Origin of the sequence: Xanthomonas sp. NCPPB 2922, assembly GCF_041520885.1 — a bacterium.
Taxonomy (GTDB): Bacteria; Pseudomonadota; Gammaproteobacteria; order Xanthomonadales; family Xanthomonadaceae; genus Xanthomonas; species Xanthomonas campestris.
On record NZ_JBGOFY010000011.1, the window covers coordinates 57,672 to 159,409 of the forward strand.

The 101,738-nt window shown below is 65.2% G+C and carries 81 protein-coding genes, 2 other RNA genes and 1 riboswitch (1 of these 84 only partly in view); of the genes, 46 read left to right on the top strand and 37 right to left on the bottom strand.

All coding sequences use genetic code 11. The annotated features are described in order from the left end of the window. From flgJ to ACD584_RS13435, 10 genes are all read right to left on the bottom strand, one after another. Positions 1-940 carry the 5' portion of a flagellar assembly peptidoglycan hydrolase FlgJ gene (gene flgJ, locus ACD584_RS13390; protein WP_076036911.1) on the bottom strand. It extends 242 nt beyond the left edge of the window, so 940 of the gene's 1,182 nt are visible here — the first part of the coding sequence; it begins with the start codon at positions 938-940; the stop codon falls past the left edge of the window. Between the two features lies 1 nt (position 941). Further along, positions 942-2,060 carry a flagellar basal body P-ring protein FlgI gene (locus tag ACD584_RS13395; RefSeq protein WP_050912238.1) on the bottom strand — a complete coding sequence of 373 codons (1,119 nt, stop codon included), beginning with the start codon at positions 2,058-2,060 and terminating at the stop codon, positions 942-944. 10 nt (positions 2,061-2,070) lie between these two features. After that, on the bottom strand, positions 2,071-2,763 hold the full coding sequence (gene flgH / locus ACD584_RS13400) for a flagellar basal body L-ring protein FlgH (RefSeq protein ID WP_011037111.1): 693 nt from the start codon (positions 2,761-2,763) through the stop codon (positions 2,071-2,073). A 38-nt stretch (positions 2,764-2,801) separates the two neighbouring features. Further along, complete coding sequence (flgG, locus tag ACD584_RS13405; protein ID WP_005994332.1) at positions 2,802-3,587, bottom strand: flagellar basal-body rod protein FlgG; 786 nt, start codon at positions 3,585-3,587, stop codon at positions 2,802-2,804. 736 nt (positions 3,588-4,323) lie between these two features. Continuing rightward, complete coding sequence (gene flgF, locus ACD584_RS13410) at positions 4,324-5,079, bottom strand: flagellar basal-body rod protein FlgF (RefSeq protein ID WP_050911507.1); 756 nt, start codon at positions 5,077-5,079, stop codon at positions 4,324-4,326. Between the two features lie 129 nt (positions 5,080-5,208). Continuing rightward, positions 5,209-6,432 carry a flagellar hook protein FlgE gene (gene flgE, locus ACD584_RS13415; protein WP_014507705.1) on the bottom strand — a complete coding sequence of 408 codons (1,224 nt, stop codon included), beginning with the start codon at positions 6,430-6,432 and terminating at the stop codon, positions 5,209-5,211. Positions 6,433-6,463: 31 nt separating this feature from the next. Beyond that, entirely contained in the window at positions 6,464-7,129 is a 666-nt protein-coding gene (locus ACD584_RS13420) for a flagellar hook capping FlgD N-terminal domain-containing protein (protein ID WP_011037114.1), read from the bottom strand. Positions 7,130-7,152: 23 nt separating this feature from the next. Continuing rightward, complete coding sequence (gene flgC / locus ACD584_RS13425) at positions 7,153-7,560, bottom strand: flagellar basal body rod protein FlgC (protein WP_002813454.1); 408 nt, start codon at positions 7,558-7,560, stop codon at positions 7,153-7,155. Between the two features lie 3 nt (positions 7,561-7,563). Next, the gene (gene flgB, locus ACD584_RS13430) at positions 7,564-7,965 is read right to left on the bottom strand and encodes a flagellar basal body rod protein FlgB (RefSeq protein ID WP_011037116.1); all 402 of its coding nucleotides are present in this window, start codon (positions 7,963-7,965) and stop codon (positions 7,564-7,566) included. Between the two features lie 464 nt (positions 7,966-8,429). Beyond that, positions 8,430-9,374: a chemotaxis protein gene (locus ACD584_RS13435; protein ID WP_011037117.1), complete on the bottom strand. Its 945-nt coding sequence runs from the start codon at positions 9,372-9,374 to the stop codon at positions 8,430-8,432. Between the two features lie 242 nt (positions 9,375-9,616). Between ACD584_RS13435 and flgA the strand changes: the two genes are divergently transcribed. The 4 genes from flgA to ACD584_RS13455 all read left to right on the top strand — a co-directional run bounded on the left by flgA (position 9,617) and on the right by ACD584_RS13455 (position 12,290). Next, positions 9,617-10,261, top strand: coding sequence for a flagellar basal body P-ring formation chaperone FlgA (gene flgA, locus ACD584_RS13440; RefSeq protein ID WP_076036912.1), 645 nt, complete (start codon positions 9,617-9,619; stop codon positions 10,259-10,261). A 66-nt stretch (positions 10,262-10,327) separates the two neighbouring features. Further along, a complete protein-coding gene (gene flgM, locus ACD584_RS13445; RefSeq protein WP_011037119.1) occupies positions 10,328-10,639 on the top strand; it encodes a flagellar biosynthesis anti-sigma factor FlgM in 312 nt (103 codons plus the stop codon). A 14-nt stretch (positions 10,640-10,653) separates the two neighbouring features. Continuing rightward, a complete protein-coding gene (locus ACD584_RS13450; protein WP_011037120.1) occupies positions 10,654-10,986 on the top strand; it encodes a hypothetical protein in 333 nt (110 codons plus the stop codon). A gap of 77 nt (positions 10,987-11,063) precedes the next feature. After that, positions 11,064-12,290: an ATP-binding protein gene (locus ACD584_RS13455; RefSeq protein ID WP_011037121.1), complete on the top strand. Its 1,227-nt coding sequence runs from the start codon at positions 11,064-11,066 to the stop codon at positions 12,288-12,290. Positions 12,291-12,433: 143 nt separating this feature from the next. Here ACD584_RS13455 and ACD584_RS13460 read toward each other — a convergent pair whose 3' ends face one another. Then, complete coding sequence (locus ACD584_RS13460; protein ID WP_011037122.1) at positions 12,434-14,155, bottom strand: EAL domain-containing protein; 1,722 nt, start codon at positions 14,153-14,155, stop codon at positions 12,434-12,436. 3 nt (positions 14,156-14,158) lie between these two features. Continuing rightward, positions 14,159-16,252 carry a PAS domain-containing sensor histidine kinase gene (locus ACD584_RS13465; protein WP_076036913.1) on the bottom strand — a complete coding sequence of 698 codons (2,094 nt, stop codon included), beginning with the start codon at positions 16,250-16,252 and terminating at the stop codon, positions 14,159-14,161. Positions 16,253-16,409: 157 nt separating this feature from the next. Here ACD584_RS13465 and ACD584_RS13470 point away from each other — a divergent pair, with 157 nt between their 5' ends. Beyond that, a complete protein-coding gene (locus tag ACD584_RS13470; RefSeq protein WP_016945287.1) occupies positions 16,410-19,196 on the top strand; it encodes an EAL domain-containing protein in 2,787 nt (928 codons plus the stop codon). A 505-nt stretch (positions 19,197-19,701) separates the two neighbouring features. After that, a non-coding RNA gene (locus ACD584_RS13475) (sX9 sRNA) lies at positions 19,702-19,776 on the top strand. A 557-nt stretch (positions 19,777-20,333) separates the two neighbouring features. On the opposite strand, the gene ACD584_RS13480 is transcribed toward ACD584_RS13475, so the two are convergent. The 5 genes from ACD584_RS13480 to ACD584_RS13500 form a co-directional block, all read right to left on the bottom strand. Beyond that, complete coding sequence (locus ACD584_RS13480; protein ID WP_042599048.1) at positions 20,334-20,624, bottom strand: hypothetical protein; 291 nt, start codon at positions 20,622-20,624, stop codon at positions 20,334-20,336. A gap of 88 nt (positions 20,625-20,712) precedes the next feature. After that, on the bottom strand, positions 20,713-21,903 hold the full coding sequence (locus ACD584_RS13485; RefSeq protein WP_011037126.1) for a methyl-accepting chemotaxis protein: 1,191 nt from the start codon (positions 21,901-21,903) through the stop codon (positions 20,713-20,715). Between the two features lie 150 nt (positions 21,904-22,053). Continuing rightward, positions 22,054-22,668 carry a high frequency lysogenization protein HflD gene (gene hflD / locus ACD584_RS13490; protein ID WP_076036915.1) on the bottom strand — a complete coding sequence of 205 codons (615 nt, stop codon included), beginning with the start codon at positions 22,666-22,668 and terminating at the stop codon, positions 22,054-22,056. Next, complete coding sequence (gene mnmA, locus ACD584_RS13495; protein ID WP_011037128.1) at positions 22,668-23,804, bottom strand: tRNA 2-thiouridine(34) synthase MnmA; 1,137 nt, start codon at positions 23,802-23,804, stop codon at positions 22,668-22,670. The genes hflD and mnmA overlap by 1 nt, the downstream gene beginning before the upstream one ends. Beyond that, a complete protein-coding gene (locus ACD584_RS13500) occupies positions 23,801-24,259 on the bottom strand; it encodes an NUDIX hydrolase (RefSeq protein WP_076036916.1) in 459 nt (152 codons plus the stop codon). The genes mnmA and ACD584_RS13500 overlap by 4 nt, the downstream gene beginning before the upstream one ends. 292 nt (positions 24,260-24,551) lie before the next feature. On the opposite strand from ACD584_RS13500, the gene clpS reads away from it, so the two are divergent. Both clpS and clpA read left to right on the top strand, forming a co-directional pair. Further along, positions 24,552-24,869, top strand: a complete 318-nt coding sequence (clpS, locus tag ACD584_RS13505; protein ID WP_076036917.1) for an ATP-dependent Clp protease adapter ClpS — start codon at positions 24,552-24,554, stop codon at positions 24,867-24,869. 143 nt (positions 24,870-25,012) lie between these two features. Next, positions 25,013-27,295 (top strand): ATP-dependent Clp protease ATP-binding subunit ClpA, encoded by a 2,283-nt coding sequence (gene clpA / locus ACD584_RS13510; protein ID WP_012438364.1) that lies wholly within the window; start codon positions 25,013-25,015, stop codon positions 27,293-27,295. Positions 27,296-27,696: 401 nt separating this feature from the next. Here clpA and infA read toward each other — a convergent pair whose 3' ends face one another. The 4 genes from infA to trxB form a co-directional block, all read right to left on the bottom strand. Beyond that, complete coding sequence (gene infA, locus ACD584_RS13515) at positions 27,697-27,915, bottom strand: translation initiation factor IF-1 (RefSeq protein ID WP_002813418.1); 219 nt, start codon at positions 27,913-27,915, stop codon at positions 27,697-27,699. An 80-nt stretch (positions 27,916-27,995) separates the two neighbouring features. Continuing rightward, positions 27,996-28,745 (bottom strand): leucyl/phenylalanyl-tRNA--protein transferase, encoded by a 750-nt coding sequence (aat, locus tag ACD584_RS13520; RefSeq protein WP_076036918.1) that lies wholly within the window; start codon positions 28,743-28,745, stop codon positions 27,996-27,998. A gap of 41 nt (positions 28,746-28,786) precedes the next feature. Beyond that, entirely contained in the window at positions 28,787-29,905 is a 1,119-nt protein-coding gene (locus ACD584_RS13525) for a GNAT family N-acetyltransferase (RefSeq protein WP_076036919.1), read from the bottom strand. A 57-nt stretch (positions 29,906-29,962) separates the two neighbouring features. Beyond that, entirely contained in the window at positions 29,963-30,931 is a 969-nt protein-coding gene (gene trxB, locus ACD584_RS13530) for a thioredoxin-disulfide reductase (protein ID WP_011037135.1), read from the bottom strand. A gap of 286 nt (positions 30,932-31,217) precedes the next feature. Between trxB and ACD584_RS13535 the strand changes: the two genes are divergently transcribed. The 3 genes from ACD584_RS13535 (at position 31,218) to lolA (ending at position 36,374) form a co-directional block, all read left to right on the top strand. Continuing rightward, complete coding sequence (locus ACD584_RS13535) at positions 31,218-33,578, top strand: DNA translocase FtsK (protein ID WP_070693071.1); 2,361 nt, start codon at positions 31,218-31,220, stop codon at positions 33,576-33,578. Positions 33,579-33,712: 134 nt separating this feature from the next. Continuing rightward, positions 33,713-35,638 (top strand): DUF3857 and transglutaminase domain-containing protein, encoded by a 1,926-nt coding sequence (locus tag ACD584_RS13540; protein ID WP_076036920.1) that lies wholly within the window; start codon positions 33,713-33,715, stop codon positions 35,636-35,638. Positions 35,639-35,702: 64 nt separating this feature from the next. Beyond that, positions 35,703-36,374 carry an outer membrane lipoprotein chaperone LolA gene (gene lolA, locus ACD584_RS13545; protein WP_070693067.1) on the top strand — a complete coding sequence of 224 codons (672 nt, stop codon included), beginning with the start codon at positions 35,703-35,705 and terminating at the stop codon, positions 36,372-36,374. A 115-nt stretch (positions 36,375-36,489) separates the two neighbouring features. Here lolA and xopZ read toward each other — a convergent pair whose 3' ends face one another. After that, a complete protein-coding gene (xopZ, locus tag ACD584_RS13550; protein ID WP_175611647.1) occupies positions 36,490-40,725 on the bottom strand; it encodes a XopZ family type III secretion system effector in 4,236 nt (1,411 codons plus the stop codon). A 161-nt stretch (positions 40,726-40,886) separates the two neighbouring features. Here xopZ and ACD584_RS13555 point away from each other — a divergent pair, with 161 nt between their 5' ends. Next, on the top strand, positions 40,887-42,260 hold the full coding sequence (locus tag ACD584_RS13555; protein WP_070693062.1) for a replication-associated recombination protein A: 1,374 nt from the start codon (positions 40,887-40,889) through the stop codon (positions 42,258-42,260). A 2-nt stretch (positions 42,261-42,262) separates the two neighbouring features. Beyond that, a riboswitch (Fluoride riboswitch) is annotated at positions 42,263-42,333 on the top strand. Between the two features lie 112 nt (positions 42,334-42,445). Then, complete coding sequence (crcB, locus tag ACD584_RS13560) at positions 42,446-42,847, top strand: fluoride efflux transporter CrcB (RefSeq protein WP_070693060.1); 402 nt, start codon at positions 42,446-42,448, stop codon at positions 42,845-42,847. A 90-nt stretch (positions 42,848-42,937) separates the two neighbouring features. Here the strand turns inward: crcB and ACD584_RS13565 are convergent, their stop codons facing one another. The 3 genes from ACD584_RS13565 to ACD584_RS13575 all read right to left on the bottom strand — a co-directional run bounded on the left by ACD584_RS13565 (position 42,938) and on the right by ACD584_RS13575 (position 47,329). Then, positions 42,938-44,143: an acetyl-CoA C-acyltransferase gene (locus ACD584_RS13565; RefSeq protein WP_005991024.1), complete on the bottom strand. Its 1,206-nt coding sequence runs from the start codon at positions 44,141-44,143 to the stop codon at positions 42,938-42,940. A 155-nt stretch (positions 44,144-44,298) separates the two neighbouring features. After that, complete coding sequence (locus ACD584_RS13570; RefSeq protein WP_076036921.1) at positions 44,299-46,671, bottom strand: 3-hydroxyacyl-CoA dehydrogenase/enoyl-CoA hydratase family protein; 2,373 nt, start codon at positions 46,669-46,671, stop codon at positions 44,299-44,301. Between the two features lie 25 nt (positions 46,672-46,696). Beyond that, positions 46,697-47,329, bottom strand: coding sequence for a TetR/AcrR family transcriptional regulator (locus tag ACD584_RS13575; RefSeq protein WP_011037144.1), 633 nt, complete (start codon positions 47,327-47,329; stop codon positions 46,697-46,699). Between the two features lie 218 nt (positions 47,330-47,547). Here ACD584_RS13575 and ndk point away from each other — a divergent pair, with 218 nt between their 5' ends. The 8 genes from ndk (at position 47,548) to glp (ending at position 55,433) form a co-directional block, all read left to right on the top strand. Beyond that, positions 47,548-47,973 (top strand): nucleoside-diphosphate kinase, encoded by a 426-nt coding sequence (gene ndk, locus ACD584_RS13580; RefSeq protein ID WP_002812972.1) that lies wholly within the window; start codon positions 47,548-47,550, stop codon positions 47,971-47,973. Between the two features lie 18 nt (positions 47,974-47,991). After that, a complete protein-coding gene (gene rlmN / locus ACD584_RS13585) occupies positions 47,992-49,197 on the top strand; it encodes a 23S rRNA (adenine(2503)-C(2))-methyltransferase RlmN (protein WP_050911495.1) in 1,206 nt (401 codons plus the stop codon). 10 nt (positions 49,198-49,207) lie between these two features. Further along, positions 49,208-49,996 carry a type IV pilus biogenesis/stability protein PilW gene (pilW, locus tag ACD584_RS13590; RefSeq protein ID WP_050911886.1) on the top strand — a complete coding sequence of 263 codons (789 nt, stop codon included), beginning with the start codon at positions 49,208-49,210 and terminating at the stop codon, positions 49,994-49,996. Continuing rightward, positions 49,993-50,847: a helix-turn-helix domain-containing protein gene (locus tag ACD584_RS13595; protein ID WP_070693053.1), complete on the top strand. Its 855-nt coding sequence runs from the start codon at positions 49,993-49,995 to the stop codon at positions 50,845-50,847. Before pilW ends, ACD584_RS13595 begins: the two co-directional genes overlap by 4 nt. A 70-nt stretch (positions 50,848-50,917) precedes the next feature. Beyond that, positions 50,918-51,556: a tetratricopeptide repeat protein gene (locus ACD584_RS13600; RefSeq protein ID WP_076036922.1), complete on the top strand. Its 639-nt coding sequence runs from the start codon at positions 50,918-50,920 to the stop codon at positions 51,554-51,556. Then, positions 51,556-52,773 carry an outer membrane protein assembly factor BamB gene (gene bamB, locus ACD584_RS13605; protein ID WP_175611648.1) on the top strand — a complete coding sequence of 406 codons (1,218 nt, stop codon included), beginning with the start codon at positions 51,556-51,558 and terminating at the stop codon, positions 52,771-52,773. Before ACD584_RS13600 ends, bamB begins: the two co-directional genes overlap by 1 nt. A gap of 10 nt (positions 52,774-52,783) precedes the next feature. Continuing rightward, on the top strand, positions 52,784-54,181 hold the full coding sequence (gene der, locus ACD584_RS13610) for a ribosome biogenesis GTPase Der (RefSeq protein ID WP_011037150.1): 1,398 nt from the start codon (positions 52,784-52,786) through the stop codon (positions 54,179-54,181). 31 nt (positions 54,182-54,212) lie between these two features. Further along, positions 54,213-55,433, top strand: coding sequence for a gephyrin-like molybdotransferase Glp (glp, locus tag ACD584_RS13615; RefSeq protein ID WP_070693048.1), 1,221 nt, complete (start codon positions 54,213-54,215; stop codon positions 55,431-55,433). A 10-nt stretch (positions 55,434-55,443) separates the two neighbouring features. On the opposite strand, the gene moeB is transcribed toward glp, so the two are convergent. Further along, a complete protein-coding gene (gene moeB / locus ACD584_RS13620; RefSeq protein ID WP_076037860.1) occupies positions 55,444-56,580 on the bottom strand; it encodes a molybdopterin-synthase adenylyltransferase MoeB in 1,137 nt (378 codons plus the stop codon). A 256-nt stretch (positions 56,581-56,836) separates the two neighbouring features. On the opposite strand from moeB, the gene ACD584_RS13625 reads away from it, so the two are divergent. Together ACD584_RS13625 and ACD584_RS13630 are read left to right on the top strand one after the other, a co-directional pair. Next, positions 56,837-59,512 carry a TonB-dependent receptor gene (locus tag ACD584_RS13625; RefSeq protein WP_175611650.1) on the top strand — a complete coding sequence of 892 codons (2,676 nt, stop codon included), beginning with the start codon at positions 56,837-56,839 and terminating at the stop codon, positions 59,510-59,512. A gap of 81 nt (positions 59,513-59,593) precedes the next feature. Beyond that, positions 59,594-59,809, top strand: a complete 216-nt coding sequence (locus ACD584_RS13630; protein ID WP_076036925.1) for a hypothetical protein — start codon at positions 59,594-59,596, stop codon at positions 59,807-59,809. A gap of 138 nt (positions 59,810-59,947) precedes the next feature. Here ACD584_RS13630 and ACD584_RS13635 read toward each other — a convergent pair whose 3' ends face one another. Continuing rightward, positions 59,948-60,826: an SDR family oxidoreductase gene (locus ACD584_RS13635; RefSeq protein WP_076036926.1), complete on the bottom strand. Its 879-nt coding sequence runs from the start codon at positions 60,824-60,826 to the stop codon at positions 59,948-59,950. Between the two features lie 210 nt (positions 60,827-61,036). On the opposite strand from ACD584_RS13635, the gene ACD584_RS13640 reads away from it, so the two are divergent. From ACD584_RS13640 to ACD584_RS13655, 4 genes are all read left to right on the top strand, one after another. Then, positions 61,037-62,395, top strand: coding sequence for a cytochrome P450 (locus tag ACD584_RS13640; protein ID WP_175611651.1), 1,359 nt, complete (start codon positions 61,037-61,039; stop codon positions 62,393-62,395). Between the two features lie 113 nt (positions 62,396-62,508). Then, the gene (locus tag ACD584_RS13645) at positions 62,509-63,087 is read left to right on the top strand and encodes a DUF4142 domain-containing protein (RefSeq protein ID WP_175611652.1); all 579 of its coding nucleotides are present in this window, start codon (positions 62,509-62,511) and stop codon (positions 63,085-63,087) included. A gap of 3 nt (positions 63,088-63,090) precedes the next feature. Continuing rightward, positions 63,091-63,636, top strand: coding sequence for a hypothetical protein (locus tag ACD584_RS13650; RefSeq protein WP_076036928.1), 546 nt, complete (start codon positions 63,091-63,093; stop codon positions 63,634-63,636). Beyond that, complete coding sequence (locus ACD584_RS13655) at positions 63,633-64,802, top strand: zinc-dependent alcohol dehydrogenase (RefSeq protein WP_076036929.1); 1,170 nt, start codon at positions 63,633-63,635, stop codon at positions 64,800-64,802. Before ACD584_RS13650 ends, ACD584_RS13655 begins: the two co-directional genes overlap by 4 nt. A gap of 61 nt (positions 64,803-64,863) precedes the next feature. Here the strand turns inward: ACD584_RS13655 and ACD584_RS13660 are convergent, their stop codons facing one another. Further along, positions 64,864-65,634: an OBAP family protein gene (locus tag ACD584_RS13660; RefSeq protein ID WP_175611849.1), complete on the bottom strand. Its 771-nt coding sequence runs from the start codon at positions 65,632-65,634 to the stop codon at positions 64,864-64,866. Between the two features lie 143 nt (positions 65,635-65,777). Between ACD584_RS13660 and xth the strand changes: the two genes are divergently transcribed. Further along, positions 65,778-66,848 (top strand): exodeoxyribonuclease III, encoded by a 1,071-nt coding sequence (gene xth, locus ACD584_RS13665; RefSeq protein ID WP_076037862.1) that lies wholly within the window; start codon positions 65,778-65,780, stop codon positions 66,846-66,848. Here the strand turns inward: xth and ACD584_RS13670 are convergent. Then, positions 66,845-67,120 (bottom strand): hypothetical protein, encoded by a 276-nt coding sequence (locus ACD584_RS13670; RefSeq protein ID WP_042599066.1) that lies wholly within the window; start codon positions 67,118-67,120, stop codon positions 66,845-66,847. The two genes, xth and ACD584_RS13670, sit on opposite strands and share 4 nt — an antisense overlap. 171 nt (positions 67,121-67,291) lie before the next feature. Between ACD584_RS13670 and ACD584_RS13675 the strand changes: the two genes are divergently transcribed. From ACD584_RS13675 to ACD584_RS13685, 3 genes are read left to right on the top strand one after another with little or no spacing between them, the layout of a single operon-like run. After that, positions 67,292-68,542, top strand: a complete 1,251-nt coding sequence (locus ACD584_RS13675) for a molybdopterin molybdotransferase MoeA (RefSeq protein WP_076036931.1) — start codon at positions 67,292-67,294, stop codon at positions 68,540-68,542. 46 nt (positions 68,543-68,588) lie between these two features. Next, a complete protein-coding gene (locus ACD584_RS13680) occupies positions 68,589-69,167 on the top strand; it encodes a molybdenum cofactor guanylyltransferase (protein WP_076036932.1) in 579 nt (192 codons plus the stop codon). After that, a complete protein-coding gene (locus ACD584_RS13685) occupies positions 69,151-69,513 on the top strand; it encodes a hypothetical protein (RefSeq protein ID WP_076036933.1) in 363 nt (120 codons plus the stop codon). The genes ACD584_RS13680 and ACD584_RS13685 overlap by 17 nt, the downstream gene beginning before the upstream one ends. Before the next feature lie 24 nt (positions 69,514-69,537). Here the strand turns inward: ACD584_RS13685 and ACD584_RS13690 are convergent, their stop codons facing one another. Continuing rightward, entirely contained in the window at positions 69,538-70,536 is a 999-nt protein-coding gene (locus ACD584_RS13690) for an NAD(P)-dependent oxidoreductase (RefSeq protein WP_076036934.1), read from the bottom strand. Between the two features lie 84 nt (positions 70,537-70,620). On the opposite strand from ACD584_RS13690, the gene ACD584_RS13695 reads away from it, so the two are divergent. The 7 genes from ACD584_RS13695 (at position 70,621) to cobA (ending at position 80,257) form a co-directional block, all read left to right on the top strand. Beyond that, the gene (locus ACD584_RS13695; protein ID WP_076036935.1) at positions 70,621-71,193 is read left to right on the top strand and encodes an ANTAR domain-containing response regulator; all 573 of its coding nucleotides are present in this window, start codon (positions 70,621-70,623) and stop codon (positions 71,191-71,193) included. 4 nt (positions 71,194-71,197) lie between these two features. After that, complete coding sequence (locus tag ACD584_RS13700) at positions 71,198-72,268, top strand: CmpA/NrtA family ABC transporter substrate-binding protein (protein ID WP_070693015.1); 1,071 nt, start codon at positions 71,198-71,200, stop codon at positions 72,266-72,268. 373 nt (positions 72,269-72,641) lie between these two features. Next, positions 72,642-73,811 (top strand): NarK/NasA family nitrate transporter, encoded by a 1,170-nt coding sequence (locus ACD584_RS13705; RefSeq protein ID WP_175611850.1) that lies wholly within the window; start codon positions 72,642-72,644, stop codon positions 73,809-73,811. Positions 73,812-73,869: 58 nt separating this feature from the next. Continuing rightward, positions 73,870-76,287, top strand: a complete 2,418-nt coding sequence (nirB, locus tag ACD584_RS13710; protein ID WP_254843740.1) for a nitrite reductase large subunit NirB — start codon at positions 73,870-73,872, stop codon at positions 76,285-76,287. Beyond that, positions 76,284-76,649 (top strand): nitrite reductase small subunit NirD, encoded by a 366-nt coding sequence (gene nirD, locus ACD584_RS13715; RefSeq protein ID WP_175611653.1) that lies wholly within the window; start codon positions 76,284-76,286, stop codon positions 76,647-76,649. Before nirB ends, nirD begins: the two co-directional genes overlap by 4 nt. Continuing rightward, positions 76,646-79,444 (top strand): nitrate reductase, encoded by a 2,799-nt coding sequence (locus ACD584_RS13720; RefSeq protein ID WP_175611654.1) that lies wholly within the window; start codon positions 76,646-76,648, stop codon positions 79,442-79,444. Before nirD ends, ACD584_RS13720 begins: the two co-directional genes overlap by 4 nt. Positions 79,445-79,510: 66 nt before the next feature. After that, positions 79,511-80,257, top strand: coding sequence for a uroporphyrinogen-III C-methyltransferase (gene cobA / locus ACD584_RS13725; protein ID WP_175611851.1), 747 nt, complete (start codon positions 79,511-79,513; stop codon positions 80,255-80,257). A 33-nt stretch (positions 80,258-80,290) separates the two neighbouring features. Here cobA and ACD584_RS13730 read toward each other — a convergent pair whose 3' ends face one another. From ACD584_RS13730 to ACD584_RS13755, 6 genes are read right to left on the bottom strand one after another with little or no spacing between them, the layout of a single operon-like run. Further along, positions 80,291-81,376: an acyltransferase gene (locus ACD584_RS13730; RefSeq protein ID WP_076036939.1), complete on the bottom strand. Its 1,086-nt coding sequence runs from the start codon at positions 81,374-81,376 to the stop codon at positions 80,291-80,293. A gap of 56 nt (positions 81,377-81,432) precedes the next feature. Next, the gene (locus ACD584_RS13735; RefSeq protein ID WP_076036940.1) at positions 81,433-82,731 is read right to left on the bottom strand and encodes an NAD(P)H-dependent oxidoreductase; all 1,299 of its coding nucleotides are present in this window, start codon (positions 82,729-82,731) and stop codon (positions 81,433-81,435) included. Continuing rightward, complete coding sequence (gene rfbC / locus ACD584_RS13740; RefSeq protein ID WP_076036941.1) at positions 82,728-83,309, bottom strand: dTDP-4-dehydrorhamnose 3,5-epimerase; 582 nt, start codon at positions 83,307-83,309, stop codon at positions 82,728-82,730. The genes ACD584_RS13735 and rfbC overlap by 4 nt, the downstream gene beginning before the upstream one ends. After that, the gene (locus tag ACD584_RS13745; RefSeq protein WP_076036942.1) at positions 83,306-84,355 is read right to left on the bottom strand and encodes an NAD(P)-dependent oxidoreductase; all 1,050 of its coding nucleotides are present in this window, start codon (positions 84,353-84,355) and stop codon (positions 83,306-83,308) included. Before ACD584_RS13745 ends, rfbC begins: the two co-directional genes overlap by 4 nt. Positions 84,356-84,359: 4 nt before the next feature. Then, complete coding sequence (gene rfbF / locus ACD584_RS13750) at positions 84,360-85,133, bottom strand: glucose-1-phosphate cytidylyltransferase (protein ID WP_014507759.1); 774 nt, start codon at positions 85,131-85,133, stop codon at positions 84,360-84,362. Positions 85,134-85,187: 54 nt separating this feature from the next. Then, on the bottom strand, positions 85,188-86,372 hold the full coding sequence (locus ACD584_RS13755) for a glycosyltransferase (protein ID WP_076036943.1): 1,185 nt from the start codon (positions 86,370-86,372) through the stop codon (positions 85,188-85,190). Positions 86,373-86,617: 245 nt separating this feature from the next. Between ACD584_RS13755 and ACD584_RS13760 the strand changes: the two genes are divergently transcribed. The 7 genes from ACD584_RS13760 to ACD584_RS13790 all read left to right on the top strand — a co-directional run bounded on the left by ACD584_RS13760 (position 86,618) and on the right by ACD584_RS13790 (position 92,460). Beyond that, the gene (locus tag ACD584_RS13760; protein WP_076037864.1) at positions 86,618-87,793 is read left to right on the top strand and encodes an NAD(P)/FAD-dependent oxidoreductase; all 1,176 of its coding nucleotides are present in this window, start codon (positions 86,618-86,620) and stop codon (positions 87,791-87,793) included. Beyond that, the gene (locus tag ACD584_RS13765; RefSeq protein WP_076036944.1) at positions 87,784-88,092 is read left to right on the top strand and encodes a hypothetical protein; all 309 of its coding nucleotides are present in this window, start codon (positions 87,784-87,786) and stop codon (positions 88,090-88,092) included. The genes ACD584_RS13760 and ACD584_RS13765 overlap by 10 nt, the downstream gene beginning before the upstream one ends. Positions 88,093-88,303: 211 nt before the next feature. After that, positions 88,304-88,561, top strand: a complete 258-nt coding sequence (locus ACD584_RS13770; protein ID WP_012438401.1) for a KGG domain-containing protein — start codon at positions 88,304-88,306, stop codon at positions 88,559-88,561. 758 nt (positions 88,562-89,319) lie between these two features. Beyond that, the gene (locus ACD584_RS13775) at positions 89,320-89,829 is read left to right on the top strand and encodes a ferritin-like domain-containing protein (protein ID WP_076036945.1); all 510 of its coding nucleotides are present in this window, start codon (positions 89,320-89,322) and stop codon (positions 89,827-89,829) included. 381 nt (positions 89,830-90,210) lie between these two features. Then, positions 90,211-91,263, top strand: a complete 1,053-nt coding sequence (locus tag ACD584_RS13780; protein WP_076036946.1) for a chemotaxis protein CheB — start codon at positions 90,211-90,213, stop codon at positions 91,261-91,263. Between the two features lie 61 nt (positions 91,264-91,324). After that, a non-coding RNA gene (locus ACD584_RS13785) (sX9 sRNA) lies at positions 91,325-91,399 on the top strand. 140 nt (positions 91,400-91,539) lie between these two features. Further along, positions 91,540-92,460, top strand: a complete 921-nt coding sequence (locus tag ACD584_RS13790) for a M14 family metallocarboxypeptidase (protein ID WP_076036947.1) — start codon at positions 91,540-91,542, stop codon at positions 92,458-92,460. Positions 92,461-92,529: 69 nt separating this feature from the next. On the opposite strand, the gene ACD584_RS13795 is transcribed toward ACD584_RS13790, so the two are convergent. Next, positions 92,530-94,335 (bottom strand): EAL domain-containing protein, encoded by a 1,806-nt coding sequence (locus ACD584_RS13795; protein WP_076036948.1) that lies wholly within the window; start codon positions 94,333-94,335, stop codon positions 92,530-92,532. Between the two features lie 692 nt (positions 94,336-95,027). On the opposite strand from ACD584_RS13795, the gene ACD584_RS13800 reads away from it, so the two are divergent. Further along, positions 95,028-101,738 (top strand): autotransporter-associated beta strand repeat-containing protein (locus tag ACD584_RS13800; protein ID WP_372357294.1); only part of this gene is annotated, 6,711 nt, incomplete at its 3' end.

The window sequence follows — 101,738 nt, forward strand, 5'->3', positions numbered from 1 at the left end:
GCAGGCGCACGTAGTCGGCAAAGCTCTCTTCGGCCGAGCCGTAGGCGCGGAAATCCGCGGTTTCGGTGGTTTTGACGCCGTTGACGTATTCGTGGGTACCGGTGGTGACCTTGGCGCCGCTCCAGCCGGTGGCCTTGATGCCAAACAGGTTGTTGGAATCGCCGCCATTGCCGATGCCGCGACGGCCCCAGCCGGTTTCCAGCGCGGCCTGCGCCACCAGCGCGCGCGGATCCACGCCGAGTTCGCGGGCGGCCTTTTGCGCATGCGTCCAGATCTTGGCGACAAAGCCTTCCGGTGTGCGCTCGCCCAGGCTGGCGGCGGCGCTGGAGGCAGCGGTGGCATTCACTGCGGCGTTGGCGTCGGCCGCATCGGTGGCGGTGACATCGCTCCAGCGGTCGTTGGCCGAGGGCCAGCTCAGCGCGGCCGCGTCATCGCCGCCTGCTTCGCCACCGGTACGCCCGGCAATCAGATCCAGCACCTGGCTCATGCCGATGAGGCCGCCTGCGCCGATACCTGCAGCGGTGCCGACCGCTGCGCCGAGGCTCGCACCGACGCTGGTTGCCGCGCCGTCACGGGCAGGCAGCGGCAACGAGGCGTCGCGCTTGCCAGCGACCAGGGCGTAGGCCTTGGCGGCATCGGCGGTGCTCAGCGAAGTGTTCAAGGCCGGGCCGCCGGTGTCGCCGCTCAGCTGCTTGGAGATCATTGCCGACAGACCAAGCCCCTTGCCGTCGGTCAACGCCTTGGCCATCTGCTGGTCGTACATCTCACGGAACATCTGGTTTTCACCGGGAAACATCGGGTCGCCGGAGCTCGCATCGCGCATGCTCTTGACCAGCATCTGCGCGAACTGGCCTTCGAGCTGACGTGAGACCTTGTCGATCTTTGCAGGATCGGCCTTGGTGCTCGGGTTGAGATCAATGGGCGATGCAGAGATACGCATGTCAGATCACCTCTAGCTCCGCCGTCAGCGCGCCAGCCTGCTTCAGAGCTTCGAGAATGGCGACCAGGTCGCCGGGAGCCGCACCCACTTCGTTGACCGCGCGAACGATCTGATCGAGCGTGGTGCCGCCTTCGAACTTGAACATGCGGCTGCCTTCGGAGGTGGCCGTGATGGTGGACTGCGGAGTGACCGCGGTGCGGCCGCCGCTGAAGGCGCCCGGCTGGCTGACATTGGTGTTTTCACTGATGGTCACGGTGAGCGAGCCATGCGCGATCGCCGCCGGCATCACCCGCACCAGCTGGCCGATCACCACCGTGCCGGTGCGTGCATTGACCACCACCTTGGCCGGCGCATCGCCGGGCGAGAGTTCGACGTTTTCCAGGCGCGCCAGCAAGCCGATGCGGGCGCTGGGGTCGGTCGGTGAGCGCACCGAGACGGTGACGCCATCCACCGCACGCGCGGTACCGGCGCCGAAGCTGTTGTCGATCGCCGCCACCATGCGCGAAACGGTGGTGAAGTCGTTCTGGTGCAGGTTCAAGGTGATCTCGCCGCTGCCGGCGAACACGTCCGGCAGCGCGCGTTCCACCGTGGCGCCGTTCGGAATCCGGCCGACGCTGGGAATATTGACCGACACCCGCGAGCCGTCCTTGCCCTGGGCGCCGAAGCCGCCCACCACCAGGTTGCCCTGGGCCATGGCATAGACCTGGCCGTCGGCGCCCTTCAGTGGTGCCATCAGCAGCGAGCCGCCACGCAGCGACACCGCATTGGCGATCGAGGAGACGGTGATGTCGATCGGCTGGCCGGGCTTGGCGAACGGCGGCAGCTCGGCGTGGATGGCCACGGCCGCGACGTTTTTCAGCTGCGGGTTGACGTTCGCCGGAACATTGACGCCCAGCTCGCCGAGCAGGTTTTTCAGGCTCTGCACGGTGAAAGGCGCCTGGCTGGTGCGGTCGCCGCTGCCATCCAGGCCAACCACCAGGCCGTAACCGACCAGCGCGTTGCCGCGCACGCCGCCGACCTGGGCGAGATCCTTGATGCGTTCGGCCGATGCCGGTGCGGCGATCGCGCACAGCGCGACAGCGGCAGCGAGCAGACGGAAGGGCAGGGAAGACAGATTCATGGTCGCAGGCTCAGTAGGGCGACAGACGGGAATTGAAGAAGCGGCTCAGCCAGCCCATCGCGTTGGACTGCGCGATCGCGCCGCGGCCGCCGTAGGCGATGCGGGCATCGGCCACTTTGCTCGACGGCACGCTGTTGTCCGGTGCGATGTCGGCGGCGCGCACGATGCCTTGCACCTGCACAAGCTCATCGCCCTGGGTCAGGCGCAGATTCTTCTGGCCCTGGATCACCAGATTGCCGTTGGGCAGGCGCTGCATCACGGTGACGGTCACGCTGCCCTGCATGCGGTTGCTCTGCGCGGTATTGCCCTTGCCATCGAAGCTGCGGTCGCCGCTGGTGGAGTTACGCAGCACGTCGATGCCGTTGACGGTGAGCGGCACACCCAGCAGGGTCGGCGTGCTCATGTCCACGGTGTCGGCCTTGCTGATGCTGGTGTTGGCGGTGGACGAGGCGGTGGTGTTTTCCACCAGGTTCACCGTCAGCAGGTCGCCGACATCGCGTGCGCGGCGGTCGCCGTAGAGATTCAGGCTCGGGCCGGCGGCATAGATGGCACCGGCGGTGGGCTGCGCGACCGGCGCAACCACCGGCACGATCGGCGCCAGTTCGGCAAACGGCCGCACGTCGCCGGCTGCCACGCAGCCACCCAGCAGCGCGCTGCAGGCGATGGCGAGGCACAGGGAGGAAAGAGAGGGCAGGCGGGACATGGCGTGAGTTCCTGAGAGGGCGACGAGCGGCGAGCCGATCAGACGTTGTTGTTCAAGTAACCGAGCATCGAGTCGGTGGTGGAGATGGCCTTGGCATTCATTTCGTAGGCGCGCTGCGTCTCGATCATGCTCACCAGCTCTTCCACCGTATTGACGTTGCTGCCTTCCAGCGCGCCCTGCACGGTGGTGCCCAGGCCATTGAGGCCGGGGGTGCCGTTCTGCGCGGGGCCGGAGGCGGTGGTTTCGACGAACAGGTTCTCGCCCTTGGCCTGCAGGCCCGAGGGGTTGATGAAGTCGGTCAGCGTCAACGCGCCGATTTCCTGCGCGGCGGCCTGGCCGGCCAGGGTCACGCTGATGGTGCCGTCGTTGCCGATGGTCAGCGACTGCGCGCCTTCCGGCACCTGGATGCCCGGCTGCAGCGGGTAGCCACTGTTGGTGACCACTTCGCCCTGCGCATTGATCTGGAACGTGCCGTCGCGGGTGTACGCGGACGTACCGTCGGGCATCTGCACTTCGAAGAAGCCGCGGCCGTTGACCATCACGTCGAGCGCGCGGCCGGTCTGCTGTTGGCTACCCTGGTCGAAGCCCTTGAAGGTGGAGACCACGCGCACACCGGTGCCCAGTTGCAGGCCGGTGGGCAGCTGCGTCTGCGCGGAGGTGGAACCACCCGGCGCACGCACCTGTTGATACAGCAGGTCTTCAAACGCGGCACGGTCGCGCTTGAAGCCGGTGGTATTGGTATTGGCCAGGTTGTTGGAAATGACCGACATGCGCGTCTGCTGCGCATCCAGTCCGGTTTTGGCGACCCACAAAGCCTGATTCATGACCCGATTCCTCGTTAGACCCGGGGATGTGTTCCGGGCACGGCTGGGTATATGCACGTGCCGTGCCAAACCCGCGCCGGATTTTTGCCGGCTGTGCGCTGGATCACGCGGAGGGGGCGCGGCGGCCTTCGCGAGGCAGGGCTGGCGGCGGGTAGGTCGCGGCTAGGCGGAAGTGGTGGAAATCTGCGCGGCAGATCAGGCGCGGTAGATCGGTTGCCGGTCAGATCAGAGCGGCTAACAGAACGTAGCGGGGCTCGCTGACGAGGAGCGCAGTGGTTTCGTTGGCTGCATCTTGTTGGATGCAGTCAGAAGCCAGGTCAAACGCTGGGTCGGTCGAGGGCGCGGCGCCCTCACCGCTCGCGGGACACGCCGTAAATCCATCCGTGGAGGCTCGGTGGCGGCATCCATGCCGCCACACGGTCCCGCAATCGGCGAGGGCACCGCACCAGAAAGATTGCTGGTCGCTTTGTTGAAAGCAATGCACACCGACCATCTCCACTGGTCCTTGCCCGCCCACCGTCGCGGGACCTTACGCGGCATGGATGCCGCGTAAGAGCCTACAGGGACGTACTTGCGGCGTGTCCCGCGATGGTGGGCGGGCAAGGACCCCCGCAGCCAAGGCACAGATTGAGCCACTTTTAGCCGTTCAAAAAAGAGTGCAGGGACGTACTTGCGACGTGTCCCGCGACGGTGGGCGGGCAAGCGCTCTGCAGCAAAGCCACAGAGTGAGCCAAGTTTAGCCGTTCAGACGCATCATCGAATTGGCCGATTGTGCGTTGTCGTCGCCGTTCTTGATGATCTTGACTTGCATTTCGAACTGACGCTGCAGCTGGATCATCTCCACCAGCGCGCCGGCGGCATCCACATTGCTGCCTTCCAGCATGCCGCTGTTGACGGTCTTGCCGGTGGCCACCGCAAATGCCTGCGCCGGGTCGGTGCTGGTATTGCGCATCAACCCGTCCGGGCGTCGCATCAAACGGTCGGCGGGCGCATCGACCACCTTCATCTTGCCGACGATGGCCATGGTCTGCGGGCCTTCGCCCTGCGGAATGATCGAGATGCTGCCGTCGCTGCCGATTTCCATCGCCTGGTGCGGCGGGATGGTCATCGGGTTGCCGCCTTCATCCAGCACCGCGTGCCCGTTGGCAGTGACCAACTGGCCATTGGCGGTGAGCGCCAATTCGCCATTGCGGGTGTAGGCCTCGCTGCCGTCCGGCGACTGCACCGCCAGCCAGCGGTCCTGCTGCAACGACACATCCAGCGGGTTGCCGGTGACCTTCTGATGGCCCTGGCTGCGATCGAAGCCCTGGTCCACATGCAGCGCATCGATCCGCGACGGATACCCCTTGCCCCGGATCTGGAATGCCTCGGTGTTGGCCAACGCGGCCTTGAAACCCACCGTATCGACGTTGGCGAGATTGTGCGACACGGTGCTCTGCGCCTGCAGCGAAGCGCGGGCACCGGTCATTGCAACGTAGAGGGCTTTGTCCATTTGGCACCGGGAATCGGGAATTGCAAAAGCGGGATTGCTGGAGACTGGGAGAAGGGGGTAAGGCCGGCATCCGATGCACGAGATGCTTGCTCTTACGATTCCCTACTCCCGATTCCCCATTCCCAGCTCTTAACGAATATTGATGATCGTCTGGGTGACCTGATCCTGGGTCGAGATCATCTGCGAGTTGGCCTGGAAGTTGCGCTGGGCCACGATCATGTTCACCAGCTGCTCGGTGAGGTCCACCGTGGAGGCTTCCAGCGAGCCGGATTCGATCTGGCCCAGGTCCGAGGTGTCCGGTGCGCCGGTGCGGGCGGCGCCGGAGGTGTAGCTTTCGGCCCACATGTTGTTGCCCTGCGACTGCAGGCCTTGCGGGTTGACGAAGCTGCTCAGTGCGACCTGGCCCAACGCCTTGTCGGCGCCGTTGGAGTACCGCGCAAACACTACGCCGCTAGTGTCGATGCTGATCTCGTTGAGCTTGCCGCTGGCGTAGCCATCCTGGCGCGTATCGCGCAGCGCGAAGGCTTCGCCGTACTGGGTGGAACCGCTGACATTGAGTTGCATGCTCAGCACGCCGGCGCCGGTGCTCGGGGTGAACGGGTCCATCGCCACGATGCCGTTGGCCGGCGTGGTCAGCGAGCCGGTGTCGGAGAACTGCAGCGTGGTCGGCGCGCCAACAGCCGAGCCATCCACGTAGTTGTGCACCTGCCACTCGTTCGGGTTGGCGGTCTTGACGAAGTAGGAAGTCTGCACGTGGCTGACGCCCAGCGAGTCATAGACATTGATGCCGCCGGTGGAGTGGCTGTAGGTCTTGTCGTCGGCCGGGTTGAACGGGGTCACCGTCGGTGCGGTGGCGTTGCCGGGCAGGGTGAAGGCCAGGTTGACCGTGGAGGTCGACTTGGGCGGGCTGTCGGTGGTCAGCAGCTGCAGGTCCGACAGGCGACCGACGTCGAAGCCGTTACCGCTGGGATTGGGCGCGAATACCTGCAGGCGTGCGCCCTGCGGGTTGATCACATACCCGTTGGCATCGGTCTGGAAGTTGCCGGCGCGGGTGTACATCTTGGCGCCGTTGGAGGACACAGCGAAGAAGCCTTCGCCGGAGATCGCCAGATCCAGGCTGCGCCCGGTCGGGTCGATATTGCCCTGCGAGAACTGCTGCGCCACATTGCTGACGCGCACGCCCGAACCCACTGCATTGCGCGACAGGCCGTAGCTGGTGCTCTGGAACATGTCGGCAAACTCGGCGCGCGACTCCTTGAAACCAGTCGTGTTGACGTTGGCGATGTTGTTGGAGGTGACGTTCAGATCGGCATTGGCTGCGTTGATGCCGGACAACGAGGTATTGAAAGCCATGGATGAGTTCCTTTAAGTGGCGGTTGCCGGCTCAGCTGACGCGGAGCACGTTGGCGAGCGGGGAGGTGCCGAGCCCCGTCAGGTTGAGATACAGCCCGTCCGAGCCGATCGTGACGCTGTCCACCGGTGCGTCCACGTAGGTGGCCAGTTTGCTTTTGGCACCGGCGGTGTCGGTTTGGGTGGCGGTAATGCCGTATTTGCCGGCGGCCATGCGGTTGCCGTTGGCGTCGGTGCCATCCCAGGCAAACGACACCTCACCGGCGGCGCTGGCCGGCACGCTGAGCTGTTTGACGAAGGTGCCGTTGGCATCGGTGATTTCGAAATTGACGAAGCCGGCCGAGGTCGCGGCGACCACGCCCTTGGCCGAGCCGGTCGCATCGATCGCCACCTGCGCCGAGGGCACCAACACGTTGTGGCCCACCAGCGCGGCACCCTTGAGTACCTGATCGCTGTTCATCGAATCGGAGAAATTGCCGACCTTGGTATTGAGGTCGCCAATGCCCTGCACGGTGGAGAACTGCGCCAGCTGGCCCAGAAACGCGCTGTTTTCCATTGGCTTGAGCGGGTCCTGGTGCTGGAGCTGCTCGGTCATCAATTTGAGGAAGTCGGCCTGGCCGAGCGCGTCCTCTTTCTTGGCGACCTTGCTGCTGGTCGTCAGCCCAAGGCTGTTGTAAAGGTCACTGCCGATCGTGCTCATCTGGAATGGTCCGTAAGGAAGGGTCAGCGACCCATGGTCAAGGTGGCGAGCGCCAGTTCCTTGGCGGTGTTGAGCATTTCCACGCCAGCCTGGTAGTTACGCGAGGCGGAAATCATGTTGACCATCTGCGAGACCGGGTCCACGTCGGGCGAGAACACGTAACCGTCGGCGTCGGCCAGCGGGTGCCCGGGCTCATAGCGGCGGATCGGTGGCGCGTTGGTGGTGGTGATCTCTTTGACGTTCACCGAGGTCAGGCTGGGGTCCTGGCGGTTTTGCTGCGCCTGGAAGATCGGCTCGATCGGCTTGTAGGTCGCTTCCGCCGAGCCCGCGACCGAGTCGGCATTGGCCAGGTTGGAGGCGATGGTGCTCAGGCGCACCGACTGCGCGTGCAGCGCAGAACCGGCGACATCGAAAATCGGGAGATTGCTCATGACTTATTGGCCCGTGATCGCGGTGAGCATCGAGCGCACCTTGGATTCGAGGAAGCTCAGCGACGCGCGGTATTCCAGCGCGGCGCGGCCGTAGGCGGCGCGTTCTGCATCGGGATCGACGGTGTTGCCGTCCAGGCTGGGCTGGTCGGCTTCGCGGGTGATCTGAAACGGGTTGAGGCCGGCGGTGCTGCCGATCTCGTAGTGCTTGGCATCGGTGGCCTGCATCAGGCCGCCGTCGCGGACGCCTTCTGCCGCCTTCAATGCCGCTTCGAAGTTCAGATCCTTGGCCTTGTAGCCAGGGGTGTCCACATTGCTCAGATTGCTCGCAATGAGCTTCATCCGCTGCTCGCGCAAGGTGAGCGCGTCGCCGTGGATGCCTAGGAAGGAGGTGAAGGGACTGGACACGGTGTTCTCCCGTGGAAGGTTGCCAGGGAAGAAGCAATGTTTGTGCCAGATCCTGGGCGCCGTGCTGGTGGGGCCGGGCAGGGGGGCCTGGGCGTCGCCGCTGGGGTCGCTTGGCATTGCAAGCGGTGGGCCGCGGGGCATGGGCCGTGTCGTCGTCGGCAGGGCCAGGCGCGGAGACGGGGCAGCGGGCTTTGCCGCGTTCTTGTTTAAGGCTGGCCAGAGCGCAACGCGGCTAATCTGCCGAGCCCATTGCCCGCAAGCAGGCGAAGCCATCCAGGGAAGTGGCTGATCGCTAATAGAAGAAGGTGCGTGTGCGAGGGCCAGCCGCAGCCAAACCCTTGCGGCGCTTGCGCAGGCGTATGGCCGCCCGTTTGGGCAGCAGCATATTCGGAGGGAATCTCAGACGGGGGAAATCCCGTCAGGCCTGCACGCTTAGGCGGGCAGGGCTGCCGGATCGAGCAGGATCAGGCGGCTTCGGCCACCACGCGCAGGCGGGCCAGCACGTAATCGGCCAGCTCGTGGGCGCTGTACTTGGCCACGAAGGCGTTGGCGCCCACCTGCTCGACCATGGCGTTGTTGAACACGCCCGACAACGAGGTGTGCAGCAGCACGTACAGGCCCTGCAGGCCCGGCGTGCGCCGGATTTCCGTCGTCAGCGTGTAGCCGTCCATTGCCGGCATCTCGATATCGGAGATCACCATGGCGTAGCGCTCGGCCGGGTTTTCGCCCGATGCGGCCACCTGCAGCAGGTGATCCAGCGCCTGGCGGCCGTCGGAGAGCAGCGTTGCCGCCACGCCCAACTGGTCGAGCACGCTGCGGATCTGCTGGCGTGCCACGCGTGAGTCGTCCACCACCAGCACCTGGAACTGCCGGTCGGAGGTGACCAGCTGCAGCCCGGGATCCAGCTGCACGTCCTTGCTGACCTTGGCGATGTCGGCCAGCACGCTTTCCACATCGATGACCTGGATCAGCTCACCCTGGAATCGCGTCACCGCCGTCAAATAAGTGGCTTCAGCGCCCAGTTCCGGCGGCGGGTGAATATCTTCCACCGCGATATTGACGATGCGTTCCACCCCGCTGACCAGAAAGCCCTGCACCGAGCGGTTGAACTCGGCCACCACCAGGTAGCCGGGCCCGTTGTCGCCATGCGGGTCGCGCTCCGGGTGGCCAATGGCCAGGCCTAAGTCCAGCACCGGCACCGAGCGCCCACGCACGTCGGCAACGCCGGCGAACTCGGTCGGCAGGCCAGGCACCTGGAACAGTTCCGGCCGGCGCAGCACCTCCTGCACCTTGAAGACGTTCACGCCAAAAAGCTGTCGGCCGCCCAGCCGAAACAGCAGCAGGGCCAGTCGATTGTGGCCAGCCAGACGCGTGCGCTGGTCGATGCGGTTGAGCAGATCGTGGGTCATGGGGCAGATATCGACAGGGGTGCGCAATAACTTGAGCAGGAATGGAGAATCGGGAATCGGGAATCGGGAATCGTCTGACAGGCCATCGGTCCGTCCCCATTACCAATCGACGGGCGGTCCACATACTTGAGGTATCCGATGCGCCGCCCGGCTTTTGCGATTCCCGATTCCCCACTCCCGATTCCCCAGAAAACGGCACACAGCTTGCAAGGTCTTCCGCGTCTTCTTCCGGATCTGGTCCCATGCGCCTGCTCCTGCTTGTCATCCTGTTGGTGTCTTCCCCGGCCTGGGCCGATGGCTACCAGTCCGTCGATTCGATCCGTGCCGCCGCGCTCGCCACCGTGGGCCCGGATGCCGAAGCCGAGGCTACGCTCGATCCCGGCCTGCGCATGCCGGCGTGCCCGATCGCGCTGCAGGCCCAGCCCACCGGTACCAATACGGTGGAAGTGGCGTGCCCGCAGCCGGCCGGCTGGCGCCTGTTCGTGCCGCTCAAGGTGCGGCGCAACCAGGATGTGCTGGTCCTGCGTCGCGGCATCACCTCTGGAGAAACCATCTCGTTGGCCGATATCAGCATCGAGAAGCGCGATGCCGCGCGGATCGTCGGTGCGGTCCTGGCCGACCCGGCTACGGCGGTGGGCAAGACCGCCCGCCGCATCCTGCCGGCTGGCACGCTGTTGTCGGCCAATGACCTGGTCACCCCGCGGCTGGTACGGCGTGGCGACACGGTGCCACTGGTGTCGCGCAATGGTGGGCTGGAGGTGCGCATGAGCGGTCGCGCGCTGTCCGACGCTGGTGAGAACGAGCGTGTCTCGGTGGAGAATTCATCCTCACGCCGGGTCGTTCAGGGCATTGTTGAAGCGAGCGGTACCGTGGTGGTGTCCAGATAGAAATTTTCTATAAAGTTTTTTTTCTGGCTGCCGTTATCCCCTACGACCTGTAGAGGAGTTCCTGACATGAGCCAGAAAATCGAAGGCAATCTACCGACCGCAGCGACTCTTCGTACCGCCACCGTGGGCAGCAAGATTGCCTCCGCTGGAGAAGACCGCGCGTCACCCGTTGCCGCAACACCGCCCACCGACAGCGTCAAGCTGACCGGCGAGGCGACCAACCTGCAAGCGCTGCAGCGCGAGCTTTCGCAGTCCTCGGCGATCGACACCGGTCGCGTCCAGGCGGTGAAGGAAGCGTTGCAGAACGGCAGCTATTCCATCAACCCGGATGCCATCGCCAGCCGCATGATGGATCTGAACCAGCAACTGGCGGGCTAATTGCCGGCCAAAGGATGAACGTGAACGATTCCCTGCAACGTCTCAGCGATGCGCTGGCCGGCGAACGGCAGGCATTGATCGAGCACGACATCGAAAGCCTGATGCGGCACACCCAGGACAAGCTGGCGGCACTGCGCGCGCTCGAAGTGCAGATGCCCGAAGGCCAGGAAGAGCGTCTGCGCGAACTGGCCGAAGCCAACCGCGCCAATGGCGCGCTGCTGGCACGCCGGCGCCGTGAGGTGAACTGGGCACTGCGGCATCTGGGGCGGACCGAAAGCGCACCGTCCTACGACGCCAATGGCCAATCGAGCGTGTTGCGCGCCGGCCGCTCGCTCGCGGTGGCCTGAGCGCCACGCCGCATTCGGCAACACGGCCGGTCACGGGTTCGGCGTATATTGAGGCGTCCTCTACGCTGCCTCGTCCCGTGACTGCCAAGTTCTTTCTCAATCAGACGTTGTTGCCTTCCTCGGCCATGCTGCGCGCCTTCGGCGATCAGATGCTCGAGGGTGTGTTGCTGTTCCGCGCCGACGGCCAATTGATCATGGCCAACGCAATCGCGCGACAGAGCCTGTGCAAGGAAGATCCCACCGACGACCGCAATCTCGGTGAGCGGATCTCGCAGGTATTGCCGGCCGATGCGCTCAACCAGGCGCGTAGCAAGGGCACCTGGACGGGTAGCCTGCCGGTGAGCGACCGGGTGGTGATTGCGCATCTGTATTACAACGAGGAGCAGGGCGTCGGGCATTTTCTGGCGCTGTTCCACAATATCGAAGGCCAGCAGGACTACGAGCGCGAGCTGCAACAGCGGCATGCCGAGTTGCGCCAGGCCTATCTGCGCTTGAACGGCGCCCAGGACAAACTGCTGCAGTCCGAAAAAATGGCCTCCATCGGCCAGCTCGCGGCCGGCGTTGCGCATGAGATCAATAACCCGATCGGCTATGTGCACTCGAACCTGGGCAGCCTGCAGGAATATCTGCGCAGCCTGTTCACCCTGATCGAAGCCTACGAACGCGCCTTGCAGGCGCCGGATCCGAAAGCGCTGATCCCCGAAATCGACGAGATCCGCAACCGCGCCGACATCGACTTCATCAGCCGCGATCTGCCGCAGCTGATGGCCGAATCACGCGAGGGTATCGAGCGCGTGACCCGCATCGTGCGCGACCTCAAGGACTTCTCGTACTCGGACCGTTCCGAGTCCTGGAAGATGGTGGACCTGCATGCCGGTCTCGAATCCACGATCAACATCATCTGGAACGAGCTCAAGTACAAGGTCACCCTGGAGCGCAATTACGCCGAGCTGCCGTTGGTGGAATGCCTGCCATCCGAGCTCAACCAGGTCTACATGAACCTGCTGCTCAATGCCGGGCAGGCCATTGTCGAGCGCGGCACGATCACCGTGACCACCGGCCGCGACGAGGCGGAAAACGTCTGGATCCAATTCCAGGACAGCGGCGCCGGCATTGCCCCGGACCTGCTGCAGCGCATCTTCGACCCGTTCTTCACCACCAAACCGGTCGGCAGCGGCACCGGCCTGGGCCTATCGATTTCCTACGGCATCATCAACAAGCACCACGGCCGCATCGACGTCGAAAGCGTCCCGGGGCAGGGCGCAAGCTTCCGGATCGTGTTGCCGGTGCGGCAGCCGCGGTAGCGCTTCGCGCTGGGAATGGGGAATCGGGAATGGGGAATCGATAGAGCGGCGTCGCTGATGCTTCGTTGCCCGGAGGTGCTCATTCCACACGGAAACAAACGGAGCACGCGCACCGCTTGTACCGATTCCCCACTCCCGATTCCCTATTCCCGGCCGTTCCGCAACTCGTCATGCGTGCGGAATGCCTGGCGAATGTGCTCGCGTAACTCGTCGTCGTTCCAGGGCTTGGTGAGGAAGCGGTAGATCGCGCCGCGGTTGATCGCTTCGGTGACCGTGGCCAGGTCGGTGTAGCCGGAGAGCACCAGGCGCACGGTGTCGGGGTAGAGCATCTTGACCCGGCCCAGGAACTCGGTGCCGCTCATGTCGCTCATGCGCTGATCGGAGAGGATCACCTGCACATCGTTGGTGGCCAGCAGGTCGAAGGCGTCGCGCACGTTGCCAGCCGCCAGAATCCGGTAGCCGTCGCGGCGGAATAGCCGCACCAGCGAGCGCAGCACGTTCTCTTCGTCGTCCAGCAACAGCAAGGTACGGTCGGGGCGGCTTTCGGCGAACGATTCCGGGCGCAGATAGCGGCGGCGGAGCGCCATGCCGGCGGACTCGGCCGACATCGGCTCACCGAACAGATAGCCCTGGAAGATGTCGCAGTCATTGCGCCGCAAAAACCCCAGTTGCGCCTGCGATTCCACGCCGTTGGCGATCACCGTCATGCCCAGCTGATGGCCCATCGCAATGATGGCGCGCGCGATCGCGGCCTCACGGCTGCCGGCCGGTGCGCTCTTGATGAAGCTGCGGTCGATCTTCAGCCGGTCTACCGGGTAGCGCACCAACGCGCTGAGGCTGGAGTCGCCGGTGCCGAAGTTGTCCAGGCTGAGACTGATGCCTTCGTTGCGCAGGTTGGCCATCGTCTCGTGGACGAAGTTGACGTTGTTGGTCAACGCGCTTTCGTTGATCTCCAGCGTCACGAACTGCGCCGGCACGCCGGCGGTCTGCAGCATGGCCATGACTTCGTTGAAGAAGCCCGGGCGCAGCAGCTGCAACGTGGAGACGTTCACCGCAATGCTGAAATCGTCAAAGCCCTGGTCGCGCCACAGCCGTGCCTGGCGTACCGCGTTCTGCAGCACCCATTCGCCGATCTGCACGATCACGCCCAGCCGCTCGGCGGTGCGCATGAAGCGCTCCGGCACCAGCATGCCCAGCGTGGGCGATTGCCAGCGCAGCAACGCCTCCATGCCGACGATGCGGCCATCGCGCGCGCTCACCAGTGGCTGGTAACGCAGCCGCAGTTCGCCATGCGGGATGGCATCGACGATCTGCCGCGCAATGATGCTTTCGCTATGCGCATTGGTGGCCGAATTGCGGGTGTACAGGCGCACCGTATTGCCGCCTTCGCGCGCGGCCTGGTAGCTGGCTTCTTCGGCGTAGTCGAGCAGGGTGGAGAGCGAGGTGGAATGTTCCGGACACAGGCTGATGCCGACCTTGCCGGTCATGAATAACGTGTACGGCAACACCGACAGCGGCAATTCCAGCTGCTGGCGGATCTCTTCGGCAAAGTCTTCCGGCAGTGGCGTGTCTTCGCGCCGCACCGCCACAACGATCATTTCATCGCTACCGTGTCGCCACAATTTGCCGCGCGTGCCCAGGAATTCCTGCAGCCGGCGTGCGGTGAGGGTCAACGCCTGGTCGCCGACCTCGCCACTCATGTTCTCGTTGATCGAGGCGAAGTGGTCGATGTCGATGTGGAAGATCATCAGCGGCGGGCCACCGGAGGCGGCGGCATCCACCAGATGCAGTAATTCAGGGTTTCCCGCGCCCAGACGGGTCGGCTTGACGATTTCCAGTCCGGGCGGGATCACAGGGCTCCACATGAATCAGCGTCCACCATCTTCAGGGACGGACTCGCCGACCGGGTGATAGGGCAGGCGCAACGTCACGCGCGTGCCTGCTCCGGGAGCCGATTCTATCGCGAGCGCACCGCCGACGGTTTGCGCACGCTCACGCATCACGATCAGCCCCAGACCACGCGGACCTTCCGGTTCGAACCCGTCGCCATCGTCGCTGACTTCCAGGCGAAAGCCGTTGCCGTCGATCGACTGCAGGCTCATCCGCACTTCGCCCGCGCAGGCGTGCCGCAGCGCATTGGTCAGGCTTTCCTGCGCAATACGGAAGCAGGCCTGTTCGATCTCGTTGCCCGGCCGCTCGTCCAGGGCCTGGATATCCAGCTCCAGCCGCACCTGCGAGGCGCGGAACAGCATTGATGCCTGCCAACGCAATGCCGCTTCCAGCCCCAATGCATCGAGCTGCGGCGGCCGCAGCAGCATCGAGAGATTGCGTAGCTTGGTCACGGTGCTGTCTGCCAGCGAGACGATCTCCTGCAGGTCCTCGCGGCGCGCCACCGGGTCGGCTTCATCGAGTGCGGCGTGCGCGGATAACTTCATCGCGGTGATCGCCTGGCCGATGTCGTCGTGCAGGTCGCGCGAGATGGCGCGGCGTTCGTCTTCCTGCAACGAGAACAGCCGCTTGGCCATTGCTTGCAGTTCGGCATTGCTTTCGGCCAATGCATCGCGCATGCGCTCGGGCTCGCTCAGGTCGCGCACCACCAGTAACTTGCAGTCACGCCCGCCATAACGGATGTCACCGGCCGACAGCCCCGCGTAAAAGGTACTGCCGTCGCGCCGGCGCATCGCCCGGGCGCTGGACACCGGCTCATTGCGATCGCTGCCGGCACGCAGGTACTCGCGAACCACCGGCAGATCGGCATCGCCAACCAGGGTCTGCAGCGGTTCGCCCAGGATGGTTTCGCCCTGGAAGCCGAACTGCGCCGAACCGGCGGCGTTGGCGTACATCACGTGTTCGTCGGCCAGGATCAGCACGCCATCCGGCAACACCCGCACCAGCTCGCGGAACTGCTCCTCGCGCTCGCGCAGCAGGCGGCGTGACTGCTCACGTTCGGTCACGTCCTGCAGCGTGCCGTGGATGTGCCGCGCGCCGGTCGGGGTGGTCACGCTCTCCGCACGCAGGTGCACGGTGCGCGGCTGCGAGTCGCCGCCGACCAGCGGCAGCAGGACGTCGATCTGCACCTCACCGCCGGTACACATGTCTTCGATCATGCGCACGATGCGCGCCTGGGTCGCGGTGTCGGAGGCGGTGAGCAGCTCTTCGAGCCGATGGTCGCGCCGATGCATCGGCACACTGCGCCCCAGCAGGCGGTACACCGCAGGCGAATAACGGCCCACGCTGGTGGCGCGGTCCAGTTCCCACGAGCCCACCCGGGCGATGGCCTGGGCTTCTTCCAGACGGTTGAGCGCCTCGTCGCGCAGCTGTTGCGCCTGGCGCTCCTCGCTGCGGTCCACGGTCACCACCAGCCGCGCCGGGCCGCTGGCCAGGTGCAGCTGGTTGCTGCGGATCTCCACATGGCGCAGGCCGCTGCGGGTCAGCAGGTCTTCGGTGAGCGCACAGGTGTCATCGCCCTTGGTGCGGATCTGCGCAACGATCTCTTCCAGCCGGCCGGCATCGGCATCCGGCCAGATCGCGTGGATGGTCTGCTCCAGCAGGGCGTCGCGCTCCCAGCCGAAGAATTCCAGCGCGGCCGGATTGGCATCGAGAATGCGCAAGGTGGCCAGGTCATAGATCCAGGCCGGGCTGGGCAGGGCGTGGAACTTGGCCTGCAACAGGGCCTCGGATTGCGCCAGCTCGCCGTGTTCTTCCACGATCTGCTGGGCAAAGCGGCGCAGCACCAGATGAATCACCACGCTTGAGATCAGCAGGAAGCCGGCATCGGACCAGCGCTCGGGCTGGGGCGCGCCGGCCAGGTCGAGCATGCGGTTGCCCAGCAGCAGCCAGACCACGCCCGCCAGCAGATACAGGCCGGTGAGCGTCCACAGGCCGCGCTGCAGGCGCTCGGCGAGGCGAAGTCGGGACACGGGAGCAGAAGAAAACACCGGCGCGGCAACGTGTTGGTGCATGGTCCGCGGACGACCTCATGGAGCGGGCAATGCGGCCATCTTAGCCGTAACTCGGCCTGGCACGGCCGGCCAGCGAAAGGCTGCCTCAACTAATCCGCCAGACGGCCGCTATCCATTGCGACTCCGAGGCAGGGGTCGACCTTCGGAGTGCTCCAGAGTGGACTCAGGCGTCATCGCAAGCATGCTTCAGCACCCGCTGACCTCAGCGGTGGTGTTGTTGGATGCGCATGGCCAGCCCCTGGCGGCCAACCGCGTCGCGCAATCCCTCGGATTGCCGGCAACCCTTGGCGCATACGCCGAAGTGCTGGAAAGCAGCCGTGCCCAGATCGCCGAAAGCGGCGGCATGGCGGCGTGCGTGCTGCCGGGCAGTGGTGGTGGGCGCCTGGAAGGGTGGCTGCGCGCGGTCTGCGACGAGCAGGGCCAGGTCATGGCCTTCACCCTGAGCATTCCCGAGCCACTGGGCGCCGACGGCACCAGCCGCTGGGAAATCGGCCTGGACAGCGCCGACCACGGGCTCTGGGACTGGGACATCGCCGCCGACGTGGTGTACCGCTCCGAACGCTGGACCCGCATGCTGGGTTACTCCGAACAGCCGCTGCCGAACAATCTCACCGCCCTGTCCGGGCTGATCCATCCTGACGACCATGCGCAAGTCAGCGCGGCCGTGCAGGCGCATCTGGACGGGCGCACCGATACCTATGTCGCCGAGTTCCGGCTGCGTCAGCACGATGGCCAGTGGCGCTGGATCCTGGACCGCGGCCGCGTGGTATCGCGCACCTCCGACGGTCGCCCGTTGCGCATGGTCGGCACGCATACCGACGTGCATCACCATAAATTGCTCGAGCAGCAGCTGCGCGAGCAGCAGGCCCAGCTCGAAGAAGCCCAGCGTATTGCCAGCATGGGCAGCTGGGGCTGGGACACCTTGAAGGACCAGCTGTGGGTGTCGCAGGACTTCCTGCAGCAGCTTGGCCTGGCGGACCTGCGGCTGCACAGCGTGCGCGACATCCTGCGCCTGCTGGCCGGCCCGTCCGTGGCACACCTGCGCAGCGCCTGGCGCAAGATCAAGCACGAAGGGATGCCGGTGCATTTCGAGCTGGAGATCAACGGCCGGCTCGGGGTCAATCCACATCATCTACGCGTCTGGGCACAGCCGGTGTTCGACGGCGACGGCGCACTGGTGCGCGTGCTCGGCCAGCTGCAAAACGTAACCGAGCAACGGCAGACCGACGCCCTGATCCGCTGGCGTACCGAGTTGCTCAACCGCGTGTCTGCGCTGGGCAAGATCGGTGGCTGCGAGATCGAGGTGGATACCCGGCGCATGCAGTGGACCGAGGAGTGCTATCGCATCCATGGCTTGCGCAAGGAAAACATCACCCTGGAGCAGGCGCTGTCGCTGTACACCCAGGATTCGCGCGACGCCTTCGAAGCGGCTTTGCTGCGCATCGTCGATGGTGGGCTGCCGGAACAGCTGGAGCTGTGCTTCTACCGCAACTCCGGGCAACGGGTGTGGGTGCAGGTGCTGATCGAGCTGGACCGTCGCGAAGGCTTGCCGCCGCGGTATGTGGCGCTGTTCCGCGATGTCAGTCGCGAACGCGAAGCCAATGAGCGCATCGAACTGCTTGCGCATTACGACCGCCTGACTGGTCTACCAAACCGCTTCCTGCTGCGCGAACAGGCCGAGAACGCCATCCGCGAAGCACATGAGCGTGGCCAGGTGATGGCCATGCTGCTGATCGACCTGGATGGCTTCAAGAGCATCAACGATTCGTTCGGCCATGCCACCGGCGACAACCTGCTCAAGCTCGCGTCCTCGCGCCTGCACCAGCATTTGCGCAACAGCGATCTGTTTGGCCGCTTCAGCGACGACGAGTTCATCGTGCTGCTGCGCGATCTTTCCGAGCCAGAAGACGCTGGCCATGTGGCACGTAAGCTGATCAGCGCGCTGGGCGAGCCGCTGCGCAAGGACCACGTCACCCTCAAGCTCGGTGCCAGCATCGGTATTGCGTTGCAGGGTGAAGGCCTGTCGGATTTCGACAGCCTGCTGCGCGCCGCCGATGCGGCGATGTATGCGGCCAAGGATTCCGGGCGCAACACCTTCCATTACTACAGCCAGGATGTGCTGCTGCGCGCGCAGCGCCGCCTGGAGCTCGAGCACGCGCTGCATGGCGCGTTGGAGCGCGAAGAATTCACTCTGGTCTACCAGCCGCTGGTCAACACGGTGGGCGATACCTCGCCGGCGATCGAAGCGCTGATGCGCTGGAATCGCCCCGGCCATGGTCCCTGCAGCCCGGCCGAATTCATCCCGATTGCGGAAGAATGCGGCGAGATCGTGCGCCTGGGCGAGTGGGTGATTGGCGAAGCCTGCCGCCAGGCCGTGGTGTGGGACCGCGCCGGCCTCCATTTCAGCCGCATCGCGGTGAATGTGTCTGCTGTGCAGCTGCGCGAGCGCGGCTTTGCCGAGCGCGTGCTGGAAATCTGCCGCGACAACGGCTGGTCGCCGGCACGGCTGGAGCTGGAATTGACCGAATCAGCCTTGATCCGCGATTCGGACTCACTGCGCCGTTGCTTCGAATTGTTCGAACAGAACGGCGTGTTGCTCGCGGTTGACGACTTCGGTACCGGCTTCTCCAACCTGCATTACCTCAACCGCTTCCCCGTGCAGCGGCTGAAGATCGACCGCAGCTTCGTGCAGGGCATGCTCGACGATGCCAACACGGCCGAAGTCACGCAGGCGATCGTGCATCTGGGCCATGCGCTCGGCATGCAGGTGGTCGCCGAGGGCGTGGAAACCGTGCAGGAAGATGCCTTGCTGCGTCAGCAGGGGTGCGACGAAATCCAGGGTTACTTCTATTCGCGCCCGCTCTCGCCGCGCGACATGGCGCAATGGCTGCGCGAAGCCGAAGCCGGCATGCGCCTGGGCGCACGCCTGGTCATCGCCAGCTGACGCACTCTGCGGCATGGCCTGGTCTAGGCGTCGTGTGTAATCCAATGCCCAGGTCAAAAGCCCAGTGCGTTGAATGCACGAGCCTTTACGACTTCCGGCGTTTCCCGCGGCACGCGGTCGCTTGCCCTGCAGCCAGGCTGCGGATCAGGCGCTGTAACTGAGCTATCTGCTCGCCGCACTCACCAAATGCACACGCCGCCAGTCGAGCAGTAGCGCTCTTTAGGTGCAGTGGCGCCCACGTCAAAAGCTCAGTGAGTGGAGTGCGCGGCGCCCTCACCGCTCGCGGGACACGCCGTGAATCCGTCCGTGGAGGCTCAGTGGCGGCATCCATGCCGCCACATGGTCCCGCAAGCGGCGAGGACACCGCACCAGAAAGTTGGTTGGTGGCCCATGAAAAAGCTGTTTCTTCTTCGAGATGACGTCGGACCTTGAGCTAGCGCCTAAGAGCAGCTATCAAAACTGCTGCGCTGCCGCAAGGCGGGCGCGGCCGGTGCTCGGAATCGGCATGTACCCACGTACACTCCGGTTCCTCCGCGCCGTCCGCACCCACCTGACGGCTGCTCGCTACGTTTTGTTAGCCGCTCTAAGTACCGAAATAGCGCGTCACGCATGCTTTTGACTTGCAAACCGACAAACTTGAATGGTCCTTGCCGGCCCACCGTTGCGGGACCTTATGCGGCATGGATGCCGCATAAGAGCCTCCATGGACGGATTCACGGCGTGTCCCGCAATGGTGGGCCGGCAAGGGCCCCGCAGCAAACTCGATCGTTCCCTGCTCGCTATCAGTCGCGCGATCTGAAGGCGCGCGGTCGCTGCAGAGCAACCCAGCAGCATGAAGAACAATGCCCCATTGATCCTCTATCGGAGGATTCATGGCGTACCTAACGATGCTGGGCGAGCAACCATCTAGCAGCCAAGCCGCAGATCAGCTGATCGGTGCATTAGTCGAAGCCGTAGACGTCATAGAAGACATCGCGCAGACGGGCAGGGGAGAACTCACCCTGGTGCTGCATCAAATGGTGCTGTGTGCTCAGACCCAAGCCTGGTGGCACGGTCTGATGCAGAAGCACTCAATGTCGGGCATTGAAAACAACCGGCGGGGCGCCTGCCGAGGAACGCCCCGCCGTCGTGCAACCGTCAGCGTGCAGACACGCCGACAGCGGCGCCATCCAGGCCCATATCCCAAGCCACGGTCGCGAACAGCAGTTCTTCTTCGCTGCAGCTGCGGCGTGGGTGCTGCATTGCCCGTACTTCCGCACGGGCAGCACGCTCCAACTGTTCCAGCGCGGCCGGCAGGCGCACGCTACGCAGCGCGGGGCGGGCAGCCTCGCTGTGGGCGATGCGCTCGGCCTGCGCCGCTGCGGTGGCAGCGGCCGCCGCAAGAGCGACATCGGTGCGCGGTTCTGGGAGCGAGACGGAAAGGGTCATGGTCGTGGCGTATCGAAGGGTCGTGCGGAACGACAAATCCCCGGGAAGACCGGGGAATGTCGGGATCAGGCGGTGCGTGGCATCGGTCTCAGAACAACTCGACCGTGCCAGCGCCCATGCCCTGCTGTGCGACCGGCTTGTGCGGCGGGCGTTCCCACTCCACACGCATGTCGCGCAGACGGCTGGACACCTTGGCCAGCGACGCAACCAGGTCGCTGTCGTACACGCCGCCATTGCGATGCAGCAGTTCCTGCAGCGCCGTGGCTTCGCGGTTGATCGCGGTGAGGCGATCCAGGTGGGTGTGGATACCGCTCAGCGTCTGCGTGGCGATGTCCTCGAACTGCAGGGCACGCACCGCTTCGGCCACGCTGCCATCGATGGAGCGTGCGCACTCGGAGATCTCGCGCATGCCATCGCCCAACGAGGCGTTGATCTGCGCAACGTTCTCCAGCATCGCGGCTGATTCATGGCGCGCCTCGCGGGAGCGGTCCATGTGACGCGAGGCCAGCTGCGAGACCGTTTCACGTACCTTGGCGATCGATTCCTTGGAGCTGTGTGCCAGCTTGCGGATCTGTTCGTTGAAGGTAGTGGAGCGTTCGGACAGGTTGCGCACCTCGTCGGCGACCACCGCGAAGCCACGACCGGCTTCACCGGCACGCGCTGCTTCGATGGCGGCGTTCAAGGCCAGCAGGTTGGTCTGGTCAGCGATCGACTTGACGTCTTCCAGCAGCGCAAAGATGCCGTCCAGGTGCTGGGCCATCTCGTCGATGTGGTGCACCGTGTTGGTGCTCTGGCCGCTGACCTGTTCCAGCGCTTCCACCAACTGCTCCATGCGGGAGCTGGCGTGCTGGGCGAAGCGGGCCACGTCGACGCCGGCACTGCCGTCGTCACCGGCACGGTCGACGATGCGGGCCAATGCCTGGCTCTGCTGGCGCGACTTGCGGTTCATCGACTCGAAGCTGCCACCAAGACCGGACACGGCCTGGCGGATCAGTTCACGGGCGCGTTCCACTTCGGAGCGCGAACCGTCGACTTCATTGCTGACGAACGTACGCAGTTCGTTGAGCAGCTGGTCCTGCTCGCGCAGGATGCGGATCTGGTCCGGATTACGCCGGAACTGGGAATATGTCACCCAGGCAGCGAAACCCAACCAACTGAGGGTCATGGTCACCAGGATCGCCCAGCGCACCGAAGCGGGCCAGTCGAATCCAACGGCGAAGGGAAACAGCAAGGTCAGGGCCAAAGGGGCGGCCAGACGGATAAGTGGACGTGAATACATGGGCGTTCTCGGCAGAGTCACGGTTGCTGTATCGGCCGTACCCCCTTTGTCTTTAGCGACGATCACCACGTCGCTGCACGCCATTCAACCGCATCACACCTGTGTGCCCACTGCCTGCGCGTGTCTCACGCCATCAGGCGGCCTGCGCCATCAACGCAGCGCGCGTGCCACCGCATCGATCATGGCACGCTTGGCGAACAGGAAATCCCACAGGCTGCCGCCCATCTGCCGCCACAGCACTGCCGAGCGCACCGCGGCCAGCAGCAGCGCACGGATCTCGGCGACCACGCCGGCCTGGCCCAGGTAGTGCGGGTTGCCCTGCACCATGACCTTGGGGCGCAAGTGGCTGATGGTCTGCGCATACAGGGCGCCAAGCGCGCTCAGCACATCCGGGTGCGCGCTGTCGCCCAAGTTCTGGGCCTGGCGGGCGGCCGCCTCGATGCCCTTGGAGACGGTCTCGACCGTGGAATGGTCGCGCACGAAGCGCCGCTCCAGTTGCAGCACCGCCAGGGCCAGCCGCGGCAGCATGTCGTCCTTGCCCTGGTTGGTGAAATAGTTGTGCAGCAGGCGCAGGCCTGGCGCCACATCGGCCGAGGAGCCATACACGCCCTCGGGCGTTGCGGCGTCCACCCGGAATACGCTGTCCACGGCAGTGCGAACCGTTGCCGCTTCCGAATGCCCGGTCTCGGCGATCCGCCGCACCTGCTGCAAGGCCTGAGCGACGCCGGCCAGCGCCAGCACACGGTGATCCATGGAAGAACTCATCAAGCCACTACCTCGGAAGAAAAAGAAGATCCCGCCAGCTGGCGTTCCAGCGGCGCATCGGTGGCGGCAATGACCGCACCGCCCAGGCATTCCTCGCCGTCGTACAACACCAGCGACTGCCCCGGCGTCACTGCGCGTTGCGGCCGCTCAAAGTTCACCTGCAGCGTGCCGTCGTCCTGGACGGTGACGGTGCAGGGCTCATCCGGCTGCCGGTAGCGGGTTTGCGCGGTACAGCTGAAACTGCGCGCCGGCGGTGCGCCGGTGACCCAGTGCGCCTGCTCGGACTGCAGCCAACGCGACTGCAGTAGCGGGCTGTCACGGTCCTGGTCCACATACAGCACGTTGCTGCCCACATCCTTGCCCACCACGTACCAGGGCGCTGCGGCTCGCCCACGCACGCCGCCGATATTCAGGCCTTCGCGCTGGCCCAGGGTGAAATAGAACACCCCCGGATGCTCGGCAATCCGCTGCCCCTGCGGGTCACGGATCTCGCCGGTGCGGGCGGGGAGATAACGGCCCAGGAACTCGCGGAAGTCGCGTTCGCCAATGAAACAGATGCCGGTCGAATCCTTTTTGGCATGCGTCGGCAGGCCGGCGTCCTGGGCGATGCGGCGCAGCGCGCTCTTTTCCAGCTCGCCGATCGGGAACAGCGTGGCTGCCAGCTGGCTCTGGCCCAACTGGTGCAGAAAGTAGCTCTGATCCTTGTTGCGGTCGGCGCCGCGCAGCAGCCGCCAGCGCCCGCCAAGATGCGCCACGCGCGCGTAGTGGCCGGTGGCGATCCGCTCGGCGCCCAGCGCCTGGGCAGCCTCCAGGAAGTGCTTGAACTTGACCTCGCGGTTGCACAGCACGTCCGGGTTCGGCGTGCGTCCGGCCGCGTATTCGGCGAGAAAATGCTCGAACACGCCGCTCCAGTACTCGCCGGAGAAATCCCGGAAATGAAAGGGAATACCCAGCACGCCACAGACAGCCACCGCATCGCGCCGGTCGTCCTCGGCACGGCAGTCGCCGCTGCCATCGTCGGCCCAGTTCTGCATGAACAGGCCGGCGATCGGCTCGCCGTCCTGGGCCAGCTTCCACGCCGCCACCGACGAATCCACGCCGCCCGACACCCCTACGATGGTCCGCGGTGTGCTCATGCGACGTGCCGTACCAGCGCCAGCGGATGGCGTTGCCCGGCTAGATAGTCGGCCACCACCTCCCACACCAGCGGGCTGCGCAGCCGATCGCTGGCAGCGCGCAGTTCCTCGGGCGTCATCCACAGCGCGCGCACCACACCCGTGTCCAGGCTGCGTTCGGGATGATGGGCGAGGGCATCGGCGACGAAGGCAAAGCGCAGGAAGCACTGCCCGGTGGGCGCTACCCATTGGTAGGTCCCGATGAACTGCGTCAGGCGCACGTCCCAGCCGGTTTCCTCCAGGGTCTCGCGCACGGCCGCCTGCAGCAGGCTTTCGTCCGGCTCCAGATGCCCGGCGGGCTGGTTCAACAGCAGGCGCCCCCCGATGGATTCTTCCACCTGCAAGAAGCGGCCGTCACTGACCACCACGGTGGCCACGGTGACATCGGGATGCCAGCGGGTTTCTTGAAGCGTCATCAGTCACCGGGTCCAGGAAGTGGCAGGCTGGAGATTGATCCGCGCCGCACAGGAAACAAGCGCCGTCCACCGATCGCAGCGGGCGCTAGGTGCGGCATCCGCAGTGCGGCGCAGTGCAATACTGCATGCCGCCAATGCGGACGCCGGCAGCAGCGCAGTGCGCCGCGGAGCGTGCCATTGCAACGCAGTGTGGGAAGACGTCATCAGTGGCCGGCCGGAGAACAGGCGCAAATTGTGCGGGCGCGGGGCCAAATCGTCCAATGCGGAGGGCGCAGGACCGTATAATGGCCGGATGCCTCGTAAGACCTCCGAACACGACCACGGCCTAGTGGTTGAAACCAGCAAGCCCGAAGTGGCGCCACCGCCGCGCTACCAGGTGCTCCTGCTGAATGATGACTACACCCCGATGGACTTCGTGGTGACCGTGCTGCAGCAGTTCTTCAACCTGGATCTGGAGCGCGCCACCCAGGTGATGCTGCATGTCCATACGCGCGGGCGCGGCGTCTGCGGCGTCTACAGCCGCGAGGTTGCCGAGTCTAAAGTGGCCCAGGTCAACGAATTCTCGCGCATGAACCAGCACCCGCTGCTGTGCACGATGGAGCAGGCCTGAGCGGTCTGGCTGGATCATTCCAGCAGTGCAACGGTGTCGCTGCAATGGCGTGCTAACGCCATCTGAACATGCCTATCCGATAGGGTTGTGGAAAATCCCAACAAAAGCCGCATATTGTTGGCAACAGCCGTTCGGAGTTACCAATGTTCAGCAAAGACCTAGAGCAAACCATCGGCCAGTGCTACAAGCGAGCCCGTGAGGCGCGGCATGAATTCATGACCGTCGAACACCTGCTGCTCTCGCTGCTGGACAACCCCTCCGCGCAAGCCGTCTTGAAGGCCTGCGGTGCGGACCAGGTGCGTCTGCACACTGACCTGGAACAGGCGATCGAGGCCTCGGTCTCGCGCCTGGCCGAGGACGATGGCCGCGACACGCAGCCCACCCTGGGCTTCCAGCGCGTGCTGCAACGCGCCGTCTACCACGTGCAGTCCTCCGGCAAGAAGGAGGTCACCGGCGCCAATGTGCTGGTGGCGATCTTCGGCGAAAAAGACTCACATGCGGTGTACTTCCTGAATCAGCAGGACATCACCCGCCTGGATATCGTCAATTACCTCTCCCACGGCATCGCCAAGCTGGGTGAAGACGGCGAGCAGCCGTCCGCCTCCGATGGTGAACCCAAGAGCGATGCGGGCGAGGGCGAAGGCAAGGGCGATGCCCTGGCCGAGTACGCCACCAACCTGAACGATCATGCCCGCAACGGCAAGATTGACCCGCTGGTCGGACGTGCGGACGAGATCGAACGCACCATCCAGGTCCTGTGCCGCCGCCGCAAGAACAACCCGCTGTACGTGGGCGAGGCCGGCGTGGGCAAGACCGCGATCGCCGAAGGCCTGGCCAAGCGCATCGTCGATGCCGACGTGCCGGAAGTGCTGGCTGACGCGGTGATCTTCTCGCTCGACCTCGGCGCACTGGTCGCTGGCACCAAGTACCGCGGCGACTTCGAAAAGCGCCTCAAGGGCGTGCTGACGGCGCTGAAGAAGGTGCCGAACGCGGTGCTGTTCATCGATGAGATCCACACCATCATCGGTGCGGGCTCGGCGTCGGGCGGCACCATGGACGCCTCCAACCTGATCAAGCCGGCACTGGCGTCGGGCGAGCTGCGCTGCATCGGCTCGACCACGTTCCAGGAATACCGCGGCATCTTCGAGAAGGACCGTGCCCTGGCACGCCGCTTCCAAAAGATCGACATCGTCGAGCCGACCGTCGGTGAAACCTTCGAAATCCTGCAGGGCCTCAAGCCCAAGTACGAAGCGCACCACGGCGTGACCTATGCCGACGACGCGTTGCAGGCGGCGGTGGATCTGTCGGTCAAGCACATCGGCGACCGTCTGCTGCCGGACAAGGCGATCGACGTGATCGACGAAGCCGGTGCGCGCCAGCGTCTGTTGCCCGAAGGGCAGCGCAAGGAGCTCATCGACATCGAAGAGATCGAGACCATCGTGGCCAAGATGGCGCGTATTCCGGCCAAGCAGGTCAGCGCGACCGACAAGGACGTGCTGCAGCATCTGGAGCGCAACCTCAAGATGGTGATCTTCGGGCAGAACCCGGCGATCGAAACGCTGGCTGGCTCGATCAAGCTGGCGCGCTCGGGCCTGGCCAATCCGGAGAAGCCGATCGGCAACTTCCTGTTCGCCGGCCCGACCGGTGTGGGCAAGACCGAGGTCACCAAGCAGCTCGCGCTGCAATTGGGCATCGAGCTGGTGCGGTTCGACATGTCCGAGTACATGGAAGCGCATTCGATCAGTCGTCTGATCGGTGCGCCTCCGGGCTATGTCGGTTTCGATCAGGGCGGTCTGCTGACCGAGAAGATCGTCAAGACGCCGCACTGCGTGCTGCTGCTTGACGAGGTGGAGAAGGCGCATCCGGACATCTTCAACATCCTGTTGCAGGTCATGGACCGCGGCATCCTCACCGATACCAACGGGCGCGAAGCGAACTTCAAGAACGTGATCCTGGTGATGACGACCAACGCCGGTGCCACGCAGGCCTCGCGTCGTTCGATCGGCTTTACCAAGCAGGATCATTCCACCGATGCGATGGAATCGATTCGCCGCGGTTTTACGCCGGAGTTCCGCAACCGTCTGGATGCGATCGTGCAGTTCCAGCCGCTGGGCTTCGACCACATCCTGCGTGTGGTGGACAAGTTCATCATCGAGCTGGAAATGCTGTTGCAGGAAAAGCACGTGTCGCTGTCGGCCACGCCGACCGCGCGCGACTGGTTGGCCCAGCATGGCTTCGATCCGCTGATGGGTGCGCGCCCGATGTCGCGCGTGATCCAGGAGAAGATCAAGCGCCCGCTGGCCGACGAGTTGCTGTTCGGCAAGCTGGTGGAAGGTGGCCGCGTCAATATCGACGTCAAGGATGGCGAACTGGTGGTCGAAGCGCATCCGGAACCGGAGCGCCTGTTGCCGGCTACGGTTGATTGATCGTTGCGATTGGTCGCTGCTAGAGAAAAAGCCGCTCGAAAGAGCGGCTTTTTTGTGTTGAAGGCGCTGGAGCTGGAGCGGCACTGTTCTGGCGTACTGCTGGAGCAGACCATGTGACTGTTCGACCGCTGCAGCGCGGCTCAGGGTTGTACGCAGCGCATGGCGCCTAGGTGGTTTACGGCGATCTTCCCGCACTTGGACGCCATGATGCGCCGACGCCGGCGCCCGCTCCTCTGCGGCTGCGTCATGCAGCTGTGCTATCGGCCGCCGAAAATGTCAACGCACAGATCAGCGCGCAGGCGAAAGCCTGCCCATGTAGAGCGACCGCACGGGCAGAAAATAAACCCCAGGCACGACAAAAAGCGGCACTTGGCCGCTTCGCGTCTTGATACCAGAGCCGCTTACTTCATGCGGTAGGTAATACGACCCTTGGTGAGGTCGTACGGTGTCATCTCAACTTTGACACGGTCGCCGGTGAGGATGCGGATGTAGTTCTTGCGCATACGGCCGGAAATGTGGGCGATGATTTCATGCCCGTTTTCCAGCTTGACCCGGAACGTGGTGTTGGGGAGCGTCTCGCTGACGCTGCCTTCGAATTCAATGGAGTCGTCTTTCGACATGTAATCCTGTGCAATCACGGTTGGCCCGGCAGGGCCGTAAGGGACAGCATTTTACGCTCCATCTCGCCGAGGCGCAAATTTTATGTTAAGCGGACTCCTGCAAGCCCGCTTGCGTGCCGTTCGCCATAGCGTTGCGTCCAGCTGCCAGGTGCCTCGGGCAATGCAACTTGGGTGGCTACGTGCTGCAGGAACTGCTCACGTGGCAGGCGTTGAGCGCCCAGGCGCATCAGGTGCGGGTTTTCTACCTGCGCATCGATTAGCGGCCAGCCGCGGCCATGCAGCTCGGCGGCGAGCGCTGCCAGTGCAATCTTGGAGCCGCCACTGGCGCCGCTGAACATGCTTTCGCCGAAGAACATCTGGCCGATCGCAACCCCATAGATGCCGCCCACCAGACGCGCGCCGTCAAACACTTCGACTGAATGCGCGTAGCCGCGTCTGTGCAGGTCCAGGTAGGCCTCCTGCATCTGGTCGGTAATCCAGGTGCCGTCCTGGCCAGGGCGCGGGCTCGACGCGCAGGCGGCGATGACCTGCGCAAATGCCGTGTCGGCGCGCAGGGTCCAGGTGCATGTGCGCAGCTGCCGCCTGAAGCGGGACGACAGGTGGACGGTGTCGGTGCGCAACACAGTGCGCGGATTCGGGCTCCACCACAGCAGCGGTTGGCCGTCGGAGAACCAGGGAAAGATTCCGTGCGCGTAGGCGTTGAGTAGCCGCTGCGGGTGCAGGTCGCCGCCGATGGCGAGCAGCCCATCGGGCTCGCGCAAGGCGTGCTCGGCGGGTGGGAACGGGCTTGCAGGATCCGGTGACAACAGATGGGGCAGGGTGCGCGACATGCGCAGAGTCTAGCGGCGCGGTCTGCGCTGCGGCGACGTCGTCAGTCGCGGAACGGGCTGTGGTCGGCCAGCTCGACGGCATGCTGGGCCACGGCGGCGCGCTCATCGGCGCACCACTGCGCCAGCGGCTCACGGAAGCCGGGGTCGGCAATCCAGTGGCGGCTGCGCACCAGGGTGGGCAGGAAGCCGCGCGCAATCTTGTGTTGCCCCTGGGCGCCGGGTTCGAAGCGGGTCAGGCCTTCGCGCAGGCAATACTCGATGCCCTGGTAGTAGCAGGTTTCAAAATGCAGGCCGGGCAGTGCTTCGCCGCCCCAGTAGCGGCCGTACAGGGTGTCGCCGCCGCGTAGGCATAGCGCCCCGGCGATGGGTTGCCCGTCCAGCTCGGCCAGGAACATCACCAGCTGCCGCGGCAGGTGCTGCGCCAGGTGCTGCAGGAATTCGGGCGTCAGCGCGGGTGAGTTGCCGTATTCCTCGAAGGTCTTGAGGTAGAAGCCGTACATGGCCTGCAGCTCGTCCGCGCTGGCCTCGTCACCATGCAGTACACGAAAACGCACCCCGGCGCGCTGCACCTTGGCGCGCTCCTGGCGGATGTTCTTGCGGTGCTTGTGGTTCATCGCGGCCAGATAGGCCTCGAAGTCGGCCCAGCCGGTCCCGTTGTGCCAGTGGTATTGCAGGTCGTTGCGCTCCAGCCACTCTGCGGTGAAGGCCGCGTCCTCGTTGGCGGGATAGAAATTGACGTGCGCAGACGACAGGCTGGCGCTTTCCACCAAGGTGCGCATGCCGTCGAGCAGGTGCGTGTGCCAGCGCGGGTCGCCCAGCAGGCGGGGGCCGGTCACCGGCGAGTACGGCACCCCGCACAACCACTTGGGGAAGTAGTCCTGGCCGTAGCGGGCATAGGCATGCGCCCAGGCGTGGTCGAACACGAATTCGCCATGGGAGTTGTTCTTGAGGTAGCCCGGGGCAGCGGCGACCAGGGCGTCGCCGTCCCATAACGTCAGGTGCAGTGCCTGCCAGCCCCAGTCCGGGCGCAGGCAACCCTCGCGCTCCATGCCTTCGAGGAAGGCATAGGAAACGAAGGGGTGCGCGCCGTCATGCAGGCTGTCCCAGGCGCCGGCGGGTATCTCCGCAAGCTGGCGGCACCAGCGCGCAGTCACGCTCACGCCGCTGCCCCTCTAGCGCCAGGAGCCTGCGGGTGGGGCCGTCGGCCAGCCATCACCTCAGGCGCTCTTGTCCAGATACCGTTCGGCATCCAGCGCGGCCATGCAGCCGAAACCCGCTGAGGTGATGGCCTGGCGATAATGCTGATCGGCGACATCGCCGGCCGCGAACACGCCGGCCACCGAGGTCTCGGTCGCCGCGCCGTTCAGGCCGGAGCGGATCTCCAGATAGCCGTTGTTCATGGCCAGCTGGCCGTCGAATAGCTGCGTATTGGGGTGGTGGCCGATGGCGACAAAGAAGCCGTGCGCGTCGATGTCGCGGGTGCTGCCGTCGAGAGTGGACTTGACCCGCACGCCGGTCACGCCGGCATCGTTGCCCAGCACTTCTTCGATGGCGTGGTGCCAGACGGTTTCGATCTTGCCGGCCGCCACCTTGGCGAACAGCTTGTCCTGCATGATCTTTTCGGCGCGCAGTGTGTCGCGGCGGTGCACCAGGTAGACCTTGCGGGCGATGTTGGACAGGTACAGCGCTTCTTCGACCGCGGTGTTGCCGCCGCCGACCACCACCACGTCCTGGTCCTTGTAGAAGAAGCCGTCGCAGGTGGCGCAGGCGGACACGCCGCGACCCTTGAACGCTTCTTCGGTGGGGATGCCCAGGTACTTGGCGGTCGCGCCGGTGGCGATGATCAATGCGTCGCAGGTGTACTCGGCACTGTCGCCGATCAGCCGGAACGGGCGCTGCGACAGGTCGGCGGTATGGATGTGGTCGAAGATGACCTCGGTATCGAAACGCTCGGCATGCGCCTGCATGCGGCTCATCAGGTCCGGGCCCATCAGGCCGTGGGGGTCGCCCGGCCAGTTGTCCACCTCGGTGGTGGTCATCAGCTGGCCGCCTTGCTGCAGCCCGGTGATCACTACCGGCTTGAGGTTGGCGCGGGCGGCGTAGACCGCGGCGGTCCAGCCGGCCGGGCCGGAGCCGAGGATCAGCAGGCGGGAATGCTTGGCGGGACTGGCAGAGGAGGCGCTCATGTATACTCGCGATCTAGGAAAAGGCAGGGTTTGGCGCGGTGCAATCAGCGCCCCTGTGGCGGCATAGAGTGGCGGTCCCCACCCGGTGAATCAAGGCGGCGCGATGGAACTGCTTGGACCGCCGATGGCATGGTCATCCCCATTCGCGCTTTCGACGCCGCCTTGTGCGGCGTTTTTCGTTGGCTGTGGCGTGGGTTGCTGCCGATCCGATGCGTGGCTGCTGAAACTGTGCACTCAGTCGTTTATTATCAACCACTAACAGCATTTTTCTAAGGTCTGGCTACAGGTGGCAAAGCAGGTTCCCGAACGCAGCAAGCCCACAGAGGGCAAGTCGTCGTCGCGCAAGCCGGCGGCCGCGGACACTCCCCGTCGGCAGAAACTCTGGCGCGATCTGGCGCTGATCGCGGTTGCGCCGCTGTTGCTGTACCTGTTGGCGAGCCTGTTCACCTATTCAGCGGCGGACCCGGGCTGGTCGCAGACCGGCAGCGTGGTCGCACCGGTGCACAACATGGGCGGCCGAGTAGGTGCCTGGATTGCCGATGTGCTGCTGCAGCTGTTCGGCTACGTGGCCTTCCTGTTGCCGGTGGTGCTGGGCGCAGTGGCCTGGATCGCCTTGTTCGGCATGGACAAGGAAGGGCAGGCCGAGGCCGACCTGGGCCCGGCCCTGCGCCTGGTCGGCATGGTCGGCTTCCTGATTGCCTCGACCGGCTTCCTGCACCTGCGCCTGTTCAATGGCGACGTGGCTGGCGCGGGTGGCATCCTGGGCCGGCTGGTGAGCAATTCGCTGAGCGCCGGGTTCGGTGCACTGGGGGCGAACCTGTTCGTGGTGGTGCTGCTGCTGGTGTCGATCACGCTGGCGACCGGGTTGTCGTGGTTCGTGGTGATGGAGCGCATCGGCAAGTGGGTGCTGGCGCTGGGACCGTTGCTGCAGCGCAAGTCGCATCAGGCCACCGAGTGGCAGCAGACCCGCGTGATGCGCGAAGAACGCGAGGAAGTGCGCAAGGTCGATGCGGTCAAGCAGGCCAAGCGCGAGCCGGTCAAGATCGAGCCGCCACCGGCACCGGTGGTGGAAAAGAGCGAGCGCGCCAAGCGCGATACCCAGATCCCGATGTTCCAGGGCGTCAGCACCGACGGCTCGGATCTGCCGCCGCTCGCGCTGCTGGACGACCCCAAGCCGCAGGCCAAGGGGTATTCGGAAGAGACGCTGGAAACGCTGTCGCGGCAGATCGAATTCAAGCTCAAGGATTTCCGCATCGAGGCGCAGGTGGTGGGTGCGTATCCGGGCCCGGTGATTACCCGGTTCGAGATCGAACCCGCGCCCGGCGTGAAGGTCAGCCAGATCAGTTCGCTGGACAAGGACATCGCACGCGGGTTGTCGGTGAAGTCGGTGCGCGTGGTGGACGTGATTCCGGGCAAGTCGGTGGTGGGTCTGGAGATCCCCAACGTCACCCGTGAGATGATCTTCCTGTCCGAGTTGCTGCGCTCCAAGGAATACGACAAGTCGGCCAGCCCGCTGACGCTGGCCCTGGGCAAGGACATCGCCGGCCGGCCTACAGTGGCCGATCTGGCGCGCATGCCGCACTTGCTGGTGGCCGGTACCACTGGTTCGGGCAAGTCGGTGGCGGTCAACGCGATGGTGCTGAGCCTGCTGTTCAAGGCCTCGCACAAGGAACTGCGGATGCTGATGATCGACCCGAAGATGCTCGAACTGAGCGTCTACCAGGGCATCCCGCATCTGCTGGCACCGGTGGTCACCGACATGAAGGAGGCCGCCAACGGCCTGCGCTGGTGCGTGGCCGAGATGGAGCGCCGCTACAAGCTGATGAGCGCGGTGGGCGTGCGCAACCTGGCCGGCTTCAACAAGAAGGTTAAGGATGCCGAGGACGCCGGCCAGCCGATGATGGATCCGCTGTTCAAGCCGAACCCGGAACTGGGTGAAGCGCCGCGGCCGCTGGAAACGCTGCCGTTCATCGTCATCTTCATCGACGAATTCGCCGACATGATGATGATCGTCGGCAAGAAGGTCGAAGAACTCATTGCGCGCCTGGCACAGAAGGCACGTGCGGCCGGCATCCACCTCATTCTGGCCACCCAACGCCCCTCGGTGGATGTGATCACCGGCCTGATCAAGGCCAATATCCCGACCCGTGTGGCGTTCCAGGTCAGCTCCAAGATCGACTCGCGCACCATCCTGGATCAATCCGGTGCCGAGGCGTTGCTGGGCAATGGCGACATGTTGTACCTGCCGCCGGGCACGGCGTTGCCGGACCGCGTGCATGGCGCCTTTGTCAGCGACGAAGAAGTGCATCGGGTGGTCGAGCATCTCAAGGCCAGCGGGCCAGTGGCGTATGTGGACGGCGTGCTGGATGAAGTGCAGACCATGGGCGATGGCACCGTGGTTGGCGCGACCGGGTTGCCGGAAAGCAGTGGCGGCGGTGGCGACGAGTCCGACCCGCTGTACGACGAGGCACTGCGCATCGTCACCGAGACCCGGCGCGCGTCCATTTCGGGCGTGCAACGTCGCTTGAAGATCGGCTACAACCGCGCTGCGCGGTTGATCGAGGCGATGGAGGCGGCGGGCGTGGTCAGCCCGCCCGAACACAACGGCGACCGCACCGTGCTGGCGCCGCCACCGCCGAAAAACTGAGCCTGCCATGGCGTGTGACGCTGCGGCGTTGGCGCCGTGCATTGGCCGTTTCTGGAGGCGCGTCCATGCGTCTGGCGGGCGCAACGGCTACCCTGTAAACCAAGGGCCGCTCCGGTCCGCCGCGATCGAGACCCATGCTGCGTTGTCCCTTGTTGTTGTGTGTGCTGCTTTTTTCCATGCCGCTGCTGGGCCAGGCGCAGCAGCAAGCGGCCGCGCCCGCATCGGCGGCGCGCGCGCAGGCTGACACCAACTACAGCTTCGTGCGCTACCGCGCCGACTACGAAGTGCGTGACGACGCCAGCAGTGTGGAGACGGATACCTACGAGATCCTGCTCAAGACCAAATCGGCGGTCGAGCAGTTCAGCCAGGTGCGGCTGAGTTACAGCGAAAAGATGGAAACCCTCGACGTGCTCGAGGCCTACACCATCACCGCCGAAGGGCTGCGCCAGGACGTGGCGGCCGACAAGATCTACACCCAGGAAAGCTACTCCAGCGCATCGGCAGCGATGTATGCCGACCGCAAGGTCAAGGTAGTGGTGTTCCCGAACCTGGCGCCGGGCGCGCGCATCGTCTACCGCGTGCGCCGTGCGCAGAACACGCCGTATTTCCCCGGGTATTTCAGCCTGTGGGAGACCTTCAGCGTCTTCGCGCAGTACGACTATGCGGTGATTACGTTGGTCGCGCCGAGGGGGCTGCCGATGCATCTTTCTGCACGCGGGCTGCAGGGCAGCACCAGGCCGGTGGTGCGCGGCGACCAGGCACGCTGGGAGTGGCGCTACCAGCGCTCCGCGCCGATGAAGAACCAGAACTGGAGCGCTGCGACCTGGGAGTTCAGCCCCACCTTAATGGCCAGCACCTTCGATAGCTGGTCGCAGATGGGCCTGGCGTACCACGTCAAAGGCGGGCGCGCTGCGGCGGTGACGCCGGCGATCCAGGCGCTGGCTGATGAGGTCACCCGCGGTATCGATGCCCCGCGCGCGCAGGCTGCCGCGCTGTATGCATGGGTGGCGCGCAACATCCGCTACGTGGCGGTGTATCTGGGCAATGGCGGGCTGGAACCCAACAGCGCCGAGAGCATCCTGGCCAACCATTACGGCGATTGCAAAGACCACACCGTGATTCTGGAGGCCCTGCTTGCCGCCAAGGGGATTGCCAGCACCCCGGTGCTGATCGGGGCAGAGGGCGGCCCGACCTTGCCGCAGATCCCGGTGCTGGGCCGCTTCAACCACGCCATCACCTACATTCCCGCATTCGATCTGTACGTGGACTCGACCAACCCCTACGCACGCTTCGGCCAGTTGCCGGCCGGCGATCTTGGCGCGCCGGTGGTGCATACGCGCGATGGCAAGGTCACGCAGACGCCGCCGAACGACCGCAAGGTCAATCGCTATGTCGCCCGCACCGAATACCGGTTCACGCCGCAAGGCGATCTGCAGGGCACCACCACGCTCGACAGCGGGCAGACCGGCGAAGTGGGCTTGCGCGCGATGTTCGTGCAGCTCAATGCGCAGAATCGCAACCGGATCGAAGAGTCGATCCTTGCCCAGTCCGGTTTCGACGGCACCGGCGATCTGCTGATTCAGGGCGACCCGCTGGATCTGGATGCACCGTTCAACTACCGCTACACCTTCCAGGCCAAGGACGCGGTGGATTTCTCTGTGGTCGGCGGCATGACCTTGCCCGATATGCCAGGTGCCGAGTCAACGCGCGCCATCTACACCACCACTTCGGCCGAAAACAATCTGACCCCGTTTTACTGCAACGACAGCGTGCGCGAAGAAACCTACGTGGTGAGCTTTCCCGAGACGGTGCCGATCATCGCCATTCCGCGCAGCAGCACCTTTCGCAATGCCGCCGGCGAATACGTGGTTGAGTGGACACGGCAGGGGCAGACGGTCACCGCCGTGCATCGCCTGCAGCGTGCCGCCGTGCGCGGGCCACAGGCGTTGTGCCAGCCGCAGGATTACCGTGCGTTTCGCGAGCTCTACCAACAGGTGCGGCGCGGGTTTCGCGGGCAGATTGTCTATGGCGATCTGTCCAGGGTGCAGACGGCACGATGAGGCGGATTACCGCGCACACGCCGCCATCTGAACATGTCGTGCGATAGCGCTCGCCCATTCATCTATGAAGTATCAGAATCTACGCATGTCCTTCTGGAAGACCGCCATGCATCGCCAGCTCCGTTATGCCGTCCTTGCCACTGCTTTGTTCGCCAGTACCGCGTTTGCCGGTGCGCGCCAGGAGCTGGACACCTTCACGCGAGGGTTGAAGGGACTGGATGGGCAGTTCAGTCAGCGGGTGACCGACGCGAACGGCCGGGTCAAGGAAACTTCGAGCGGGCGGGTCGCACTGGCGACACCGCGTCAGTTCCGTTGGGAATACGCCAAGCCCTATAAGCAGCTGATCGTGGCCGACGGCAAGAAGGTCTGGGTATTGGATCCGGATCTGGAGCAGGTCACCGTGCGCGCACAGGGCAGCGAAGAACAGAACAGCCCGCTGGTTGCATTGATCGACCCGGCGCTTCTGGACAAGAAGTACGATGTCAGCGAAGAAGCCGCGCCACGCGACGGCCTGCAATGGTTATCGCTGACGCCCAAGGTGGACACCGACGCCAGCTTCCAGATCGCCTCGCTGGGGTTCGGCAAGGAGGGCCTGGCCAGGATGGAAGTGGTGGACGCAGTCGGCCAACGCACCGCGATCAGCTTTGGCGGCTGGAAGCGCAACCCGGCGTTTGCTGCAGACACCTTCCGCTATACGCCGACCAAGGGCGTGGACGTGGTGGGCGACGCGCAGTAAAGCGTCTGCGGGGCTCTCGGGATGAACGCATGGCGCAGCGAGCGGCTGTGCCTGCGAGCGCGCAGCAGTTGTCGTGACCTGACAGATGCACCCGCACAGGAGCGATGCCACCACGCTACGGGACTGGCTCGTACGGGATCCACTGACCAACCGTCCGGCTCGCCTCTGCAGCCTGGTTGGTCTGGCGTTTGATGAAGAAATCGAGGCCACGTTCGCGCTGGCGTTTGCCCTTTTCGCGCAGGATCAAAATGGTCGGTTCCCAAATGCTTGGGTGGCTGATGAGCTCATCGAACGCGCGATCGGCTTCTGCCGCTTGCGCTTCGCATCCGGCGACCCGCAATAGCTGGGCCTGCGCGCGGAGCGCGTCCAGGCGTGGTGCAGCCTCTGCCTGCAACACCCAGTCCACGATCAGCGAGGCGAACTTGTTGTCTTGCATGTGGAGGCGGACGCGGTCGATGAAGTCTTGCAACTGGCGCTCGGCCACCATATAGAGTCGCTGGTCATCGACCTTGCCCTGCAGTTTGGAGATTCCGTAGTGGGTCCATAACTGCCAGTTACGCTTCACTTCGCGTTCGAATGAGGCGAAGTTGAAAAATTCGAAGCCACGATCGGTGCGCACGGGATCGATTTCGTTGTTGAACATCCACAAGGTGGAGAACGTCGTGCTGCCGGCCGAGCGCAGTTCCCTGCTGTAGCCGAGATCAAGCGTGGCCATGGACAGCCGCGCCACTGGTGTGGGCGGCGCATTGCCGGTGCCTGGGTGCGTCCACTGCCGGGCGACGACACTGGCCGATGCGCGCCCTGCGATCTCTACCCTGGATTGTGCGCTCGAATCCTTCAGCACCATGGTCATGTAGCCTTCGATCGGCGTCTGCGACCGGGAGGTTTCGCGCCGCGCTTTCACGCCGAGCGATGCGCCCAGGGTGGCGCGACGCGGTTGGCCATCCATGTTTCCCACGCGCACGCCGGCAGCGACGCTGAGGCTGGATTCGGTGGCCGAAGTATTGCGTTCGGCATGGCCGATCAAGCCAACGGTGATGTTGGGGTGGTGGGCCAGCAGCTCCCCCAGAAAGTCGCGCTCGCTCAACTGGCCTGCATCGTCACCGGATTGCTCGGCCAGTTGCAGCAAGTGTTCGAACATGGCCAGGAATTGCGCGCGCTGCTCCAGCTCCTGGCCCTTACCCCGCCGTGGTACGCGGATTTGCACGCCATGCTCGATGCCCGATTCCTTTTTCATGCGCCATTCGGCTGCGCCGGTGATACCCACCGGTGCACGTTCGGTGCCCGGCAGCAGCACGCCCGCGCTAATGCCGGTACTGGCGTTGAACTGCCGCGCCGTCTGCCGCCCGATCTGCAGCGACAACCCGGTCCGTCCCATGTAAATCTCCACCGAGCGATCGGAACTGGTCTGGCCGCCCGCGGAGAGTTTCAGTCCCAGGCCGCTGGGGATGATCGCAAGTGCGGCCGACAGCGGCGTCGTATTGAGTCCGATCACCCGTTGCTCGGTAAGACGCAGCTTGTCGCGCCATTCCAGCCGTTCCATCAGGTTGCGCAGGCATTCGAACAGCGCACGTGGCGATCTGACGCGGGAGGTGTCGCCCTCATGCAGAAGGCGACTGGCATGACCGATGGCCTGATGAAAGTGAGTGCGCGCGTCAGACGCCAGTTCTTCATCCAGGGTCGCTGCACCGACCGGCAGGTCGCTCGGCTGTCCGGCGTGGTCGAGCAGGCCACGCTGGATCAGACGCAGCGTTTCGGGCAGACGCATGCGGCCGGCGCGTAATGCACCCCAGGCGGATGCGATGGCCGGATGGCACGCCGCCGGCTGCAGGTCGTCGGTCTCGTTCACGGAGGCAGCCACCGAGCGCTGAAGCTCCTGGGCACGCCGTTTGATCGTGCCCAGCACCTTGGCGGTGAAGGTCAGGTCGGTCGCGTTCTGCTCGTGTGGGAGCCATTGCACGTATTCCAACAGCGCCTGCATTGCCAGCTCGTCCTGCGACGGCATTCGCCCGCCCGCCAGCTGGATCTGGCGGCGCGCGACAAGCCAGCTGGTCAGGTGGCCGGCCGCTTCGCGAAAAGCGTCGTTGGCACGCCGCACGGCGGTGGGAAGCGCTTCGGAGGCGCCGACCTTCATTCCCAGCTCAAGTGCGTTGAAGGGATTGAGGGCGCGCCTGCCGCGCCGCCCACTGCCTGCGACCGCCCATTGCGCAAACATCTGCAGGCATGCGTTGACGCGCGCATAGGGTGAACCTGCCCGGGTGGTTTCGTAGCCATTGCGGAATGCGTGAAATGCGCTGCGCTGGGCATCGGTTGCAGACTGCAGGCCCTGCAGCGGCGAGTCTCCATGCACGGCATGGCGTGCTCCCATCTGCGCATCGCCCAGCCAGCTGCGTTCAGCCTGTTTTGCGTCCGGCGTCAGTGCAAGCCGGTGGCTGGCACGCAGATGGACCTGCGCCGCCTCCAACCATTCCCTGGAGGGGGGCGTGGCTTCTTCGCGCAGCATGTGCGAAAGAACCTGCATGCCGCGCGGAACGCTGGCCAACAGGCCGACGCAGGCGGTGACGATCTCCATTGGCTGGGCCGCCTCGGCAGCGATGGAGACCTGTGGCGGCGGAATCAGCTCACGCAACCGCACCATGCCCAGGCGTCGCAGCACGTCGGCCGCTGAGGCAGCATCGCCTTCGCTGGCGATCGCCAAGGCCTGCAGGGCGATGCGCAAGGCGTCGACCGGCTGCAAGGCGTCGCTCCCGAACGCAGCGCTGCGGCCATGCAGAGCGTCAGCCCAGGCGCGCAGAACCTGTCGACTCACTGGGTCGATGGTTTCCTCGCGAAAGCCGGGCAGGGCCTCGAGCAGTGCGTCCATGGTGTCGGCGACGATCTCGGCAGCGACGGGCCGGGCCTCATCGGCCGGCGGCTGCGCGGCTGCATGTTCCGCCACGCGCTGCATGTCGCCGTTCGCAGCTTCCAGCGCGTTGACCGTCTGTTCGTGCTGCCACACCTCCTCGGTGTTGATCCGCGACGAATGCCGCGCCTGCTGCAGTTTTGCCTCGACCTGGTCGAGGCGCTGCTGTAGGCGTCGCGCATGCCGCCGACAGCGCTCGGCATGCGTGCGTTGCAGGGTCAGCATGTTCTCGTTGCGTCCCAGCCGTGTGCGCAGTGCCTCGACTTCTCGGTTTCGCTCTGCAGCAAGGTGCGAGCCGAGCGTGCGCGAAGCCGGCCTGTTGGCAGAGTTGCCTGCTTGATCCGACTGCAACGCATCGCGTGCTTGCGCATACGCGCTTCGCAATCGATCGATTTCCGCGTTAGCTTCCGCAAGTGCTTGCTCTGCTTGTGCTGCCTGTGCCGAGCCGCGGCCGAAAAAGACCGCTTTGGCCAGCGCATCGCCGCGTGCGCGCGCCTGCTGCACTGCGTGCTCGAGCCGAGTGCAGGCGCGCTGCAGCTGTACGCGATCGACGCCCTGCTGCGCGTCGGCCGAGGATGGGCCCGCGTGCGCTGCGACAGCGCGCGACGGCTGATCGTGCGGTAGCGCGTTCAATGCGGCGCGTGCGGAGAGGATGTCCGACTTGAGATCGTGGATCGCGGCCGCCACTGCATCAGTCTGCGCATTGCATCCATGCAGCTGTTGCAGCAGTTCGGCACGTTCGCGCGTCAGCGCGTTGATGCTGTCGCTGAGGTTGGCGGCGCGCCGGGCTCTCAGGGCCAACTGCTCGCGTGCAGCCTGTAGCGTTTGTGCATGCGCGTAGCACAGCTCGTCCTGGCGACGCCGCCAGATGCGTGCGGCCAGGTCCTTGTTGGATTGTTCCAGGCGGGCGATCAGCGCCTCATTGAGATGCTGGGTGGCATTGGACAGCAGCGGGGCTGCTCGCAGATCACGGGCGGCATCGGCGTTGCGATCCGATGGGCAGGCTGGTGTGTCCCGCGCGTACTGCGCCGAGGGATAGCGCAGCAGGCTCGTATGTGGTTCTGGCGAACCGCTACTGAGCCCCAAGCGTTCTGCGGCCTTCCTGCAGGGACGCGGGAGGGCGTGTTTGCGTTTGGGAGCGGCCTTCAGTCCGGGATCGACGACGCTTGGCTGCCTTGCTTGCTCAAGTAGCGTCGCGGACCAACCCAGCGGATCTTCCTGTGCCTGGATCAGTTCCGCCTCGAACGCGCATGGGTCCGGAGTCGCCAATTTGTTGTGCGTCTGCCGCCGCGCAGAAGGCTTGGATGGATGCGCGATGGTCTCGGCCATGCCTGGAAGGCAAGCGGCGATGACGGAGGGGCGAAGCGGAATGCGAGGCATGGTGGAATCCGTGCGCTGAACCTGCCGCTTGCGCTTGCGCAGCTCGTGGCCGATGCGGAATGCCGGCAAGCGATTGCGGTCACTCGTTACTCAGTAACAGTATTGCGCTACGCAGTCGATGCGTTGCACCTGCGCGAAGTGGTCGCTTGGAAAGAGAACGTCGGCGTCCCAGCGATGGCCGAACACTGCGTTGTGGAACGTCCATCAGGCGCAGGCGGTAGAATGAAGGGGTGAGCAAAGCCAAACGTCCCGACTCGATCACACCCGATCTGCTGCACGTCGATCGCAGCGCCATGGGGCCCTTGGCAGAGCGGATGCGGCCGCGCACGCTTGACGAGATGGTGGGCCAGAAGCGATTGCTGGCTCCCGACAGCGCCCTGCGGCGCGCGGTGGAATCTGGGCGCGTGCACTCCATGATCCTGTGGGGCCCGCCGGGATGCGGCAAGACGACATTGGCCTTGTTGCTCGCGCATTACGCAGACGCCGAATTCAAGGCGATCTCGGCCGTACTCTCCGGCTTGCCGGAAGTGCGGCAGGTGCTGGCAGAGGCGGCGCAGCGTTTTGCCGGTGGCCGCCGCACCGTGTTGTTCGTCGATGAGGTGCATCGCTTCAACAAGGCCCAGCAGGATGCGTTCTTGCCGCATATCGAACGCGGCACGATTCTGTTCGTCGGTGCGACCACTGAAAACCCGTCCTTCGAGTTGAACTCAGCGCTGTTGTCCCGCTGCCGCGTGCATGTGCTGGAAGGCGTGTCGCCGCAGGATATTGTCGAAGCCTTGCAGCGTGCCTTGCGCGATGCCGAGCGCGGCTTAGGGGCGGAGACGATCCAGGTCAGCGAAGCGTCGCTGCTGGAAATCGCCAGCGCCGCCGACGGCGATGTGCGTCGGGCACTGACGCTGTTGGAAATTGCCGCGGAACTGGCGGCAGGCGAGGGTGGCGAGATTACGCCGCAGACGTTGCTGCAGGTGCTGGCCGACCGTACGCGCCGCTTCGACAAGAACGGCGAGCAGTTCTACGACCAGATTTCGGCGTTGCATAAGTCCGTACGCAGTTCCAACCCGGATGCAGCGCTGTACTGGCTGACGCGCATGCTCGATGGCGGGTGCGACCCTGCGTATCTGGCGCGTCGGTTGACCCGCATGGCGATCGAGGATATTGGCCTGGCCGATCCGCGCGCGCAGAGCATGGCGCTGGAAGCCTGGGACATCTTCGAGCGCCTGGGCAGCCCGGAAGGGGAGCTGGCCTTTGCGCAGTTGGTGCTGTATCTGGCCAGTACCGCCAAGTCCAATGCCGGTTATGCCGCCTTCAATCAGGCCAAGGCCGAGGTGCGCGCCACCGGCACCCAGGAAGTGCCGCTGCATCTGCGCAACGCACCGACCAAGTTGATGAAGACGCTCGGCTACGGCCAGGATTACCAGTACGACCACGATGCCGAAGGCGGTATCGCGCTGGACCAGACCGGCTTTCCGGATGCGATGGGCGAGCGGGTTTACTACAACCCGGTACCGCGCGGGCTGGAGATCAAGCTCAAGGAAAAGCTCGACCGGTTACGCGAAGCACGCGAACAGGCCCGTGCTGACAAGGGCCGCAAGCCCACCGCATAATCCGTTGCAGTGGAGATGGCATTCCTCCTTGAACCGCGCGCTTGTTCAGCGCGCTGATGATGCCTGCCCACCCACGCCGGGGCGGCAGGCCGCTGTCCCGGCATCGCGATGTATCGACCGAGGAGCATGCCGATGATGCGTTGTAAGCCTTCAAGACCTGTCTGTGCGCTGCGCACGGTGTGCCGATGAGTGCGCCGGTGTGGTGGCAACAGGCGCTGCTGGCTATGGCGGGCGGCGCGGTGGGCTCCGGCCTGCGCTTTGCCATTGGTGCATCGCTGCTGCAGCGCTTCGGCACGGGATTTCCCTGGGGAACGCTGACCGTCAACCTGGTCGGTGCCTTTTTCGCCGGCCTGTTGATGGTCTGGCTGGATGCGCGCGGGCCAGCGAGTTGGGCGTTGCGCGCCTTGCTGATCGTCGGTGTGATGGGCGGGCTGACGACGTTCTCGTCGCTGATGATGGAATGCCTGGTGTTCGCACGCACCGAGCGTTCCACCCTGATCGGTCTCTATCTGGCGGTGACGCTGCTCGCCGGGCTGGCGCTGGTGTTTGCGGGCGCACGTACCGGCCAATGGCTGGTGGCGCGTTGATGGCTTCGCTGCAGCGCTGAAACGACCGAAGGCGTGCATGAGCACGCCTTCGGTCTTTACAGCATGCGGTGCGACGAACCCGCGTTGCGCTTACAGCGCTTCGATGATGCCAGCAGCGCCCATGCCGGTGCCGATGCACATCGTGACCATGCCGTACTTCTGCTGACGACGGCGCAGGCCGTGCACCAGCGTGGCGGCACGGATCGCGCCGGTGGCGCCCAGCGGATGGCCCAGCGCGATCGCGCCGCCCAGCGGGTTGACCTTGGACGGATCCAGTTCGCTGTCGCGGATCACGGCCAGTGCCTGCGCGGCGAAGGCTTCGTTGAGTTCGATCCAGTCGATCTGGTCCTTGGTCAGGCCGGCTTGCTTGAGCGCCTTGGGAATCGCCGCGATCGGGCCGATACCCATCACTTCCGGGCGCACACCGGCCACCGAGAAGCTCACAAACCGTGCCAGCGGGGTCAGGCCGTAATCCTTGATTGCCTGCTCGGAGGCCAGCAGCACTGCGCCGGCACCATCGCTCATCTGCGAGGAATTACCGGCAGTGACGCTGCCGCCGAACTGGCCGTTACGGAACACCGGACGCAGCTTGGCCAAACCTTCGAGCGAGCTGTCCGGACGCGGGCCTTCATCGGTGTCGACCAGACGCTTGCGCAGCGCAATCACGTTGCCGGCCAGGTCGGGCTGATGCGACAGGATTTCGTACGGAGTGATTTCGTCGCGGAACTCGCCAGCCGCAATGGCCGCGATGGCTTTCTGGTGCGAGGCCAGCGCGAATGCATCCTGATCTTCGCGCGAGACCTTCCATTCCTCAGCAACCTTCTCGGCGGTGATGCCCATGCCATAGGCAATCGCCACGTGGTCGTCGGCGAACACATTCGGCGACATCGCAACCTTGTTGCCCATCATCGGCACCATCGACATAGACTCGGTGCCGCCGGCCAGCATCAGGTCGGCATTGCCCAGACGGATCTGGTCGGCCGCCATCGCCACGGCCTGGATGCCGGACGAACAGAAGCGGTTGATGGTCTGACCGGCCACGGTATTGGGCAGGCCGGCCAGCAGCACGCCGATACGCGCCACGTTCATGCCTTGCTCGCCCTCGGGCATGGCGCAGCCGATGATGGCGTCGTCGATCCGCGACAGATCGATGCCCGGCGCCTGCGCCACCACCGCACGCAGCACGTGCGCCAGCATGTCGTCAGGACGGGTATTACGGAACACGCCCTTCGGCGCCTTGCCCACCGGTGTACGCGTGGCGGCAACGATGTAGGCTTCTTGAATCTGCTTGCTCATGTGGCTTTCTCCGAAAGCCGGGAATGGGGAGTAGGGAATCGGGAATCGCAACTGCGGATTCGCCTGAGTTCACCCTCGACATCGACCGGCAGAATAGTGGGAGGAGCAGGGAATCGATTTGGCTTTCACCATTCCCGATTCCCCATTCCCGATTCTCAGTTCCTCAGCGGCTTGCCCGTCTTGAGCATGTGGCCGATGCGTGCCTGGGTCTTCTCCTGCTGGGCCAGCTCGACGAAGTGCTTGCGCTCCAGCTTGAGCAGCCATTCCTCGTCCACCAGCGCGCCGCGGTCGATCTCGCCGCCGCACACCACCGTGGCGATGCGGGTGGCGATCTCGTAGTCGTATTCGCTGATGAAGCGGCCTTCCAGCATGTTGACCAGCAGCATCTTGAAGGTGGCGATACCGACGTCGCCGGCGACCGGGATGCGGCGTGCCGGCAGCGGCGCGCGGTAGCCGCCTTCGGCCAGTGCACGCGCTTCGGCCTTGGCGATGTGCAGGGCTTCATAGCTGTTGAACACCACCTTGTCGGTGGCGCGCAGCAGGCCCAGTTCCTTGGCATTGATCGCCGAGTTGGACACCTTGGCCATCGCCACGGTCTCGAAGGTCTTCTTGAGTTCGGCGAACACGTCGCCGCCAGGGCCGGCCGCCACCGAGGCACGCACCGCCAGTTCCTTGAGGCCACCACCGGCCGGCAGCAGGCCGACGCCAGCTTCGACCAGGCCGATGTAGCTTTCCAGCGAGGCCACCGTCTTGGCGCTGTGCATCTGGAACTCGCAGCCACCGCCCAGTGCCAGGCCGCGCACCGCCGAAATCACCGGCACTTGCGCGTACTTGATGCGCTGGCTGGTGGCCTGGAAGTTGGCGACCATCGCCTCGAACGCATCGACCTTGCCGGCTTGCAGCAGGCCCAACGCACCGGCCAGATCGGCACCAGCGGAGAAGGGTTCCTTCTGCTGCCAGATCACCAGGCCGGCGAAGTCTTTCTCCGCGCGGCCAACAACTTCCTGCAGGCCATTGAGCACGTGATCGGACACGGTGTTCATCTTGGTCTTGAAGCTGACCACCGCGATGTCGTCGCCGTCGTGCCACATGCGCACGCCGTCGTTCTCGAACACGGTCTCGCCCGGCGAGAACTGCTCGCCCAGCAACGGGTCCGGGAAGCGCTGGCGCTTGTACACCGGCAGCGCCGAACGCGGCAGCTTGGCATCGCGCGCCGGGCTGTAGGAACCCTCGGCCGCATGCACGCCATCGCGGCCGTCGAACACCCAGTTCGGCAGCGGCGCGCTGCTCATGCTCTTGCCGCTGGCAATGTCTTCGGCAATCCACTGCGCCACCTGCTTCCAGCCGGCGGCCTGCCAGGTCTCGAACGGGCCCAGCGACCAACCGTAGCCCCAGCGGATCGCCAGATCCACATCGCGCGCGGTCTCGGCGATGTCGGCCAGGTGATAGGCGCTGTAGTGGAACAGGTCACGGAACGTCGCCCACAGGAACTGCGCCTGCGGATGCTGGCTCTCGCGCAGCTTGGCGAACTTTTCGGCCGGATTCTTGATCTTCAGGATCTCGACCACTTCCGGCGCCGCGCTTCGGTCGGCCGGGCGGTAATCCTGCTTCTGCAGGTCCAGCACCACGATGTCCTTGCCGACCTTGCGGAAGATGCCGGCGCCGACTTTCTGGCCGAGCGCGCCCTTGGCGATCAGCGCCTCCAGCCACTTCGGCGACTTGAAATACTGGTGCCACGGGTCGTCCGGCAGGGTGTCGCCCATGGTTCTGATCACGTGCGCCATGGTGTCCAGGCCAACCACGTCCGAGGTGCGGTAGGTCGCCGACTTCGGGCGGCCGACCAGCGGGCCGGTCAGGCCATCGACTTCATCGAAGCCCAGGCCGAACTCGGCGGTGTGGTGGATGGTGGACAGGATCGAGAACACGCCGATGCGGTTACCGATGAAGTTCGGGGTGTCCTTGGCGTACACCACACCCTTGCCGAGCGTGGTGACCAGGAAGCTTTCCAGGCCTTCGAGCACGGCCTTGTCGGTGCCCTTGGCCGGAATCAGCTCGGCCAGGTGCATGTACCGCGGCGGGTTGAAGAAGTGCACGCCGCAGAAGCGGTGGCGCAGCTGCTCCGGCAGCACGTCCGACAGCTTGTTGATGCCCAGCCCGGACGTATTGGAGGCCAGCACCGCATGCTCGGAGACGAACGGGGCGATCTTCTTGTACAGGTCCTGCTTCCAGTCCATCCGCTCGGCAATCGCCTCGATGATCAGGTCGCAGTCGCGCAGCTGCTCCAGCCCGCTCTCGTAGTTGGCCGGCGTGATCGCCTCGGCCAGCGCCTTGCTGGCGAGCGGGGCGGGGCTGAGCTTGCCCAGGTTGGCGATGGCCTTGAGCACGATGCCGTCGGCCGGACCTTCCTTGGCGGGCAGGTCGAACAGCACGGTGTCGACACCGGCATTGGTGAGGTGCGCGGCGATCTGTGCGCCCATGACGCCGGCACCGAGCACGGCGGCGCGACGGACTAGCAACGGATTGGACATAGCGATGAGCCTTTGGTGAGTGCGACTACGGTGTGGAATGGGTGCGGAAACCGGGTTCCGCGAAACGAATCAGTTCGCGCGCGGCATGCGCGCGATGGTCGGCCTCGCTCACGCCCGCCGGGCGTTTGATGAGGCCGAAATCGGCCATGGCATAGGTGAGCGCTCCAGCCAGGAAGTCCAGGCGCCAGTACAGCTCCTCCTTGCTCAGGCCCGGCACGCAGCCGGCGATGGCCTTGCCGAACTCGCGCAGCACATGGCCGTAATGGTCGGAGAGGAACTTGCGCAGGTTGTCGTTCTTTTCCGCATAGGCCCTGGCGATCACGCGGACGAAGGCGCCGCCACTCTGGCGGTCCTGGGCCATGGCCAGCGCCGGTTCCACGAACGCGGCCAGCACCGCGGTGAGTTCGCCCGGCTGGCTACGCTTGGCGGCCTCGAGCTGCTGCAGCCGTGCGGCGGTCATCTCGTCCATGCGCCGGCGGAACACCTCGTTGACCAGGTTTTCCTTGGAGCCGAAGTGGTAGTTGACGGCGGCGATATTGACGTCGGCCTGGGTAGTGAGCTGGCGCAGCGAGGTGCCGGCGAACCCGTGCTGTGCGAACAGCTCCTCGGCCGCGCTGAGGATGCGGTCCTTGGTCGAGAAGTGGGCGGGCTTGGGCATGGACAGGCGTGGCGCTCAATCAAACGATTGTTTGAGTCTACGGGCTCGCAGACGCCATGGTCATGCCGCACTGCAGCACGATTTAGGGCCTGGTATGCAAAGGTAAGGACGACGGGATAGAATTGACCATCGCAAAGAAGGCTAAGCCCGCGTTTTGACGCGGGTTTTTTTCATGATAACCTCGGGCCCTCAGTGGCCCGCCCAACGGAGATTCTCCCATGGCGCTGGAGCGCACCCTGTCCATCATCAAGCCCGACGCCGTCGCCAAGAACGTCATCGGTGAAATCTACAGCCGCTTCGAGAAGGCTGGCCTGAAGGTCGTGGCCGCCAAGTACAAGCAGCTGTCGCGCCGCGAAGCCGAAGGCTTCTACGCCGTGCACCGCGAGCGTCCGTTCTTCAACGCGCTGGTCGAATTCATGATCTCCGGCCCGGTGATGATCCAGGCGCTGGAAGGCGAGAACGCCGTGGCCGCACACCGCGACCTGCTGGGCGCCACCAACCCGAAGGACGCCGCACCGGGCACCATCCGTGCCGACTTCGCTGATTCGATCGATGCCAACGCCGCCCACGGCTCGGACTCGGTCGAGAACGCTGCCAACGAAGTCGCGTATTTCTTTGCTGCAACTGAAGTGGTCTCGCGCTGAGGCCGAGAGAGTCGAATCGTGAATGAGGTCGTGATCCCCTCCGTGTTGCTGGACGTTCCCGTCCCGGCGGCACCGGTGCACAAGCAGAACCTGCTCGACCTCGACCGCGAGGGACTGGAGCACTTCTTCGCCGATACGCTCGGCGAGGCGCGCTACCGTGCTCATCAGGTGATGAAGTGGATTCACCATCGCTATGTCACCGATTTCGACCAGATGACGGACCTCGGCAAGGCGTTGCGTGCGAAATTGCACCAGCACGCCGAGGTCCTCGTCCCGAATGTCGTGTTCGACAAACCGTCGACCGACGGCACCCACAAGTGGCTGCTGGCCATGGGGACCGACGGGAAGAATGCGATCGAGACGGTCTATATCCCCGACAAGGGCCGTGGCACGCTGTGCGTGTCTTCCCAGGTCGGCTGCGGCTTGAACTGCACCTTCTGTTCGACCGCCACCCAGGGCTTCAACCGCAACCTCACCACCGCCGAGATCATCGGGCAGGTCTGGGTTGCCGCGCGTCACCTGGGCAACGTGCCGCACCAGCAGCGTCGCCTCACCAATGTGGTGATGATGGGCATGGGCGAGCCACTGATGAATTTCGACAACGTCGTGCGCGCGATGAGCGTGATGCGCGACGATCTGGGCTACGGCCTGGCCAGCAAGCGGGTGACGCTGTCCACCTCGGGCCTGGTGCCGATGATCGACCGGCTGGCCACCGAAAGCGACGTGTCGCTGGCCGTTTCGCTGCATGCCGCCAACGACGTGCTGCGCGAGAGCCTGGTGCCATTGAACAAGAAATACCCGATCGCCGAGTTGATGGAGTCGTGCGCGCGCTACCTGCGCGGCAACAAGAAGCGCGACTCGGTGACGTTCGAATACACCTTGATGAAGGGCATCAACGACCAGCCCGAGCATGCGCGTCAGCTCGCCCGGCTGATGCGGCAGTTCGACAACGCCGTGCAGTCCAAGGATGCCGGCAAGGTCAACCTGATTCCGTTCAACCCGTTCCCCGGCACGCGCTACGAGCGCTCTGGCGAAACCGAGATCCGCGCATTCCAGAAGATCCTGCTCGATGCGCAGGTGCTGACGATGGTACGCCGCACGCGTGGCGACGATATCGATGCAGCCTGTGGTCAGCTCAAGGGCCAGGTAATGGACCGGACCCGTCGTCAGGCGGAATTCCGCCGCACATTGGAAGGGCAGGCCGATCGAGATGCGGCAGCGTGATATCGCGTTAATGGCGGCCGCGGTGATCGCGCTCAGCGCGGTTGGCTGCGGCGGGCGCAATGCCAAGGCCGGCACGGTGAAAACGGTCGAAGAGGTTGCGCCGATCTATTCGTTTCGCGACAACGCGGCCACCAAGAGTCGTCTGGGGGTGCAGGAAAAGCTTGGCCTGGCCAGCAATCGCCTGCGCACTGGCGATTACGTCGGCGCGGAAGAGCAGGTGCGCGCCGCGCTGAAGAAAGATTCCCAGTCGGTAGATGCCATTGGCATGCTCGCCCTGATTCAAGACGCGAAAGGCGACAGGGCGGCTTCGGGTGCCTCCTACCGCCGCGCCACAGAGCTTGCGCCGCAACGTGGCGATGTGCTCAACAACTACGGCGCATGGCTCTGTGCCAATGGCCAACCGGCAGAGTCGCTGGTCTGGTTTGATCGCGCGTTGACGGATCGCAGCTATTCCTCGCCTGCATCGGCGCTTGGCAATGCCGGCGGCTGCGCGCTCAAGGTGGGGCAGTTAGAGCGTGCGTCCCGTGACCTGCGCAAGGCGCTGGAATTCGACCCGAATAATCCGTATGCGCTGGAGTCGATGGCCCGTTCCGAAGCGGGCAAGCGCAATTATTTCGAAGCCCGCGCATTCGTCGAACGACGGCTCGCGGCTGCACCGGCAACTGCTTCCGTGTTACAACTCGCCATTCAGATTGAGCAAGGGCTCGGCGACAAGGTAGCTGCCGGCCGTTATCAACAGCGGTTGGTCAAGGAATTTCCTGACGCAGCGACCGCTACTCCTGGGGCCAATGCATTGTGATCAGTGATTCCAATCCGAATCCTTTCGAGCAGGAAAAGGGATGCGGGCAGCAGTTGCGCGACGCGCGCGAAGCGGCAGGTCTGAGCGTGGACGATGTGGCAGGCAAGCTGCGCATGCCGGCCCACGTGGTGCGTTCGCTCGAACAGGAAGAATGGCAGCGTCTCGGCGCGCCGGTCTTCGTGCGCGGGCAGTTGCGCAGCTACGCGCGCCTGCTGCGTGTCGATCTGGATCCGCTGCTGCAGCAAACCACGATTGCGCCGGTTGAACCGGTCAAGCTGGTCAGTCACACGCATACCCCGCGTGCCCGGCGGATTCTGGAAAGCACCGCTCGCAAGGCGATGTACGTCGTGATCACCGGCGTGTTCGCAGTGCCGGTGTGGTACGCCACGCGCTCGCACCTGGATGGCCAGGGGCCAAGCACCGTGTCGCTGGACAGCATGCCGGATGCTGCCAAGACCGGCACGCCCGCGCGGACTGCCGAGCCGCCGTCCTCCGTGCCGCGTGAACAGCCGGCGCCGTATATCGCGTCGATGACGCCGGTGCCGCGCGCCACGACTGCTGTTGAGGCCCCGGCCGCCAGCAGTGCGGGCACGTTGTCGTTGCGTTTCAGCGGTGACAGCTGGGTGCAGATCCTGGCACCGGATGGCAGCGCGGTGGAAAAAGCGTTGATCCGTGCCGGCGAGCAGCGCACCTATTCACCGGGCCAGATCGGCCGTGTGGTGCTGGGCAATGCGTCGGCGGTAGAGGTTCAGCAGGGCGGCAGTATCGTCGACGTGAAGCCGTTCCAGCGCGCTAACGTGGCACGTTTTGCGGTATCCTCCGACGGCTCCGTGGTGCCTGCTTCCGAATAGAAGCGGACTGCGGTTTTTCATTTTCCCCTTTTGATGTTCCGCGCCTGCAGGTGGCGGAGCGAGAGTACGCATGGCGATCGACGATCTGCTCGACGAACACGAACAAGGTGAACGGGTTCGTTCCTGGTTGAGAAAGAATGGCGCGGGTCTGATTGGCGGAGTCCTGCTGGGACTGGCCCTGATCCTGGGGTGGCAGTGGTGGCAGAAGCGCAACACGACCGCGTCGGTGGAGGCCAATGCCCGTTACGAGGCCGTGGTCAAGTCGATCCAGGGCAAGGACCTGGACAAGGCCGCCAAGGACATCGTGGCGCTGGACGACGGCAAGGGTGGCGTTTACGCCGAGCTCGCTGCGCTGCGGCTGGCCAAGGCCCAGATGGATGCCGGCAAGACCGCCGAAGCGATCAAGACATTGCGTGATGTGCCCGCCGAAGGCGAGCTCAAGCAGATCGTGCAGCAGCGACTGGCGCGTGTGCTGACCGACAGCGGCAAGCCGGATGAGGCGATCAAGCTGCTGGTCGATGCGCAGGATCACACCAGCCTGGAAATCCGCGCCGATGCGCTGGTGAAGCAGGGCAAGCGCGATGAAGCACGCGCGCTCTATACCAAGGCACTGGCAACGGTGGATGTGGCATCGCTGCAGCGCCGCCTGCTGGAAACCAAGCTGATGGATGTGGGCGGCACCGTGCCCGATCCGGCGGAGCCGATTTGATGAAGCAGGTTGATATGTACAAGCGCGTTGCATTGATCGCCCTGATGGGCATGTCGCTGGCGGGCTGCAGCACCGTCAAGGGTTGGTTCGCAGGCAAGGACGCGGCTGCCAAGAAGGCGCAGGAACCGGCCGAACTGGTCAAGTTCGAGCCTTCGGTCAAGGTCGACAAGCTGTGGTCCACCGGCGTGGGCAAGGGCGAGGGGCACATCGGTGTGCGTCAGCGTCCGGCCGTGGCCGATGGCAAGGTGTATGCCGCCGCCATCACCGGTGGCGTGCAGGCGCTGGATCTGCAGACCGGCAAGCGCGTGTGGGAATACAAGCCCAAGAAAGAAGAGCGCAACGATCGCAAGTTCAAGCAGCGCCTGTCCGGTGGCCCGAGTGTGGGCGAGGGCCTGGTAGTGATCGGCACGCTGTCCGGTGACGTGATCGCGCTGAATCAGGCCGACGGCACCGAGAAGTGGCGGGCCAAGGTACCGAACGAAGTCATCGCCGCGCCTGCCATCGCGCAGAGCCTGGTGCTGGTGCGCAGCAACGACGGCCGCGTGAGTGCGTTCGATGCAGCCACCGGCGAGCGTCGCTGGTTCCATGCCGAGGAAGGTCCGACCCTATCGGTGCGCGGCAATGCGCCGATCGTGACCGGCCCGGGCGTGGTGTTTGTCGGCAACGATGTCGGCACCCTGAGCGCCCTGGCGCTGCAGGATGGCCGCCCGTTGTGGGAACAGGCCATCGGCGTGCCGGAAGGCCGTACCGAGCTGGAGCGCATGTCCGACGTGGACGGCGCCCCGGTGCTGGATGGCACCACCCTGTACGCAACCAGCTTCAAGAACGAAACCCTCGCCCTGGAAGGTCCCAGTGGCCGTCCGCTGTGGACACGCGATCACGGCGGTGCCGGTGGTCCGGGCGTGTCGTCCAGCGTGGTGGTGGTGGCCGACAACGCCGGTTCGGTGTGGGGCCTGGACAAGTCCAGCGGTGCGGCGATGTGGTCGCAGGCTGCGCTTGCACGCCGCTCGTTGACCGGTGTAGCCATCCAGGGTGACTACGCCGTGGTGGGGGATTACAAGGGCTACCTGCACTGGCTGAAACTCAGCGACGGTGCTCTGGCCGCGCGCGCTCGCGCTGGACGCGACACGCTGCTGGCACAGCCGCTGGTCGTCGATGGCATTCTGCTGGTACAAAATACCGACGGCGATATCACCGCCTTCCGGTTGGCACAATAAGGACCTTGCGATGCTGCCCCTGGTCGCCCTGGTTGGACGGCCCAATGTCGGCAAGTCCACCATCTTCAATGCGCTGACGCGCACCCGTGACGCGCTGGTCCATGACCAGCCTGGCGTCACCCGCGACCGCAACTACGGCGTCTGCCGGCTCGACGAGCAACAGCCCTTCATCGTGGTCGATACCGGTGGTATCGCCGGTGACGAGGAGGGCTTGGCCGGCGCCACCGCGCGCCAGGCACGTGCTGCGGCTGGCGAAGCCGATCTGGTGTTGTTCGTGGTCGATGGCCGCGAGGGCGCCTCGTCGCTGGACGACGAAATCCTTGCCTGGCTGCGCAAGCTGGCCCGGCCGACCGTGCTGGTGATCAACAAGATCGACGGTACCGATGAAGAATCGGTGCGTTCGGAGTTTTCGCGCTATGGCTTCTCCGATGTGGTGGCGCTGTCGGCCGCCCATCGGCAGGGCATCGACGACTTGCTGGAAGAAGTCGGTGCGCGTTTGCCGGAGGAAGGTGCGGGCGAACTGCTCGATAACGACCCCGCGCGCGTGCGCATTGCATTCGTCGGTCGCCCGAACGTGGGCAAGTCGACGCTGGTCAATCGCCTGCTGGGTGAGGAGCGGATGATCGCGTCGGAAGTTCCGGGCACCACGCGCGATTCGATCGCCGTGGACCTGGAGCGTGACGGGCGCCAGTACCGCCTGATCGACACGGCCGGCCTGCGTCGCCGCGGCAAGGTGGAAGAGGCGGTCGAGAAGTTCAGCGCGTTCAAGACGCTGCAGGCGATCGAGCAATGCCAGGTCGCGGTGCTGATGCTGGATGCCACCGAAGGCGTAACCGATCAGGACGCGACCATTCTCGGTGCGATTCTCGATGCGGGCCGCGCACTGGTGGTGGCGATCAACAAGTGGGATGGGCAGAGCGACTATCAGCGTGCCCAAGCCGAAGACCTGTTGTCGCGCAAGCTGGGCTTTGTGAACTGGGCCGAGGCAGTGCGGATCTCCGCGTTGCACGGCTCGGGCATGCGTGAGCTATTTCAGGCGATCCATCGTGCGCATGCATCGGCCACGCATGAGTTCAGCACCAGCGAAGTGAACCAGGCGCTGGAAATTGCCTACGAGACCAATCCGCCGCCGAGCATTCGCGGGCATGTCTCCAAGCTGCGTTACGTGCATCCCGGTGGCGCCAATCCGCCCACCTTCATCGTGCATGGCACGCGCCTGAAGGTGCTGCCGGAGTCGTACAAGCGTTATCTGGAAAACTTCTTCCGTAAGCGCTTCAAGCTGGTCGGCACGCCGGTGCGTTTCATTTTCCGCGAGGGTGCCAATCCGTACGAGGGCAAGAAGAATCCGCTCTCCGATCGGCAGATTGCGCGCAAGCGTCGCCTGATGCGGCACGTCAAGGGCAAGTAAGCCGGCACGGCGCGCTGGTATCCTGCGCGCCATGACCGACTATCCCTCCCGCATTCCTTACGCACGGGCACTGGAGATTCTCCGCGCCGTGGCGGCCAACAACCGCCTGCCCGACGAAAACATCGCCACCTCGCGTGCCGACGGCAGGATCTCCGCCGCCGACCTGATCGCGCCACTGTCGCTGCCGCCGTTCGCCAATAGCTCAATGGACGGTTTTGCCGTGCGCCACGCCGATACGCTGGGCGAGGACGTGCGTCTGCAGCTGGTGGGCGAGCAGTTTGCCGGCGACTCCTGGAGCGGCACACTGACTGCCGGACACTGCCTGCGCATCACCACCGGCGCGCCGTTGCCGGCCGGTGCCGACACCGTGGTGCCGAAGGAAGACGCCGACGAGCAGGCAGGTCTGGTGCACCTGCGCACGCACCCGACACTGGGGGCGGCGGTGCGGCTGGCGGGCAGCGACGTGCGCGCGGGCGATCTGGTGATCCAGCCCGGCCAGGTCCTTACCCCGGCGCGGATTGGCCTTGCCGCTGCGCTGGGCGTGTCGCGGCTTGCGGTGGCGCCGCGCCCGACCATTGCGGTGCTGGCGACCGGTGACGAGCTGGTGGAGCCGGGCATGCCGCTGGGGCCGGGGCAGATCTACAACAGCAACCGCGACATGTTGATGGCGCAGCTGCGGGCACTGGGCTATGCGCCGACCGCCTGGCCAACCTTGCCGGACGATCCGCAGCGCATCCGCACCATGCTGGAAGATGCGGCGGCGGCCTTCGATGTGGTGATCACCTGTGGCGGCGTGTCGGCTGGCGAAAAGGACTATCTGCCTCGCCTGATCCAGGAATTGGGGCAGATCCATTTCTGGCGCGTGCGTATGCGCCCGGGGATGCCGGCGGTGTTGGGGCAGATCGGCCGCTGCCTGGTGTTGGGCCTGCCGGGCAACCCGGTGTCGGTGCTGGCGACGTTGATCGCCTACGGCGTGCCGCTGCTGGATGCCCTGCAGAGCCGCAGCGAGCCGCGGCCGGTGTGGCATGCGGCCTTGTCGGCGCCCTGGGACAAGCGCCACGAACGCCTGGAGTTTCTGCGCGGCCGGCTGGACTGTGGCGCCGATGGCCGCCTGGTCGCAACGCCCCACCGTGGCGATGCCTCGCATCTGCTGCGCGGCGCGGCCGACAGCAACGTATTGATCGTGCTGCCGGAGGCGGCGCGCCACTACGACGCGGGCGAGGTGGTGCGGGTGATTCCTTACGCGCTGTAGCTGCCGTGCGTCAGGCCGGTTTGCCGCAGAAGCTGGCGTAGTCGGCATAGCCGGGAAATGCCGTGCCTGGTGCGCACACCGGGCACTGCGGATCGGGCGGCAGGCGGATCTCGCGAAAGCGCATGGCCAATGCGTCGAAGCTGAGCAGGCGCCCGGCCAGGCTGTCGCCGAGCCCGAGCAAGAGCTTGATCGCCTCGGTCGCCTGCAACAGTCCGATCACCCCGGGCAGCACACCGAGCACACCGGCCTCGGCGCAACTGGGTGCGAACTCCGGCGGCGGCGGTTCGGGAAACAGGCAGCGGTAGCACGGCAGCTGCCCGCGGTGGCGTCCGGCATCGAACACGCTCAACTGCCCTTCGAACTGTTGCACCGCGCCGTACACCAGCGGCTTGCCGAGCTTCACGCAGGCGTCGTTGAGCAGATAGCGCGCTGCGAAATTATCGGCGCCATCCACCACCACATCGACGTCCTGCAGCAGGGCCTCGACGTTGCTGGCGGTCACGCGCGTCTGGATGGCGTCGACCTGCACCCGCGGATTCAACGCGGCGATGCGTTGCGCGGCCGACACTACCTTGGCCACGCCGACGCTGTCTTCGGTATGCAGGATCTGGCGCTGCAGATTGCTGCGATCCACCACATCGTCATCGGCGATGCGCAGGTGCCCGACGCCGGCGGCGGCAAGATAAAACGCGGCCGGCGAACCGAGCCCACCGGCACCGATCAGCAGAACGCGCGCGCGCGCCAGGCGCTGCTGCCCGTCGATGCCCACCTGCGGCAGACGCAGATGCCGTGAGTAGCGTTCCAGAAAATCCACTTCGTCTGGCGGCAGCGTCGGCCGTACCAGCGGCAGCCCGTCGCGCGACCAGGCAGTGGTGCCGCCGAGGACCGATAGCGCGTGCCGATAGCCCTGCTCGCGCAGCTGCGCGGCGGTCTGCGCGGAGCGTTTGCCGCTCTGGCAGATCAGCAGGATGTCGCGATCGCGGTCGGGCAGATGCTGCGCCGGTGCCTGCTCCAGATCGGCCTGTGCGATCGCAAGCGCGCCTTCGGCCTGGCCGCTGACGCGTTCGTGCGGTTGGCGGATATCGATCAGCAAGGCGCCGCGCAAGGCGCGGGCGCGGGCTTGGGCAGGAGAGAGGTCGTGGCTCATGCGGCCATTGTCGCGCAAAGCCTACATCCGATGACGCACCTGTGTGTTGCGCAGCATGCGACTGGCCTGCATGAAGAGCGCGTGCGGATCACGCTGGATGGGCATGTGCCGATCACACGGCTTGGGCCGGTACGTGGCTGTAATCCAGTGCTTACCGGTGTGGCGCCAGTTGCGCGCTCGCGCCTGGTTCGTCCGCCCATTGCCGAACGCAGAACGTGCAGTGCGCCATACCTGCAGCCGGCTTCAGGAGAATGTCATGACCCCACTTTTTTGCGTATCGCCTGCGCATTGCAGACGCGCAATACGCCACCCGTTGGCGTTGTCGATCGCGCTGCTGCTCAGCGCAGGCGTGCACGCGCAGGAGGCCGCACCTCACGGCACTGCCGCTGCGCAGCCAGCCACCGCGCAGCCAACGTCCACGCTGGATGCGGTGCAGGTGCGTGGCGTGCGCAGCAGCGTGGAAAGCGCCATTTCCACCAAGCAGGCGCACAAGGAGATCAGCGATTCGATCGTGGCCGAGGACATCGGCAAGCTGCCCGATAACAGCGTCGCCGCGGCTCTGCAGCGGGTGACCGGTGTGCAGGTGGCGCGTGCCGGCGGCGAAGTGGGCCAGGTGCTGGTGCGTGGCCTGCCGAACGTCATCACCACGCTGGACGGGCGCAATGTCTTCACCACCGTAGGACGCGACATGGAGTTGGCGGATGTGCCGGCGGAGTTGTTGCGCAGCGTGGACGTGTACAAGACCACCGGTGCGCAATTCCAGGAAGGCGGCATCGCCGGTGTGGTGGATGTGCATCTGCGGCGGCCGTTCGATTTCGACGACGACAGCACGATTGCCGGCAGCGTCAGCGCATTGCGCGGCGATCAGGCGGAAAAGACCGTGCCCAATGGCAGCCTAACCATGAGCCAGCGCTGGGAGACCGGGGTGGGGCGCATGGGCGTGATGGGCAGTGTGGCCTACCAGCGTCGCCCGTATCAGGAGTCCAACACGCTCTACGGTACCTATGACCTCAAGCCGAATCCGCTGGATCCAGCGCAGCAGCTCTACGTGCCGTACAGCGCCGGTGGGTTGATGGCGCGTGGCGACCGCAAGCGCAAGTCGGCCAATCTCTCGTTTCAGTGGGCGCCGAGCGACAACAGCGAAATCTACGTCGACACCTTGTACATCGGTTACGACAACCGGCCACAGGTGAATTACTGGCTGCCATTCCCGGGGCTGGCGAACGCGGAGAACACCGAATCGGTGAGCGTGCGCCCCGGCAGCAACGTGCTCGATGGCCTGGTGGCGCGCGATCTGCAGACGCTGTCCAGCACGCAGGCGCACAAGAACGCGTCGGACACCTACCAGGCCGCGCTGGGTGGGCGCTGGAGCGGGGAGCGCGTGAAGCTCAGCACCGAGCTGGCGTACACCTACAGCGATGCGAAGAATCGTGCATTCACGCTGGACATGGACACGCGTGCGCCGCTGCTGCACATGCGCTCAGGCGGTGGCGCGGCCGATACCTGGATCACCCAACGCGATGGCAGCCCGTATGACATCACTGCGCCGGGCAACTGGGTCTTGCGCCAGTACTACGACAGCTGGAACCGGCAGCGCGGCGAAGAATGGGCCTGGCGGGGCGATGCCACCTTCGACCTGGATGCCGGACCGCTGACCTCGCTGGAGGTGGGCGCGCGTGCCAGCCGGCGCACCGCGACCAATCATTCCGGCGACACCGGTGCGCGCGACAACATCACCGGCGCGCCGATCTTGCTGAGCGACGTGCCCGGGCTGGCATCGGTGACGCCAGGCAACATGCTCGACGGCGCGCGCGCGTTCACCAGCGACCGCTGGGCCTCCGCCAACCAGGACGTGCTGCTGCAGCAAAGCGCACGCCTGCGGACGCTGATGGGCCAGTCGCCGGAAGCGCCGCTGGAAAATCCGGCGTTGTTCTTTGATGACCGCGAAGACAACTACGCGGTGTATGCACAGCTGAACTATGGTTTCTCGCTGGGGCCGGTGCCGGTGGATGGGCGGATCGGTGCACGCGCGACGCGGCTGGATTCCAGCCTGGAGGGCAGCCAGTCGCTGGACGGTGTGCTGAGCCCGGTGAGCATCGATCGCCGCATCGACAAGGTGTTGCCCAACTACAGCGCCAACTTCACCTTGTACGAGAACCTGATCTTGCGCCTGGCCGGCAGCACCACCATTACGCGGCCGGAATTTGCCGACCTCAACCCGCAACTTGCGTTGTATCAGTCGACCGAATCGCTGCCCGCGCGCGGCAATGGCGGCAACCCGCAGCTGCGCCCGGTGGAATCGCGCAATGCCGACCTGTCGCTGGAGTGGTACTTCCGCCCGGGATCGCTGCTGTCGCTGGCGGGCTTCCATCGGGACATTGACGGCTATATCCAGAACTATGCCGCCGACGAGGTGATCGACGGCATCACCTATTCGATCAGCCGCCCGCGTAACACCGGGCAGGGCAGTTTGAAGGGCGTTGAGGTGGGCTACACGCAGTTCTATGACTTCTTGCCGGGCTGGTTGTCGGGCTTCGGAACCCAGCTCAACTACACCTATATTTCGGCCGAAGCCGACTCGCCCGAGCGCATCAGCCAGCCGCTGACCAATGTCTCCAAGAACGCCTACAACGCGATCTTGATGTACGAATATGCACGCTTCTCCGCGCGCGTGGCCTACAACTGCCGCGGCGATTATGTGGTGAGCTTCAACAGCTCCGGTGACCAGCCCGAGCAGATCAATCAGGGGCGCGAAAAGTGGCTGGATGTGGCGTTCAACTACGAGCTGAGCGAGCGGCTGACGGTGTTTGCCGAGGCGTCCAACCTGCTGGGCACCACCACCGACAATTACTTTGGCCAACGTGGTGCGTTTCCGCGCGAAGTTGCATCGCCCGAGCGCACGTATTCGCTAGGTCTGCGCTTCCGGCTGTAACGCGCACTCGACCGCGTGGCCGGTACGTTGGCGCCAAGCTCACCCGCTGCTGGGTAGCGTGGACGCGTAAAGGAGACCCCCATGACCCCTGATATCGACGCACAACTGAAAACACTGGCCGACGAACTCCCCGAGTTGCGGCGGCAGCATCCCGATGACTTCTGGGATGTGTTCCATGCACGCGCAGAGGCCATTACCGCTGCGGTGCAGAGCAAGGAGGATGCCGCGCAGGTGACCAAGCGCATCGACGACATGCTCGCGGCCAACCAACTTGGGCCGGCGGACCCTGGCGCTTAGCACCGATGGTGTAACGCGCATTCTTTGCGCAGATGAGTAATGGATACAGATCGCCGCTCTTGCGGCGATCTGTATTTGCAGCGAGAGATGTAGGCAGAAACCGGCCAAGCGACGGTGCTCGCCTGACCGGCGCCAGGCTTACTCGCCGTGGATACGTCCACTTTCGCCCGCGCGATACAACGTGCCTGCAGGATCGACGGCAGCGCGATCCTGTTGCTGGGTCTTGGACCGCATGGCGGAGAGCGCGTCCGCCATGCGCGGCATCAGCCGGGTCACGGTGATATTTGCGTTGGCCATCGCGCCCACCTTGACGTCGCGGCCGCCGTGTTCGGCCGCATGCAGGATGGCGTTGGCAACGCGCATCGGTTCGATCAGCGGCGGCGGCAATTGCGGTTCTGCTTGCATGTAGTTGCGCGCATGCTGCGGATAAGGCGTGTCCACCGCGGTGGGCTGAATCAGCACCACCGACACCGGTTGTTTGGCCAGGCCTTCGATCTCGATGCGCAGGCTGTCGGTGAAGCCTTTCACCGCATGCTTGGATGCCGAATACATGCCTTGCCAGGGGACCACGGCCTCCGAGGCTTCGCTCCCGATGTTGATCAATGCGCCGCCGCTTGTGGCCAGGTGCGGGAGCGCGATGCGCGAGCCATAGACCACGCCCCAGAAGTTGATATCGAACATGCGCCGGCTGTCGTGATCGTCTACGTCCTGCAACAGGCCGAAGATTGCCACGCCGGCATTGTTGACCCAGGTGTCGATGCGGCCGAAGCGTGCGATTGCCGTGTCTGCGGCGTGTTGCAGCTGCGCCGGTTCGGTGACGTCGGCGACCACGGCGATGGCCTGATGGCCCTGTGTGGTGAGCAGGTCGGCCACTTCCTGCAGCACACCGGCACTGCGCGCAACCAGGACGACACTGGCGCCTGCTTCGGCGGCGGCCAGCGCGGTGCACAGGCCGATGCCGCTGGAGGCACCGGTGATGACAATGACCTGCTGGTCGAGAGGGCGATGCTTGACCATGGCGTAGCTCCGTGGAAAATCCTGGACGCTAGGCACGCGTTTCTCACCACGCGGTGAAGCCAGTCTCGAGCATCTTCACGTGCGTAGCGCGAAAGCGGCAGGTGTGAAGTCTGCGCATGCGCCGGGAGCGCATGTGGAGTGCGATTCACGTGCTGCTGCGTGCACCGAGCTCAGCGTGCCAGGCATCACCGTAACAAGAGCAGACCAGCAATGACGATGCACGCGTCGACCACCGACCATGTTAGGCACGCACCGCAGCGTCTGCGCGATGACGCTGCGGACGCGACAGCGCAGACCCAAGGACGGATTGCACAGGCACCGCAGCGCGATGTGCTCCCGGCCTTGCTGCGAGACGGCTATGCCTTTGTGTCCAGACACTGCGAGGCGCTGGGCAGCGATGCTTTTCAGGCACGTCTGGCGCTGCAACAAGTGGTGTTCGCGCGCGGGCCGGATGCACTCGCCACCTTCTATCACCCAGGCCGCTTCACCCGCGTTGGCGCGATGCCGCCGACCACGCTGCGCTTGTTGCAGGGACGCGGCAGCGTGCAGCAGCTCGATGGCGATGCGCACCTGCAGCGCAAGCGCCTGTTTCTGTCGGTGCTGACACCTGCCGAAACCTCGCGGCTGGTTGCGTGCTTCGAGGAGGAGTGGAGCCGGCAGGCAGACACCTGGGCGCGTAGCGCACAGATCATCTTGCAGCAGGAAGCCGAACACGTGCTCTGCCGCGCCGCGTGCCGATGGGCGGGGCTGCCTCTGCGCGCGCAACAGAGCAGGCCACTTGCACGCGACCTGGGTGCAATGATCGATGGCGCAGGGGCGTTCGGGCTGCGTTGGGTGCGCGGATGGCGTGGCCGTCGCCGCGTGGAGCGTTGGGTGGCGCGTGCGGTTCGCAATGTGCGGCGTGCCGGGACAGCGCCCGAGGCCAGCATCGCAGCCACGGTGGCCTGGCATCGCGATGCGGACGGCGTGCTGTTGAGCGTGCCCACTGCGGTAACCGAGCTGATCAACCTGTTGCGCCCGATCGTGGCCGTGGCGCGCTGGATCAGCTTCTGCGCGCTTGCCCTGCATGAGCATCCGCCGCTGCGCCCGCGCCTGCGCGCCGGTGAGCCAGGTCTGTTGCAGAACACTGTGCAGGAAGTGCGCCGCTTCTATCCTTTTTTCCCGCTGATTGGCGGGCGGGTGCGCATGCCGTTCGTCTGGCGAGATCGGCATTTCAAGCAGGGCGACTGGATGATGGTGGATCTGTATGGCACCAATCATCATCCTGCGGTCTGGCGCGATCCCGAGCGCTTCGATCCCTCGCGCTTCGAGCACTGGACAGGCAGCCGCTACGACTTCGTGGCGCACGGCGGCGGCAGTGTCGAACGCGACCATCGCTGCCCCGGGGAAAACCCGAGCATCGCACTGCTGATGTCTGCGCTCAGCCTGCTGGCATCCAGCGATTACACGTTACCGCCGCAGGATCTGCGCTACCCATTGAATCGTTTTCCAACGCTGCCGCGCAGCGGCGTGGTGCTACGCGATTTTATTCCGCCGGTGTCGGTAGGCGGCGTTGTCCAGAGTGCGTGAGGGGGTGTTGCGCCGCAACAGCCTTTCTTCGCCATGTCTCGACATGCGCTCGACGAGCGAGTCACGCCGCGCGGGCCAGCATCCTTGCACCACATCCCTTTGGAGAACTGCCCATGAAAACTGCATCCCCACTCCTGGCCGGCCTGGCATTGTCGCTTGGACTTGCGATGAGCGCGCAGGCACAGACCGCTACCCAGCCCGGCAGTAACACGGCACCTAAAAGTGCAGCCACCGCCGCGCCCAGCGAAGACGAGCAGGAAGCACTAGGGATGCTCAGCGCGATCAATACCAGTGAGATCAACGCGGCCAATCTGGCGCTGCAGAAGCAGGCCACCGGCGGGGTGCGTGATTACGCCACGCGCATGATCAAGGAGCACACCGAGAACAACCAGAAGATCGCCAAGTGGTCGCCGGATACCTCAGCGATGGGTGCCAAGCTGCAGATGACCAAGGGCAAGGCAGAGCTGAGCAAGCTGCAAAAGCTCGAGGGCGATCAATTCCAGGCCGCCTACATCAAGGCGATGGTCAAGGACCACACCGAGGCACTGGAAGCACTCGACAAGAAGCTGATCCCGGCAGCGCAAAACCCGCAGGTGGCCGAGCACCTGAAGACCACGCGCCATCACGTGGCCGACCATCTCGCCGCCGCCAAGGCCCTGCAAACCACCACCAAGAATGCCGGGGTGCAGTAAGCCATGAGCCTGACCCCGACCAACCCAGTGGCCGCCGATGCGCAGGGCACACACATCGTGCGCAGCATGACCATCCGCGCCGAGCCGCATCAGATCCTGGATGCGTGGTGCGATGCCACGGTGCAGCAGCGCTTGCTCGAGGGCGCCGCCGTGTTGGTCGATGGGGACGGCCATGCGTCCGAATGGGAATTGCGCGCGCCGCTACAGCAACAGTTGCGCGTGCAGCTGCGCCGCGCCGAGGCGCGATTGGGGGAATCGGTGCGCTACATCGCCGAGGGCGAGCATGGCCTGCAAGTCGATGTCCTGCTGCAGGTGCAGCCCGCACGTGGGCGTGACGCCAGCGAGGTCACCGCCACGCTGCATTACGCGGTGGAGGGCGTGATCGCGCAGCTGTTTACCAAGCTGGTGATCCCAGCGCCCTACGTGCTGCTGGGCAAGACATTGCGGCGGCTGCGCGCATGGCTGGAGGCAGGGGAGATTCCGACCCTGGCGCACACGCCCGCGGCACGTGGCGACAAACATTCCCAGGCAACAGGAGAACAGGTGTGAGAGCACTGTGCTGGAACGGCGTCAACGACCTGCGTGTGGAAACGGTGCCCGACCCGGTGCTGGTCAATCCACGCGATGTCATCCTGAAAGTGGGCTTGAGCACCACCTGCGGTTCGGATCTGCATTTCATCGACGGCTATCTGCCCACCATGCGCGAGGGCGATGTCATCGGCCATGAGTTCATGGGCACGGTGGTGGAAGTGGGTCCGGCAGTGAAGAACGTGCGGGTGGGGCAACGCGTGGTAGTGCCCTCGTTTATTTCGTGCGGCGGCTGCTGGCATTGCGAGCGCAAGGAATATTCCCTGTGCGACAACACCAACCCGCACTGGGAAATGCAGGAGCCGCTGCTGGGTCACCCCACCGCCGGTATTTACGGCTATACGCACGCCTTCGGCGGCTACGCCGGTTCGCATGCCACCTATATACGGGTGCCGCATGCCGACGTTGGCTGCTCCGAAGTGCCGGACGAGGTGTCCGATGAGGACGCCTTATTTTTGTCCGATGCCGGGCCGACCGGCTTCATGGGAGCGGACTTCTGCAACATCCAGCCGGGCGATACGGTGGCGGTGTGGGGCTGTGGCGGCGTCGGCCTGATGGCGCAGCAGAGTGCACGCATTCTCGGGGCAGAGCGGGTGATTGCGATCGATCGGCTGCCCGAGCGCCTGGCCATGGCGCGCGATGTGCTAGGTGTGGAGGTCATCGACTATTCGACTGTCGACAGCGTGGTGGATGTGCTGCGCGAAATGACCGGCGGGCGCGGGCCAGACGCCTGCATCGATGCAGTGGGCATGGAGGCCCATGGCACCGGCATGGGGCATGCCTATGACCGCGTGAAGCAGGCGCTGCATCTGCATACCGACCGCGGCCAGGCGTTGCGCGAGGCGATCCTGGCCTGCCGCAAGGGCGGCATCCTGTCCGTGCTGGGCGTGTATGGGCTGATGGATAAATTCCCGCTCGGCGCGGTCATGAACAAGGGGCTGACCGTGCGCACCGCGCAACAGCATGGGCAGTTGTATGTGCCCAGATTGCTGGACCTGGCCCGCGCAGGCCGGCTCAAATCGAGCTTCCTGATGACCCACAAGATGCCGCTGGAAGAGGCCGCACGCGGCTATGAGATGTTCAAGCACAAGCACGAAGGCTGCGTGCGCGCGGCGTTTGTTCCGTAAGTTGGTCAGTGATTGATGGCATTCCGTTGCCCCGCTGCAACTGCAGGCGGGGCACTCGTGTTTACTGCGCAGTTGCCTCGGCATCCACCACGCCCGGGATCGGCGTCGCTTCCGGGAAGTGTTGGTGCAAGGCGTCCACGCCGTGCTGCGGTTTCGCCAACTCGGTAAGGTCCTTGCGATCGGCGCGGCGCTCGGCCGTGGAAATGGTCGCCGCCTTGTCGCGTTGCTCGATCAACGGCTGCTGGATCTCGCCATCGCGACTGAACGACCACGCCAGCATCGGCTCGCCCAGCGGCAGCGTGTCGCTCGGTGCGGTGCCCTTGCGCGAATGCCAGGTGTGCCAGGTCTTGCCGTAGCTGTTCATCTTGCTGCGCATCAGTTCCTTTTCGGCAACCAGCGGCAGATTGGGTGCAGAGAGCTGGCCGGACAGGATCTCGCCATTGTGCGGATGCCAGAACGCGCGTTCCTGCGCGGGCAGTTGCGCAAACAGGCTTTCGGAGATGATGTACTCGATGCCGGTGAGATTGGCCTCGGCCGTATTGCCATCGTAGAGCGCACACTGCACCAGATCCTGGTTGACCTGGTGGCAGTAGTGATGCGCTTCCATCTGTTGCTCCGGCGCATCCTTCATTGGATGAAAGCCAACCAGGTAGATATCGAGTTTGCCCACCGGTCCATTGGATTGCAGCACCTTGGCGCCGGCTTCGAGGACATTGGTCTTGGTGGTTTCTTCCGCGCCCGGCGGTGTGACCGGCGGTGGAATGCGCGAGCACGCGGCGCATAACGCCAGCGGCAGCAACAAGAGGGACGGTCGCATGCGGTCTCCTTCGATACAGGGGTTGCCAAGGCTAAGGATGCGAGGGGTTCGCTGCGCGTGAGTGCGCATCGGTGCACACGCGCAGCTTCACCTCGCTTGAGCATCGGGTTAATGCGTTAGACGCGATGCTCTTGATCCACGCCAGCGGCCGCCCGCCCATGCCCACCACTCAACGTACGATTGCGACCTACAACGTCAATGGCATCGCCAGCCGCCTGCCGCACCTGCTGCAATGGCTGCAACGCGAGCAGCCGGATATCGTGGGGCTGCAGGAATTGAAATCCACGCAGGAGGCATTTCCGGAACAGGCGATCCGCGATGCGGGCTACGGGGTGATCTGGCAGGGCCAGCGGTCGTGGAACGGCGTGGCACTGCTGGCACGCGGCGCCGAGCCGGTAGAGATCCGGCGCGGCCTGCCGTGGGATCCGGCGGACACGCAGAGCCGCTATCTGGAGGCCGCCATCCACGGGGTGATCGTGGGTTGCCTGTATCTACCGAATGGCAACCCGCAACCCGGGCCGAAGTTCGACTACAAATTGAAGTGGTTCCAGCGCCTGCTCCGGCATGCGGCCACGCTGGTGGCGCTGCCACATCCGGTTGCGTTGATCGGCGACTTCAATGTGGTGCCTACCGATGCGCACATCTACGACCCAAAGGGGTGGCGCAAGGACGCATTGCTGCAGCCGGAGAGCCGCGCCGCGTACGCGCAGTTGCTGGCGCAGGGCTGGACCGACAGCCTGCAGGCCATCCACGGCGATGCACCGGTCTACACGTTCTGGGACTACTTTCGTCAGCACTTCGCGCGTGACCGCGGGCTGCGCATCGATCATCTCTTGCTCAACCGCACGTTGGCGGAGGGGCTACGCGATGCCGGGGTGGACAAGTGGGTGCGTGCGCTGGAGAAGGCCAGCGATCATGCGCCGACCTGGATCACGGTGGATGTGCCAGATACCGATGCAGTGCCAGCAGCTGCGGCCGGGCCTGCACGCAAGCGCCCCAACGTGAAGGAGGCTGCGGCAAATGCGGGCGAGAAGAAGCCGTCTGCGACGAAGAAGGCAGTAAAGAACGCAGCGAAGACCACTGCGGTCACCAAGACAGCTGCAAGGAAGTGTGCCACCAAGAAGACAACAGCCAAAAAGGCATCGGCAAACACCGCATCGGCTGCACCTACAGGCAGGAAGGCAACACCCACGACGACGCGTAAGACCAGCAAACGCCCCACGTCTTAAGCGCGACCACCCAGCCGCTTCAACTTGATCCGCTGCAACACATAGCCGGTGATGCCGGTCGCCAGAATCAATGCATTGCTCACGATAAACACCGCATTGCCAACCAGCGCGCTGTAGAGAATAAACAGCAGCGAGGCGGTGATCTGCCCGATGAAGAGCCAGCGCGATACGCCCTGGATCTGGTCCGACCGCCATTGTTTGTAGATCTGGCGGATGAGGGTGGCAATGAGGACAGCGCTGGCGAGCCAGCCGACGAGATCGACAAATTGCATGCGCGAAGCGAGTGAGGGGATGCGGCAACTGTGCCGGTGCGGATGTGGGCGGGGCGTTCGAGCAGGGTCAAGCACACGTGGCATTGCGCGGCCCCCGTGGCTACGCGGTACCCGGCATGCGAGCGGCCGGGTATCCTAGCCAGGTCATCCATCGATCGGCCCTTTCTGCTCATGATCAGCTACGCCGAGGCCCTTGCTATTGTGCAGCAGCAGGTGGCACCGCTTTCGGGCGAATGGGTGAGCAGTACAGAGGCCGAAGGCCGCATCCTGGCGCAGCACGTGTCGAGCCCAGATGCATTGCCGCCATTCGACAACAGCGCGATGGATGGCGTGGCACTGGCCACCGCCGGCAACGGTGCGCGCGCCGGCAGCGACTATGTGATTGCCGGGACAATCGCTGCCGGCGAAGCGCCTGCGATTGCTGACGGTGCTGCGTGGGAAATCATGACCGGTGCGGCATTGCCTACGGGTGCCGATGCCGTGGTGCCGAGCGAGCAACTCGAGATCCTGGCACAGGATGCCGAGCGCCCCAGCCTGATCCGCCTACGCGCGGACGTGCGTGCCGGGCAGCACATCCGCCGCCGCGGCGAGGACGTGGCGGTCCACGACCGCGTGATCGAAGCCGGCACGCTGTTGCGTGGCGCGCATGCGATGGTGCTGGCCGCGCTGGGCTGCGCGCGCGTGCCAGTGATGCGCCAACCGCGCGTGGCGCTGATCGCCACCGGACGCGAGCTGGTGACCGACCCGGAGCAGCCCTTGTTGCCCGGGCAGATTCGCGATGGCACCAGCCACTATCTGCTCAGCCAGTTACGTGCGGCCGGCGCGCGGGTGGTGTGGCAGGCCCAGGTGGGCGATGACGCAGTGGCCTTCGATGCGGTGCTGGCACAGGCGCGCCAGGAGGGCGCGGATGTGATCCTGAGCACCGGCGCGGTGTCGCGCGGGCGCTACGACTTTGTTCCCGATGCGCTGGCCCGGCACAACGCACAACGTCTGTTCCACAAGGTGGCGGTGCGGCCGGGCAAGCCGGTGCTGCTGGCACGCCTGCCGGATGGCGTGCTGTATGTGGGGCTGCCCGGTAACCCAATGGCGAGCGCGGCAGGACTACGCTTTTTTGTCGAGCCCGCATTGCGAGGCTTGCTTGGCATGCCGCACGAACACGGCCTGCCAGTTGCCTTGCACACACCGCTGCCGGCGCGGCCGGTATGGCGCCAGCATCTGCGTGCGCAACTGACCTGCTCGACCGCTGGCGTGCTCAGCGTGCAGGTGTTGCCGCAGCAGGAATCCTTTCGCGTGGCGCCGTTGCTGCAGGCCAATGTCTGGGCAGTGGTGGAGCCGCAGCCGGACGGTGCTGCACCCAGCACGGTGGCGCAGGTGTACGGCCTGGGCCATCTGCAACCAGCTGCGCCGGTATTGGTGCCATGAAGGTCTTTGAGCAATCTGCGCAATGGCCTGCAACGGGCACGCCTGCATGACAACCACACCCGCAGTCATCGCATGGACCGGTGTGGTGTTGGCGGGCGGGCGTTCCTCGCGCATGGGCCAGGACAAGGCGCTGTTGCCGTGGCATGGCCGCCCATTGCTTGCGCAGATGCAGGCGTTGCTGCTGCAAGCCGGCGCGCAGCAGGTGCTGGTCAGCGGCAACTACCCGCAGTTTGCCGGCATTGCCGATGCCCGGGCCGACCTCGGGCCGCTGGGCGGCCTGGCCAGCGTGATCGATCGCGTTGCCGATGGCACCACCGTGCTGGTGGTGCCGGTCGACATGCCGTTGCTGTCTGGTGCACTGCTGGCACGCCTGTTGGCACCGCCGGATGCACGCTGCGCGACCTTCGAAGACGAGATGCTGCCGATGCGCGTGCAGGTGGATGCGCAGCTCCGCGCCACCCTGGCGCAGTTGCTGGAGGCGCCGGCAGCGTCACGTTCGCTGCGCGCCTTGCAGCAATCACTGCAGTGCCATCGCGTGGCCGTCACCGCCACAGAACGTGCCGCGTTCGTCAATTGCAATACGCCCGCGCAATGGACTCAGCTCATCCATGAAAATCCAGATTGAAGGTCAGCACCTGCGGTTCCGTATCGACGAGGCCGAACTGGCCGCGTTGCTGGATGGGCGCAGCATCGACAACCTGAGCCGGCTGCCAAGCGGGCAGGGCGCGCGATTGGTGCGCCATAGCGTCAGCCTCACCGGCGGGCACGCCAGCTGCAATTGCGCCACCGACCACTGGCAGCTGTCGCTCCCGCGCGATGCGCTGGAAGAGCATGCGCGGCGCTTGCCCAGCCGCGATGGGCTGACCTTCACCTTCGATGCGGGCGCCGGGCATGCCGAACACATGACCTTGCAGGTGACCTTCGATGTGGACGTGCGCGACAGTGCGCGCAAGCGCTTGTCCAAGAGCTGACGCGGTAACACCGCTGCCGCGCAGTCAGTCGCCGCTTGGCGGCTCCGCAACCACGCCCGGCACCTGGTCGCAGGCCAGCCCCTGCACCTGCAGCGCATCGGCGATGCGCTGCGCGTGCGCCGCCTGGAATCCCGCACCGCCGCGCAGCGCAACCACATGCAGGCCGTCGCCAGCCAGCTGTAGCAACAGGGCCTGCTGCTCGGCCACATCGGCTGGCAATACGCGGCGTGATGCATCGCGCCGTGCCAGTTCCACCACCGCCTCCGGCACGTCGTGCGCCACCAGCAGCACATCGGCCAGGTTCATTGCGCGCAGCGCCTTGAGCGTGAGCAGGCCGGGATCGCCCGGGCCGGTGCCGACCAATTGCACACTGCCACGCGCGGGAACCGCGTCGGCATCCTCCAGCGCCTGGCGAAAGGCCGCATCGGCGGCGGCGGTGTCGCCGCCTTGCAGGAGCAGCGGCACCGGCCCATCGATCACGCGATCGAACCAGCGGCGGCGGCGATTCATGTCCGGGAACTGGCTGCGAATGCGCTCGCGGTAGTGCGCGAACAGGCCGGCAAAAGTGCCCACAGAGGCATCGAGCTCACGTTCCAGCCGCTCACGCAGCCGTCGTGCCAGCATCGGTGCGGCGCCTGCGGAGGAGATCGCAATCACCAACGGGTCGCGGTCGACGATGGCCGGTACTTGATACGTGGACAGCTCCGCATCGTCGACCACGTTGACCAGCCGCTGGCGCGCACCCGCGGCGGCGGCCACTTGCTGGTTCAACGCAGTGTCGTCGGTGGCGGCCACCACCAGCCACACGTCATCGATCCACGCGGCGTCGAAATTGCCGCGCAGCTGTTCAAAACGCCCGGCCTGCATCAACACCTCCAGTTCCGGCGACAGCGCGTGCGCGTACAGCCGGATATGGGCGCCGGCCTTGAGCAGGGCCAGTACCTTGCGGGTGGCGACCTCGCCACCGCCGATCACCAGCACTGCGCGTGCCTGCAGGTTTGCGAACAACGGGAACAACGGCATCAGGCTGGCTCCGGAAAAAGATGGCTCGCACCGGCAGCATGTTGCATGGCACCATCGGGCCACGTCCACGCCTCGCCGCCGCCAATGCGTGTTTTGCTGGTCAACGATACCGAAAAGCCCATTGGCGAACTGCGCCAGGCCTTGTCGCGCGCCGGGTATACGGTGCTCGACGATGTGGCATCGGTCAGCGCCTTGCTGCACGCGGTGCAGAGCCAGCAGCCGGATGTGGTGGTGATCGATGTGGATTCGCCCTCGCGCGACACGCTGGAACAGTTGTCGATGCTGCATGCGCATGCACCGCGGCCGGTGGTGATGTTTTCCGGCGATGGCGACGATGCGTTGATCCATGCCGCCGTCGGCGCGGGTGTTACCGCCTACGTGGTGGATGGGCTGGCGCCGGCGCGGCTGGCGCCGATCGTGCAGGTGGCGCTGGCCCGGTTCGCGCACGAAAACAGCATGCGCAAACGTCTGGACGAAGTGCAGCAGGCCTTGCAGGACCGCAAGCAGATCGACCGCGCCAAGGGCTTGCTGATGGAAAAACGCGGACTGAGCGAAGCCGATGCGTACGCCGCGCTGCGCCAGCAGGCGATGAAGCAGGGCGTCAAGCTACCGGAGGTGGCGCGCCGCATCGTCGCCATGGCCGATCTGTTGGGATGACTACATGAGCCAAGCCGAACTTCCCGTGCTGCGCGTGGCCTATATGCCGCTGATCGACTGCGCGCCGCTGGTGGCGGCCAGCCGGCTGGGGTTGGACCACGCGTACGGCCTGCAGCTGCAGTTGCACCGGCAGGCGTCGTGGGCCGGCGTGCGCGACCGCCTGCTGGCCGGCGAAGTGGACGCTGCCCACACGCTGGCCAGCCTGGTGTATGCAATCGACCTGGGCGTTGGTGGCCCGCAATGCCCGATGGCATTGTTGATGACGCTCAACCACAACGGCCAGGCGATCACCCTGGCCCCGGCGCTGGCACAGGCCGTGGCGGCGGGGCAACCGTTGCCGCAGGTGTTGGCTGAAGCGGGCCGCCGGGTGGTGTTCGCGCAGACCTTTCCCACCGGCACGCACGCGCTGTGGCTGTACTACTGGTTGGCTGCCTGCGGCGTGGACCCGATGCGCGATGTGGATGTAGTGAGCATCCCGCCACCGCAGATGCCCGAGGCGCTGGCCAGCGGGTTGGTGGACGGCTACTGCTCCGGCGAGCCGTGGGCCGCCGTGGCCGAAGCGCAGGGCAGCGGGCAGCGGGTGATCCGCAGCGGCGAGCTCTGGCCCGAGCATCCAGAAAAAGTGCTGGCGTGCCGGCGCGAGTTCGCCGCGCTGCAGCCGGAACTGAGCGAACGCCTGACCGCCTGCGTGCTGGAAGCGTGCCGCTGGCTGGATGCGGCGCCCGCCAATCGTGCGCAGTGCGCACAGTGGCTGGCCGATCCTGACTACATCGGCGTGCCGGCCGCACATCTGGCCGCATGCCTGGATGCCGACGCGGCCACGGTGTCGGTGGACCCCGGTGCGCTGGCCTTCCATCGCGGTGGCGCGGTGAACATGCCGTGGCTGTCGGATGGCGAGTGGTTCCTGGAACAATTCCAGCGTTGGGGCTGGCACACGCTGCAAGCGGCCGACCTCGCGCGCCTGCACGACATCCATCGTTTGGACAACTACCGCCGCGCTGCACAGCGTGCCGGCGTCACCGCGCCCGACGCGGACAGGCGCATCAACCGCCTGTTCGATACGCCGGCCGCCTGAGCGCGCAGCGGGGCCGCGACGCACACAGTTGGTGCATCGCCGCACGAAAGCCGGGCATTGGCTCCGCAGTGGCTCGTGGTCCCGCTGGCATGGCGTGTACTGCGAGGCCGCTGAAATACCTACTTTTCAAGTACTTGCACGCGGTGATCGCGAAGTGAAAAAGTTGGCACGTTGATTGCGTAGCACCACGTGTGGGTGCAACGGCGCACTCGCCACAACACGAACACGATGCAGCGGGTCAACGGCGATCCGCGCGCATCCAGGACAACGGCGTCCTTCCGGTTTACCGGAGGGGCGCCGTTTTTTTTTGGCCATCGCATTCGGAGATGCCTCTATGCAGCGTTCGTTCTGGCGATCTGGGCACACGCCCACCTTGTTCGCATCCTTCCTGTATTTCGACCTGAGTTTCATGGTGTGGTACCTGCTCGGTCCGCTGCAGGTGCCGATCGCGCAGGCGCTGGGACTGGACACGCAACAGCGCGCCTTGATGGTGGCGGTGCCCATCCTGTGCGGCGCGGTGTTGCGCCTGGTGCTGGGCATGCTGGCCGACCGTATCGGCGCCAAGCGCGCCGGCGTGGTGGCGCAGTTGGCGGTGATCGCCTCGTTGTTTGGTGCCTGGCAACTCGGCGTGCACAGCATGGGCCAGGTGCTGCTGCTGGGCGTGCTGCTCGGCATTGCCGGCGCCTCGTTTGCTGTGGCGCTGCCGCTGGCATCGCGCTGGTACCCGCCGGAACACCAGGGCACGGCGATGGGCATTGCCGGCGCCGGCAACTCCGGCACGGTGCTGGCGGCCTTGTTCGCGCCGATGCTGGCGCTGGCATTCGGCTACCAGAACGTGTTCGGGCTGGCGTGCATTCCGCTGGTGCTGACGCTGCTCGTGTTTGTGTTGATTGCCCGCGAAGCGCCCATACCGGTTGCGCGCAAGCACTGGGCCGATTACGGCCGCGTGCTGGTTGGCAATCGCGACGCATGGCGCTTCATGTTTTTTTACTCAGTGACCTTTGGCGGCTTCTCCGGATTTGCCAGCGCGTTGCCGGGTTACTTCCACGACCAGTTCGGTTTCGATGCGCGCACCGCGGGCTGGGCCACGGCCGCCTGCGTGCTGGCCGGCTCGGTGATGCGTCCGCTCGGTGGTGTCATCGCCGACCGCGTTGGCGGCACGCGCGCCTTGCTGGCGGTGTATCTGCTGGTCGCTACCTTGGTCGGCATCGCCGGCTTCGGCGCAGGTGGCGCCACGATCACCTTGGGGCTGTTCGTGCTCACGCTGCTGTGTCTGGGCGCTGGCAATGGCGCGGTGTTCCAGCTGGTGCCGCAGCGCTTCGGCCAGGACATCGGGGTGATGACCGGCCTGATCGGCATGGCCGGCGGCATTGGCGGCTTTGCATTGGCCGCGGGGCTGGGCGTGCTCAAGCAGCACACCGGCAGCTATGCCATCGGCATGTGGTTGTTCGCGGCGTTCGCCCTGGGTGGCTGGGCGCTGCTGGCCGGCGTCAAGACCCAATGGCGCAGTGAATGGTCCACCGCCGGCGCGGCGCGCGTCTGACATGTCGACAGGAATCCAGGCAATGAAGCAACCCAGACTCGTCGTCATCGGCAACGGCATGGCCGGCATCCGCACCGTGGAGGAACTGCTCAAGCTGATGCCGGGCATGTACCACATCACCGTGTTCGGGGCCGAGCCGCATCCCAACTACAACCGCATCCTGCTCTCGCCGGTGTTGGCCGGCGAGCAGGAGTTCGACGACATCGTGCTCAACCCGCTGCAGTGGTACCGCGACAACGGCATCCATCTGCACTTGAACAAGAAAGTCGTGCGCATCGACCGCGTGCGTCGCCGCGTGATTGCGGCCGACGGCACCGAGGCCGAGTACGACCGGCTGCTGATCGCCACCGGCTCGGTGCCGTTCGTGCTGCCGATTCCCGGCAACGACCTGGAAGGGGTCATCGGCTACCGCGATATCCAGGACACGCGCACCATGATCGACACCGCGCGCACCCGCCAACACGCGGTGGTGATTGGTGGCGGCCTGCTGGGCCTGGAAGCGGCCAACGGGCTGAAAGTGCGCGGCATGGAGGTCACCGTGGTGCACCTGGCCGGCTGGTTGCTGGAACGCCAGCTCGACCCGGTGGCAGGCAACCTGCTGCAGCAGGCCTTGCGCGCACGCGGGCTGGAGTTCCGCCTGAACACCGCCACCAGCGCGCTGCTCGGCAACGCGCAGGGCGAGGTGATCGGGGTGCGGTTTGCCGATGGCAGCGAGATCCCGGCCGACCTGGTGGTGATGGCCGCCGGCATCCGCCCGAATACGCGCCTTGCCGAAGAGGCCGGCATCCATTGTTCGCGTGGCATCGTGGTCAACGACAGCCTGCAAAGCTTCGACCCGCGCGTGTATGCGGTGGGCGAGTGCGCCAACCATCGCGGCATTGCGTACGGACTGGTGGCGCCGTTGTTCGAGCAGGCCAAGGTGTGCGCGAACCATCTGGCGCAGTTCGGCATCGGCATCTATCGCGGTTCGGTGGCGTCGACCAAGCTCAAGGTCACCGGCATCGACCTGTTCTCTGCGGGCGATTTCATGGGCGGCGATGGCTGCGAGGAAATCGTGCTGTCGGATCCGGCCGGCGGCGTCTACAAGAAACTGGTGATCCGCGACGACGTGCTGGTGGGTGCGTGCCTGTATGGCGACACCAGCGATGGTGGCTGGTACTTCAAGTTGCTCAAGGACGGCACGCCGATCCAGGCGCAGCGCGACCAGTTGATCTTCGGTGAAAGCGCACTGGGCGATGCGGGCACCGGCGGCCAGGACCGCGCCAGCGCAATGTCCGACAGCGACGAAGTCTGCGGCTGCAATGGCGTGTGCAAGGGCACCATCGTCAAGGCAATCAGCGAGCAGGGCCTGTTCACCGTGGACGAGGTGAAGAAGCACACCAAGGCGGCCAGTTCGTGTGGCTCGTGCACCGGGCTGGTGGAGCAGATCCTGATGAACTGCCTGGGCTCCAACTTCCAGGAGACCCCGAAAACCAAGGCCGTTTGCGCCTGCACCGACCTGAGCCATGGCGAGGTGCGGCGTGCCATTCGCGAGCACAAACTGCTGACCCATGCGCAGGCCTACGCCTTCATGGAATGGCGCACACCCAACGGCTGTGCCACCTGCCGGCCGGCGATCAACTACTACATGTTGTCGACCTGGCCGCATGAAGCCATCGACGACCCGCAGTCGCGTTTCATCAACGAACGTGCGCACGCCAATATCCAGAAAGACGGCACGTTCTCGGTGATCCCGCAGATGAAGGGCGGGGTGACCAATGCCAGCGAACTGCGCAGGATCGCCGATGTCGCCGACAAATACGCGGTGCCGATGGTCAAGGTGACCGGCGGCCAGCGCATCGATCTGCTCGGGGTCAAGAAGGAAGACCTGGTGGATGTGTGGCGCGACCTGGGCATGCAGTCCGGGCATGCGTACGGCAAGTCGATCCGCACCGTAAAGACCTGCGTGGGCAGCGAGTTCTGCCGCTTCGGCACGCAGAACAGCACGCAGATGGGCATCGATCTGGAAACCATGCTCGCCAACATGTGGAGCCCGCACAAGGTGAAGCTGGCGGTGTCCGGCTGCCCGCGCAATTGCGCTGAATCCGGCATCAAGGACGTGGGCATCATCGCGGTGGATTCGGGCTGGGAATTACATGTTGGCGGTAATGGCGGCATCAAGACCGAGGTGGCGCGCTTCCTGGTCAAGGTGACCACCGCCGAAGAGGTGCGCGAATACACCGGCGCGTTTCTGCAGCTCTACCGCGAACAGGCCTATTACCTGGATCGCACCGTGCACTACATCGCGCGTGTGGGGCTGGACTACATCCGCGCGCAGGTGGTGGACGATGCCGCCAACCGGCGCGCGCTCTACGAGCGCCTGCTGTATTCGCTCGAAGGCCTGGTCGACCCGTGGAAGGCCCGCATTGCCGGCGAACGCCGCCAGGAATACCAACCGCTGCGCATTGCCGCGCCAGCCGCCACGGTGGAGCAATGAGCATGGCCGAGAACGCCTGGGTGCGTGTGTGTGCGATGCAGGACCTGCCCGAACTGGGTGCGCGCGTGCTCGACGTGGAGGGCCTGCCGCCGATTGCGATCTTCCGCACCGCCAGCGATCAGGTATTTGCCTTGCGCGACCGCTGCCCGCACAAGGGTGGGCCGTTGTCGCAGGGCATCGTCGCCGGAGAGACGGTGACGTGCCCGCTGCATGGTTGGGCGATCGCCTTGCAGAGCGGCCAGGCCTGCGCACCGGATGTGGGTTGCGCACCGCGCTATCCGGTGAAGGTGGAGGCCGGTGCGGTGTGGATCGTGCTGCAGCCGGTACTGCAGGCCGACGCCGTTGCCGAGCCGGCAGCATGAGCGATGGCCTGCTGACGGCGCTCGGTGGTGAGGCGCAGCCGCTTGCGTCCTCGCCGATGCATCGCACCACGCGCTCCACCTGCTGTTACTGCGGGGTTGGCTGCGGCGTGTTGATCCACAGCACGCACGATGACGCCGGCGAGCGCATCGTCGGCATCGAAGGTGACCCGCTGCATCCGGCCAATCACGGGCGCCTGTGCAGCAAGGGCCTGGCATTGCCGCAGACCGCGGCCAGCCAGCAGGGCCGCCTGCTGGCGCCGGAGTTGCGACGCCACCGCGACGCACCGCGCACGGCGGTGAGCTGGGACCAGGCCTTGAATCACGTCACCGGCAAACTGGCTGCAATCATCGACCAGCACGGCCCGGATGCAGTGGCGTTCTATGTCTCCGGGCAGCTACTGACCGAGGACTATTACGTCTTCAACAAGCTCGCCAAGGGGCTGTTGGGCACCAACAACATCGACACCAACTCGCGGCTGTGCATGTCCAGCGCGGTCACCGGCTACAAGCTCGCCCTCGGTGCCGATGGCCCGCCCACCTGCTACGAGGATCTGGAGCTGGCGCAGACGGTGCTGTTTGCCGGCAGCAACATGGCCTACGCGCATCCGGTGCTGTTCCGCCGGCTGGAAGACGCGCGCGCGCGCAACCCCGAGATTCGCTGGATCGTGATCGATCCCCGTCGTACCGACACCGCGGCCATGGCCGACCTGCACCTTGCCATCGAACCCGGCACTGACGTCGCATTGTTCAACGGCATGCTGCATCACCTGATCTGGGAGGGTCTGGTAGATGCGCGTTTCGTGGCGGCGCAGACCGAAGACTTCGATGCCCTCAAGCACATGCTGCGCGAATACACACCGCGCATGAGCGCCGAGATCTGCGGAATCTCGCACGAGGACCTGGTGCAGGCGGCCGAGTGGTTCGGGCGCAGCCCGGCCGCGTTGTCGCTGTATTGCATGGGCTTGAACCAGTCGGCGCATGGCACCGACAAGAACCTGGCGCTGATCAACCTGCACCTGGCCACCGGCCAGATCGGCAAGCCGGGCGCCGGGCCGTTTTCGTTGACCGGTCAGCCTAATGCGATGGGCGGGCGCGAAGTGGGCGGCATGGCAACGATGCTGGCCGCGCACCGCGAGATCGGCAATGCGCAGGAGCGCGCGGAAGTGGAGCGCGCCTGGGGCGTGCCGGCAGGGCGCATCAGCGCCACACCGGGCGCACCGGCGGTGCAATTGTTCGAGCGCCTGCGCGCGGGCACGCTCAAGGCGGTGTGGATCGTGTGCACCAACCCCGTGCATTCGATGCCCGATATCGATGGCGTGCGCGCGGCGCTGGAGCAGGCCGAACTGGTGATCGTGCAGGACGCGTTCTCCGGCACCGACACCGTGCCTTACGCCGATGTGTTGCTGCCGGCCGCCAGCTGGGGCGAGAAGGACGGCACCGTCACCAACTCCGAGCGCTGCATCACCCGCGTGCGCAAGGCGGTGGAGCCGCCCGGCCAGGCACGCGCGGACTGGTGGATCGCACGCGAGGTGGCACGCCGGCTGGAAGCGCGCCTGGCCCCGCAGGAGGGCGCAGGCCTGTTCGCGTTCGACACGCCGGCGCAGATCTTCGATGAGCACCGCGCGTTGACGGTAGGGCGCGACCTGGATATCGGCGGCCTGGATCATGCCGTGCTGGATGCACGCGGGCCGCAGCAGTGGCCATTCCCGGCGGGTGCCACGCAAGGCCAAGCGCGACGCTACACCGATGGCGTGTTTGCAACCCCCAACGGACGTGCGCGCTTCCATGCCACGCCGTACCGCAAGGTTGCCGAGCCCACCTCGGCACGCTTTCCGATGCGCTTGCTGACTGGCCGCTTGCGCGATCAGTGGCATGGCATGTCGCGCAGTGGTCGCGTGCCCGGTGCGTTTGCGCATAGCCCAGAACCGGCATTGCGCATGCATCCGGACGATGCCGTGCGCCGTGGCCTGCAAGCCGGCGAACTGGTGCGTGTGGCCAGCAAGCGCGGCGCGCTGGTGCTGCCGTTGGAACTGTCCGACGAGCTGCGTTCGGGCACGGTGTTTGCAGCCATGCACTGGAGCGCGCAGACGCTGGCCAGCGGCGGCATCAACGAAGTCAGCACGCCGGCCGTGGATACACGCTCGCAGCAGCCCGAGCTCAAGCACGCGGCCGTGCGCGTGGAAAAGGCCGCATTCGGTTGGCATCTGCTGGCGGCACGCCGCGGCGATGCGCTGGCCCTGCAGCAAGCCTTGCAGCCGTTGCTACGCGATTGCGGCTATGCCGGCCTGCGCCTGCATGCCGAGCCGGGCGGCGATGCCGGCGGGCAGTGGGCGGTGTTGCATGCGGCCTGCGAACGCGCGCCGTCAGCGGAGTGGATCGACCGGTTGGTGGCCGCGTTGCAGTTACCGGCCGGTGCCGACGTGCTCGAATACCGCGACCTGCGCCGCGGGCTGATGCGCCGGGTGGGCTGGCGGCTGCAGGACGGGCACAGCCATATCGATGGCGTGCTGCTCACTGCGGCGCAACCCAGCGCGGCCAATCAGTCGCTGCTGGACTCGGCCTTGCGCGGGCAGCCGTGGCGCGGCGCGCGCCTGGCCGTGTTTGCGCAGACCCAGGGTGCGCCGGCCGACCCGATCGTGTGTACCTGCATGCACGTCTCCAGCGCCGCGATTCATGCCGCCATCGACGACGGCGCCGACCTGGCGCAGCTCAAGCAACGGCTGGGTTGCGGCACCGTGTGTGGCTCCTGCGTTCCACAACTCACCCGGCTGTGCCGGCCGTCCCAGCGTGCCTGAGCGCGCGTTCCCTTCCTGCCTTGCGAGACCGCTGCCATGCTCAACTCGTCCTCCCGCTGTCGTGATGTGGTGTTGCTCTCCGCCGGCCCGGGCGACCTGGAACTGCTCACCGTCAAGGCGGTGAAGGCATTGGCCACCGCACAGGTATTGCTGCTCGACGATCTGGCCAACCCGCAGATCGTGGAGCTGGCACCGCAGGCGCGCGTGATCCGGGTGGGCAAGCGCGGTGGCTGCCGCTCCACGCCGCAGGACTTCATCTGCCGGCTGATGCGCCGCTACGCGCTGCAAGGCGTGCAGGTGGTGCGCGTCAAGGGCGGCGATGCCTTGTTGTTCGGGCGTGCGGGCGAAGAGATCGCCTTTCTGCGCGCCGCCGGGGTGGGCGTGCAGGTGATCAACGGGGTCAGCGCGGCGTTCGCGGCCGCGGCGGCGCTGGAGGTCTCGCTGACCCATCGCGCGCATTGCCACGGCATCACCTTCGTCACCGCGCATACGCACGACCACGGCGGGCCGAACTGGGGCGCGCTGGCGGCCAGCGGCACCACGTTGGGCATCTACATGGGGCTGCGCCGGGCCGACGCAGTGGCCAGTGCCTTGCTGGCGCATCTGCCGGCCAGTACACCGGCGGCCATCGTGCAGGCGGCCACGCGCGCCGAGCAGCAGCGCCGGCTCACCACGCTGGGCGAGCTGGGCCGCATTGCTGCCACGCTGCCGCCGGACCTGCCCACCCTGTTGCTGTTGGGTGGGGCAATGGCCGAAGCCAATGCCGCGTGCGATGACTCGCTTGGCCTGCTGCTGCAGCAGGCGGTGGGTTGACGCAGTGCGCCGCGTTGGGCTGCTGCACTGCTGTTAGCGGCGTGACAGCAACCGCCGTGCGTGGCGCAACACGGGGCGTTCGTAACACAGGTGGTAGGCCACGCCGAGCGTAATCGCCGCGGCTGCACTGAGCAGCAGGTTCACTTGCCAGGTCGCGGCGGGCCCAAGCCGCCGCGTGGCACGCGCCACCACCGACATCAGCGGCATGTGCATCAGATAGATCGCATAGGACGCATTGCCCAGCAGCACCAGCGCCGGCCCAACCTGGATCCAGCCGCGCCATTCGGCACGCACCAGCCCCACCAGCGCTGCGGCAATCGCCAGCCCGAGCAACGGCGAATGTGCACGCTGCAGGCCGCCCAGCACGAAGCACAGCAACGCCAGTGGCGCCAGCAGCGCACACACCAGCAGCGGCCAGCGCGCTGTGCTCAACACTGCGCGTGCGGCCAGCATGCCGAACACAAATTCCAGCGTGATCGGGTGGAGCAGCAGCGCACGCCAGGCCGGATCGATGGGTTGTTCGAACGGGGCGGCCCATGCGCCAGCGCCGCGCGTGTCGGCGGGCTGCAGTGCGGCGGCGTGCAGGAATGCGTTGTAGAGCAGGGTGAGCGCAGCCCAGGCCAGCGCGCAGCGCAAGGGGTGGCCACTGCGAAAAAACACCCACGCCAGTGCGTAGAACAGCAATTCGTAACTGAGCGTCCAGGCCACGCCGAGTGCTGACTGCCCGCCGACCGGCAGCAGCGTCAGCGTGGTGACCCATGACCAGTCCAGACCACCATCGTCCAGCGCCGGCAGCAGTGTGTAGATCAGCGCCAAAGCGATGCCCGCCGGCCAGTACGGCAGATAGATGCGGCTGAGCCGGCTGGTGACGTAGTCATGGCTCCAGCCGGGCAGCGCCGCGCTGGCGTGGTTGACGTAGTAGATGATGAAACCGGACAGCACAAAGAAGAAATCCACGCCCAGATAGCCATGCGCCATGGCTGCGGCCAGCCACGCCGGCACGGGTTCCACCAGGTGCGTAGTGGGCAGCAGCATGTGGCTGCCCACCACCATCAACGCGGCGAGCGCGCGCCCGGCCTGCAGCACGCGGATGGTGGAACGGGCGGGTACCGAGACCATGCGGGTGGCACTGCCACGCGCTCTGCGTGGCGGTGCTGCGGCTCAGCCAGCCGCGCTCATGCGGCCGGCTCCGCCGATGCGAACACGGCGGCCTGCTCGGCACGCAGTTGATCGATCAGGCGGTGCTGCGGCAGCTGGACGTCGTCGTAGGTGAGTACCTGGTCCTTGGTCACCGCATGCCGCAGCACGCAGCCTTCGGCCACGCCCATCGGCAGCAAGCGCGCGCGCGCGGTGACATCGGCGCGCTCGCATTGGCCGTAGCTCATGTAGCCACCCAGGCCATCGATGGTTTCGCCCGCGGCCAGATCGCGCTTGGCAGTGGCGATCACCTCCACCAGCGGCGCGCCCAGCGGTTGCAGCACGGCATCGCCCAGCAGCACCACACGCGCCACCGACAGCGGCACTTCGAAATGGCACAGGTGATACGGCGTGTAGAAGCTGTACAGCGGGCCTTCGCCGAGTTTGTAGAGGTTGAGGTAATGCCGCTGCTTGGGGTCGTCGTGCGTGGCCAGCACAAACACGCCGGGCGAGGGCAGGGCGCCCACCACGTAATCCACCGCACCGCACACCGCGCGCAGTGCATCGATGTCGTAGCGCTGGGTCAGCTGATCGACGTGGCCGTGGTGTTCGTAACCAGTCATGCCACGCTGCAGGATCGACATGCCGGTGCCATTGGCCACGATCGCCTGCTCGAAGCTGATCTTGGTGCCATCGGCAAAGCTGGTGACCATGTGCGGGTCCTGGCCCCACTTGGCCGCAAATCCGGCCTGGGTGGTGGGCGTGCGATACGGGTCCTGCAGGCCCTTGATGTTGCCGCACAGCAGCGGCGTGAGCCCGATCGAGCGCACGAAGCGGTACAGATTCATCTGCACGCCGGGCTGATCTCCATCGCAGGCGCTGAAGATCACGCCCGCTGCATCGGCCTTGCGTTTGAGCAGCGGGCCCACGGTGCCATCGAGCTCGGCGTTCATGGTGACCATGTGGCGGCCGTTGGCGATAGCGCCCAGGCTGATCCGCGCGCCATAGTCGATGGCGCCGGTGGCATCGATCAGGCAATCCAGCGGATCGCAGCCATACAGCAGCGCGGGGTCGTCGGTGACGGCCGGGGTGCCGGCGGCGATCTGCCGCGACAATGCGGCGGCACTGTCCACACGGGTAGCCTGCTGGCCGGCTTGGCGGTAGGCCTCGATCGCTTTATCGACACTGCGGTTGCAGATCACGGCCACGTGCATGCCGGGCACGGCGTGGGCGATCTGGTTGACGATACCGCGCGCCATGAATCCTGCACCGTAAAGCCCAACGCGCAGCGGGCGGCCTTCGGCAGCACGCGCCTGCAACAACCGATCGACGCTCATGCGCGCTCCTGTTGGGTCAGCCCGGTCAGTTGGGTCACGCCATGCACCTGCTCATTGAACTCCGGCCAGGCGGCGTCCTTGTTGGACACCAATGCGGGCGTGGACGGCCAGCGGATGCCAATGCGCGCATCGTCCCAGCGCAGTCCGCGTTCGGCAGCCGGCGTATACATCGCACTGGCGAAATACAGCGCTTCGGTCTGCGCATGCAGCGTGATAAAGCCATGCGCAAACCCGCGCGGCACATACAGTGCCAGGCGGTTGTCGGCAGTGAGTTCGACCCCGTACCACTGCAGGTAGGTGGGCGAATCCGGGCGCAGGTCGACAATGGCATCCCACAGCGCGCCGCGGATGCAGCGCACGATCTTGACCTCCGGCGCGGGCGGCAGCTGATAGTGCATGCCGCGCAAGGTGCCGGCCTCTGCGTTGAAAGAGTTGTTGACCTGTACGAACTGGTCCACCAGCCCGGCCTGCGCCATTTCCTCGGTACAGAACACCCGTGCAAACCATCCACGCGCATCGCCACGCGGTTCGGGCTCAATGATGAAGGCGCCAGACAACGGCGTGGGGCGAAAGATCATGCCGCTGCCCTCAAGTCGGCCGCGAGTGCGCCGCTGTCCACCAGCTGCTGCAGGATGCGCAGGCGGATGAAATCCGAACTCTGGCGGAAGTCGCCATCGGCAAAGCCGGCACGCAGCAGGTCATCGCGCAATTCGGTAATGGTGGACTGCAGTGTCTGCTGCGGCTGGTGCTGTGGCGCCAGGCGCTGGAACAGCGAAAAATCCACGCGGTACGAGCGGTTGTCGGCCGGTGCGGTGGTGGAGATGGACACCGTGGCCGATGGCATCGCCGCGCCCACTGCCTGCGCCAGATCGCGGATCTGCACATTCCACTGCTCGGCGCCGGCGTTGACGGCCAGAAAGTGCCCGCCTGCCAGCGGGGTACGACCCAGCGCCCAGTCGATCGCGCGCGCCATGTCGCGCACATGGATCAACGGCCGCCAGGGTGAGCCATCCGACAACACTTCCACCGTGTCATTGGCCACCGCGCTGGCAACAAAATCGTTGAGCACCAGATCCAACCGCAAGCGTGGCGATGCACCGCAGGCGGTGGCAAACCGCAGGCAGGTGATCACCATGTCGGTCTCCAGCTGGGCCAGGGCGCGCTCGGTATCGATCTTGGAATGCGCGTACGCGGTAAGCGGCGCCACCGCGCTGCTTTCCGATCGCGGTGTGCCGTCTGCGGCGGCGCCATACACGCTGCAACTGGAGGCGAATACGAAGTGTTTGACGCCGGCCTGCACGGCGGCCTGCGCTACCGCGACACTGGCGCGGCAGTTGATGGCATCGGTGACTTGCTCGAAGCGCTTGCCCATGGCGTCGTTGGAGATCGCCGCCAGATGCACCACGCCATCGAAGCCGCTCAGTTGCTGCGCGGTGAGATCGCGCACGTCGCCGAACCACTGTTGATCGAGCACCACCTCGGGCAGCTGGCGCGGGTCGGACAGGCAATGCGCAAACCAGCCGCGATCCAGGCCCACCAGCCACGCGTCCGGGTACTGCTGCCGCAGGTGTCGTGCTACCACCGGGCCGATATAGCCCATGTTGCCGGTGATCAAGATGCGCATGTATTTACTCCCAGACGCGCCAGGGCGCCCGATTGGATGACCAGAGGGTTTCGAGATAATTGCGGTCGCGCAGGGTGTCCATCGGCTGCCAGAAGCCCTCGTGCCGGTACACGCTCAGTTCGCCGCGGTCGACCAGGGTTTCCAGCGGGCTGTTCTCCCACACCGTGGCATCGCCTTCGATCACGTCGATGACGCGCGGGTCGAGCACGAAGAAACCGCCGTTGATCAGGCCGTCGCCATCGAGCGGCTTTTCGCGGAAGCCGGTGACCTGTTCGCCTTCCACGCGCAGCGCACCGAACCGGCCCGGCGGCTGCACCGCGCTCACCGTCGCCAAACGGCCTTCGCGCCGATGCAGCGCGATGGCGGCGCCAATATCGATGTCGGCCACGCCGTCGCCGTAGGTCATGCAAAAGGCGTCATCGCCGTGCAGGTGCTCGCGCACGCGGCGCAGGCGGCCGCCGGTCATGGTCTGCGCACCGGTGTCCACCAGCGTCACCCGCCACGGTTCGGCGCGGGTGTTGTGCAAAGTGGTGGTGTTGCTGCCCAGATCGCAGGTCACATCCGATTCGCGCATGTGGTAATTCATGAAGAAATCCTTGATCACCTCACCGCGATATCCCAGGCACACCACGAACTCGTTGATGCCGTGATGCGCGTAGATTTTCATGATGTGCCAGAGGATCGGCTTGCCGCCGATCTCCACCATGGGCTTGGGGCGAATGGCGGTCTCCTCGGAGATGCGCGTCCCCAGGCCGCCAGCCAGAATCACTGCCTTCATCTGCCTTTCCTTTGGGCTGTCGCGCCGGTGGTGCTGGCGCTGTATGGGTGACTGTCAGGCGCTGACGCTGTGGGCGATGGACGGAGACACGGCGGTCTGCTCGGCCATGGTGGCCAGCGTGTCGAGCATCGCCATGCGCTCTGCCATCAATGTGGGCCGCGGCAGGTCCAGGGTCTGCAGGATCTGCGCCCAGCGGTGCGCCCAATCGTGCCGGCGCAGGCTGTGCACGGTGTTGTGCAGGCGCGCGCGTGCCAACCGCTCCGGCTGCTGTTCGAGCGCGCGCAGGAACCCACCAATATCGTCCAGGTCTGCCGGCAGTTCGATCACCGCATTGTCCCAGTCAAAGCACTGTGCGAACTCGGGGCAACGCTGCTCGGAGCCAACGATCACCGCACCACCGGCGGCGCCTTCGAAATAGCGGGTGGCCAGGGCTTGCTTCCTGACGCCTTTGAAGAAGCCCTTGTTGTCCACCACGAAGTCGTGGGCCATGAAGAACTTGGCACGCTTGATCATCGCCGCCGACTGCAGGCGGTGGGCAGGCCAGTGCGTCACCGCACCGCCACGCGCCACATCGTGCAGGTAGAAGAATTCCGGGTGCGCCTGCGCATGCGCCAACAACTTGTCGTGCACGTCTGGCTTGCGGCGGCCGATGCTCACCACATCGATGCAGCGCTGTTGCGGATGCGGCATCGGTGTGGCCAGCAACACATCGCAGGCGCTGGGCAAAAACGACACCGGCGTGCGCGTGTACGCGCGCAACGGCTCCACGCAACTGGCATTGAGTACGAACACATGATCGAACCCATCCAGCAGGCGCAACTCGGACCTTTGCGATTCCAGTTGCTCGGGCCAGGTTTCCAGCAGATAGGCCACGCGCGTGCGGCAGCGTTCTTGCCAGTGCCCAATGCGGCTGAGCGTGCTCAACTCTCGAGGAAACTGGCATACATAGAAAAACAGATCGTAATCGCGCTCAACCTCGCACCGTTGCGCATTGGATGCGGCCGGTTGGCCGCGCAAGCGGCGCAGCGCGGAAACGCCGCGATTGCTGAGCTCGTTGAGCAGATAGGACACACTCGGGTTGACGCCGCGCCCGCTGGCATACGCGGCCGCAGGCGGACACACCACATCGGCATGCTCCAGGCTGCGCACCACATTGAGAAACGCATAGGCTTGACCATTAAACGCTTCGGGCCATGCCTCATAGTTCGAGGACAGCAGCACTGACCGGGCCGCAGGCATTGCAACTCCTTGACGCCAACGCTTCTCCGGACCGATCCGCAGCGAACGCTACGGCCGGGTGGGGTGGAGCAACGCACGTCGACAAAAGTTAGATAAAAGTTTGTTGGCCCTAGACAACCGTGAATCATTGGCTAACGGAGCCTAAATATAGAAAATCTCCGTAAGCGAACAGTGATACCAGTCGCGACAATGCGTGACGATCTGGTGTGCGTTTACACTTGCGCGGTCTCGAACTGGACGAACGCATGCACGACGTGGATTGCATCGTGGTGGGCGCCGGCGTTGTAGGCCTGGCCATTGCGCGACAGCTTGCGATGCAGGGAAACGAGGTGTTGATACTCGAAGCCGCATCGGCCATTGGCACCGGCACCAGTGCGCGCAACAGCGAAGTCATACACGCCGGGTTGTATTACCCGCCCGGATCGTTGAAGGCGCAGCTGTGTGTTCGCGGCAACGCATTGCTGTATGCATATTGCCGCCAACGCAATGTGCCGCATCAACGCTGCGGCAAGTTGATCATTGCTTGCGATCAGGCGCAGACCGCGCAGCTGGAGGCGTTGCAGCGCAATGCAACCGACAGCGCCGCACCGGGCGTGGTGCCATCGAGCAGTGCACAGATGCAGGCGCGCGCACCTGCGCTGCGCTGCGTGGCTGCGCTGGAATCCACCACCACCGGCATCATCGATAGCCATGCATTGATTCTGGCCTTGCAGGGCGATGCCGAGCGACATGGCACCACGCTGGCGTTGCGCGCGCCGGTGCAATCGATCGAACCGCTGGTTGCCGGCTTCTGCGTCTGCACCACCGGCGGCGACGCGATGGGGCTGACGTGCCGCTGGTTGATCAACGCTGCCGGTCACGGTGCGCCGGCGTTGGCCGCACGCACCGAAGGCCTGCCAGCCACTGCGCGCGTGCGCGCGCAATATGCGAAGGGCAGTTACTTCACCTTGGCTGGGCGGTCGCCGTTTCATCAATTGGTGTATCCATTGCCAGAGCCAGGTGGCCTGGGCGTGCACCTGACGCTCGATCTACAGGGGCGCGCACGCTTCGGCCCCGATGTGGAGTGGGTGGCGCAGCCCGACTATCACTGCGAGCCGGCGCGCGCCGAGCATTTCTATGCGGCAATCCGGCGTTACTGGCCAGCGCTGCCCGATGACGCGTTGCAACCGGGCTACTGCGGTGTGCGCCCGAAGATCAGCGGCCCCGGCGAGCCTGCCGCCGACTTCCGCATCGATGGGCCGGCGCTGCACGGCATGGCCGGGCTGGTCAACCTGTTCGGCATCGAGTCGCCTGGCCTGACCGCCTGCCTGAGCATTGCCGAGCATGTGGCAGCGCTGCTGGGTGATGAGGTGCGGGCCGCCGACCATGCAGGTGCTTCCAGTCAAGCTGGTTCTGCGCAGGGAGGCGCCGCATGTTCCTGATCCAGGTGCTGCTGCCGCTCGCCGACAACAATGGCGTGCGGTTTGAGCAGGCAATGTTCGACGAGGTCCATCATCACCTGGCCACGCGGTTTGGTGGCATCACTGCCTACACCCGGGCACCGGTGCATGGCGCATGGCAGGAGCAGGGCGCGCAGCTGGTGCACGACGACCTTGTGATCTACGAAGTGATGGCCGATGACCTGGATCGCGGCTGGTGGCGCAGCTACTGCGCGGAGTTGGAGCAGCGCTTCCGCCAGGAACAGCTGATCGTGCGCGCGCAGGAGATCACCCTGCTCTGAGCGGCGCGGATCGGCGCGTGCGTGGTAGCGCTATCCCTCTGGGGTCGGGCAGCGTGAAGGCGGGTGTGCAACTTTTGCACAGCGAGCGCAGCCGTTTTTGCCTGCATTGGTCGTTGCCACACCGGAATGCGTGGGTTTGAGGGTTGGCACGATAGTTGCGGTACCTCCTATACCCAGTGACGTAGTCATCGACGCATCGAGAGGAGGCACAGTGGAGGACGGACAGAACGCAACTCGCAGCCGGCGCGGTTTTGCCGCATTGGATCCGGAGAAGCGCCGTTTGTTGGCGAGCAGTGGTGGCAAAGCGGCGCATGCCAGTGGCAATGCGCACGAATTTACTAGCGACGAAGCGCGCGAAGCAGGCCGGAAGGGCGGCCAGGCCGTGAGTCGTGATCGTGACCATATGTCGCGCATCGGCAGCAAGGGCGGTCGTTCCAAGCAGGCCAAGCCCCAGGAAGAATCCGCATAAGTCACCCGGCACGCGGCAATGCGTGCCGGTTCTTGTGTCAGCAATGGAAACCGGCCCCGGTGCGCTTCGGACACGGGGCCGTTAGCGTTTGAAAAGACGCGTTTTGCCCGCACTTTCGCGTTGCTGGCAGCCGCAATCGATTGCAGCGCCTGGATGAAGGCAAGGCCATGATGCGTGATGCAGTACGCTTGCGCTTGCCAACCTATTGATGCGCAAGGCATCGATGTCGTGTCGGCAAATTTTGCACACTGCAGCATGCTGAGAGATCGATTGCAGGCGAATTTGTCGCGATCACTCTGGCCCCCGCAACCAACTGTGCAACGCATGCACACACCACCGAATGCCTCGCGTTGCCGTGCTTGTGACGCGCGACGAGCCCAGTGCGACGCAGTGCCCGCACAGGCAGTTGCTCTGGGCAGATGGCTGTGACGCCATTGCCCGCGAGAGTGCGGTCTGGGCGGGGTGTGGCTCTGCTAATGCAGCGCAACGGACTTGGACATGACCACCGCGGGCTCGCGCGGAAGTACTGCGCCGGGCCGCCGTGTGCGCCTGCGTCGTCAGCGACAAGCCAGTGAAGCGCGCCATCAAACGGGCATGTAGACACGCACGATCTCGCACCGTACTTGCCGCGGGCGCGCATCGACGCCTGTGCATGTAAAGCCATTGTCGACGACGCACACGCCGTTCACTCGATGCAGCCGCGCCTTTCATCGCGGCGCGGGCAGCCTGGACCCATCGTAGACAACAGGAGACCCCGCATGGCCGAACCCCGTGAAAACCTGATGGACTGGTTGCGCGACGCGCATGCAATGGAGCAGCAGGCCGAGCAGATGCTCAAGGCGCAGGCCGCGCGGATCGAGCATTACCCAAAGCTCAAGGCGCGTATCAAGCAGCATCTGGAAGAAACGCTGGGGCAGCAGCGGTTGGTTGAGGCAAGCATCGAGCGCCTGGGCGGGTCACCGTCGGTGGTGAAGGACGCGATGGGCAAGATGGCGGCCTTTGGCCAAGCCATGGGCGGCATGACCACCTCGGACGAAATCATCAAAGGCACGATGGCCAGTTACGTGTTCGAAAATCTGGAAATTGCTACCTACACCGCGCTGTTGGGTGCTGCAAAAACGGTGGGGGACGTCGAAACACAGCGCATGTGCGAGCAGATCCTTCCGCAGGAAGAAGCCATGGCCAAATGGCTGCTGGAACACCTGCCCGAGCTGACCGAGGAATTCCTGGTGCGTGATGCAACGCCCGGAGTCACCGCGAAGAAGTAACTGCATCGCATGGGTGCACCAACGTGTTGGTGCCGAATGGCAGACAGGGCCCTGCATTGCGGGGCCCTGTGCGTTTTGGCTAACAACGTACGCATACGGGATCACGCGGCCAAGGGTAGACGCAAAACGCGGGCAATACGCGTTCCGAAATCTTCGATTGCTGCTGTTATGGAATTCCATCTTGTTGCGGAGACAGCGCAGCGCACCACACGCATGACGCCGTACATGTGCGTCGCAATCGGCATGGTCTGTGGTCAGCAGCAGCTCGCCGTCCGCGCCGCACCGCAGACCCGAATCGATACACACCTAACTCGTGTCTGCTTCCACACCCTCTAGAAGAAAGCTCGGCAATAGTGATGTGCGACAGCATGGGAGTGACCAGTGACGATTGAAAACAACCGCAACATCGTGGCGATCGGTGGGTCGGCAGGCGCCAGCCAGGCGCTGCGCACGCTGCTGGCAGACCTGCCGCGCGATCTTCCCGCCGCGGTGCTGGTGGTGCTGCATCTGTCGCCGCAAGGCACCGGCATCGTGGAGATGGTGCGCAGCGCAGCGCGCGGCTTGCCGGTGCACGTGGCCAGCGATGGCATGCCCTTGGTGCCTGGTGCGGTGTATGTGGCCGTGCCGGACTCCCACCTGATGGTCGATGGCATGCACGTCGTGCTGGGGCGCGGGCCGCGCGAGAACATGTCGCGGCCGTCGATCGATGCCTTGTTCCGCTCCGTTGCGGTCTCACACGGCGCACGCGCGTTGGGGGTGCTGCTGTCGGGCATGCTCAACGATGGCTGCGCGGGGTTGGAAGCCATCCAGGCCTGCGGTGGTGCAGTCGCGGTGCAGGACCCGGACGATGCAATTGCCGACGACATGCCACGCAACGCGCTGCGTGCGCTCACCCCGGACGTGGTGGCCCCCAGTGCGGCCCTGGGTGCGGTCATCACCGATCTGGTGCGCGAACCGGCGGCCTGGCCGATCGCGCCGTCGGATGCGCTCAGGCTGGAGGTCGCGATCGCGCGCGGGCAGCCGTCCACCACCGAGGTGATGACGCAGCTGGGGGAGCCGGTGGCGCTCAGCTGCCCGGCGTGTGGTGGCGTGCTGACCAAGCTGCATACACCGGGGACGCTGCGTTTTCGTTGTCAGGTCGGTCATGGCTACACCGCGCCCGCACTGATGTCCGCGAAGGAAGGCTCGGTGGATGAGGCGTTGCGCGTGGCCTTGCGCGTGATCGAAGAACGCGCCGAATTGGTGAGCCGAATGGCCGGTGATGACCGCGCTCACCAGCCATCGGTCGCCTCGCTGTATGCCGCGCGTGCCAAGGAATACCGCGGCTATGCGGATGTGTTGCGCAGCGCCTTATTGACCTCACTGCAGCGCCCGGTCGAACACGGCGCGCTCGTCGAAGAGGGCGCGGTGCTGACGCAGGACGATCAGCATTAAGAGCAGCTATCAAAACTACTGCGCAGCCGCCAGGCGGGCGCGGCCGGTGCTCGGAATCCTCATGTACCCACGTACACTCCGGTTCCTCCGCGCCGTCCGCACTCACCTGACGACTGCTCGCTACGTTTTGTTTGCCGCTCTAAGCAACGCGAGTATTTGCAAGCGGCCAGCCGTCACCGTGGCGTTCGCCTCACTATTGGTCTACCCGCGCCGCGAGGGTTCCGCAGAGACATGCGAGCGCTTACGCTTGTCGGTCTTCCTGCACTGGATCCGACAATGACAGCGCAAAAGCAGTATCCCATCGGCAGCCCCGGCCAGGCCTGGGGCGAGACAGAACGTGCGCAGTGGCGTGCGCGGCAAGTCCGCCGCCGCGTCTATGCAGATGACGTGCTGCAGCCGGTCGCCGCATTCGCCGGTGCATTCGAGTGCACGCAGTACGGCGTTATCGGGCAGGGCGCGGACACGTATCCACTGATGGCGCTGCGCACCCCGCACTGGGATGCCACCTTGCCATGGGCGCTGGTCACCGGTGGCGTGCATGGCTATGAAACCAGCGGCGTGCTGGGCGCACTGCAATTCCTGCAGGAGCGCGCAGCAGCGTACGCAGGGCGCATCAATCTGCTGATCGCTCCCTGCGTCAACCCGTGGGGCTATGAGCGCATCCAGCGCTGGAATGCCGAGGCGATCGATCCCAATCGCGCCTTCCGGCCCAACAGCCCTGCGGTGGAATCAGCAGCGCTCATGCAGCTGGTGACCACCGTCGCCGGCACGGCGTTGCTGCACATCGATCTGCACGAAACCACCGACAGTGACGAGACCGAGTTCCGCCCGGCGTTGGCCGCGCGCGATGGCGTGCCGTTCGTGCCCGGCAGTATCCCGGACGGGTTCTATCTGGTGGGTGACAGCGACGACCCGCAGCCGGCATTTCAGCAGGCGGTGATTGCAGCGGTGGCGCAGGTGACCCATATCGCGCCAGCCGATGCACAGGGCGAGATCATCGGCGCGCCGGTGGTGGGCGAGGGCGTGATCAACTACCCGGTGCGCCGGCTCGGCTTGTGCGCCGGTGTCACCGAAGCGCGCTATCGCACCACCACCGAGGTGTACCCGGACAGCCCGCGTGCAACGCCGGCCCAGTGCAACCTGGCCCAGGTGGTAGCGATCTGCGCCGCGCTGGATGATGCGTTGGCCAACACCTGATGCGGCGTCACCAGGCCGTGCACATCGCGCGGCCTACTGGATCTACGCACAGTCGCTGATGCACAGCGGTTACGGCAGGCCTGCCGCGGTGCTCGCCTGCGCCACGTAGGCCGGCACCAACTCGGCTTCCATCGGCCTGGCCAACAGAAAGCCTTGCGCCTCGTCGCAGCCCCAACTCCGTAGCAGCGCAATTTCGTCGGCATGCTCGATGCCTTCGGCCACGGTGCGGTAGCCGAGTGCGCTGGCCAGCCGCACGACGGCTTCTGCGCGCAGCTGCATGCCGGATTGATCGGCGATGCCGGTCACCAGCGAGCGATCGAGCTTGAGCACATTGACGGGTAGCTCGGTCAGGTAGCCGAAGTTGCTGTAGCCGGTGCCAAAATCATCGATCGCAACGCTGACGCCGGCGTCGCGCAGGGCACGCAAGCGTGGCAAGGCCTGCACATTGCTGCGCAACCAGCGGCCTTCGGTGATTTCCAGCTCGATCCGTTCGGTAGGAATACCCAGGGCCTGGCAGCGGTCGATCACGTCCGAGGCCAGATTGACGTTGCCGAAGTCGCGCGAAGACAGATTGATCGAAAGCGAAAAATCCAGGCCGCCAGCGCGCCACGCGGCCAGTTGCCGGAGTGCATGGTCGATCACCCACTCGGTGACCGTGCACATCAGCGCGGTTTTTTCGAACAAGGGAATGAATTCATCGGGCCCGATCGCGCCCAACGTTGCGTGCTTCCAGCGCAGCAGGGCCTCGAAGCCGGTCACCGACAGGTCCAGCAGGTTGATGCGTGGCTGGAACACCAGGCGAAAATCGCCCGCCTCCAATGCCGCTTCTGCATCCAGCGCCAGACGATACGAGCGCTGGATGGCATCGTCGTGCGCCGCGCTATACCAGCACAGGATCGCGTGGTGGCTCACCGCGTCACCCAATGCAACGAGCCCTTTGCGCATCACATCGCCGGTGTCCGGCTGACGCGGCAGGAACTTCACCACGCCGGCATGGAAGGTCAGCGACATCGGGATGCCGGCCGCATCCACTGGCGCGTGCAGCATGTCGCGCAGATCCAGCAGCAGGTCTTCCATTTCATCGGCGGCAGAATTCAGCAGGAAGAAGGCAAACCGCATCGGTGCCACGTGATACACGGTGGCCTTGCCGCGCAGTGCGCGCGTCAGCACATAACTGGCATGGCGAACGAGCTCTTCAATGGGCTGCATGCCCAGCGCCTGCCGCGCCTCGTTGGCCGCATGCGTGTCGTAGACCTCGATAAAGGCCGCCAGCACCGGCATGGCGTGGCTGCCGTAGGCGAGCGTGTCCAGGTCGGCCTGCAACTGGCGGGCGTTATGCAGGCCGCTATGCGGCTCGCGGCGGCCGGCACCGAACTGCAGCTCCAGTTGTGCGGCCGCCACATTGGCGAACATGCGCAGTTGCTGGCGCTCCTGCACGTCCAGGCGCCGTTCGTAGGCATCCAGAACGCACAAGGTGCCGTAGACGCCTGTCTGCGGTGCGCCAATGGGAACACAGGCGGCAAAGCGTGCGGGCTCGGCGGTCGCTGTCTCACCGAGCCGGACTGCAGGCAGTACCGCCACGGCAAGGACATCATGCTCAGCGTCGTGCGTGCCGTTGTCTTCAAAGGCCGCCACGGTCTGCATGGCCTGGTCCGGTGCAATGCCATGCGCCGCCAACACACGCCGCCGCCCGGATTCGGTAATCGTCAGCGCGGCAGCGGCAGCACCCAGCGAATGGCACACCAAACGTGCAATTTGATCGAGAGGCTCCATGCCGGCCAGATCGGTCGGTGTATCGCGCCACTCCAGATGCCGCTGCTGTCCCTGTTCGTCTGACGAACGCGTCATGCCATTGAGCTCCGTGGTGAAGATCACACTATCGCGTGATCGACATCAAAGGGAAGTGCTGATTCAGCCTTTGGGGTTCTGTAGCGAGACGCGCATTCCATTGTCTCGAGACACGATGAGGCATTTTTTCCGCGTGACGAAAAAAGGCTGCTTATCCAATCAGTGATCTTAGCGGCAGAGGTCGTTTAATTGGTGCATTAGGTTTTGCATATGAAATATCATCTGATTTCATTTCATTCGCTCACCTCGGAATTGGCGCATTAACTTGATGCGGTTCCGCAAAGCTGATGCGTGCGCTTAGTGCCGGAAATTTGACGCGGGCCACTGTATGGATTGCAGCATCAGCCAAACCCATCCGCTGGAGTTCCTTTTAAATCGGGCACTGTGTCGTTCACATTAACCAGGCAGGTCCGTAACGCTCGCCGCGACTGCATCTGATGTTGAATTTCATACTGCAAACGACCGCGAGCATACGAATCGACATTTTCCAGTTCTGCCGTGCAAGTATTTATGGTTAGTGATACTTCGCACACTTTGCGCATAACGATTCGTTTATTAATCGATCAGAACATCCAGTCGGATTGGTATTCATCGTACTCATCCAGCGGTTAATCGAGCGCTGCCATAAGACCGGCGTTTGATCCAAACATTTTTTGAAACGTCATCCAGGCGCGCATTTGCGTGCGCGCCGATCTTTGCTTGTAACCCAGGAGAAACATATGAATCGTGCGTTTGCGCTGGTCTGGAACGCGGCTATCGGTAATTGGGTCGTCACGCACGAGTTGGTGCGGCGGCGGCGTAAATCGGGAGCGACCCGGCGCAATCTGCCGAGCATGGTGATCCTCGCCCTGGGAGCGGCTGCACCCACGCTGGCCTGGGGAGCGTGCACGCCGGCGTTACCTACCGCTGGGCAAACGGTGACCTGCACCGGATTGCCGATCATCAGTAATGCGTTCTCCAGCAACGCGAACAATCTGACCGTCAACGTCGCCTCCGGAACGCAGATGACGGCGGGGCTGCTTGGCGGCACCGCCATTGCACTCGGCGGTACCAATTCCACGCTCAATAACAGCGGCACCATCGATCCTTCCGTGCTTGGCCTGCTGTCAGTGCTCAGCACTGGCGTGACGATGGGCAACGCCAGCTCGACGCAGGTCACGGTCAATAACCTCGCGACCGGCACGATCTACGGAAGCGGTGGCCTGCTTGGTGCCAACCTGCTCAACCTAGATGGCATGGCGCTGGGCCTCACAGCCGCACCTGCCGGCGTGGTGCAGATCAACAACGCCGGCACCATCAGTAGTCGCCCCCTGTTGAATCTCTCGGTGCTTGGCTCGGATACGCCGGTCATCGCGGTCAGCGGTGGCGCCACGGTCAACGCAGTGAACTCCGGCACCATCGAAGGGAGGGTGGGGTTCCAGAGCTCGGCCACCGGCAACACCTTCATCAATTCCGGCGCCATCAACGGCAGCGTGTCGATGGGCGCCAACAGCATCAACAGCTTCACGGCGGTCACCGGTAGCAGCGTCAACAGCGCAGGTGGCATCGGGGTCGCGCTGCTTGGCCCAGGCGGGTTGTTGAGCTTTGCGGCAACCGGCACCGTGGATGGCGGGGCGGGCGGCACCAACACCTTGATCCTGCAGAATTCCGCCACGGGCACGGGCAGCGGCACCGCCGGCACGGCGGCGCTGAGCACCTCGCAATACATCAACTTCGGTAGCCTGCGCGTCAACAGCGGTACCTGGACGCTGGGCGGCGCGACCAATTTCAGTAACACCGCGCTCAATGGCGGCGTGGCGCAATTCGCCAACCCGGCCCTGTTCGGCACCAACATCACCGCCAACGGTGGCGCGATCGAGGCCACCGCCGCCAATCTGACCTTGAGCCCCACCGGTGGCATTGCACTCACCGGAACCGGCCTGACGGTACAGGGCGCCAATGCATTGACCATCGGCAGTGCGCTGACCGGGACCGGCGCGCTCACCAAAACCGGTATAGGTGCCGTCACCCTGACCGGCGCCAATACCTATAGCGGCGGCACCACGCTGGCCGCCGGCAGCCTGACGCTGGGCAATAACACCGCGCTAGGAACCGGCACGGTGACTGCGGCAGGTGGCACCCTGTCGGGCACCACCGCACTCAACCTCGCAAACGCCTTTACGTTGGCCGATAACGTATCCATTGGCGGGGCCAACGCGGTGCGCCTGGGTGGCACCATTGCTGGGACCGGTGAACTCATCAAGATTGGCACAAGCACCTTAACCCTGGGCGGGACCAATACCTATACCGGCGGCACCGCGCTCAATGCCGGCACAGTGGTGCTGGAAAATCCCGCCGCCCTGGGCACCGGCGTGGTGATCGCAGGCGGCGGAGCGCTGGACACCACCGCACCGTTGTCGCTTGCGAACAATGTGGTGCTCAACAGCACACTGGGTGTGGGCGCCAGCGGAAACGCGTTGAGCCTGACCGGAGTGATATCAGGCGCCGGCGGCATCACCAAGACCGGCACCGGCACGTTGGCGCTCACCAATGCCAACACCTATACCGGCGCGACCACGCTGGCCGGCGGCACCTTGCAGGTAGGCAATGCGGCGGCATTGGGTGGCAGCACGCTCAATGTCACGGCTGCGTCCACCTTGTCGAGCAGCATTGCGCTGGCACTGGGCAATGCGGTTTCGCTTGCAGGTCCATTGACGGTGAGCGGTGCCCAGGCGCTGACGTTGGGCGGCGCCATCGGTGGTACCGGCAGCCTGCTCAAAAGCGGTACCGGCGACCTCACCCTGGCCGGTACCAACAGCTACACCGGTGGCACCACGCTGAGCAGCGGCCGTCTGCTGGTGGGGGCGGGTAGTGCGTTGGGCACCGGCACGCTCACCGCCAGTGGCGGCGAACTTGCTGCCACCGCACCCACCACGCTTACCAATGCGGTCGCACTCACGGGTGCGCTCGGTGTGGGCGGCAATGGCGCGGCGCTGACACTGTCCGGCACCGTCAGCGGCACCGGCAGTGTCAACAAGCTGGGCACCGGCACGCTGACACTGGGCGGTTTGAATACGTATACCGGCGGCACCACGTTGGGAAGCGGCACCTTGCAGGTGGGCAGTGCCACGGCATTGGGCAGCGGGGCGTTGAACGTCACCGGCAATGCCGCGCTGCAAAGCACGGCGGCCACCACGCTGGGCAACGCCGTGAACCTGTCTGCTGGCGCGCTGACGCTCGATGGGACGCAAGCGCTCAGCCTGGCCGGCACGGTCAGCGGCACCGGCAGCCTGGTCAAATCCGGCATCGGTGATCTCAGCTTGAGTGGCAACAATGTGTTCACCGGCGGCACCACGCTCAGCGCTGGTCGGTTGACGGTGGGCAGCAATACCGCATTGGGCAGCGGCACGTTGACGGCAGCAGCCGGTAGTACGCTCGATTCGGCGGTGGTGAGCACACTCGCCAACGCGATCGCGCTGACCGGCGTAGGCGCTGTCAATGTGGGCGGTGCCAACGCGCTCACGCTGAGCGGCGACATCAGTGGCGTGAGCAGTTTGAACAAGGTTGGCACGGCGAGTCTGAGCCTGACCGGCAACAACACCTATACCGGCGGCACGCGCCTGAGCGCGGGCAGCTTGCTGGTGGGCAGCGATACGGCGCTGGGCACCGGTGCACTGACTGCCGCCGGCGGTGTGTTGGACAACACCGCGCCCGTGTCGCTGAGCAATGCAGTGGTGCTGGAGCAGAATCTGGCGCTGAGTGGCAATCAGGATCTTGCACTCGGCGGCAGCGTCAGCGGGACGGGGGCACTGATCAAGAACGGCAATGCGGCGCTGAGTTTGACTGGCACCAATAACTTCACCGGTGGCGTCACTCTCAACGCAGGCACGTTGCTGATCAACAGCGGCGCAGCACTGGGAACCGGTGTACTCACCGCAGCCGATGCCACGCGTCTGGACACAACCGCCGCTGCCAGCGTCGGCAATAACGTGGCACTGCTTGGCGCACTCACCGTAGGCGGCACCAACGCGCTGGATCTGACCGGTACCGTCAGCGGCACCGGCAGCCTGATCAAGGAGGGTGCCGGCGCACTCACGCTCACCGGCAACAACGTTTACAGCGGTGGGACGCAACTCACCGCAGGCAGCCTGGTGGTTGGCGCGGATGCCGCGCTCGGCACCGGCGCGTTGACCACCGCCGATGGCACCGCGCTCAGCGCAAGCACTGCAGTCACGCTGCAGAACGGCATCGCGCTGGGCGGTGCGCTCAGCATCGATGGGCAACCGCTCACGCTCAATGGCGTGGTCAGTGGCGCGGGCAGTTTGATCAAGAACGGCAGCAATGCGCTCACGCTCAACGGCAACAACACCTGGGCCGGCGGGTTGCAACTGCAGGCCGGCTCGGTACTGGTGGGCAGTGATACCGCGCTTGGCCTGGGCACCCTCACCGCTGCCGCCGGCACCACGCTGGATGCCACCACCGCGGCAACCTTGGGCAATGCAGTCGCAGTGGATGGCGCGCTCACCATCGGTGGCACGCAGGATCTCACCTTGAATGGGGTGGTCAGTGGCGCCGGCAGTCTGGACAAGCAGGGCACTGCCACGTTGACGCTGGGCACTGCGAACACGTTTACCGGTGGGACGACGCTGGGCGCTGGCCGCCTGGTGCTTGGCAACGAAGCCGCATTGGGCACGGGGCAACTGACCATCGCCGGCGTTGCCGAACTGGATACCGCTACAACGGGGAACCTCGCCAATGCCGTGCAGTTGAATGCACAGCTCACCTTGGACGGCAGCAACGATCTGAGCTTGAACGGTGCCATTACTGGCACCGGCGGCCTGCTCAAGAATGGCACCGGTACGTTGTCGCTCACCGCCACCAACAGCTATAGCGGCGGCACCACGCTGACCGGCGGCACACTGGCCGTGGGTGCGGATGGCGCACTCGGCACCGGCAGCCTGTCGGTGGTGGGCGATGCGGTGCTGAGCAATGCGATTGCCGTGGCACTGGGCAACGACATCACCCTGGGCGCGGCGTTGACCGTCGATACGGTGGGCGACCTGCTGGCCACCGGCAACATCAGCGGCACCGGCGGGCTGACCAAGACCGGCGCGGGCATTCTGACCCTCGACGGCAGCAACAGCTACACCGGACCGCTGGCGGTGCAGGCCGGCGCACTGGTGGCCAACACCGCTGCGGCACTTGGCAACGCGAGTGCGGTGGATGTCGGCGCCGGTGCCTTGCTGAGCCTGACCAACGGCGGCGTAATCAACAGCCTGGGAGGCGCCGGCAATGTGGATGTGGGTGCGGGCAGTACCTTGCAGGTGGGCGCGGGCAGCTTCGCCGGCAGCCTGATCGGCAATGGCAACCTGGACAAGATCGGCACCGGTACCTTGAGCCTGCTCGGCGACAATGGAGTGGCCGGCAGCACCTCGGTCAGCGGCGGCACCCTGGATGTGGCGGGTAGCTTGATCACCAGCAATCTGAACGTCGCGCTCGGCGGCACCTTGCGCGGCGCTGGCGCGGTGACCGGCCCGGTGACCATCGCCGACGGCGGGCGTCTGGCAATCACCAGTGGTTCCACGCTCAGCGTGGGCGGGTTGTCCCTTGCATCCGGTGCCTTCATCGATGCCTCGCTGGCAGCGCCAAGTGCCACCCGGCTGCTTGCGGTCAACGGCAACCTCACGCTCGATGGCACGCTCAACATCACCGACATCGGTGGCTTCGGCACCGGCGTTTACCGGCTGATGGACTACACCGGCCTGCTCACCAACAATGGCCTGTTGCTCGGCACCATTCCCGGCAGCGTGGACATCAGCCAGTTGGCACTGCAGACCGCGATCGGCCAGCAGATCAACCTGGTGGTGACTGCACCCGGCAGCATCGTGCAGTTCTGGGACGGTGCGCAGACGGTTGCCAACGGCAGCGTGGACGGCGGCAGTGGAATATGGGGCGCCGCCAGCAGCTGGACCGGTCAGGACGGCACCGCCAACAGCACCTGGCAAGGCGATTTTGCGGTGTTTTCCGGCACGGCCGGCACCGTGGGTGTGCAGGGCACCCAAGCAGTGGGCGGGCTGCAGTTCGTCACCGACGGGTATCAGTTGACCGATGCCGGCGCGGGCACCTTGAGCATCACAACGCCATTGACGGCGGTCCGCGTGGACCCCAATGCCACCGCCACGCTCGATGTCGGCATCAGCGGTGCAGGTGGCCTGGAGAAAGTGGACACCGGCACGCTGGTGCTGGATGCGGCCAATAGCTACACCGGCGGCACCACGCTCAGCGGTGGCAACCTGGTGCTTGGCGATGCGCAGGCGCTCGGCAGTGGTGCACTCACCACCGCCAACGGCACCACGCTGGATACCAACCAGGCCCTGGCCGTTGGCAATGCGGTCGTGCTCAACGGCGCGCTGAATCTTGCCGGCAGCAACGATCTGGCCTTGAACGGCGCCATCACCGGTGCAGGCAGCCTGGTCAAGAACGGCACCACCACGCTGACGCTCGACGGCGCCAACAACTACGCCGGCGGCACGGTGTTGAATGCCGGCACGCTGGCGCTGGGCAGCAATACGGCGTTGGGCACCGGCAGCCTGTCGGTGATTGGTAACTCCACCTTGAGCAACGCGATCGCGTTGGCATTGACCAATAACCTCACGCTCGGTGCAGGGCTCACCGTAGACACGGCGGCCGATCTTTCGCTCAGCGGCGTGCTCAGCGGCGCAGGCGGGTTGACCAAGACCGGCCTGGGCGCGCTGACGCTGGCGGGCAGCAACAGCTTCAGCGGTCCCTTGTCGGTGCAGACCGGCGTGGTGGCGACCACCGCGCCGGGTGCACTCACGGGCGTGGGTGCAGTGGACGTGGCCGCAGGCGCGGGCTTGCAGCTGGGCAGCGACACCGCACTAGGTGCACTGACCGGGCTGGGCAATGTCGCCATCGTGGGCGGCAGCACGCTGCAGGTGGGCAACACCAATGTCACCGGAACCTTCGGTGGCAGCCTGAGCGATGCGGGCAATCTGGAAAAGGTCGGCACCGGCGCGTTCCAGCTCACCGGGACCAGCAGCATTGGTGGCACCACCCTGGTCAGCGCGGGCACGTTGGACGTAGACGGCACGCTGGCCAGCGCAGGTGGGCTCACGGTCGCCAACGGCGGCGCCTTGAGCGGCAGCGGCGTGGTGGATGCGGCGGTCACGGTAGCCGACGGTGGCCGCCTGGTCGTGAGTAGCGGCGCGCTGCTGACTACCGGCACGCTGAGCCTGGCACCGAATGCAACCATCGATGCGTTCCTGGGCATTCCCAGCCAGACCGGTGTGCTCGCGGTCAACGGCGACCTCACCCTGGACGGCACGCTCAACATCACCGACATCGGTGGCTTCGGTAATGGTGTGTATCGCCTGATCGATTACACCGGCGGGCTGACCGACAACGGCCTGGCCTTCGGCACCATTCCTGGC

Coding starts and splice junctions, on each gene's coding strand:
- ACD584_RS13395 (WP_050912238.1), bottom strand. CDS start 2,060: ATGAATCTGTCTTCCCTGCCCTTCCGTCTGCTCGCTGCCGCTGTCGCG.
- flgH (WP_011037111.1), bottom strand. CDS start 2,763: ATGTCCCGCCTGCCCTCTCTTTCCTCCCTGTGCCTCGCCATCGCCTGC.
- flgG (WP_005994332.1), bottom strand. CDS start 3,587: ATGAATCAGGCTTTGTGGGTCGCCAAAACCGGACTGGATGCGCAGCAG.
- flgF (WP_050911507.1), bottom strand. CDS start 5,079: ATGGACAAAGCCCTCTACGTTGCAATGACCGGTGCCCGCGCTTCGCTG.
- flgE (WP_014507705.1), bottom strand. CDS start 6,432: ATGGCTTTCAATACCTCGTTGTCCGGCATCAACGCAGCCAATGCCGAT.
- ACD584_RS13420 (WP_011037114.1), bottom strand. CDS start 7,129: ATGAGCACGATCGGCAGTGACCTTTACAACAGCCTTGGGCTGACGACC.
- flgC (WP_002813454.1), bottom strand. CDS start 7,560: ATGAGCAATCTCCCGATTTTCGATGTCGCCGGTTCTGCGCTGCACGCG.
- ACD584_RS13435 (WP_011037117.1), bottom strand. CDS start 9,374: ATGACCCACGATCTGCTCAACCGCATCGACCAGCGCACGCGTCTGGCT.
- flgA (WP_076036912.1), top strand. CDS start 9,617: ATGCGCCTGCTCCTGCTTGTCATCCTGTTGGTGTCTTCCCCGGCCTGG.
- flgM (WP_011037119.1), top strand. CDS start 10,328: ATGAGCCAGAAAATCGAAGGCAATCTACCGACCGCAGCGACTCTTCGT.
- ACD584_RS13450 (WP_011037120.1), top strand. CDS start 10,654: ATGAACGTGAACGATTCCCTGCAACGTCTCAGCGATGCGCTGGCCGGC.
- ACD584_RS13460 (WP_011037122.1), bottom strand. CDS start 14,155: ATGTGGAGCCCTGTGATCCCGCCCGGACTGGAAATCGTCAAGCCGACC.
- ACD584_RS13465 (WP_076036913.1), bottom strand. CDS start 16,252: ATGCACCAACACGTTGCCGCGCCGGTGTTTTCTTCTGCTCCCGTGTCC.
- ACD584_RS13480 (WP_042599048.1), bottom strand. CDS start 20,624: ATGACCCTTTCCGTCTCGCTCCCAGAACCGCGCACCGATGTCGCTCTT.
- ACD584_RS13485 (WP_011037126.1), bottom strand. CDS start 21,903: ATGTATTCACGTCCACTTATCCGTCTGGCCGCCCCTTTGGCCCTGACC.
- hflD (WP_076036915.1), bottom strand. CDS start 22,668: ATGAGTTCTTCCATGGATCACCGTGTGCTGGCGCTGGCCGGCGTCGCT.
- mnmA (WP_011037128.1), bottom strand. CDS start 23,804: ATGAGCACACCGCGGACCATCGTAGGGGTGTCGGGCGGCGTGGATTCG.
- ACD584_RS13500 (WP_076036916.1), bottom strand. CDS start 24,259: ATGACGCTTCAAGAAACCCGCTGGCATCCCGATGTCACCGTGGCCACC.
- clpS (WP_076036917.1), top strand. CDS start 24,552: ATGCCTCGTAAGACCTCCGAACACGACCACGGCCTAGTGGTTGAAACC.
- clpA (WP_012438364.1), top strand. CDS start 25,013: ATGTTCAGCAAAGACCTAGAGCAAACCATCGGCCAGTGCTACAAGCGA.
- infA (WP_002813418.1), bottom strand. CDS start 27,915: ATGTCGAAAGACGACTCCATTGAATTCGAAGGCAGCGTCAGCGAGACG.
- aat (WP_076036918.1), bottom strand. CDS start 28,745: ATGTCGCGCACCCTGCCCCATCTGTTGTCACCGGATCCTGCAAGCCCG.
- trxB (WP_011037135.1), bottom strand. CDS start 30,931: ATGAGCGCCTCCTCTGCCAGTCCCGCCAAGCATTCCCGCCTGCTGATC.
- ACD584_RS13540 (WP_076036920.1), top strand. CDS start 33,713: ATGCTGCGTTGTCCCTTGTTGTTGTGTGTGCTGCTTTTTTCCATGCCG.
- lolA (WP_070693067.1), top strand. CDS start 35,703: ATGAAGTATCAGAATCTACGCATGTCCTTCTGGAAGACCGCCATGCAT.
- crcB (WP_070693060.1), top strand. CDS start 42,446: ATGAGTGCGCCGGTGTGGTGGCAACAGGCGCTGCTGGCTATGGCGGGC.
- ACD584_RS13565 (WP_005991024.1), bottom strand. CDS start 44,143: ATGAGCAAGCAGATTCAAGAAGCCTACATCGTTGCCGCCACGCGTACA.
- ACD584_RS13570 (WP_076036921.1), bottom strand. CDS start 46,671: ATGTCCAATCCGTTGCTAGTCCGTCGCGCCGCCGTGCTCGGTGCCGGC.
- ACD584_RS13575 (WP_011037144.1), bottom strand. CDS start 47,329: ATGCCCAAGCCCGCCCACTTCTCGACCAAGGACCGCATCCTCAGCGCG.
- ndk (WP_002812972.1), top strand. CDS start 47,548: ATGGCGCTGGAGCGCACCCTGTCCATCATCAAGCCCGACGCCGTCGCC.
- pilW (WP_050911886.1), top strand. CDS start 49,208: ATGGCGGCCGCGGTGATCGCGCTCAGCGCGGTTGGCTGCGGCGGGCGC.
- ACD584_RS13600 (WP_076036922.1), top strand. CDS start 50,918: ATGGCGATCGACGATCTGCTCGACGAACACGAACAAGGTGAACGGGTT.
- bamB (WP_175611648.1), top strand. CDS start 51,556: ATGAAGCAGGTTGATATGTACAAGCGCGTTGCATTGATCGCCCTGATG.
- der (WP_011037150.1), top strand. CDS start 52,784: ATGCTGCCCCTGGTCGCCCTGGTTGGACGGCCCAATGTCGGCAAGTCC.
- glp (WP_070693048.1), top strand. CDS start 54,213: ATGACCGACTATCCCTCCCGCATTCCTTACGCACGGGCACTGGAGATT.
- moeB (WP_076037860.1), bottom strand. CDS start 56,580: ATGAGCCACGACCTCTCTCCTGCCCAAGCCCGCGCCCGCGCCTTGCGC.
- ACD584_RS13625 (WP_175611650.1), top strand. CDS start 56,837: ATGACCCCACTTTTTTGCGTATCGCCTGCGCATTGCAGACGCGCAATA.
- ACD584_RS13630 (WP_076036925.1), top strand. CDS start 59,594: ATGACCCCTGATATCGACGCACAACTGAAAACACTGGCCGACGAACTC.
- ACD584_RS13635 (WP_076036926.1), bottom strand. CDS start 60,826: ATGGTCAAGCATCGCCCTCTCGACCAGCAGGTCATTGTCATCACCGGT.
- ACD584_RS13640 (WP_175611651.1), top strand. CDS start 61,037: ATGACGATGCACGCGTCGACCACCGACCATGTTAGGCACGCACCGCAG.
- ACD584_RS13645 (WP_175611652.1), top strand. CDS start 62,509: ATGAAAACTGCATCCCCACTCCTGGCCGGCCTGGCATTGTCGCTTGGA.
- ACD584_RS13650 (WP_076036928.1), top strand. CDS start 63,091: ATGAGCCTGACCCCGACCAACCCAGTGGCCGCCGATGCGCAGGGCACA.
- xth (WP_076037862.1), top strand. CDS start 65,778: ATGCCCACCACTCAACGTACGATTGCGACCTACAACGTCAATGGCATC.
- ACD584_RS13670 (WP_042599066.1), bottom strand. CDS start 67,120: ATGCAATTTGTCGATCTCGTCGGCTGGCTCGCCAGCGCTGTCCTCATT.
- ACD584_RS13675 (WP_076036931.1), top strand. CDS start 67,292: ATGATCAGCTACGCCGAGGCCCTTGCTATTGTGCAGCAGCAGGTGGCA.
- ACD584_RS13680 (WP_076036932.1), top strand. CDS start 68,589: ATGACAACCACACCCGCAGTCATCGCATGGACCGGTGTGGTGTTGGCG.
- ACD584_RS13685 (WP_076036933.1), top strand. CDS start 69,151: ATGAAAATCCAGATTGAAGGTCAGCACCTGCGGTTCCGTATCGACGAG.
- ACD584_RS13690 (WP_076036934.1), bottom strand. CDS start 70,536: ATGCCGTTGTTCCCGTTGTTCGCAAACCTGCAGGCACGCGCAGTGCTG.
- ACD584_RS13695 (WP_076036935.1), top strand. CDS start 70,621: ATGCGTGTTTTGCTGGTCAACGATACCGAAAAGCCCATTGGCGAACTG.
- ACD584_RS13700 (WP_070693015.1), top strand. CDS start 71,198: ATGAGCCAAGCCGAACTTCCCGTGCTGCGCGTGGCCTATATGCCGCTG.
- nirB (WP_254843740.1), top strand. CDS start 73,870: ATGGCCGGCATCCGCACCGTGGAGGAACTGCTCAAGCTGATGCCGGGC.
- nirD (WP_175611653.1), top strand. CDS start 76,284: ATGAGCATGGCCGAGAACGCCTGGGTGCGTGTGTGTGCGATGCAGGAC.
- ACD584_RS13720 (WP_175611654.1), top strand. CDS start 76,646: ATGAGCGATGGCCTGCTGACGGCGCTCGGTGGTGAGGCGCAGCCGCTT.
- ACD584_RS13730 (WP_076036939.1), bottom strand. CDS start 81,376: ATGGTCTCGGTACCCGCCCGTTCCACCATCCGCGTGCTGCAGGCCGGG.
- ACD584_RS13735 (WP_076036940.1), bottom strand. CDS start 82,731: ATGAGCGTCGATCGGTTGTTGCAGGCGCGTGCTGCCGAAGGCCGCCCG.
- rfbC (WP_076036941.1), bottom strand. CDS start 83,309: ATGATCTTTCGCCCCACGCCGTTGTCTGGCGCCTTCATCATTGAGCCC.
- ACD584_RS13745 (WP_076036942.1), bottom strand. CDS start 84,355: ATGCGCATCTTGATCACCGGCAACATGGGCTATATCGGCCCGGTGGTA.
- rfbF (WP_014507759.1), bottom strand. CDS start 85,133: ATGAAGGCAGTGATTCTGGCTGGCGGCCTGGGGACGCGCATCTCCGAG.
- ACD584_RS13755 (WP_076036943.1), bottom strand. CDS start 86,372: ATGCCTGCGGCCCGGTCAGTGCTGCTGTCCTCGAACTATGAGGCATGG.
- ACD584_RS13760 (WP_076037864.1), top strand. CDS start 86,618: ATGCACGACGTGGATTGCATCGTGGTGGGCGCCGGCGTTGTAGGCCTG.
- ACD584_RS13765 (WP_076036944.1), top strand. CDS start 87,784: ATGTTCCTGATCCAGGTGCTGCTGCCGCTCGCCGACAACAATGGCGTG.
- ACD584_RS13775 (WP_076036945.1), top strand. CDS start 89,320: ATGGCCGAACCCCGTGAAAACCTGATGGACTGGTTGCGCGACGCGCAT.
- ACD584_RS13790 (WP_076036947.1), top strand. CDS start 91,540: ATGACAGCGCAAAAGCAGTATCCCATCGGCAGCCCCGGCCAGGCCTGG.